Below are 110,040 nucleotides of genomic sequence, written 5' to 3'. Positions count from 1 at the left end.
GTCGCCGGTATCGCCAAAACCATGCAACAGCACCACCGCCGGGCCTTTGCCGCCGACCCGAACGTGCATCGTCGCGCCTTCGACCTTGATGTCCTGCGTCTTGAAGCCTGCGGGGAACGGCGTGATGTCGGCGTGAGCCTGAAGGCTCAGAGCGAGGAGGGTGAGGGCGGTCAGCAAGGGACGGATCATGTCGGTGGCTCCGGATGCGGGGGCGCTGTTGGGGGAATGGAATGAGCGTAGACGGATCCATGGCGGCAGGAGGGTTTTTAACCGACAGCCAGAAGCTGGTCAGGGACGTCAAATCGCTATGCAGTCGCCTCCTGAACTTGTGTCCGTTCAATCATCTAAGCTGAACGTGCAGCGTCCGGAATTCACAGGAGCACGCAACCATGAAGGTACCTCTCATGTTCAGATTACGCTCAACGATTGCAGCGTTTTCATGCGTCGCGCTGATTGTCGGTTCTACCGCCGCGCTGGCCGATCCCGGAAAGGGCCAGGGCAACGGTAAAGGCAACTCGCAAAACGTGCAGAACCAGGGTGGACAGGACGGGCACGGCAACAAGGGCAAGAAGTTGATGCCGCGCGCTTAAAACTTGGGTGTTAGCGCGCGGTAAATGGTGTTCTTATCTTTTGCGTGGGGTGCAAAGCAATTGCAGGAATGGTAGCGGGAACCGGGTTCCCGCTGGTGGGGTTAGTTGGCTTTTATTAGCTTTTCGGCGATCCATTGTGCGATTTGCGGTACGACGGCGTTTCCGGCAGCGAAAGCCTCTGCAAGGTTGGACGCATCCAGTCCGAGGCAAAGCCCATCATTTTCAGACGTTCGCTGCCGCTCAGCCATCTGATGCCATCCGTCCGGTTGAGCGACGAAAGTGGTACAGCCCATAGCGATTTGGGAGCCGGCTTTGTTTGCCAATAGAGTATTGGCAGCCCATGCATCCGCGGGGCGTGGCCAGTGCTGCGACTGAGACGCTGGAGGTATTGCTTCCACTGGCGCAGCGTCAGCCAGCAGCTCCATGGGGGGCATTCGTTGATGACCTGCGACCAGGAATACTCGACGACGTTGTTGGGGGACTCCGAAATATTGAGCATTAAGCACTCGCCAGCATCCCACATACCCGCAGTCCGCAAGGGCCCGGATGACTGTTTCAAAGTCTTGGCTATCGTTGATAGCGAGCAGGTTAACGACATTCTCAAGCACCACCCAGCGAGGTTGTGTCTCTTGGAGGATGCGTATGACTTCCCAAAACAATCCGCTTCGCTGGCCTTGCAGGCCTCGGTTTTTTTGGTTGCCCGGTCTGCTGCCAGCAATGCTGATGTCCTGGCAGGGAAAGCCTGCGGTGATGACGTCAACGGGGCTGAGGTTGTGGGCGCCGCAGTGGCGGACGTCTTCGTGTTGGGTGGCGTGTGGAAATCGGTCGGTAAGGACAGCCCGGTTGGTGGGGTTGAGTTCCACCTGCCAGGCGGTGCGGTAGCCTGCGTTTTCGAATCCTGCATCAAAACCTCCTATGCCTGCGAACAGGCTTCCAATGGTGGGCTGGGGCACGTCTGCGCTCTTGTGGGCAGATGCTCAGGGCATTCGGATAGGAGGCTCGGGGCCTTCAGGTGATTGAGTGTCCGGCAACGCGGGCACTTGATTTGTAGTTCGGTGAAGCCTCGCACGGCAGCGAGTTTGCGGTGGCATTGGCCACAGCGTATGTCCTGCATGGTTACGTCCCTTTTGCGCTTGGCCATCCTTGTTCAAGCATTTCTGGCGTGTAGCTTCCTTCTGTCAGCGCTCTGAGCAATGTGCACTCTCGATCGAAACTGGCTTGGACGTGGGTGCGAACGGCGGTTGCAAGGTGGATGAGCTGCTCCGCTGACAGTTCGACCGGGCCACATATCGCTTTCCACGTGCACGTATACGTCGGGTCAATCACTGCTGAGAGTGTGGCGGCTGTGATCAACGCTTGGCTTTCGCGGCTGGTATCAATGTGTACGCCGTTGACGACGATGCCGGCGGTTTCGTGTCGATACCTGATGGCAGCAATCTTTGCGACAGCGTCGACGGGTGGTTCTGGTGGCCTCGTAAATTGGCCATTCACATAGTCCATGCCTGACTGTGTGTCGTGGGGACATGCCACCCAAATCAGTGAGGGTGGAAATCTGTCCTGTGGATCGATCTCAGTGACTTCGGCCACTGTGGCGTGTTCTATTCGTGCCCACATGTTCGTCACCACTCAATCGTTACTTGGCCATCCGCACCGTCAGGCGCTGCGCTTCCACCTCGGCCGCCACCGCCTTGTCCTGGTGTTCGGGGCTTGCGGGAATCATTCCATGTCGATCCGGACTCGCCGCCCCCGCCAGATCCACCGAGGAAAGTGGTGTTGTTCGCAGCCCCCATCGCGTGGCCGGCGAGACCAATACAATCATTCTCGTCACCGCCAAGCCCCTCACCACCATGAGGTGTGTTGCCATCAATCATTCCTCCCCAGCCCGAGGTGGCATGGAGAAACGTGCCAAACGATGAGGCGCCACCGTTGCCGCCCCTGGTTCCATCAACTAGCGCGCCAATACCGCCAGCACCTACTGTGACGAGTACTTTCGTCATACCGGTCAGATTCACAAGCCTCTTGGCGACTCCGCCACCGGAACCACCGGAAGCACCCGGCAGTGTCGTCATTCGGGCGCCTCCACCACCCGCGCCAATGACGACCACCCATGCTCTGACGACGCCCGTCGGTATCGTCCATGTGTAGACCCCGGGTCAGGAATAAACGGCCCGGCCGCGGTACGGAAACAGGGTGGCGAGTTTTTTGGGCGTTACCACTGTACGGTCATCAGTGCCTATGCTGACAACGACTTGGGAAGCAATCCGAACGGTGCCCAGTACGGACTCTGTTGCCTGCTCGACCTTTTCAACGAGGCTTTCGAGCTTTCTTTTAAGCCAGTGCGTTCGGCTGCCCAATTGCTTGGCTTGAAGGTTAGAAACACCTTCTGGTCCGCCCAGAACGGGATCGGAGGTTTCGAGCTGATACAGGCCCGGCGCCCAGTCGTTTTTTTCGGATAAATCAGCCATTAGCTGCTCCCATGGTTGTAGTGACCGTCGTGGCGCGCGACGCCGTTGTAGCGGATGGCGACGGATTGATAGTCCAGTGACACCAAGCGGCAGCGCGCGGGCGCGACGGAGAGTAGTAAGCGACGCAACAGCGCCGCCTGATCGTTGGTGATGGCGCGTTGTAGGAAGACGCGGTAAAGCGCCCACGCGGTGGGGTCGCCGTAGACGTGGGTGCCGTCGTGGACTATTTCGTTGTTGTAGGTACGGTCATTGAAGCCTTCCTGGATTTTGACCTCGCCGAAACCAAGCAAGCGGATCACCTCGCGAATCGCCCAGGGTGTTCCTTTGAAGCGGTGCAGCTCGACCGAGTTTTTGATCAAGTTGCGTCTGGCTTCTTGCGACTCGGCCAGGCTCCAGGCAGCTTCATCCAATAACGAAAATTGATCGGCCAAGGCTGGTAGTAATGAGGGCTTTACCAGGTCAATCAGGTACACCAGCATCGCGTTCAAATCGAGGTCGGCCAGTGTTTGGTTCAGCAGTTCACAGAGCAGCGTAAAACGATCATCGCCCGCTAGCGGGGGCGGCAGCGGCTGGTCAGCCATCGGCCACCCCGGCGTCAATGAGTTCGATGGACGTGCAGTTTGCCCACTCGTGGCTCTCCATTATTCGAATCGCTGAGGGTCGTTTTAGGTCTGCGCGATAGACCCCCGGGACTTGAAGCAAAGCCATTAATTGCTCTGGGACAAGGTCGCGACCGAGGCCAGCCCGGCGATCTGTGGCATACGCCTGTGCGACGGCTTTTACAGACGCCATTGCGTTGCTGCGCTCGGCATAGGCGTAGACCGTTATGTGGGCCTCAATCGAGTAAGCGACTTCGCGGGGGGAAACCGCGCTGACGGTGTCGCACAGTGGACGGAGCTTTTCGCCGCTGATGGTGTGTTCTATTTGCCGAAGCAACTCTTGCGTCGGTAGGCCGTGGGACGTCAGTGGGTGCAGCGCCACATGGCCATCTAACTGGCCTTCATCTGGGCCGTGTACGGCGACATCAATGATCGATTGGTGCACGGCCAGTGCGTGGTAACGATAAGCGGCGCGGCTGCCGGCGTTGCTGAAGGCCTCCGGGGCCAAAATGATTCGCTCGCGGTAGCGGTCGTCGCTTTCATCCTCGGCGCCGTCTGCTGTGGTGGCTGTGTTACTGGCGGTCAGCTCTGTTGATGGCGAGTTGATGATTGTGCTGATCTGGCCGGCGCTCCAACCATTACCTGGCTCACCGACGGTCTGGCAGGTTGCGGTGACGCTCACTTGGGATTGATCGGTGACCTCGACGATGGCGGGCAGTAACGCGTTGCCGACCGAAATGCCGATGTCAGTCAGGTTGATGCGCAATTCCTTCAGTTGCTCCTTGGCGCTGCCCATCCGTTTGGCCCAGTCGTCATCGAGCCCGCCCTGGTCTGCGGCGTCCTGACTGCCTTGCTGAATGCCGCCCAGGTCTTTTTGGTTGGCCAGTGCCGGGCGAATGAAAGACAACACTTGCTGGTCGGCAAACAACTCGCCCAGTTTGTAGGATTCGTCCAGACGGGCCAGTGCTATTTGCCGCTCGTGTTCATCCTTGATATCCAGGGCCTTGCCGTACTGCGTGGCGGCGGCCGGCGCTTTACTGCCCAAATGTTGGGTCAGGATCCTGAGCATGGCCTGGGCCGGTGACAGGCCTTCTTTGACCAGATTTTTCATGCTGCCTTTAAGATCGATACCCGCTTTTTCGAACGCTTTAAGCGTATCCGGCGCGGTGATCTTCGACAGAAAGTTTTTGAAGTTATTGGCCGCCTCGTCGTTACTGCCCGCACCACGACGGGCGATCTGCAGCGAGGCGCCGATTTCTGCCACGGCGCGCTCCCCGGTGATACCCAACGCGGCAAACTGCGGCGTCAGTTGGGGCAGCCACTTAGCCATGTCGGCCAACTCAAACTGGCCGCTTTTACCGGCGAAGGCCAGCATGTTCATCGAGCGCTCGAAGCCGGCAGCGCCGATGTTGAGGTTGTCATTGAGGGCAATCGCCACCGCGCCGAGATGATCCATGCTGGCGCGGGTGGCGGTGGCCGTTTTGGCCATGACCGGGGCGTAGGCCGTTAACTCTTTAAGGTTGCCAATGCCGCCTGCGATCATCACTGCGGTGCCTTGGGCGACGTCCGTCTGGGTCTGGTTCCAGCGCAGTGCTGCACCGCGCATGGCCGTGCTGAGCCTGGCCTCTTGCGCCTGATTGAAACCACCGGTGATGGCGATGTCACGGGTCAGGTCTTGAAAATTGATCGCGGTTTTCATCGACTGAACGATCGGCGCACCCAGCGCGGCGCCGGTACCGGCCACTTCCATGGCCTGGCCACGTAATTCACCGCGTTTGTTTTTCAGCACTTCGCCACGGGCCATGCTGGCGGTCAGGCGCAGCTGTTTGGTATTGAGTTGATCGAGCGTGTGGCCGACGGCATCGTACTGCCGGCGCAAGCGCTCAATCCCTACGCCGCCACGGGCAATGGAGGCCGACAGCTCATCGCCGATCTGCCGTTGCTTGGCCGATAACCCCTGCATGGCGCGGCCCAATTGCTGCACGGTGGATTTGGCAGAGCCGAACGCAGCGCTAAGACTGCCCGAGACCACCGCACCAATTTTCAAACCGACGAGGACTTCGTTCGCCATCATTGCTACGCTTTGGGAATGTTTGAAAAAACCGCGATACGCACCGCCCACACTCTGTACGCACTGGCCATCGGCGCCGGTGTGATCTGGCTTGCCTGGCTGTGCCTGATGCATCTGCCTTGGTGGGCGGCGATCGCGGCGTTCTGTTTGGGACTGCCCCTGCTGGCCATGGCGGCCGCGCCTATTGCTGCGGGCGGCGCGCTGTTGGGCGGGCTGGTGATGGGCTTGTTGGCATTGATCAGCTGTGCGATTGCTCGGCGAGTTCGAGCCGGCGGTTGATCTGCCGCTGGCAGACGTCGACCCAGCGCCAGTAATCGACCATGTCTAAGCGTTCGATTTCAGACGGTTGCAACCTCAGCACCAGCAGCAGCGCTTCGTCCCAGGACTGCAGCAAGGGCTCGGCCGGCTGCCATTTCCCGCAACACCTCGGTGGCGAGCGTCGAGTCGGCGATGTCGAATTCGCCGAGATCCTCCAACGTAATGCCCAGCAGCTTGGCGACCAGCAAGTCTTCCATGGCGCCTTCGTCTTTGGTCACCGCCTGCGCGGCGCTGATGTCTTTGCGCTGGAGGCGCCTGATGGGCAGCGTCGACAGCAACTCGCCGCTGGCGCTGGTGAAGGGGAATTTGAGGGTGAAGTTCAGTGCGTCGGGCATCGTCGTTGCTCCAGGTTCATCAGTGAGTTGTCGGTGGAAACCTGATGTTGGAGCAACGCTGAGTGACTGGCTTTTAATCGGATTTAAAGAGGCGGCGTTGAGCAGAGAAATGGCCTATGACTACCCACGTCGTGCTAACCCTAAACGCGCTGTGTGCGTAATTTAAGGGCGGTCAGCGAAACGAGCTGGCCGCCTTTTCTCACTGTAAAGCGTCATGTAGTTTGCCGACTACTCTGTGGGCGCAACGTTATCCAACGCCTTGTTCACCGCCAGCTCCCCCAGCATGACGACTTGCGCAATACCCAACAGCGTATTGCGGTTGGGGCCTTCGAGCATTCCGGCAAAATCCCCGAGCATGACGGTGGCCGAGGCCAAGGATTCGCAGGCGTTGGCCAGCAAAGACTCGGTATCGGTTTGCGGGTTGACCATGAACATATCGCTGGGGCTATAGGCGGTGGCCATGATCTTGGCGGGTGCAAGGTAGTGGTCGAGCGCGCGCTCGGCCGCTTGGTGAAGCTTTTTTGAGTTGAATGATTCATACGGCGACGCCGGGTCTGTCTGCGGCGGTGTGGATGGTGCGATGCTCATCAGTTGGCACTCCGAGTCAGCACGCTTTGCGGTGCTTTGAGAGAAGAATTGAAGGCTCACGCTAGCAACTATGATGGCGGCTATGCAGTGAGGGGCAAGACCCCCTCACTGATCAGCCTGACAACTAGTGTGGCAAGCGGCGGCTATCCAATACTCGATTGACGATGAGTTCGCTGAGCATGATCACCTGATGCAGCATCAGCAGTGCCCTGCGTTGGGAGTGGTCGACGACGTCGCCGATTTCACGCGCCATGTCGTTGGCGGCGGCTAACGACTCGCAGACTTCGACGAGTAATGTTTCTTCGTCCACCGTTGGATCGATGAGAAAGATCCGGTTGGCCTTACGCGAAGGGATTGAACGCTTCAGTGCCTCTGGGTTGAGATAAAAGTTGATAGCACGGTCAGTCGCCTCTTTTATCTTCTGAGGTTCAAGCGTTGGGTCGTACGGGATCGGATCAGCGTCCGGAGGGTTTGGCGTAACTTTGAACATTAGATGAAGCTCCTAACACATTTAAAGGAGGCTTCACCCTTTCGCTACCAAACGAAGGGTGGCGGCCATGCAGAGGTTGGTAGACCGGGTGTTAGGATCCGGCGCGCCCTAGGACGCCCTATACATGGCCACCATAATCGAGCGAAAAATCTCGACGACAGCGGGATGTACGCCTAACACCGGGCTACCAAACCCGTTCACTGTTTCTCATGGTCACTGCCGAAACCTCTTACAGCTTTAAGGCCAGCCTTCGCTATCGTGGCTAATAATGTGGCAGCAGCGTTATCGCCATCCGCGATCGGGTGCTCCACTTCATACGGTGGCAGGCGGCGATCAATGATCAAGGAAAATGAGGTTTTGTAGATGGATGAGGAAATCACGCTTGAGCACGAAGGTGCGCAATACACCGCTACCTACAGCGTGTTCGGGGATACGGCGCGTATCAATGGGCATGATCCGTATGCTTACCTCAAGGATGTGCTGATGCGGTTGCCGACGCAGCGAGCTAGCGAAATCGCCCAGCTGCTGCCGCATCAATGGATATCTGCGTAGCTTGAAAAGGGGAGTTTTTTGTGGACGATATATCGATAATCCAAGCGCTTATTTCAGAAGATCCCATCCGCTGGCGACTACTGAAAATGGTGCGCTCCCTCAATTTGCCAGACTGCTGGATAGGAGCAGGTTTCGTCCGAAACGCGGTTTGGGACTATTTACACGGGCGTAGTCCTTCTCCTGTATCAACAGACGTCGACGTCATTTGGTTTGATCATAAACGTTGCTCTCCAGAGGAAGATAAAGCCTTGGAGACGCTCCTTAGAGGGCTAGACCCGACTGCAATGTGGTCTGTAAAAAACCAAGCCAGAATGCATGTTCAGAATGGGGATGAACCATACCTTTCAACGACCGACGCAATGCGCTACTGGCCGGAAACCGCAACGGCGGTAGCCGTCAGACTAGGAGAGTCAGGTTCATGCGAGATCGCTGCGCCACTGGGCCTCGATGATCTGTTTGGGTTGGTTATCAGGCCAGCAGGGAGGTTTGCCACGGAGAAAACAAAGATCTATCAAGAACGCTTCAAGTCCAAAAACTGGATAGAGATCTGGCCACTTCTCACGCTTGCTTCAGCGCCTTTACCTTCAATCCCTTGTGTCAAGGCGACTTAACCGGACGCTTACGATCAAGCGATAACATGCAGTACTTCATTGTCACTTCCCTATGTCATTGGTTGGCTTGCCCGTTGCAACCTACTCTGAAATGAGGCTGTGAGGCAATGCCAATGAGCCACTACCTTAGTGGTATGGATCTGCGAAACAACCGCCTCGGAGGCCGAGGATACCTATTGTGGGTTCAGAGATCGCGGCGTACATTGATGGCACATCAGCATCAACAACGTAGGGATTGCGTATGAATGCCATTCGACTTGCACTACTCGCCCTTAGCTTTACCCTCTCTGCCAATGCAATAGCTGCCCCACAGACACTCAAGCAAGGGTCGCTAATCTGCCCAACAGAAGAAGCCTACGACAAGCAGCTTAAGTACATTGTGCAAGGTGTGAATAAATTAATAGGCGGCTGTGGCTTCACCAACAAGGACTATAAAGTGATTGTCCTTGACTTGAATGTATTCAGCGCCTCCCATGTTCAGGTTTTAGAAATTGATACTGAAGTTTGGACAGCTCACGAGTCACTATCAAACTAACTTGAAGTTAGATTGGTCAGGCAGTGAAACAGCCAGTGCATCTCGCCACATCGCGGTTTATCTGCGAGAGTGCAGCTCCAGCTTGGTTCGCGAGCTGGAGTGCTAAACTCTTGACGCTACGAAATACGCAGTCAATCCGCGATGTCTGGCTTACAAAGGGAGATGATGTTTTTAACAATATAAAGGGAAGCTGTGAATTGATGGCTGCACGGGTTGGCGGGCAGGTTGTTCTAAAAACAGCATACTAGTAGATACGAAATAGCAACTTCATCTATGAAGCCGAAACGCTTTTGATTTGACTATTAATCTCGACAGTCAGGATGTTAGGTATGAAGCAATACGATTGGCCGGCATGGCGTAGCGAGATTAGAAGCTTTACAGGCAAGTGGGCGCTTGAGCGCTGGTTCCTGATGTATCTGCATAAACAACACAACATTGACGCACTCGCGCTTGAAATCAAAAGGCAGTTGGCTGCACAAGGCCGTTCTGCTCAGGTGCGGGTCCAATCCATTTGGGTCGATGGCACACCTCAGGCGGAGTTCACTCCTAAAGGCCATTCGCCGCGTCAGCAGAAGCCACAGTGTGAATTGGCTGATCTGCTACTTTGCGTGCGGTGGGAATCGCCCAATGGCTTGCTCCAGCGCGAGCAAGCGATGTTGATTCAGGCCAAAGTTGCGAGCAAGTACAACAAGCTGCCAGGCGGAAAATCGACACAGAAAGAACGACTGCTGTTCGAAGACTGCAATCGGCACAAAAACATTACGTTGTACCCTGGCGTCAATCGAGAAAACCCAATTGGCGCTTATCAGCTTGGCAGCAGTGCCGCTAGTAAAACCTACGGCCTAGAAGACTGTGCAAGTTTCTTATTAATGGCGAAGTCGTCGTGGCCTATCGCTACGGCACCCGCGGGCCCACTGCAGGTTGGCTGGCCGTTGGACAAGAAAAAGTCCGAGATCAAGCCCCCGGACTCCTACTTGGATGCTGTTATTAGCATGGTCTCTGGAGCTGCGCATGCGATTGGGAGGGAAGTAAAAACGGGAGCGGCCGCCAAACATTGCGTTTGGACGAAAATGGTGAACGATCTGCGTGGGAAATACGAGACGGTCAGTATGAAGGGGTACAACGGTCAGGCTCGCGTTACGACTTCTGCAGGGGTGGTTTCGGCAGCACATTTCGTGCACTCGCTTTTCTATCAGAGTCAGAATTACAGAGACTTTGTTTTAGGAATGCAAAATCACTCTTCTATTTCACCGTTTTTTCTGCAATGGTTCAATGAAAGGCGATGGAAGCTTCTAAAGAAAAAATATACCCTCAACAACTTGAACGACCCAATACCAATCATAGATCTCTACTTGCTTCTTGAGGATTATTGGAGTCTTAGTCTTTGGCGTGATGAGCCAACTGATCCACCGCCACTGGATTCCGATTTCGGATTTGACAAAGGCCCACACATTTCCACCTTAATTATTACTGTTCGTAGCGACGAGCAGTACGAGCATACTTACGAGTAAATCGCTTAGACCTTTTTCATTGCAAAAGGCCCGCTATTGCTAGTGGGCTTTTGCTGGCATCACTAGGAAATCCCTAAATTTCTGTTGTACACAGACAATTGATCCTCCCCACCCACCCGAAATATATTCGCCAAATAATCCAGCAACACCACCTCCTCACCATTGATCATCTGCCGCACGTACGTCGCTGAAAGGCCGTCAGGAAGGATGAGGTGTCGCGGCGCCAGGTGGATATGTTCGCCCCGTCGGTCGAGGACTGACGGGGCGTTTTTCATTGCACTGGGTGCAAGGGAATTGCAGAAGCTTTCCCGGTTTGTGCCAAGGTAGCCCGGAATGGATCGGGTTTATCTCGCTTATTGGGTATGATTTAGGTCACTCGTCAACAAGAAGTCCGGTGGCGACTGGGGCAATGGCCCAAGCATCGACCGCGGCAACGTGCTCGGCATTGTCGGTGGCTATCGCGATTACTGGAGCCCGGGGCCGTCGTTGCCGCCCGGGATCCAGAAAAACCTCGCACGCGGCAAGCCCCTGCCACCGGGGATCGCGAAGAAACTGGATGGACGCCTCGTCGGCCATCTGCCGCATTACGACGGCTATGAATGGCAGCAAGCGGGCACGGATCTGATTCTCGTCGCGTTGGCGACGGGTCTCATCTACGAAGTCCTCAACGGGGCTTTTGATTAGCGAGGGGAGATGGGGGGGCAGGCCGTACTTTAGTCAAACACGACAGTGGCGGCCTGCTCCGGGAACTCGGCCGTCATCTGCTCAAGGCATTTTTGCATCAGCCGCGCATCCCTGGGCAAACGGCTGGAAAACCTCTGCCAGCCTGAGATCCGCAAATTGACAGGCATATCAACCAGCCCGGTAATAGCGTCCCAGAAAGCATCCCAGTTACAGCCGTACCAATCAGGGAAACCCAGGCTTTCGCGCAGCAACGCGTGAAGTTCGGCGGAACTCGTCACTTCACTCAAATCAATGGTTACAGTCTGTACTCTAGGCATCATCAGCACCTGAACTCGGATCGCGGAAGTGAACGGGACAGCATTGTTGATCACCTATCCTGTGGGAGCCGAGCTTGCTCGCGAAGAGGCCGGCACATTCAACATTTCTATCGACAGTTACGCCGCCTTCGCGAGCAAGCTCGGCTCCTACAAGGGATCAGCGTTGATTGAGGTACCTGCGATCAAACTGCCCGCTCACCCAACCGCTGCACCAGCCTCACCAGATATCCGTCCGGATCCTGAACAATAAACTCGCGCTGACCCACCTCCACATCCGCCGCCCGGTACCACGTGTCCTTGCACTCGCGGTACAGGGCAAATCCGGCATGACCCAGTTTCTCGATGACGGGGGCGACGGCGACAACATCAATCTGCAAGTTGATACCTCTGCCAAACGGCTTGTCCAACGGCGCGGTCAGCCATTGACCCGCCTGCGGATCGACTTGCTCCAGCATGACTTGGGCGCCATTGAGATCCAGATAAGCAAAGCCGTCTTCCGGGCGCTGGTAGGCGATGGTGAACCCCAGGCAGGACACCCAGAAATTCAGGCTGTCCGGCAGGTCGGTGACCATCAATTCCGGGACGAGCGTGTTGCGTTTGAACATGAGGTGAATTCCGTTTCATTGAATATTTCGTCGCGAGTTTATCTCGATTCGCTATCCAATCCACACACTCAACACCCCGGCAGTCAAAGCGACCAGCGCCGTATTCAGACACACCAGCGCAAAGCCAAACCTGACCAGTTCACTCTCTTCTTTGGCCTGTGTTTTGGCTAACCCAAGAATCAACATAACGATCGACAACGAGCCTAATGCCGCATGCCCGGCCGCGCTGTTTTGCACCGCTGCCAACAACAAACGCGAAGACTCGGGCAGCATCGCGATGGCGGGCATGAAGATCGCGTTGCCGCCGACGTTCGACCCGGTCATGTAGCCTGATAGCGCACCCAATAATGCAACCAGCGAGGTCGCGGCGCTGGGCGATAGACCTGAGAGCAATTGCATCAGGCCCGCGAGAAAACCCGCTTTGACCATCATCTGCGACATCGCCAGAAAGAAGAAAATCGTCAACAACGGCCGTTTGGCTCGGGCAGCCAATCCGCTCAGCATGCCGCTGTCGGTAACGTTTTTTCGCGTGTGAAAGCCTAACCCGATCAACACCAGAATCAACGCCACACCGGGTGACGCCAGTGGTTTCCAACTGACCTGAGCACCTTGCACCAGCCAGTGATTCTGCCAACCGGTGATTGCCCACAGGACTTTCAGCGCGACGATGCTGACGATCAATAACAGATACGGCCAGGCCTGCCGCGGCCAATGCAGCTCATCGCGTTCGCTCGTGTTGCGAGACCGTCGCCATAGGCCGGCGGCCAGTGCAGCGGTCGCCGTCACCAGACCTGCGGCAACACCGGCGACTTCCGGCCCCAGCCAGCGACTGGTGCCATACAACACGCTGATGAAGATCAACCAAAACGCGCCCAGCGCCCGCCATTCCTGCCATTGCCGCGCACCCGCCAGATACAACGCCAACGCTGCCAATCCGAGGAAAACCAGCGCACTGGTCAGCGCCGACGTTTGCGCTAGCATGGCGGCATCGAGATGCGCCAGCGAAGCGCCAATCACCGAGGCCAGGCCCAATGTGCCCCACGGCATGATCGCCATCCCGGTAAGCGCAATGCGCAAGGCAACCCGGCGTTCGAATAGACTTAACAGCAGCGGCACCGTCGCAATCAGCGACACACCGAAACCGGTCATCGCCTCCAGCAACGGCGCCAGCCCGAGCACGATAAACACCACTTGATCGCCGCGCCCCAGTCCCAGCGAACGCACCCATTGGCTGACGGCTAAATTGACGCCCAGCCGCTCGATCACCATCACAAACGCCAGCCCCGGCACAATCACGAATGCAGTGCTGGCGAACAACACGGCGGTGTCTTGAGCGGCGGCCAGCAGGCTGCTCGATTGCCAGGCATCAGCTGCGCCTGCAATCCAGAGCACCATCACCAGCAGCGTGCCGGCGACAGCGGCCTGAACCGGAGGCCGGCGCAGCACGACCAACATGGCGGTCACTAGCAAAACAGGGGAGAGATGAAACAGTGCGTCCATGGCCAACATTACCCTGTGCAAATTCTCGATCAGCCGGCGAATGCCGACTGCGAGCACGATAATATTTCGCGCGACTGGATAAAGGTGCGCAGTTTTCTGCTAGTTTTCGAGAAATTTTCTCGCGAGCCTGACATGGTAAAAAGCGCCGCCACACCCCAATCACTGGATAAATTCGACCGCGCCATCCTCGAACTCGTCCAGCGCGACAACGCCATGCCGCTGCGCCTGATGGCCGAGCAGGTCAATCTGTCCACGGCGGCGGTTCAGCGCCGCATCAAGCGGATGGAAGAGGCGGGCGTGATTACCGGCAATGTTGCGGTTGTCGATCCGAATGCGGTGGGTCGCCCGATCACCATCATTGTTGAAGTGATGGCCGAGCGAACCAGCATCGAAGCGCTGGAGGCAATGAAGGCGCACTTCCGGGTGCCCGAGGTTCAGCAGTGCTATTACGTCACCGGCGAGGTGGATTTTGTGCTGGTACTGACGGTCGCCAGCATGCAGGAATATCAGGCGCTGGCGCGGCGATTGTTTGCCGAGAACACCAACGTAACGTGGTTCAAAACCATTGTGGCGCTGGATCGGGTGAAGGTCGGGCTTGAGGTGCCGGCGGGTTGATGCGGCGCGGCTGAAAAAGCTATCGCGAGCAGGCTCACTCCTACAGGGGAACGCATTTCAAACTGTAGGAGTGAGCCTGCTCGCGAAGGGGGTAGTCGGGCCACCGCAAAAGCCCCCCTTAACTCCCCAATCCATCCAAAAACCGCGAAATTTGCCGCGCCCCGCACAGCCGAACCACCGGCACCTGCGGCGCAATCGCCAGCCGATTCGCCTCGATGCTCGGCCGATTCACCCGGTCGTAATTCCAGACAAACTTCAAAAATCCCACAAACGCCTTGTCCAGCCGCTCCGTACAACCCGCCGGCAGATCCGCCCGAGGCTTGTTCAGCGCGCTGCGCAGAATCACTCGCTTGATGCAGACAACGCGAGGCGTATCGAGCCAAACCACTAGGTCGGCGCGAGGCAATCGCAAATCAAACGTGCGCCGCGAATAATTGCCCTCGCACACCCACGCATCGCCGGCGACAGACTGACGTACTCGCTCGCGGAAAATTTCATTGTCCGGTTCGATCCAGCCGGGCTCCCAGAACAGTGTGTCCAAATGAACCACCGGCAGCGACAGTCGATGACCAATCTCGCGGGCGAGGGTGGATTTACCGCTGCCCGAATTACCCAAAATCACAACGCGCTGCATGTGCAAATCCCTTGCTGAAAAAAAGCGCGCAAGTCTAAAGCAATCCTTGATCGAAGGCGCAGCAAAAGGCGTCACTTGGTCAGCCTGATCGGCGCTGCGCTTGAGATGTCCGCAGCCGTTGGGCAAACTCCGCCGTTTGACTGGCCGCCACACCTTCGCAAAGGGTCGCACACCGCCAAAAGCCGTCGCTCGAAGGAGTCTTTTGTTGAACCACAACACCTTGTCCCAACGCCTGGAACGCGTGGCTACGCACGTGCCGGCGGGCGCACGCCTGGCCGATATCGGCTCCGATCACGGCTATTTGCCGGTGGCGTTGATGCGTCGTGGCGCGATCACCTCGGCGGTAGCGGGCGAGGTCGCGTTGACGCCGTTTCGCGCCGCTGAACGCACCGTGCGCGAAAACGATCTTGAGCAACACATCACCGTGCGCCATGCCAACGGTCTGGCGGCGATCAAACCGGGCGACGCGATCACTGCGCTGACGATTTGCGGCATGGGCGGCGAGACGATTCGCGACATCCTCGACAGCGGTAAAACCCATCTCAGCGGTGAAGAGCGTTTGATCCTGCAACCCAACGGCGGCGAGCAGCCGCTGCGTCAGTGGTTGATGGACAACGGCTACACCATCCTCTGTGAAGAACTGCTGCACGAAAACCGTTTCTACTACGAAATCATCGTCGCCGAGCGTGCCGGGCCAGTGGCTTACACCGACGAAGAACTGTATTTCGGTCCCTTGCAAATGCGCGCCCGCAGCGCGGCGTTTCTGAGTAAGTGGCAGCGCAAGTTGAAGTACAAACAGAAAACACTGGCCCAGTTCGCCCACGCGCGCGATGCAGTGCCTGAGGCGAAAGTGCAGGACACCGCCCGACAGGTTCGCTGGATTACTGAACTGTTAGCGTGAGCGGCAAAACCGATCGGGACGGCACGCCACAATTGCCGCCGATACGCGGCCCGCGCCAATCACCACAATGCGTTTGCCTGCTCCATTTCCCACTTCAACGTCCCTGTCCGCAGCGAAAAAAGTTCGAACTGATGGGTGATTGTAGCGTCCACCCACAGAGGCAGCATCGCTCGCCAATTCGCGGCGATGGCAAATCCATTGTTCAGGAGACGATCATGAAGAAAATCTGCGCGTGTCTGTGGATCTGCAGCGTGATGCTGCAGCGTGATGCTGCTGCAAGGTTGTTACGAGGGTTCCAACGATGCTCCCAACAAGGAAGGCGACAAGAGCAAAGCGTCATTGCAAATACAGCAGGACAAGCCTGAAGACAGTAAATGAACCCGATGGGTGAGGGAGCAATCTCCCTCACCCTCTATCGGTTTAGCGGCTGGAATTAGAGGTCGCGCCATGGGTGATGTGCTTGGGCCCCGCCAACGCCCAGGCAATCAAACCGAACAACGGCACAAACACGATCAGCACGATCCACACGCCCTTGGTACTCGATTTCCCCTCGCTTTTGCGCACCCGATTGATGGCCCAAAGCTCGATAAGCAGAAGAACTGCCGCCAGTACGATCCACACGGTTTCGATATGCATTGGCTACCTCCTGATGGTCTATGCGTTAGGTGGCAAGAGGTGCGTTGGGTTCATTTATTTTGTGGAATGCCTGATCACACGGTCGACTCCAGCGCAGCGTGGTCGCTGACCACGCTTGCCCGCGCGTGTTGAAAGCGCAAAAAATCCTCGACCGGCATCGCTTTGCCAAACAGCCAGCCCTGACCGAAGTGCACACCATTGGCGCGCAAGTAATCCCGTTGTGCCTCGGTTTCGATGCCTTCGGCGACGATCTTCAATTGCAGACTCTTGGCCATCTCAATGATGTGGCCGGTGACCGATCCGGTCGCGGCATCCTGATCAATGTTGTCGACGAACGACTTGTCGATTTTCAGCACGTCCAGCGGCAGCCGTTGCAGGTGTTGCAGGCTGGAGAAGCCTGTGCCGAAGTCGTCTATCGCCGCCAGATAACCCAGCTCGCGGGCGTGATTGACCGTGGTACGAGCGGCGTCGATGTCGAGGAAACCGCGTTCGGTGGCTTCCAGCCAGATCTGATTCTGCTGCACACCAGCCTTGTGCAGCGCAGCCTCCAGCCCGGGCAGGAAGCGCCCGCTGCTGACGTCCCTGGCGGCGAGGTTGATCGCCACATGCAGGCCGCGCTCCTTGACCAGCAAGGGGCCGATGTCGCGCATCACCGAATCGATGACTTGATCGGTGATTGGCAGAATCAGGCCACTGCGTTCGGCCAGCGGGATGAACGCGTCGGGGCAGACCATCGAACCGTCGGGATGCTGCCAGCGCAACAGGGCTTCGGCACCGACACAGGCGCCATCGCTGAGGCTGACAATCGGTTGATAGTGAACGACGAATTCGCGATTACGCACCGCCAGTTTCAGCTCGGCCAGCGGCGACAGGCGTTGGCGTGTGCGGCGCGCAATCAGCAACACCAGCAGGCCGGCGAGCAAACCGCCGATGGGCAACAGCAGCATTTCCCGGCGAACCAGTCCTTGCATCAACTCATGCCGGGAGATCGCGGCAATCGCCACCCAGTCACCGCTGTGCACGAGGGTGTAGAGGTAACCTCCGTCCAGAGCCGAATGCGAACCCGAGTGCACGCGGCTGAGAAAATGCTCCGCTCCCGGTCGCGAGGCGCTGACCAACTGGCCCGCTGCGGTGCCGACCGTCAGGTGCATATCCTCTTCGAGCATCACATGAAGAAATTGTGCGGGGTCGACCAGCACATTGAACGCCGCGTATTGCAGCGCCATCATCGGCTTGGCCGGGACGATGCGTGACTGCACACCGAGCGACACGCGCACGCCGTCGGTGGTGGTGAAGTCCTCCGGCCATGGCGTTGCGTGGTGACCGACCGGGCCCCAGGAACCGCAGGCGTAAATCTCTTGCTCGACATAACCGACCGACTTCACTGAAAAGGTGTTGATGGTCAGCAGGCGCATCTCGTCGATGCTCTCGGGTGTGCAGGGCGACAGGCTTGAGCCGGCGATGGTTTTGAGGGCGCTGGCGGCTTCGTTGAAGGTGCCGCTGGCCCGACTGGAGGCGACGGCCGCGAGGGTTTCCAGACGTTGTTGCGCGGCGTGCAGATTGAGCACCCAGGCCAGATAACCCATCAACAATACGGGAAGCAAGACACACGGAAACCCCAGGAGAATGCTCCCCCAGACGATGCGTTTTTTGTTCATTTGTCGCCACCTTGGCCCAAGGCCTGTGACGTGCGCACAGCACGGCTGTCTTCCAGCAAAGACAGATTACGGCGGCGCTGGCGGGCAAATATTGCTGTGGATCAAAAAGTCAGCTGAATGGATAAAGCCGTGCAGAAACACTGCGCACGCTGCGGGTTTTCCGCCATCTTTCGAAATAGCTACTAAGGTTTAAAGCTGTATTCACCACGCAAGACTCCGGTGGTGCCGTCAGTCGCCTGCCACGGGGGAAAACGCTGGACAAGGAGGTTTTCATGCAAAGCGCTTGTGTGCATCCATTCAGCGGGCATGCCCCGCACTTTCTTCGCAGTGCCTTGCTGGTCGCCATGGCCAATGCCCTGACCCTGACCGATGCTCACGCCGCCTGTGGCCCGCTGGCTGCTGGCGCCTATAACGTCTCGCAAACCTGCACGCCGGCCGCCGGTGTCGCCGCTGCGATCAGCACGCAAGCGGGCACGAGCATCACCACCACGGCTGGCTCCTCGGTGCTCGTTCGCGGCAACAACAGCAACTCGGCGCTCAGCCTCAGCGGCACGACCGTCAACAGCACACCACCGACCGCCGCCAACGCAGTGTTTTCCAATGTCATCGGCACGACCGGCAACGCGACGCTGACCGTCGACGGCGGCACCAACACCGTCAACATCGGCGGCAGCGGCCTCGATGCGCTGGCGATCACCAATGCCGGCGCGGGTTCTTCGACGGTCACGGTGACGTCCGGCACCACCCTGAACATCCTCAACACGGTCGTCGGCAACGAGCATGACGGCATCGACGTCAACGGCAGCGGCGGCGGGGCGATCAATGTCAGCCACCAGGGCAATGGGCAGATCACCCTGCTGGGCGGTAACGGAATCTGGACGAAGGCCACGGGCAGCGGCGACAACAACGTCAACGTCGGTGCCGGGGTGAATATTCTGGTGAACAACGATGATGCGCTGTCGGCTGGTCTGCCGATCATCGACGACACCTTGCCGACCGCTGGCGTCGGCAACCACGCCGGGGTGCATACCCGCGCGATCAATGGCAACACCACCGTGGTGAATGCGGCCAGTGTTCAGGGACTGGGCATGAACGCCTTCGGCATCTTCACTGAAGGCGGCGCTGGCAACACGCTTCTGAGCAACAGTGGCACGATCAATACCGACGGCCTCAACGGCTTCGGCATTCGTGCGATTTCGACCGTTGGCAGTATCAATGTCGTCAACAACGGCGCCATCACTACCACTGGCGGCGGTGGCCACGGGATTTACGCCAACGACAATACTGGTGGGCTGGGTTCGATCAGTATCGAAAACAATGCGCCGATCAACGTCGGCAACATCGCCAGTAATGTCGGTGCGCGGGCGATCTATATCATCAAGCGCGGTACCGGCGATGTCACCGTCACGGGCAGTGGCGATCTCACCGTGCTCGGCGCGCAGAGCACCAATCGTGCTTACGGCATCATCGTCAGCGCCGAACAGAATAATGTGCTGATCGATTACTCCGGCAACATCACCGCCAGCGGTTTTGGCGCGGGCGGCATTCGGGTGGACTCAACGGGGGGCAACGTCCGGGTCAACTATTCTGGCGATCGAATCGAAACCTTCAACAGCAATGCCAACGGTATTTACGCCACGACTCAAGCCCCGACAGGAACCGTAGACATCGCCGCCAGCGGCACGATCATCACGCACTCCGACGCGGGGACGGGCGACGGCAGTGGCATTGGCTCCTTTGGTTTGCAGGCGCTGACGCTGGGCGGAAATGTCAGCGCGGTGTTCACCGGCACGCTGATTGACGTCAACGGGGCTGGCGCGGCGATTCTGGCCGGTAGCGCGTTCAACGGCGGCACGGGTGCGGGCACGGTGAATATCAGCAATAGCGGGCAACTGATCGCTCGCGGTGATCAGCAGCGTGGCATTCGCACCTTGTCCGGCGATGGTACGCAAACCATCGTCAACACCGGCTCGATTCAAACGCAGGGCGCCAGCAACAGTCAGGGGATTCTGGCTGAAGCGTCGGGTGCGGCGAATGTTTCGGTCACGAACAGCGGAGCGATCACCTCGCGAGGGACGAATTCATCGGGCATCGCCGTGTTGACCGTGGGCGGCGTTGCCAACGTCAGCAACAGCGCAACGATTCAGGGGGGCTGGGCCGACAGCAGCGGTATCGCCTTGGGTGGTGCGACGCAATCGCTGAACAACACAGGCGTGATCGGAGCGCTCAGCGATGTCGCGGTGCGTGGCGATGCGACCACGCCCGGCACGACATTTACCCTCGACAACATTGGGCAGATGACCGGCTCGGTGAACGCAGTGAGTGCGGCGAGCACGGTGGCCAACAGCGGCACCTGGACGCTGCGCAATTTTACCGATTCAACCGGCAGCGGCACGCGGGACACGTGGGGAGTGGCGGCCAGCAACCTCGGTACTTCGGGTGCCAACAGTATCGACAACAGCGGCGTGATCCGTCTGGCAGAGCAACCGGCAAACGGCATCGTTAATTTCAATAGCAGTGGTGCGTATCTGCCGTTTGGGCAGACGTTCAACACGCCGACTGCGGGCGGTGCGGTGCAGGGGCAGTTGCTCGGTGTTAATCGCTTCACCAACAGCGGCACCCTCGATCTTCCGGGCGGCGGCAACACCGTCGGTAATGTGTTGCTGATCAGCGGCGCATCCACGCCAGGCACTAACGGTGGCGGGTTGTTCGTCTCCAATGGCGGTCGCTTGCTGCTCAACACCACGCTGAATGCGGGAGGTGCCGACAGCCGTTCTGACATGTTGGTGGTCGACTCGATCGCGACCAGCAGCGGCGGCGCCACGGGGCTTGCGGTGCGCAATGTCGGCGGGCAGGGCGCGGTGACGCAGGGCAACGGTATCGCGGTGGTCGAGGCGCTCAACAACAGCGCCGGGGCCGGTGATGCCAACGCGTTTCGCCTGGCCAGCCGCGTGGTCGCCGGGCCGTATGAGTATCGCCTGCAGCAGGGCGGCGATGATGGCAGTGCGCGCAACAGCTGGTTTCTGCGTTCCGATGCGCCCGTGCCGGATGGGCCGCCAGAGCCGCCTGCGCCTCCGACGCCTCCAGATCCGGATCCAACGCCCGATCCCGACCCGACGCCAGACCCCGATCCAACACCTGCACCTTCACCTGCCCCGGTGCCCAACTATCGCCCGGAAGTTTCTCTGTACGGTGCGGTACCCGCATTGGCGCTGGTTTACGGGCGGACGATGGTCGACACCCTGCACGAGCGCGTGGGCGAAGAACGCCTGAACGCCGGCGATCCACTGCCCAAGGAAGATGAATCGACGACGACACCGTCCATGGGCTGGGGCCGGGTGATTTATCGCAGCGGCAAGCAGGATGGCGATCGCAAAAACGCCTTGGGCAACACGCCTGAATACAACTATGACCTGACGGCATTTCAGGTCGGCACTGACCTTTATCGCAAGGTCAGAACTGACGGCAGTCATGAGCAGGCCGGTATCTCGCTGTCGGCGGGCACCATCGACGCGGGCGTCAGCCATTACACCCGTCGCAACGCCGGGGAAGACACCTTGCGTGCTTATGGTTTGGGCGCCTACTGGACGCACTTCGGCCCGTCGGGCTGGTATCTGGATGGTGTGTTCCAGGTCAATCGCTTCGACGTTGAAGCCAAGCCTACCAACCTGCCGAAACTGAAAACCCGGGGCTGGGGCTACACCGCTTCGCTGGAGAACGGCTACCCGTATGAGTTCGACAAAAACTGGTACATCGAACCGCAATTGCAGGCGATCTACAGCTACGTCGACCTCGATAGCAGCGACGACGCCGGCGCAAAAATCCGCTTCCGCGACGTCGACTCATTGATTGGCCGCGCGGGTGTGCGCATCGCCAAGGATTGGGACACCGAAGGCGTCGACAAAAGCGCACGGCGCACCAATGCGTGGATTCGACCCAGTGTCTGGCATGAATTCAAAGGGCAGCCGAAGACCGAGTTTTCTTCGGAGACGGGTTACATCCCGTTCGAGTCGGATATTCAGGGCACGTGGGGCGAGGTGAATGTCGGGGTGGACTATCAGGCGAATCGGCGCACGACGTTTACCGCTTCGGCGGGGTATCGCCAAGGGTTTGATGGCGACAGTCATGGGTATGACGCGATGCTGGGGTTCAAGATTAATTTTTAGCGTACACCCACTGTGGGAGAGGGCTTGCTCGCGAAAGCGGTCGTCCTGCAACAATGATGCTGAACGTGCTATCGCCTTCGCGGGCAAGCCCGGCTCCCACGGGGGGCTGCGTCGTACACAAAATCCGCCTACACCACATAACTGTAGGAGCTGAGCTTGCTCGCGAAAGCGGTGTGTCTGCTACGGAGGTGTCGAGCCTGCCGCCGTTATCGCGGGCAAGCCCGGCTCCCACAGGATCCTGCGTCGTACGCAAAGTCGGGCTGCTTCACAAAACTGTAGGAGCCGAGCTTGCTCGCGAAAGCGGTGTGTCTGCCACGGAGGTGTCGAGCCTGCCGCCGTCATCGCGGGCAAGCCCGGCGCCCACAGGGGGCTGCGTCGTACACAAAGTCCGGCTCCACCACATAACGGTAGGAGCTGAGCTTGCTCGCGAAAGCGGTGTGTCTGCCACGGAGGTGTCGAGCCTGCCTCCGTCTTCGCGGGCAAGCCCGGCTCCCACAGGGTGCTGCGTCGTACACAAAGTCCGGCTCCACCACATAACGATAGGAGCTGAGCTTGCTCGCGAAAGCGGTGTGTCTGCCACGGAGGTGTCGAGCCTGCCGCCGTCATCGCGGGCAAGCCCGGCTCCCACAGGATGCTGCGTCGTTCACAAAATCCGGCTACACCACAAAACTGTAGGAGCTGAGCTTGCTCGCGAAAGCGGTAGACCTGCCACAGAGGTACCGAACCTAGACCGCATCTGGCGGCGCGGGCGCTGTGATCAGCCCTTGTACGGCAGATTGCGCATGGTCACCAGCGCCGTGGCGCAAAGCGTTTCCTTGCCATCCTTGACGGCAAACAGATCAGCCGCCGCCACGGTGGTGTTGTTCGACGCATTGATCACCCGCCCTCGGGCGAGCAACTTTTCACCGTCGGCCGGTGCGATCAATTTCACTGTGAAATCCGTGGTCATGTTGATCCAGCCCGGCGGCAGCAATGTGCCCGCCGCCGAACCACCGGCAAAGTCTGCCAGCGCTCCAATGATTCCGCCCTGGAAAAAGCCGTTGTGCTGAGTGAGTTCTTTGCGCGTCGGCTGCTCGATTTCACAGTGACCCGGTTTCAGGTAATTGAAGTGAAAACCCAGCAGTTTTGCCGCCGGCATGCTGAGCACAGCGGCGGGCACGTGCTTGTCGTAATCGGGGTTGCTGGCGGTGAAATCTTCCATGGTATTGATCCTTGTCGTCACATGAGTCACTGGGTATAGCGGCTCAGCGGCAGAAACCAAGGTTTGTGCGGGTTAATAAGGCTTTTGAATATCCTTCGATAACGCGATGCGGTGGGTTACGCCTGCGTTGAAGGCTTTGAGGAAACGCCGTTCGTGATCGGCACTGGGCAACAGGCAGGTGTCGTACTTGCCGAACAGTCGATAGCGATTCAGCGCGACACGGTCGTAGGCCCAATCGCGCAACACACGCGGGAAGATGCGCAACAGCCTTAGCGGTTGCCAGCGCCCGGGCAATTGGCTGATGACTTCGAAAAACGCCTCCGAACGCTCCCAGTAGTGCCGGTCACGAATCACTGCCATCGTGTCGAACTGATCAATCGGCAACCCCGCCCACGCCAGCAGCGCCTGACCCTCGGGCGATTGCACCGCCGCCAGCCGCACGCGGCGTTGCTGATCATGACGAATCAAGAAACGCGCCCAGCCGTTGCACAGTTTGCACACGCCATCGAACAGCACCACGGTTTCACCGGGTTGCAGCAAGGGCGCTGGGGTAGGGCGGGTTTCTGTGGCGGGCATAGGGGCTGATTCTTGGCAGAGGGGCACGTCGGATCATAGCCGGGTGTTGGGTGAATCAAAAGATCGTAGCCTTCGGCAGCTCCTACATGGATCGGCATCTAACCCTTTGGGGGTACTCCCTCAGCGTGATAGGAAGTTTCGCCACGATCCGCATACTGGTCGCACCTTTGACAAAGCCTTGCTTCCTGGCCAGGACGCTATTTTCCGAAAGGTCTGACAATGAAACTAGAACTCGTACAGCTGGCAGGACGCGATGGCGACGTCGCGCACAATCTGCAACGCATTCTGCAAACGATCGCCGATTGCCAGCCGGGCACCGACATCGTGGTGTTTCCCGAGGCGTACCTCACCGGTTTTCTTGGCCATGACAACATTGCCCAACTCGCTGAAAACCTCAGCGGGCCAAACGTGAAGACAATTTGCACCGCCGCCCGCGAACGCGATATCGCGGTGGTGGTTGGCCTGATCGAACGCGACGGCGAGCGCCTCTACAATACGACGCTGTTCATCACCCCAGAAGGCATTGCCCTGAGTTATCGCAAAACCCATCTATGGGTTGGCGAGCCTGAACTGGTGTTGCCCGGCGACCGCTTCGCCACCGTGCAATGGCGGGGCGTGCGCATCGGGTTGTTGATTTGCTACGACATCGAGTTCCCGGAAAGCGCCTGCGCACTGGCCGCGCTCGGCGCCGAACTGATCCTGATCACCGACGGCAACATGCAGCCTTACGGCCACGTTCACCACACCGCCGTGGCCGCCCGAGCTCAGGAAAATCAGCTGTTCGCCGCCATGGTCAATCGCGTCGGCGATGGCGTTGGCGAAGTGTTTGCCGGCGGCAGCACCGTCGTCGATCCGTTCGGCCAGCGTCTGTTCGAAGCTGGCGCGGAGGAATGCCGGCATGTCATCGAACTGGACATGACGCGCATCGCCACGGCCCGCGCGCTCTACGACTATCGCGCCGAGAAACGTTTGAAGCTCGCCGCTGACATCACCGAACACCCGGACGGTCGCCGCGAGCTGCTGATCCCCTGAACCTTGCGCTATCCATAACAACAATGTCGCGGCGAACGGCCAAGCGCTGGCCGATTCCCCAGGAGCTCCTATGAAACTCAAGCGTTTGCTGCACCTTGGCGTGTTCACCGTTTGCGGCTTGGTGGCGGCCGTCAGTTCGGCGCAGGGCCCCACGGTGAACTTCTACAACTGGTACGACTTTATCGCGCCGGAAGCGCCAAAAGACTTCGAGAAAGAAACCGGCACACCGATGCTGCTCGACACCTTCGACAGCGCCGACGTCATGCAGAGCAAATTGATGGTCGGCCGCAGCGGCTACGACGTCGCTGTGGTGACCAACAGCGCGTTGCCCAACCTGATCAAGGCCGGCGTCTTGAAGGAACTCGACAACAGCCAGTTGAGCAATCGCACGAACCTTGATCCGGACATTCTCGCCAAAGTCGCGCAAAACGATCCCGGCAACCGCTACTCGATCCCGTATCTGTGGGGCACCACGGGGATTGGTTATGACGTCGATCAGGTAAAGAAAATCTTCGGCGACGAGACGCCAGCGGATTCCTGGGATCTGATCTTCAAGGAAGAAAACATCAAGAAGCTCAGCCAGTGCGGCGTGGCGATGCTCGACTCGCCGAGCGAGATCATCCCGATCACCTTGCACTACCTCGGCCTGCCGCCGGACAGCACCAACCCCGCCGACTACGAAAAAGCCGAAGCGCTGCTGCTGAAGATCCGCCCGTACATCACCTATTTCGACTCGTCACGCTTCATCACCGATCTGGCCAACGGCAACATCTGCGCGGTGGTCGCCTGGTCGGGCGGCGTGTACGACGCGAAAACCAGCGCCGAGCGGGCGAAGAATGGCCGACAACTGGCCTATCGCATTCCGCGCGAAGGCTCGTCGGTGTGGATTGAAAACCTCGTCCTGCTCAAAGACGCGCCTCACCCGGAGCAGGGCATGCAATTCATCAATTACATGCTGCGCCCCGAGGTCATCGCGAAAAGCACGAACTACCTGAGCTATCCGAATGGCAACAAAACGGCGCTGGCCTTCGTCAATGAGAACCTGCGGAACAATCCGGACATCTATCCGCCGGCCGCGACACTGGCGACGCTTTTTCCTTCGCAGCCATTGCCGCTGAAGATTGAACGGGTGCGTACGCGGGTGTGGAGCAAAGTTAAAAGCGGCACTTAAGGCTCGTCATGTGGTGAGGGAGCAGACTCCCTCACCACCGTTACTGTGTTGTCCTTTGAGTCGCGGGATGGTTGGCGATGCCCTCTACATTGGCGGCGCTGTCCGCGATCCGCGCCGTGATCCACTCACGACTGTACGCCAGCACACTCTGCGCAAACGCTGTCGGAAAGTGAATGAAACCGTGCGGCGAGGATGGCAGCAGGTACACCTCGACCGGCGCCGATTTGATCCAGCGTTCAGCGATGTCGAGCGTGTCGTCACGCAGAGGATCCAGTTCACCGGCAAACAGCAACGCCGGCGGCATGCCGCTGAAATCGCCATAGAGCGGTGAAAGTGGCGGCTGACGCCGTTGTTCATCGGTCATGTCCGGCGTCAGCATGCGCAGCGCTTCAACCATCCCCGGCCCGTCCAGCACCAGCGTATCTGCCCGCGCATTGCGCACACTCGGCGTTCCCGTCAGGTCGTAAACGCCGTAGTACAACAGCGCCCCGCAGATTCGTTGCAGCAATGGCGGTGACTGTTTCAGTGCCAGCAAAGTCGCTGCCGCCAGATGACCGCCCGCCGATTCGCCGACGACGATAACCGGCAGGTCGGCAAACTCGTCCTCATTGAGCAACCAGCGCGCGGCGTTTAGACAATCCTCGAGCAGGCCTTCAATCGGCGTCGACACGGCCAGACGATAATCGACCGACACCACCGCGACGTCGCAGGTGTTGACCATGGCGATGTTGAAGTTGTCGTTCATCTGCGCGTTGCCGATGACCCAACCGCCGCCATGAAAATCCAGCACCACACCTTTCGGCTGGCCTTTGGGGCGGATGATCCGAACCGGCACCGCGCCGCTGCCACTGCTAATCATTCTTCGCTCAGCCGTCAGGCCGTGCTGACGCAATTGCTTCGCGCCGCCACCCACCTGACTGACCCGCAACAACGCCTGAATCAGCCGCGGCGTGAATCGATTACGAATGCGAAAACGCGGCAACCAGGCGAGTTTTTTATTGAAGGCGCGCACCTCCGCCAACTCCCGCTCGCCCTGCGGCCACGGTGCTTTCCGCGTCGACCTGAACCCGCCCATCAACGGTTATTACGCAGAATGGAGAAATTCAGCGCCGCCGCCACGCACAACCACACGAGGTACGGAAACAGGATCAACCCAGTGATCACATCCAGCCGCAACGCCATCACCACCATTGCCGCCACCACCAGCCACAGCAACGCCAGAATCACCATCGCGGCCAACACTTGATGCGCGCCGAAGAACACCGGCGTCCACAGCGTATTCAAGGCAATCTGCGCCGCCCACAACGCCAAAACCACCTGACTGCCAGGAATCAGCGTCAAGCGATAACCGGCCCAGGCCAGCAACAGATAAATCACCGTCCAGGCCAGCGGAAATGCCCAGTTGGGCGGGGTGAAACGCGGTTTGTTCAGCGACGCATACCATTCGCCCGGTTTGAAAATCACGCCGGTGGTTGCCGCCGCCGCGCAGGCCAGAAGAAAAATGAACAGAGTCATCGCCAGTCCTTAGCTGTGATCAGCTGGTTAGGGGAGGAGGGCCGAGTTGGCCGTGTTAGAGAGAAGACGCCTGGCGCGGCGAAAAGTTTGGAATTGTCTGCGGTTCAAGCACTGGCGGGTCAGCTACGCTCAGCGCAGCAGCGAATTTTGGCGAGGATAAAATGGACTTCATCCTGGATTTGATAGCTCACCGCATCGGCGTGTTTGTGCTGAGATTGCTCAGCGGTGGCCGCTTCAAGGGCGAGAGTGGATTTGCGTGGGGCTGGGCGGTGGCGGTGGGCGGGGTGATTCTGATCGCGCCATTCGTGGCGTTTATCGCGTTGCTCATTCATTACAGTGGCCCGTAGCGTTTGTCGGCTACGGGCCATTCACGCTTAGTCCTGATCCATCGCCTCGGCAATCCCTTGATCCTCACCGAGGAACCCGCCGCTCTGATGGTGCCAAAGCCGCGCATAGATGCCGTTTTTGGCCAGCAGTTCGGTGTGGGTGCCTTGTTCGATGATGCGCCCGTCGTCCATGACGATCAGTCGATCCATCGCCGCAATGGTCGACAGTCGGTGGGCAATGGCGATGACGGTTTTGCCTTCCATCATTTTGTCGAGGCTTTCCTGAATGGCCACTTCGACTTCCGAGTCCAGCGCGCTGGTGGCTTCGTCGAGGAGCAGGATCGGCGCGTTTTTGAGCATCACGCGGGCAATCGCCACGCGTTGACGCTGGCCGCCAGACAGCTTGATGCCGCGCTCACCGACCAAGGTGTCGTAGCCGCTGTGACCCTGGCGATCGCTCAGTTGACTGATGAACTCATCGGCCTGCGCGTTGGCGGCGGCAGTGCGCACTTGCGCGTCGGTGGCATCGGGGCGGCCATAGGCGATGTTGTCGCGAATCGAGCGGTGCAGCAGGGATGTGTCTTGCGTGACCATGCCGATGGCGCTGCGCAGGCTGTCCTGGGTGACGTGCGCGATGTCTTGGCCATCAATGCGGATCTGGCCTTTGTCGACATCATAGAAGCGCAGCAGCAAGTTGATCAGCGTGGATTTACCGGCGCCGGAGCGACCGACCAGACCGATTTTTTCGCCCGGACGAATGTTTAGGCTCAGGCCATCGAGCACTTGGCGTTCGCCGTTGTAGTTGAAGCTGACGTTGTCGAACGTGACCGCGCCGCCGGAGGTGACCAAACCCTTCGCGTCCGGCGCATCCTGCACTTTCGGGCTGCGCGTGAAAGTGGCCATGCCGTCCTGCACGGTGCCGATGCTTTCGAACAACGCGGTCATCTGCCACATGATCCAGTGCGACATGCCGTTGATGCGCAAGGCCATGGCGATGATCGCCGCCACGGCACCGGTGCCGATTTCGCCCAAGTGCCACAACCACAGCGCATAGCCGCCGGCGCTCATGATCAGGCCGACGACCAATGCCTGGTTGACGATCTCGAACTGGCTGACCAGGCGCATCTGACGAAAACCGGTCTGTTTGAAATCTTCCATCGCCGCGCGCGCGAAGTGCGCTTCACGGTTGGAGTGGGAGAACAGTTTTACCGTGGTGATGTTGGTGTAGGCATCGGAAATACGGCCGGTCATCGACGAGCGTGCATGTGCCTGTTCCTGGCCGACTTTGCCCAGACGCGGGACGAAATAGACCATGGCCAGGCCAAACAACGCGATCCAGCCAACGAACGGCAGCATCAGTTTCAATGCAAACCCGCCGGCCAGCGCGATGATCGCGATGAAATACACGCCGATGCCGGGAAGAATTTCGATCAGGGTGAACAGCACGTCACGCACGGCCAACGCGGTCTGCATCACCTTGGTGGTGACCCGGCCGGAGAACTCATCGGAAAAGAACGAAAGGCTCTGCCGCAGCATCAGCCGGTGGAAATCCCAACGCAGGCGCAGCGGCAAATTGATCGCCAGAATCTGGTGCTGCACCATCGTGCGCAGCGCGACCAGGCCGATGCTCGCCACCATGACGATGCCCATGCCCCACAACACGCGGGTTTCCTGCGCACCGGCTTCGCCACCAGCCTTCCAGGTCGAGAGCAGATCGACGACCTGACCGAGGAACGAAAAAAGCCACGCTTCGTAGATCGATACCCCGGCACTGAGCAGCGCGAACAGCAGGATATAGCCGCGCGCGCCGCGAGTGCAGGCCCAAAGGAACCGCGCCAGACCTGCGGGTGGTGGCGGTACTTCGTCTGGGGGGAAGGGGTCGAGTCTTTTTTCAAAAGCGCGAAGCATGGTGGTTTCCGAAACGATAAATATGCGGCGATTTTGCCACTTTAAGACTGCATCAGGGTCGGAAGCCGTCATTTACCGATGACTGATTTCGACCCCGACGCAGTGTGGCGCCTAATGGAGATGCCCGTTGCGCTGACCCTCAGGCGCGCTTTGGCAGTTTCCAGTTCGGCCGGATGAAGTGGCAGGTGTAGCCATTCGGGATACGTTCGAGGTAATCCTGATGCTCAGGTTCCGCCTCCCAGAATGGCCCCGCCGGTTCGATTTCAGTAACGACGCGGCCCGGCCACAGTTTAGATGCGTCGACGTCGGCCGCGGTGTCTTCGGCAGTGTCGCGTTGTGCTTCGCTGAGGTAATAGATCGCCGAACGATAGCTCGGGCCGAGGTCGTTACCCTGACGGTTCGGCGTGCTTGGGTCGTGGATCTGGAAGAAGAATTCAAGAATCTGCCGATAGCTGATCACCGCCGGATCGAAGACGATCTCGATGGCTTCGGCGTGGTTGCCGTGATTGCGGTAAGTGGCGTTCGGCACGTCGCCGCCGGTGTAACCGACCCGCGTTTGCAACACGCCCGGATAACGCCGCAGCAGATCCTGCATGCCCCAGAAGCAGCCGCCGGCGAGAAGGGCAGTTTCGGTTTGAGTGGTCATGTCAGTGCTTCCTCTTGAGGGCATTGGTGTCTGGGTAGTTATGAGGGCGGGTTGGCGGATTCCAAGGAAAAAGGCACGGATTAGTTTTCCGGTCTTTCGACGGCGCTCACAAAGCGGTGTTCATCATCCCACCGACAACACCGCTGCCGATCACGACCAGCCACGCGGGAAGCCGCCAAAACATCAACGCGATCAGGGCTGCCAGCGCTAGCCCGAAGTCTTCAAGCGTGAAAATGGCGTTCGTCCAGACGGGGTCGTACAGCGCCGTCAACAGCAAGCCGACCACGGCCGCATTGATCCCGGCAAGCGCAGCCCGCGTGCGCACGCTGCGTCGCAAGCGCTCCCAAAAAGGCAAAACCCCCGCGATCAATAAAAAGGACGGGGCGAAGATCGCCAGCAAGCAAAGCAGGCCGCCTGTCCAGCCGGAAGGTGTCTGGTTCATCGACGCTCCCAGAAACGCTGCGAACGTAAACAATGGGCCTGGAACCGCCTGAGCAGCCCCATAACCGGCAAGAAAGGTTTCATTACTGACCCAGCCGGGCGGCACCACCTCGGCTTGCAGTAGCGGCAAAACCACATGCCCGCCGCCGAATACCAGAGAGCCTGTGCGGTAGAAGGCGTCGATCATTGCCACGCTTCTGTCAGCGGTCAGTCCGGCTAACAGTGGCAGGCCCAGCAGCAGTGCAAAAAACAGCGACAGCCAGATTGCGCCGGACTTGCGGCTGATCGGAATTGGCAGTAAATCGTGCGCATCGCTTGGCCCGGGTTTGCACAGCATCACACCGGCAAGTCCGGCAATGACGATCACGCTGACCTGTCCCCACGCAGACGGTTCAAGCAGGGCGCCACACGCAGCAATAACCATGAGAGCGATGCGCGTGAGATCAGTGCAGAGGTTTTTCGCCATGCCCCAGACGGCTTGGGCAACGACCGCGACAGCGACCACTTTGAGGCCGTGAAGGGCGCCGGGCCCAAGCGCATCGCCGTAACGGGAAACACCCAAGGCGAACAAAATCAGTAGAGCGGCCGACGGCAACGTGAAGCCGGCCCACGCCGCCAGCGCTCCGCGATAGCCAGCGCGGGACATGCCCAATGCGATGCCCACCTGACTGCTGGCCGGTCCGGGCAGAAACTGGCAGAGCGCTACCAGATCGGCATAACTGCGTTCGCTCAGCCAGTGTCGTTTTGTGACGAACTCATGGTGGAAGTAACCCAAATGCGCGATGGGGCCCCCGAATGAGGTCAAGCCGAGGCGCAAGAAGATTACAAACACCGACCAGGCACTGCTGCGCGTTTCGTTAAAGGGTTGGGCCATTAATACGGTTACTCAGCAGGGTGCCCAGAGCTTTTTTCAATGGTGTCTTCCTTGAGTGGAGCGTTTTCAGATGTTGTGAGGATGAACGGGCGGGCCCCTTCGCGAGCAAGTCCGCTCCCACATGGGTTCTGTGTCGGCTCAAAATCCGCGTTTGACGCAGAATCCCTGTGGGAGCGAGCTTGCTCGCGAAGAGGCCGGCCGCGCCACCCCAAACCTACCGTTTACCAACCAGTATCTCGTCGAGGGCGCGATAAATCGGCAGCCCCAGTTGCACAGCCAGTTCTTCGATCAGATCGGCGCTCCCGGAGGTACCACCAACATGCAAAACCCCATCGCAGCGCTGCAACAGCGTCTTCGCATAGTTGCGATAAACCTCGCCACCCAAGCCTGTCGACGCCACCAACGGAAAATGCCCGGCCTGCAGCAACTTGCTACCAGTGGCCAGCGCTACCCGATCATCTGAACCACACACCACAATCGTCCGTGCCAGCGACGTCGGCATCACTTGCTTGAGGTACTGCAAAAGCATGATGGTCTTGCCATCCATAATCCGCCCGTCATCAACCATCGCCAGTGCTTCGGCAAACGGCAACTCCAGTACCTCGATGTCTTCGCCTTCCTCGGCCAGACCACCGCCATCGCTGATGCGATCCTGCGGCTGATACTCACCGACAAAAAAATGCAGGCGTTCAGTCACCGAGCCGGGGCTCATGAACGCTTCGTAGACCTTGCGCACCGATTGCACGCGATAGCCGGTTTCTTCTTCGGCTTCAAGGCGCACGCGCTCTTCAGGGCTGGCGTCATCCAGCAAACCGGCAGCGGTTTCGATCAGGTAGCCGTCATGGCCGTTGACGAACGTCGGGATGCGGAACTGACGGATGAGAATGACGGTGCGCTTAGCCAAATTATAGAGACCGATCGTGGCACCATTGCCGCGATCGTAGACCTCGCGGGTGAGTGCCTGCCAACTGCCGTCACGGCGTTGCAGTTCGAAATCGATTTTCTTCAGGATGTACCAGTTGTCCGAGAGCAGATGCTGGGCGACGATGCGCACATTGCGGTGATTCATGAACAAGCAGCCTTGCTGGAAATTTATGAATTAATACCACACGTCTGCACGAACTTCGCTAATCGGGAGACACACCTTGCACAGCCCCGTTGAGCAAGATGAGTTCGACGGCTTGATCGATGCTCAGTTGCGCCGTATCAACCGTGAGCGGTGCCGGCGACCAGGGTTCATAGTCATGATCAAGCACCGATTGCCACGAGGGTGGGATCAACCCCGGAACATCTGACTGCCGCTGTTCAACGCGCCGACGGTGCTCTTGCAGGTCTGAGCAGATCACTTCGATATTCAGCAGCGCAGCGTTAGCACGGGCGGCAACATCGGCCCACGCTTGTCTGCTTTCAGCCACAGGATTGACGCAGTCGACGATGACAGTGTGACCCGGTCGAAGATTGCCCAGCGCCAGTTCAAGCGCAACAAAATAACCACTGCGGCCGACATCGCCTGCGAGAACATCGGCGTTACGGATAGCTTGTTCAATCGTATCAATCCTCAGGTACGTGGCTTTTAACCGCGTCGCGACAGATTTGGCGAGGGTCGTTTTGCCGGTGCCGGGCAAACCGCTGAACACAATAAGCATGGGGAGCTCCTCAGCGTTGACTCAGCCATTCTTCGCGGCTGATTTCCCAAAGATCCCGGGGCCAGCGGCCGCTGACGAAGTTACCTTCATCGCTGCCAATCAGGCGCATGCCGCTGCGTTCGGAGAGCCGGCGCGAGGCGATATTAGGCGCTGCTTTCGGCACCCGCAGGATCGGGCGATCAAGGGTTTCGAACCAATAATCGGTGACGGCGGCGCAGGCTTCGGTCATCAGGCCTTGACCGTGCCATGCCGGCGCGAGCCAGAGCCCACGGTTGTTGTCCTGCTCATCCATCAGGCTGATGTTGCCGATCAATTGTTCAGGTGCCGATTTCAGCCGCAGCGACCAATGCCACTCCTTGCCAGCGGCCATCGCCGGCAGTGCAATGTCGCGCAGGTAGGTGAGGGCGCCGTCGGCGGGGTAGGGCCAAGGGACGAGGGCGTTCAGGTAACGCACCACTTCCCAGTGCGCAAATCGCTGCTGCACGGCATCAGCGTCGGCCAGTTCCAGCGGGCGCAGGATCAGCCGTTCGGTGTACAACGTCGGTATCTCTTCCATAATCGTGCCGCCTCCTTGAGCATTTCCAATGAACGCCCAAGGCTAACCCATCTTTACCAGGTCGCGGCAGTGGCTTTTGGCAAACTCAGCTTGCCGCTGTCGACAAAACGCATGGTGCCGAACAAGCCGCCGGCGAGTTTGCCGCGCAGCACGTACGGCAGATTGTCGAGGGTTTGCGTCTGACTGAGGCCGAGGGTTTGGCGCAGTACCGAGAACGCGGAAATGCTCACCGGCACGCTGACGATGGTTTCGGAGAAGCGCGGAATCGTGCCGCTCTGATCGCTCACGCCCGAGGCCAGCGAATGGCCGTTGACTTCCAGATCGAGGGCGATGCCGTTGTAGTCGATGGCGGTTTCGTTGGGGTTCTGCACGCGGATCTTGATCGCGAAGCGCACTTCCAGATCCTGGCTCGGCAACGGTTCGAGGCCGACCACGTTGATGTTTACCGGATCTCGGTTGGGAAACAGCGCGCAGGCACTGAGGGACAGCAACAGTAACGACAGAATGACGGCGTGGACGCGGCGCATAAACGGTCTCTCAACAAAAAAGGGCTGAACCGTTGCCGGTGCAGCCCTTTCTGTTAAAGGCCGGACGTCAGCGGTTCAACTGTGCGACAGCCGCCGGTTGGCCAGGTTCAGCTTTGGACGGCATGTCCGGGTTTTCCATGACCTGAAGAATAGAAGCTTCCGGGTCGAAATCGTCTTCTTCCAGCTCGATGAATTCTTCCGGCAGGAAGACGTTCAGCACGATAGCGCACAACGCACCGACGGTGATTGGCGATTCGAAGATGTTGCGCAGCGCTTGCGGCAGTTCGCGCAGCACCTCTGGTACAGCAGCGATGCCCAGGCCCATGCCGAGGGAAATCGCCACGATGAGCATGTTGCGACGGTGCAGGCCGGCTTCGGCGAGGATCTTGATCCCGGCCACCGCGACGGTGCCGAACATCACCAGCTCAGCGCCGCCGAGCACCGGTTTCGGCATCAGTTGCAGCACCGCACCGATCATCGGGAACAGTCCGAGCAGTACCAGCAGACCAGCGATAAAGAAGGCGACATAACGACTTGCCACACCGGTGAGCTGGATCACGCCGTTGTTCTGCGCGAAGGTCACCATCGGCATGCTGTTGAACACCGCCGCCATGGCCGAGTTGAGGCCATCGGCGAGCAGGCCGGACTTGATCCGGCGGATGTACAGCGGGCCTTTGACCGGTTGGCGCGAGATCATCGAGTTGGCGGTCAAGTCGCCTGCAGCTTCGAGCGGCGACACCAGGAAAATCACCGCGATCGGCACGAACGCGACCCAGTCGAAATTGAAACCGTACTTGAACGGCACCGGCACGCTGACCAGCGGCACTTCTGGCATCGAAGCGAAGTCGACGGTGCCCATCAGCCATGCAACGAAGTAACCGAGGGTCAGGCCGATAACGATCGCGCCGAGGCGCAGGAACGGCACGTCAACGCGGTTCAACACGACGATGGTGCCGATCACCAGTGCGGCCAGAAACAGATGGCTGGACGCGCCCAGATCCGCCGCGCCGAAACCGCCGGCAATGTCGGTCATCGCCACTTTGATCAACGACAGGCCCATCAAGGTGATGATGGTGCCGGTGACCACCGGGGTGATCAACATGCGCAATTTGCCGATGAACTGGCTGAGCGCGACCTCGATGAACGCGGCGAAGAAGCACACGCCGAAGATCGTCGAGAGGATTTCATCGGTGCCGCCGCCGCGCGCCTTGACCATGAAACCGGCACTGAGAATCACGCTGATAAACGAGAAACTGGTGCCTTGCAGGCACAACAATCCGGAACCGACCGGGCCGAAACGCTTGGCCTGGACGAACGTGCCGAGGCCGGAGACGAACAGCGCCATGCTGATCAGGTAGGGAATTTCGCTTTGCAGACCGAGGGCGCCGCCCATGATCAGCGTCGGCGTGATGATGCCGACGAAGCTCGCCAGCACGTGTTGCAGCGCGGCGAACACGGTGGCGGTGAGGTGCGGACGGTCGTTGAGACCGTAGATCAAGTCGTTGTTGCGCGGGGCTTTTTCAGAGGCGGTCATGGTGATTTATGCGCCGCGAGGCGGGGCCGGGTCAGAAAATGGAGGCGCAGGATGCCGCAAGAGCGCGGCGAGGGCAACGAGCAAAAATTGCCTGAAAGGTCAGGTTTTATTGGGTGTTGTAGCCAAATCCCTGTAGGAGCTGTCGAGTGAAACGAGGCTGCGATCTTTTGATCTTGAATGGCAAAGTCAAAAGATCGCAGCCTTCGGCAGCTCCTACAGGGGGTTGAAGGCAGCCAATAAGTCTTCTTCGAAGGCTTTCTGCGCATCCCCCGGTACTTGCGCCCGGTGCCGCGCCAGGTGAAACGCCACATCGAAACTCAACTCACCTTCACGCACCGGTCGCAATAAACCCTTGTCCTGCAAACCCCGCGCGTAGTGATCCGGCAAATACCCCACATGCTTGCCCGACAAAATAAACGCCAATGTGCCTTCAACCTGCTCAGATCGCGCCGAACACACCTTGCCCTGAAACGGCTCGTCACTGCGCAGAAACCGGTACGGATGATCGACCCGATCGCACGCCGCCAGCGCCGCATCGCTGGGCGCATCATCGGTGAACAGCGGATGCCCCGCCGCGCAATACAAATGCTGGGTTTCGCTGAACAACTCGTGATAGTCGAACGCACTTTGCACCTGCGAAAAATAACCGATCGCCAGATCCAGCCGCTGCCGCAACAACAAGCGCTCCATCTCGCCGGGCATCGCACTGATCACTTCGATGCGCACCGATTCATCACGCTCGCGAAAGCGCCGAATCGCTTGCGCCACCCGTTGCAGCACCGATTGATCAACGGCTTCAGAAATACCCAGCCGCACCTCACCGATCAAACGCCCGGCGACGCCGTTGGATTGATGGCGAAAGGTTTCAATGGATTCAAACAGCGTGCGCGCGGCGATCAGCAGTTGCTCGCCCTTGGGCGTCACGCCGAAACCACCCTTGCCACGGCTGCACAGACGATAGCCGAGGCGGGTTTCGAGCTTGGCCATTTGCTGGCTGATGCTCGACTGGCTGAGCCCCAACTCACCCTGCGCCGCACTGAAACCGCCACACTCGACCACGCTGACAAACAGGCGCAACAGCTGCAAATCGACATCGTGGAGCTGACCGAGCATCACATTACTCCGCAATAAAGTCAGGATAACTATTCAGGTATTTTTCTAATGTATACGACAGCGCACGCTGCAACCACTTCCCTCGGTCAGGTGTGCGTCATGGCTCCCATGTTCAAGCTGTGTTTCCCCGTGTTGCTGTTTACCGTTGTCAGCATGGCTCAAGCCGAGGACAAGACGCTCAACCTCTACAGTTGGGCCGATTACGTGCCGCCGCAGACGCTGCAACGCTTCGAGCAGGAAACAGGTATTCACGTGCGTTACGACACGTTCGATACCTCCGAAGTGCTCGAGACCAAACTGCTCACCGGCGGCAGCGGTTATGACGTGGTGGTGCCGTCGTCCAGCGTGCTGGCCCGTGGATTAGCCGCGGGGGCGCTGAAGGAAATTCCTCACGAAGGGCTCAAGGGTTACGCCAACCTCGATGCGGATTTGTTGACGAAACTGGCGGCCGTCGACCCCGGCAATCGTTACGCCGTGCCTTACACCTGGGGCACGCTCGGATTGGGCATGAACGTCGAAGCGGTGAAAAAACGCTTGCCGGACGTGCCGCTGAATAGCCTCGATCTACTGTTCAAACCGGAGTACGCCAGCAAGCTCAAAGACTGCGGCATCGCGATTCTTGATTCACCGCAGGAAGTCATCGGCCTCGCTCTGCATTACCTCGGCAAAGATCCGTACAGCACCGACAAAACTGATCTGTCCGCCGCCGAAGCGCTGCTGCAAAAACTGCAACCGTCCGTGCTCTACGTCGCCACGGGTCGGCAGATCAGCGATCTGGCCAACGGCACGGTCTGTCTCGCGCTGACCTACAACGGTGACGCGAGCATGGCGGCGGATCAGGCGCACAGGGCCAACAAGCCGTTCGAAGTCGCTTACCGCATTCCCAAGGAGGGCACGTTGATCTGGCAAGACAACCTGGCCATCCCCAAAGACGCGCCACACCCTGAAGCTGCGCGGGCGTTCATCGAATTCATGTTGCGGCCTGACTCGGTCGCCGAGCTGACCAACACGCTGTTTTTCGCCACCGCCAACCAGGCTGCGACGCCGCTGGTGGATGAAGCGGTGCGCAACGATCCGGACATCTATCCGCCGGCCAATGTGCGCGAGCTGCTTTACGCCGACCGCAGCATGAGCCTCAAGGACATGCGTCAGCGCACGCGTCTGTGGACCACTTTCCGTAGCCACCAGTAACGATAAAAAAAGGAGCACTCCGATGGACGTGCCGATGCTCAACGACCAAGCCCTGACGCGCGACAGCCTGTATGGCACCTCTGCCGAAAGCACTTACGCCGGTATCACCAGTTTCATGCGCCGGCGTTACAGCCGTGACCTGCGCGGTGTTGATGTGGCGGTCAGCGGTGTGCCGTTCGACACCGCCACCAGCAACCGCCCGGGCGCACGTTTCGGGCCGCGCGGGATTCGTGCGGCGTCGACCGGGATTGCCTGGGAACGCCACTGGCCATGGACGTTCGACCCGTTCGATCATCTGGCAGTGGTCGATTACGGTGACTGCGATTTCGATTACGGCTCGCCGCACAGCATCCCGGAAAGCATCGAGGCCCACGCCGAGCAGATTCTTGAATCCGGTGCGGCCATGCTCACTTTCGGCGGCGACCATTTCGTCAGCTATCCGCTGCTTAAAGCCCATGCGCGTAAGCACGGCACGCTGTCGCTGATCCACTTCGATGCGCACAGCGACACCTGGCCGGACGAGGAGGGCAAACGCGTCGATCACGGCACCATGTTCTGGCACGCCGTGAAGGAAGGTCTGGTGGATCCGGCGCGTTCGGTGCAGATCGGTTTGCGCACCACCAATGACGACAACATGGGTTTTCAGGTGCTTGATGCGCGGCAAGTGCATCGGCGCGGTTGCGAGGCGATTGTCGAAGCGATCCGCGCAAGGGTGGGCGATAACCCGGTGTATTTGACGTTCGACATCGACTGCCTCGACCCGGCATTTGCGCCTGGCACGGGTACGCCGGTGTGCGGCGGTTTGAGCACGGTGCAGGCGCTGGAGATTCTTGGCGGTTTGCGCGGGATCAATCTGGTGGGCATGGACGTCGTCGAAGTGGCCCCGGCCTACGACCACGCCGAAGTCACTTCACTGGCCGCCGCCACATTGGCCATGGAAATGCTTTGCCTCTACGCCGCCAAACACAAAGTCGACCTATAACCGCAATTGCCTGTGTAGGAGCAGAGCTTGCTCGCGAAAGCGGCGTATCAGTCGATGCATGAGTTGACTGAACCACCGCCTTCGCGAGCAAGCTCTGCTCCTACAAGGGTGTGTGGCGTTGAGGGTGTCAGGCCACTGGGATGATCGGCCGATCCAGCGTCTCCGGCCCGGTGTAGCGGGGTGCTGAACTGGCAATCGTCTCGAACGGCACGCCCGCCGGCACGCTACTCACACCCTCCAGCCGCGCCAGTTGTTCATCGCTCAGTTGCACCGCAAGCGCACCCAACGTCGCATCCAGTTGTTCACGGGTACGCGAACCCAGAATCGGGATCAGCGCCGTGGTCGAGCGCTTGGCTTTTTCGCGCAGCCAGGCAATCGCGACGTGAGTGGGGCTAACGCCGACCTCACTGGCAACCGCAAGCAAGGTGTCGAGCAAAGCCGTTTCCCGCGCGCTTTTTTCCGCATGCACCAGCATGCCGAGTTTGGCCGCGCGGTTGTTGTCATCGTTGCCGCGATACTTGCCGGTGAGGAAGCCGCCGCCCAATGGCGACCAGAGTGTTGCGGCCAGTCCGAGGGCTTCGGCCATCGGCAGTAACTCCCGTTCGGCGGTGCGTTCGGCGAGGCTGTACTCGACTTGAATCGCAGCAATCGGCGCGAACCCGCGCACCTCTGCCAGCACGTCGGCGCGAGCGATGCGTCAGGCCGGGAAGTTCGACAAACCGGCGTAGTGAATCTTGCCGGCGCGCACCAGATCGTCGAAGCCGCGCAGGATCTCTTCCATCGGCGTCACGCCATCGCTGATGTGCGCCCAGAACAGATCAATGTGATCGGTCTTCAAGCGCTTCAGGCTTTCTTCGACGGCGCGCACCATGTTTTTGCGGCTGTTGCCGGTGTGGGAAATACCGGCCGCCGGCGTGGTGCCCATGCTGTATTTGGTGGCGATGACCAGTCGATCGCGTTCCGGGGCGATGAACTCACTGAGCATCGACTCCGATTGCCCACCCTGATAACCATTGGCGGTGTCGATGAAATTACCGCCGGCCTCGAGGTATCCGTCGAACATGCGTTTGGCTTCGTCACGTTCTGCGCCATGCCCCCAACCGGTGCCGAAGTTGCCGGCGCCCAGCGCCAGTTCCGATACGCGCAAGCCGGTTTTACGGCCAAAAACCTTGTAGTGCATGGCAATGCTCCCGATCCGATTCAGTAAGATTACGGTTGAAATATGGCGCCAATATGATGCTGGTAATATTCCACTGTCAAGACACACTCCGCTGAACGGTACCCTCGTATTTGTAGGAGCCGAGCTTGCTCGCGAAGGCGGTGGATCAGTCAATTCATGCGTCGACTGATACGCCGCCTTCGCGAGCAAGCTCGGCTCCTACAGGGTTTTGCGGTGCTCTCAAGCCTGGTTGGGTAACGGCGATGAGTCCGTTTTTAAGGCGGTCGTGGCATACTCCCGCGCATGACTTTCGACTCCCCCCTCAGCGCCTGGCAACACGCCATCGAGCACAAGGGCTTCATCCAGGATGAAGCTCAGGAGCACGCCGTCTGGGCGTTGCAAAAATGCCACGAAGCTCTGCACGCCGGGGCCCGTTCGGTCACTGGCGTTTATTTGTGGGGCCCGGTCGGGCGGGGCAAAACGTGGCTGATGGATCAGTTTTATCAGAGCCTGCGGGTGCCGGCGCGGCGGCAACATTTCCATCACTTCATGGGCTGGGTGCATCAGCGTTCGTTCCAGTTGACTGGCGTGGCCGATCCGTTACGCGTTCTGGCCAAAGAACTGGCAACCGAAGTGCGGGTGCTGTGTTTCGACGAACTGTTCGTCAACGACATTGGTGACGCGATCATTCTCGGTCGGCTGTTTCAGGTGATGTTCGACGAAGGCGTGGTGGTGGTTTGCACGTCCAATCTGCCGCCGGATGATCTGTACGCCGATGGCTTCAACCGTGATCGCTTCACGCCGGCAATCGCTTCGATCAAGGCGCACATGCAGGTGGTGCCGGTGAACGGCGCCGAAGACCATCGTCTGCACCCCGGCACCGGGCTGCAGCGTTACTTCGTCGCCACGCCGGAGCAGGGCAGCGCGCTGGACGAAGTGTTTCAAACGCTGAACGCCGGGCAACCCGCCAGCGCCGAACCCGTTGCCGTCGGCCACCGCGTGCTGAACGTGGTGCAGGCCAGTGCGACGGTGCTCTGGTGTCGCTACGCCGATCTCTGCGAGCAACCGTTCGCCGCCATGGATTTCATCGCGCTGTGTGATGCCTATCAGTCTATTCTGTTGAGCGAGGTGCCCAACCTCAGCGCGCAGAAACGCGAAGGGCGTATTGCCCGTGGCACCGAGGACAACGCCGAGCGCGTGGCGGCGGGGGATCGCGAGTTGCCGCAGTTGTCGGTGCATGACGACGGTGTACGGCGCTTCATCGCCCTGGTCGACGAGTGCTACGACCGCAAGGTGCCGCTGTACATTGAGGCGCAAGTGCCAATGGATGCGCTGTACACCGAGGGTTATCTGGAATTCCCGTTCCGTCGCACCCTCAGCCGTTTGCAGGAGATGCAATTGCAGCGCTTTGCCGAAGCGTGAGTGAAGAGGGCGCCAACATGACCCAGCCGCTGTCCCATCATTTGCTGACCATGGCCTATCAAAATGCCTGGGCCAACCATCGTCTGGCCAAGGCCTGGGCGCAGCTCGATGACACGGATCTCGCCGCGCCGCGCATCAGTTTTTTCCCCAGTATCCGCCTGACCCTCAATCACATCCTCACTTGCGACTGGTTCTATGTCGACGCGCTGGAACGCGAGTTGCGCGGGGCCGAGCCGCACCCGGATTGTTACGTGTTTTTCAATCAGGACGAGCCGTTTATCGAGGCTGCGTCCCTGCGCGAGGAGCAGGCGCATGTGGATCGTCGGCTGATCGCCTATTGCGAGCAGATGCGCGATGCCGATCTGGGCCGAATCGTCACCATCGCCCGCGACACGCCGCAACATGACAGCCGTTTGCGCATGCTTTCGCATCTGTTTGAACATCAGATTCATCATCGTGGGCAGGTGCACGCAATGCTCACTGATACCTCGGTGAAGCCGCCGCAACTGGACGAGTTTTTCTGCGCGGGAGAGGCCAGGTTGCGGGCTGAAGACTTCGCCGAACTCGGCTGGACGGAAGAGCTGATTTGGGGGCATTGATTTTTCGAAAGCAAAATATCGCAGCCTTCGGCAGCTCCTACAGGGGAATGGGATCAATGTAGGAGCTGCCGAAGGCTGCGATCTTTTGATCTTGTCGACAACACCGTGCTCGCGCTAAGGTCAGGCAGCCTATCAGTGCGCACTTTGCGCGCCGGGGTTGTGTGTTTGGGGATGGAAATGGATTCCGCAGAAATTCTTGTACTTCAGGCCAGTTACACCAATCCACTACATGCCGAGGCCATCGGCGTGGTACTCAACAACTATGCAGAAGATCCCATGGGCGGCGGTCATCCGATTGCCCCCGAGCTGCTGCAACGCCTGCCGGAAGAGCTGGCCCGGCGACCGCATGCGTTCAGCGTGCTGGCGTTCGTTGGCGGTGAGCCGGCCGGTTTGGTGAACTGCTTTGAAGGCTTTTCGACGTTCGCCTGCCGACCGCTGGTCAACGTTCACGATGTGGCGGTGGTGAACAAGTTTCGCGGTCTCGGCTTAAGCCAGAAGATGCTGCGCAAGGTCGAGGACATCGCCCGCCAGCGTGGCTGCTGCAAGATCACCCTTGAAGTGCTCGAAGGCAACGCTATCGCCCAGGGCTCTTACCGCAAATTCGGTTTTGCCCCGGGGATGTTTAACCCGGAGCACGGCCGCATGCTGTTCTGGATCAAGGATTTGCAGGCATAAAAAAAGGCGCCCCAACAGGGCGCCCAACTGTCATCTGCGGTGACCGGAGCACAGTCCACGCAGGTCCATCGGTGATTCAGTTGCGATAAGACTCGGTCACTTGGGCCGTCTGGTCGTCGGGAACCCGCAGTTCTTTGGTCTTGGCGTCGCTCACCTGTTCGCTTTGCGCGTGGTGAACGGGAAAGTTGTTGAAGTAGTAGCGCATGCGTTCGGCGCCCCCTTCGGCAAAAGCGCTGGCAGAGCCAAGGGCTAGCAGCCCGGCAAGCATTACAGTCGTGGTTTTCATGGTGCCTCCTACTGAACAAGTCGGAGCCGTTCGTCCATGAAGCAGAACTCGAAAGCGAGTGTGTTCTTCAGGAATTAACTCGGGGTTAACACCCTAATACTTGTGGCGAGGGGATTTATCTGTGGCGAGGGGATTTATCCCCGATGGGGCGCGCAGCGGCCCCTCTTTTGATCTGAAAGAGAAGGGGGCCTGCTGCGCAGGCCATCGGGGATAAATCCCCTCACCACAGATAACCCCCCTCACCACAGTATTTCTCCCACCACTGGTTTTGTGTCGTTAAGACTAAAGCTTCCAGTCCAGACTCAGCGTCACCGTGCGCGGATCACCCCAGAACACGCCGTTGTAGAAGCCGACATTGTCGTAATACTTCTCGTCAAACAGGTTGTCGACGTTCAGCGACGCCGACACGTGCTCATCGAATTGATAACGCGACATCAACTTGACCACGGTGTAAGCACCTTGATGAATCTTGGTGTTCTCTGTAATGAAATCACCATTCGCCTCACGCCCGACCGGTCGATCAGCGTAGTCGAACATCGCACTCTGCCAATTCACCGCACCGCCCACCGTTAGTGCCTGCCAATCACCCGGCAATCGGTACGCCGTCGATACGCGCAGCATGTTCAACGGCGAACTGGTATTGGTGCGCTGTTTGTCGCCGTTAACCGAGTGGGTATAGGTGTAACCGGCCGTCATGTTCCAGCCCGTCATCACTTCGCCAGACACTTCCGCTTCGAAACCGTTGACCTTGTTGCCCTTGCCGCCAGACTTATAAAACTCTTCGCCGCTAGCCGGATCCGGTGGTACCGAATCGTCGAGTTCGGCCACGTTGTCCTGCTTGCTCCAGAACACCGCTGTCGCGACGTTGAGGCGTTCTTCCAGCAGACTGCCCTTGAGACCGACTTCGTAGTTACTGCCCACCACCGGATCCAGGTAGTTGCGGCTGCTGTCGCGGTAACTCTGCGGTTTGAAAATATCGGTGTAACTGGCGTAGACGGTGTATTCCGGCGTCAGGTCGTAGAGCAGACCGGCGTACGGCGTCCAGATGTCGTTCTGGCGCTGAGTGGTGCTGTCGACACTGGTCAGTTGCAGGTTCTCGTCATAGTAACGATCGTCCTTTTTGCCTTCCCAACTGCCATAGCGGCTGCCGATCACCGCGTGCAGTTCATCGGTCAGGCTCAGGCGCGTGGCGATGTAGCCGGCCTTCTGGCGGGTGCTGCTGCGCGAGCCGGTGCGGCCGGTAACGGTGTCGGAGAACTTGGCGATATCGCCCATGTATTTCCAGTCAAGAATGCTGTCATAACCCTCTGGCACCGCACCCGCGACGATGGACGGGGAATACGAACGGTGATTCGCCTCGCCGTAACCGAGCATCATTTCGTGCTCACGGCCGAGCAGGCTGTACGGGCCGGACAGATTGAAGTCGTACACATTCATTTTCTGGTTGCCGAGCATATGGCCCCGGTAGGCGTACATGCCGCTGCGATCGGCTTCCGGGAACCCGGTGCCGCCGTAATAAACCTTGCCGTCGACATCGCTGTCGCGGTGGGTATAGGCGGCTTTCAGGTGCCAGCCACCGGCCAGTTGCTGATCCAGCGTGGCGAACGCGGTTTTATCGCGCAGTGGCCACGAACTCCATGACGTCGCCATGTTGGTCGAACGACCGAGCCCGGCCTTGGTGCCATCGGCATTCCAGTACGGCAGCGTGCCCCAGGAGGTGCCCTGAACCTGTTTGTCCTGATAGTCATAACCCACTGCCAACACGGTGGAGTCAGTCAGATCCGCCTCGAGAATGCCGTAGCCGACTTCACGTTGCAGGGCGTAACTGTCGCGGAACGACTGGCTGTCGCGATACGCCAGCACCGTGCGCCCGCGCAAACGACCATCGAAGGCCAGCGGGCCGCCAACGTCGACGTAGCTGTAGTAATCGTCATAACTGCCGCCGCTGACCCCGGCCAGCGCCTGCAATTGAGCCGTCGGGCGTTTGCGTACCATGTTGATCGTCGCCGAAGGGTCGCCAGCGCCCGTGGTCAGGCCGGTAGCGCCGCGTACCACTTCGATGCGGTCGTAGATAATGGTGTCGGCATCGGTCTTCATCCGGTCGAAGGTGTTGAGCATCCCGTCGATCTGGAAATTGTTGATCGAGTAGCCGCGCGACGAATAACCGACCCGATCCGAATCGTTGTGCTGCACGACGATACCCGTGGTCTGGCTCATGGCTTCGGACAAGGTACCGAGTTTGAAATCGTCCATTTGCTGACGGGTGACCACGGACACAGATTGCGGGGTTTCCTTGATCGACAGGTTCAGCCGGGTCGCGGTACTCATGGCGCCGGTGGTGTAGGCATCGGTGTTTTCGGTGGTGGTGCCCAAACCTTGGGCGGTAACGTTGGTCGACGCCAGTTCGAGCGCTGTAGAGGCAGGCTCTGGCTGTTTTTCAACGTCTGTTTCGGCCAGCAAGTCAGGGCTCAGTACAGCACCGCAGAGGCCGAGGGTGAGGGTCATGGAACGGGTGATGGGCGCGAACATCGCAGCCGACTCCTTGTCTTCGAGGGGAAATATCCTTTGGTTCAAAGACGAAGAGGGCGGATGCGATTTAGTAACAAACAAGAAATATTGTTATTTGAAGATGTTTCAAAACCCTGTAGGAGCTGCCGAAGGCTGCGATCTTTTGATCTTGTCTTTTAAAAAAAACCAAAAGATCGCAGCCTTCGGCAGCTCCTACAGGGGAATGGTGGGCATGAAAAAGGGGCCTTTTTGGCCCCTTTTCGTTAATGCTGTTGCGCCACTTCGGGTGGTGCCTCTGCAGGTTTTTTCGGCTTCATCAGGCTGAAGTCGATCAAGGCACGTTGCTGCTTCTCATACGGGTTGCCGATCAACAACGGGCGCGGCTTGAAGCTGTCACTGACCAGGCTCTTGCTGCGATCCAGTTCATCGGAACTCAAGCCGGCCAGATCCGCCCAGGTGTGAATCAGGTGCGAACTGCTGTACGGCCGATCTAGATCAGCGGCGAAGTTCCAGTCATGGTTTTCACGCCACTTTGGCGATGCCCACGCCATGAACGGAATGGTGTACATCGGCGCTGTCGGTTTGTTCTCGTTACGGCCCAGCGTGGTGTGGCCGACCGAGTCGAACACGTCTTCACCGTGGTCGGAGAGGTACAGCAAAAAGCCGTTCGGATCGGACTTGGCGTAGTCCTTGATCAGGCTCGACACCACGAAGTCGTTGTACAACACGGCGTTGTCGTAGCTGTTGTAGGTCGGCACCTGATCGTCACGCACGCCGGCCGGTACGCCGGTGCGATCCTGGAACTTGTCGAAGCTCGGTGGATAACGGTACTGGTAGCTCATGTGCGTGCCGAGCAAATGCACGACGATCAACTTGCGCGGTGCCGGATCGGTCAGGGCCTTGTTGAACGGCTCGATCACGTCGCCGTCGTACTGCGCGGCGTTCTGGTTGCGGTTGTTGTTCAGGTACACCTGCTCGTCGGCCTGTTCGGAAAAGGTCGTGAGCATGGTGTTGCGCTTGGTCATGGTCTGCTGGTTGGTGATCCAGAAGGTCTTATAACCGGCCTGTTTCATCATGCTGACCAGCGACGGCGTCGACAGGTACAGATCCGGATTCTCTTCATCAGCGAAGGTCAGCACTTGCTGCAAGGCTTCGATGGTGTAAGGACGTGGGGTGATGACGTTGTCGAACACCGCGAGCTGATCTTTGAGCTTGTCCAGTTCCGGCGTGGTCTTGCGCGGGTAGCCGTAGAGGCTCATGCGCTGACGGTTGGTCGATTCGCCGATCACCAGCACCAGGGTCGCTGGCTGATTGGCCGACGCGTCTTGCAGGTTTTTCAGCGGCGGAATCTTGCTCGCGCTGTGCAGCATGTCCTGCATGTCGGCCAGGGTGTTGACGTAGCGGTGATAGGCCACCGCCATCTGCCACGGCACGGCCGGCTCGATGCGGGTTTCGAACTTCTCGAAGCCTTCAGTGAAGCTGCCGGTGCGCATGGTTTGCTTGATCAGCGGGTAGCCAGCCACTGCAATCACGATCGCGGCGGCAGCCACGTAGGCACGGCCACGCGGCATGTACACCGGGCGCAGACGCGTCCACAGGAAGTAGGCGAACAAGGTGTGAGCAAGGAACGCCGGCACCATCCACCAGGCAAAGTACTGGGTCATGTACTCGCCCGCTTCAGAAATGTTCGACTCGAACATGATGAAGATGACGCTTTGCGAGAATTCTTGCTGATAGATGAAAAAGTAACCGAGGCTGGCCATCGAGCAGGCCCACAGCACCACGCCGATCACGGCGGCAATCAGTTTCGTGCGCTTGGGGAACAGCAGCATCGGCGCCAGCCAGATGGCGCTCATCACAAACGCCTGACGGAAACCGGTGAAGCCTGAAGTGCCGGTCAACTGGATCAGCAGCTGGGTAATACCCGAGAAGTACCAGAAGAAAACGAACAGCCAGAGAAAACCGGCCCAGTCAAAACCTGTCGCAGTCGTTTTGCTGCGTTTGAACAATGCCATTCAGCACTCCAGCTCTGTTTCACAACCACCGCCGGAACGCTTCATGAAACGAGAGCATGAAACCGACGAACGGAGGCCGAACGCGAACGCCCGGCCAGAATGCGCCGGAGTATGGGCAAGGCAATGTGAAAACTTTGTTAGTTGCGAGTTACAACAGGAAGTGAATCATGTCGGGAACGACACAGGCCGTTCCCGAAAGAGGCGGGGATCAAGCGTTGGGCGCGCGAAGGACAACCGGCCGCGGTTTGGACGCGGGGCCCTGAGTCAGCGCGCGCAGCTGCGCCAGCTCCTGTTTCAATTGGTCGCGCTCGTCTTTCAACTGGCGCAATTCATCGCGACGGATTGTCACGTACAGGGTTTGTGGCGGCATTGCTGTGTGTACTGTGCCCATTGCTCACCTCGCAAATGGCGTGTCTCAACTGTAAACCATCCCCGTTTTTGGGGCAGTGACTTACTATCGGCGCCAATTTTGATTTCTTTTGCCGGTGAATGGAACTTTTTTATTTTTCATGGTCGGTGTGTCTTCGCCACGTTTCGGGGCGTTATCAGTCTGGATCGGGCACAATGCCCGGAAACTTCATCGCAACGCTCTGGACTAACCTCCTATCAGTCGCGTTGGGCTATAACCAATGACACACATTTATTTGTAGTAAGGAGCATCAGCACATGCAACTCGGGATTATTGGACTGGGCCGCATGGGCGGCAATATTGCGCGGCGTCTGATGCTCAACGGTCACACCACCGTTGTTTACGACCGCAATACCGCTTTCATCGATAACCTGGTCGCCGAGGGCTCCACGGGCGTCGCCGACTTGCCGGCACTGGTTGCCGGTCTGGCCAAACCGCGTGCGGTCTGGGTCATGCTACCGGCCGGCGCGCCGACCGAAGACACCATCAACACCCTGAGCACACTGTTGGAGGCCGGCGACACCATCATCGACGGCGGCAACACCAACTATAAGGATGACATTCGCCGGGCCAAAACCCTGAACGAGAAGGGCCTGCACTACATCGACGTCGGCACCTCGGGCGGCGTCTGGGGCCTGGAGCGCGGCTATTGCATGATGATCGGCGGCGACGCTCAAACCGTGCAGCGCCTCGACCCGCTGTTCGCTGCGCTGGCGCCGGGCATGGGTGACATCCCGCGCACCAAGGATCGCAAGTCCGATGACCACCGTGCCGAACACGGTTACATCCATGCCGGTCCTGCCGGCGCCGGGCACTTCGTGAAGATGATTCACAACGGCATCGAGTACGGCATGATGGCCGCGTTCGCCGAGGGCTTCGACATCCTCAAGACCAAATCCAGCGAGCGCCTGCCGGAAGATCAGCGTTTTGATCTGAACGTGGCCGACATCGCCGAAGTGTGGCGTCGTGGCAGCGTGGTGTCCTCGTGGTTGCTCGATCTGACGGCTGATGCACTGGCCAGCGATCCGAAACTCGACGGCTTCTCCGGTTCGGTAGCGGACAGCGGCGAAGGTCAATGGACCATCGAAGCAGCCATGGAACAAGCGGTGCCGGTACCGGTGCTGTCGAACTCGCTGTTCTCGCGCTACCGCTCACGCGGTCAGGGCACCTTTGGCGACAAGATTCTTTCGGCCCAACGCTTCGGCTTCGGCGGCCACGTGGAGACACCGAAGAAATGAGTCATACGATCCGCAAGAAATCCAAGGCAGAACCCGCTCCACCGACCACGTTGTTCCTGTTCGGTGCCCACGGCGACCTGGTCAAGCGCTTGCTGATGCCGGCGCTGTACAACCTCAGTCGCGACGGCCTGCTTGACGAGAATCTGCGGATCGTCGGCGTTGACCACAACGCCATCACCGATGAGGCCTTCGCGCAAAAGCTCGAAGACTTTATCCGTACCGAAGTGGCGGCGAAGGTCGGCAAGGGCGATCAGATGCTTGATCCGGCCTTGTGGGCCAAGCTCGCCAAAGGTATCAGCTACGTCCAGGGCGACTTTCTGGACGACAGCACCTATTCCGCGCTGGCGGCGAAAATCGCCGACAGCGGCACTGGCAATGCGGTGTTCTATCTGGCCACCGCGCCACGTTTCTTCAGTGAAGTGGTGCGCCGACTGGGCAGCGCCGGTTTGCTGGAGGAAACTCCAGAAGCGTTCAGAAGGGTGGTGATCGAGAAGCCGTTCGGCTCCGATCTGCACACCGCAGAAGCGCTCAACGCCTGTTTGCTCAAGGTGATGTCCGAGAAGCAGATCTATCGGATTGACCATTACCTGGGCAAGGAAACCGTGCAGAACATTCTGGTCAGCCGGTTCTCCAACAGCCTGTTCGAAGCGTTCTGGAACAACCATTACATCGACCACGTGCAGATCACTGCGGCGGAAACCGTCGGTGTTGAAACCCGTGGCAGTTTTTACGAACACACCGGTGCGCTGCGCGACATGGTGCCCAATCACCTGTTCCAGTTGCTGGCCATGGTCGCCATGGAACCGCCGGCGGCGTTCGGCGCCGATGCGGTGCGCGGCGAGAAGGCCAAAGTGGTTGGCGCGATTCGTCCGTGGACGACCGAAGAGGCGCGCGCCAACTCGGTTCGCGGCCAGTACAGCGCCGGCGAAGTCGACGGCAAAGCCTTGAACGGCTATCGCCAGGAGCCCAACGTCGCGCCGGACAGCAGCACCGAAACCTACGTGGCGCTGAAGGTGATGATCGACAACTGGCGCTGGGTCGGCGTGCCGTTCTATCTGCGCACCGGCAAGCGCATGAGCGTGCGCGACACCGAGATTGTCATCTGCTTCAAACCGGCGCCTTACGCGCAGTTCCGTGACACCGAAGTCGATGAACTGCAGCCGACTTACCTGCGCATCCAGATCCAGCCGAACGAAGGCATGTGGTTCGACCTGCTGGCGAAACGGCCGGGGCCGGCGCTGAACATGGCCAATATCGAGTTGGGGTTTGCCTACAAGGATTTCTTCGAGATGCAGCCGTCGACGGGTTACGAAACCCTGATCTACGACTGCCTGACCGGCGATCAGACGCTGTTTCAGCGCGCCGACAACATCGAGAACGGCTGGCGCGCCGTGCAACCGTTCCTCGATGCCTGGCAACAGGACGCGAGCGTGCAGACTTATGCTGCCGGTGACGATGGCCCGCAAGCCGCCGAAGACTTGCTGACTCGCGATGGTCGCGTCTGGCATGGCCTCGGATGAGTGACCTGCCGAAACAACCCATCCGTTTTCTGCTCAGTGACATGGACGGCACGCTGTTGCTGCCCGATCACACGCTGAGCCAGCGCACCATCGATGCGGTTCGTGCCTTGCGTGAGGCGGGCGTGTTGTTCAGCCTCGCCACCGGGCGTCCACCGAAAGCCATGTTGCAGCAGATCGAAGCTTTGGGCGTTGATCTGCCGACGGCTGCATTCAATGGCGGCACCATCGTCAATCCGGACGGCAGTTTGCTGGCCGCACATTACCTGCCGGCCACCACCGCGCTGATTGCACTGGCGACGTTCGCCGATCAACCGGACGTGGAAATCTGGGTGTTCAGCGGCGGCGACTGGCTGCTGAAGGATCCGCACGGGCCGATGGTGCCGCGCGAACAGCATGGGCTCGGCTATGCGCCGGTGGTGGTTGAGAGTTTCGAGCCGTATCTGGAGCGCATCGATAAGATCGTCGCGACCAGCAACAACACTGAACTGCTGATCGAACTGGAAGCGCGCTTGATACCGAAGGTCAACGGCATGGCGCAAGTCTCGCGTTCACAACCGGTGTACCTCGACGTGACCGCGCTGGAAGCCAACAAAGGCACCGCACTGACGACGATTGCCGAGCACCTGGGCATCCCGCTGGAACAGACCGCCGCGATCGGTGACGGCGGCAACGACCCGGCGATGTTCCATTGCGCCGGATTATCGATTGCCATGGGCCAGGCTGAGGACGCGGTAAAGCGCCAAGCCGACGTAGTCACCGCCCCCAACACCGAAGACGGCGTCGCCCAAGCCATCGAAAAATACATCCTCCCTCACTGAAAACACCCAAAGCAAACTGTGGGAGCGGGCTTGCTCGCGAAGGCGGTCTGTCAGACACAGCTTCAATTAGTGGCGGATATCGCCGCAGAAAATATCGACATTCCCATCAGTCGCGGCCGTGCGCACCACCACGTAATACTCACCGGCCAGCAACGTCGACAACGGCACCGGCGCGCTTCTTGAGAAGGCCCAACCACGCACCGGTTGGCGTTCGGTGTTGACCTTGTCGTTCATCGCATACGCCACGGGCCCAGGCTGTGCGCAGCTGCCTTTGTTGACGAAGGTGTACAGACGCAAGGGCAGGGAAGCCCCGTTGGGTGCGCCGCTGATGAAGAAGCTGAAGCCAGTTTCCTTGCCCCAGTCGGCGAGCGTGACGTTGCCGATCTGCCCGCTGTTTTGGCGAGTGGCGGTGAGCGTCACGTTTGCGCCGGGCTTGGATTCAGAGGCGCAACCGAACAGGCTGGCGACTACCAACAGTGCGGTGAGTGAATGACTGAATTTCATGGCTGGCCTCCGTTAATGAAGAACTGCAACCACTCAGTTAAGCAGATCGTCGGGCGTCTGAAACCGTCGCATCAACCCGACCACCGTTTACCCTCTTCACGCGCGGCTCTTCGGCCGCTGATCCGCCATCTCGTACCACGACGCCTTAGACGTCAGCTCGACGTGCTTCTGATTGTCCGAGGTGAAGTGCGTATCCAGCGTGCCCAGTGCCACCGAAACCCACTCGGCAAATTCACCCTGTGCCCGCGACCAGAACATCGACGAGCCGCAGTGCGAACAGAACTGGCGCACCACCGATTCAGAGGATTGATAGGACTTGAGGTCTTCACCGCCCTGCAACAATTCCAGATTGCCGCGCATCACACTGCCGAAGCTGGCAAATGCTGCGCCGTGGCTTTTGCGGCATTGGCTGCAATGGCAGTGCGAAAGCGCTTTGGGCCGTGAGCGGATCTGGTATTTGACCGCGCCACACAGGCAACTGCCGCGGAAGGTTTGGGGTGAAGGTGTGAGCATTATTGTTTTGGTTCTCCATGAAGGATGTACAGCGATCACCGAGGCGCGACTGTGCCTGATTTCGCGCGTTTCGGCGAGTTCGACTTGTATCAAAAATCCATCGGCCAGCGCTGTTTCAGGTGCTCGGTCAAATACTCGATAAACGCTCTGACTTTAGCCGTCATCGCCGCGCGCTCCTGCACGCAGGCGAAAATCTCCATGGGCTCGACAACCGCACAAGTTGCGTCGTCGCGTTGTGCAAACAACGGCAGCAGTTGGCCGTTTTGCAGATACGGAGCCGCGACGAACTCCGCCAGTCGGGTGATGCCGGCGCCGTGGATTGCCATTTGCGTCAGCGCGTCGATGTCGTCGCTGATCGCGGTCGCGTTGATATCAGCGTCGTAACGCTGGCCATCGCGGATAAAACTCCAGCGCAGAAAACGTCCGTCCAAGGGGTAACGAAATGCCAGGCACGCATGGTTTTGCAGATCGTCAGGCGATTGCGGCCAGCCGGCGCGCTGCAAATAAGCCGGCGCGGCGCACATGATGAAGGGCAGGGACACGATCTTGCGCGCGACGATGCCGTCCTCCAGTTGCGGCTTGATCCGCAAGCTCAGATCGATGCCGTCCTGGATGTGATTGATCTTGCCGTCGGTGGTCGACAATTCGATCAGCAGGCGCGGATGTTGCGCGGCGAAACCGGCAATCAGCGGCGCCAGCACATGCCGGCCGAACGCCGAGGTCGAGGCGATGCTCAAGCGACCTTGCAGTTCGCTGTCTTCGCGATTGATCGAACTTTGCGCGGACTCCAGATCCGCCGCGATGCGCTTGACCTTTTCGTAATACACCGCGCCGTTTTCGGTGAGTGCCATGCGCCGAGTAGTACGTTGCAACAGACGCACACCGAGGTGTGTTTCCAGGCGATTGATGGTCTGGCTGACCGCTGCGGCACTGACGCCCAACGCCTTGGCGGCGCCGACGATAGAGCCGGATTCGACCACTTTGATAAAACTGGCAATCGCCGCTAACAGATTCATCGATGGCCTGCCGGAAGGGGTTGATTCGTAAGTTCTGCTTTATAAAGCACCTGCATTTGGCCGTCTAGTTGAGGGGTCAGGGCTTTGCTAACGTGCCCGCTCCCTGTCAATGGATGGAAAGCCCTATGAATCAAAGAAGCAATGCAGAAGCCGTTTATGTCAGTCGCCGCAAGCTTTCGGCGCGAGCGACGCCGTATGTGTTTGCGTTGTACATGGCGACCATCATGGCTTTTCTGATGTCGCTGGTGATTACCGCCGCCAATTCAGGCATTGATAACGACTACCTGAGTAATGCGCTGCACGCCTACAAGCTGGCGATGCCGGTGGCGTTTCTGTGCATCCTCGTGGTGCGGCCGATCGTGATCAAACTGGTCGCGATGACGGTGCATCCGCATCGTTGAGCTCGAATACTGTGCCGGTCGCGATGGCGTCTTGTAGGAGCTGCCGCAGGCTGCGATCTTTTGACCTTTTCAACGGCAGATCAAAAGATCGCAGCCTCGTTTCACTCGACAGCTCCTACAGGTTTATTTGGCCCACAACCTTTCTAACTGAATACATGCAAAACCCAATGTGGGAGCCTGCTCGCGAAGGGCCTCACGGTTATCTTCAGTGACAGCGAAAGGGTGCATTCGCCTCAGAAAAACTCATCAAGCAACTGATAAAAGGCAATCCGCCGCTGATCCGGCTGCACGCCGTAAACCTCGAAAAACACCGGCACCCACGCCTCGCCGAGGTTGTGCGTGATGCTATGCGCAGCTAAAGCCAAATCCTGATAACGATCCGCGACCCCCAATCGGCCGCAGTCGACAAAACCGCTTAACCGAGCGTCGTCAGCGAGGAAATTGGGCAGGCATGCATCACCGTGAGTCACCACCAGATCTTCATGGTCAGGGCGTTCCAGGAGCATCTGTTGGAAGACATCTTCAGCAGATCGACCAAGGCGTGAATCGTCGAAATCCTCTTCATCGATCAACCCGGCATTCAGGTGCTCACGAGCCAGTTTTATTTTCGGGGCGAGGCTGTGATCGAACGGGCAGCTTTTGATCGCGACCTCATGCAGCTCACGCAAAGCGTTGGCCACGAGTGTGACGATCTGCTGGGGCGCAAGGTGCGGGCTACTGGCCAGATCGCGCCCGGGCACGGCGGTCATCAATAGCCAGTTTTTCTCCATTTCGGTTGTGGTGTCGAGCACGCGTGGCGCGGGCAGATTCTGGCTTGCCATCCAGCGCAGCCGCGCGACCTCGCCGGGCAGTTCGCCCCAGTGCATGACTTGCTCGGACTTCACAAACAGCGGTGCTGAATTCGCAGATGCTATGCGCCAAACATCGGCACGGGATTCGCCGATGGTTTGTTGTTCGACGGTGGCCTCGGCAAAGCGCCGGTGCCAGTTACGGGGTAAGTCCATTGCATTCATCCCTGAGATCAATAACGCAGACGCGCATTGTGCCGCCCCGGCGGTTTTGATCGCAAACACGAAACTGTTTCCCGTTAATCAATCGAAACTTCGCCATCCGCTCGACTGTCCAGACCCTTACACCGGCGAAAAGACGAGGATCGAGATGACAACGACAGTAGGCGATTTTCTGGTTGAGCGGCTCAGCCAATGGGGCGTAACGCGGATTTTTGGTTATCCGGGCGACGGCATCAACGGCGTGTTCGGCGCGCTCGATCGAGCTAAAGGCAAGATTGAATTTGTGCAGGCGCGGCATGAGGAAATGGCCGCGTTCATGGCCTCGGCCCACGCGAAATTCACTGGCGAGCTGGGCGTGTGCATTGCCACGTCCGGCCCCGGGGCTTCGCATTTGATCACCGGGCTTTACGACGCGCGGATGGATCACATGCCGGTGCTGGCCATTGTCGGCCAGCAGGCACGCACGGCGCTGGGTAGTCACTATCAGCAAGAGCTGGATCTGGTGTCGATGTTCAAGGACGTCGCCGGCGCGTTTGTGCAGCAGGCTTCGGCGCCTTCGCAAGTGCGGCATTTGCTCGACCGGGCGGTGCGTACGGCGGTTGGCGAACGTCGGGTGACCGCGCTGATCCTGCCCAATGATTTGCAGGATCTTGAATATCAGGCGCCGGCCCGCGCGCACGGCACCGCGCATTCCGGTGTCGGTTACACCAAGCCGAAAGTGCTGCCTTATGACGAAGATTTGCAGCGTGCGGCAGACGTTTTGAACGCAGGCGAGAAGGTCGCGATTCTGGTCGGCGCCGGCGCTTTGCAGGCAACGGATGAAGTGATCGCCATCGCCGAAAAACTTGGTGCCGGCGTGGCCAAGGCGCTGCTTGGCAAAGCGGTGCTTCCGGATGATTTGCCGTGGGTGACCGGCAGCATCGGTCTGCTTGGCACCGAGCCGAGTTACAAGTTGATGACCGAGTGCGACACCTTGCTGATGATCGGTTCGGGCTTCCCGTATTCGGAGTTTTTGCCTAAAGAAGGTCAGGCGCGCGGTGTGCAGATCGATCTGCAACCCGACATGCTCAGCCTGCGTTATCCGATGGAGGTCAATCTGGTCGGCGACGCAGCGGAAACCCTCGCGGCGTTGTTGCCGTTGCTCGAACAAAAAACCTCGGGCAAGTGGCGCAAGAAAGTCGAAGGCTGGCGCGGTAGCTGGGAGAAAACCCTGGAAAAACGCGCGATGGCCAAGGCCAAGCCGATCAATCCGCAGCGGGTGGTGTATGAATTGTCACCGCGAGTGCCGGATGAAGCGATCATCACCAGCGACTCCGGTTCGTGCGCCAATTGGTTTGCGCGCGACCTGAAAATCCGTCGCGGCATGATGTGTTCGTTGTCCGGCGGGCTGGCCTCGATGGGCGCCGCTGTGCCTTATGCGATCGCCGCTAAATTCGCCTATCCCGAACGCTCGGTGATTGCGCTGGTGGGCGATGGTGCGATGCAGATGAACAACATGGCCGAGCTGATCACCGTCGCCAAATACTGGCGGCAGTGGAAGAGCCCCAAATGGATTTGCGCGGTGTTCAATAACGAGGATCTCAATCAAGTGACGTGGGAACAGCGGGTGATGGAGGGCGATCCGAAGTTCGAGGCGTCGCAGAACATTCCCGATGTGCCGTATCACCTGTTCGCGATTTCCATCGGCCTGAAAGGGATTTTCGTTGACCGCGAAGAGGACGTGGCGGGCGCCTGGGAGCAGGCTTTGGCTTCCGATGTGCCGGTGTTGATCGAGTTCAAAACCGACCCGAACGTGGCGCCGCTGCCGCCGCACATCAAGCTTGAACAAGCGAAGAAATTCGCCACGACGTTGCTCAAGGGCGATCCGAACGAGGCGGGGATTCTGGTGCAAACCGCCAAGCAGGTTCTGAGCTCAGTTCTCCCCAGCAAAAAATAACGTCCCCCTGTAGGAGCTGCCGAAGGCTGCGATCTTTTGACGTTGTTTTTAAGATCAAAAGATCGCAGCCTGCGGCAGCTCCTACATGGGAGTGGAGTTTGGAGGTGATGTTTGATTTTCATTGGGTGTGCCGGCTGGAGTCTCGGGCGTGAGCATTGGCCGGCATTTGCGGAGGAGGGCACGCATTTGCAACGCTATGCGGCGCGGCTCAACTGTGCGGAAATCAACAGCTCGTTTTACCGCCCACATCGCCGCTCAACCTATGAACGTTGGGCGGATTCGGTGCCGGAAGGGTTTCGCTTTTCGGTAAAAATGCCCAAGCAGATCAGCCATGAACGCCGATTGTTGGATTGCGACGAAGAACTCGAGGAATTCCTGGCGCAGTGCAGCGGTTTGGCTGATCGCTTGGGCTGTTTGTTGCTGCAATTGCCGCCGTCACTGGCATTTGATGCGGTCAGTGCCGAAGCGTTTTTCAATGCGTTGCGCCAGCGCTTCGATGGCGACGTGGTGCTGGAGCCGCGTCATGAGTCATGGGTTGCTGCCGAATCATTGTTGATCGCTTACCGGATCGCTCAGGCTGTGGTCGATCCGTCGCGCATCAGCAGTGATTCTTCCGCGGTTGGCTGGCAAGGGACGCGGTATTGGCGCCTGCACGGTTCGCCGCGTATTTACCACAGTACTTACGCGGAGGCTTATCTGGAGAACCTCGCCAGCGCATTGCAGGCCGCCGATGCGCAAGGTGCGGCGACCTGGTGCATTTTCGACAACACCGCCAGCTGGGCCGCGCTAGGCAACGCGTTGGCACTGATGGCGCTGTCTAACGGCTAATCTCAGACCGCGAGATGCTCATATAAAATCGTCGCACCGACGATCATCAGCACCACACCGCCAACGATTTCAGCACGTTTGCCAACCATAGAGCCCAACACCCGGCCGAGCATCACGCCGATGGTCACCATGGTCATGGTCGCCAGACCGATCGCCGCCGCAGCCACCCAGATGTTCACGTCGACAAACGCCAGGCCAACGCCCACGGCGAGGGCGTCGATGCTGGTGGCAAACGCTGTGACGGCGAGAATCAGGAAGGAGTGCGAACCCGGTTTTTCTTCTTCCTCTTCTTCATGCTTCAGGCCGTTGTAGATCATGTGCAGGCCGAGCACCACGAGCAGGGTGAAGGCGATCCAGTGATCCCATTCGGCAACCCATTGGCTCGCGGCCTGGCCGATCAGCCAGCCGATAATGGGGGTGATGGCTTCGATCACGCCGAAGATCAGACCGGTACGCAGGGCTTCCGTGAGGCGAGGTTTGTGCAGGCTGGAGCCTTTGCCGATGGCGGCTGCAAACGCATCCGTGGACATGGCCAGGGCAAGGAAAATGAGGGAAACAGGATTCACGGAGGTACTTCCAGTCGGGCTATGAGTCAACGACACAACCACACGCCCGACTTTAGGCATGGATGTGTCGTCGGTCTCACCAACCAAAAGGTGTTCGCACCACGGCATGTTGCCGAGAATGTTGATACGAACGCTTCCGCAGTGCACGGAAACAGGCTACTCCCCAACGAGGTGCGGGATGATAGGCGGGGGAGTATGAAAATTTCGTTAAAACTGCCGCTCAAGCTGATATTTACCCTGTGGTGAGGGGATTTTTCCCCGATGGAGTGCGCAGCGCTCCCGGCTTTTAAAGACGGGGCCGCTGCGCGCCCCATCGGGGATAAATCCCCTCGCCACAAGGTTATCTGTCAAGCAGCAAACCTCAGTTGCCATCCGCCACTTTGCGCTCTATCTCATCGACCTTGCGCTGCAGCGTCTCGGCATCCTGCTCTTTCACTCGGGTAGACGAAGGCGTAATCACCTCATCCACGCCTTTGGTGTCGTCATCGTGGTCTTCAAGATCACGCTCAACCACGTTCACCGGTTTGCCGGATGTGTCGGTAGGCGTGGCGTTCGGGGTTTTGTCGTCGTTGCTGTTCATGGTGGTGACCTCCAGTGGTGTAAACATTGGAGGCGGTGGTTTGGCAGGCGTTCAGAAACTTTGCGCTCATGCATTAGCCCAAGAGGGATCAATCGCTGTCTGGATGACCCAACCCATGCGCAACAAAACTCTACTTTCAACCGTGTTCGGCTTGTCTGCCCTGATCATCGGCCATGCTGCTTACGCCGCCAGTTTCGACTGCGACCGCGCCAAGGCTGCTGATGAAAAAGCGGTGTGCGCCAACCGTGCGCTTAACGACATGGACGTGAGCATGGCGCTGCTCTACAAACTGGATCGCCGGTTTCTGCCGATGGGCGGCCGTGGTGCCTTGATTGACGAGCAACAGGCGTGGCTGAAAACCCGTGGCAAATGCGCCGCTGATGTGAAATGCCTCACCGACGTTTATCAGCAGCGAATTCAAGCATTGCAGCAGATCATCGACACCCGCGTGGTCACCCAGGGCCCGTTCTGACACCGCAACACTCCTGTAGGAGCTGCCGCAGGCTGCGATCTTTTGACCTTAAAAAACACAATCAAAAGATCGCAGCCTTCGGCAGCTCCACAGAGGAGGGCGGGTCAGTCTTTGAGAATGTCGCGATCCTTGGTTTCCGGCAGGAAGAACGTACCCAATATCGCCGTCATCACCGCAATCACGATCGGGTACCACAAGCCGTAGTAGATATCCCCGGTGGCCGCGACCATCGCGAACGCCACCGTTGGCAGGAACCCGCCAAACCAGCCGTTACCGATGTGATATGGCAGCGACATCGAGGTGTAGCGAATGCGCGTCGGGAACAGCTCCACCAGCCACGCCGCGATCGGCCCGTAAACCATGGTCACGTAGATCACCAAAATGGTCAGCAACAGTAGCACCATCGGGTAATTGGTTTTTGCCGGGTCGGCTTTCTCTGGATAACCGGCTTCTTTCAGCGCAGCGCCAAGGGTCGCGGTGAACGCATCATTGCGAGTTTTGAAGTCGGCGGCGGGCAGGGCACTGCCGTCGAAACTCTCGACGACTTTGTCGCCAATACGCACTTGCGCCACGGTGCCCGGTTCGGCGGTGACGTTCTCATACGGAATCGCCCGTTTTGCCAACAGCGTCTTGGCCAGGTCACAGGAACTGGTGAATTTGGCCTTGCCCACCGGATCGAACTGGAACGAACACTGGTCGGGGTTGGCGATCACCTTGACCGGGTTTTTCTCCTGAGCGATGAACACATCAGGATTGCCGTACTGGGTCAGCGCATGAAAGATCGGAAAGTAGGTCAGCGCCGCCAGAATGCAGCCGACCATGATGATCGGCTTGCGCCCGATGCGGTCGGACAGGCTGCCGAAAATCACGAAAAACGGCGTACCGATCAGCAGCGAACCGGCGATCAGCAAGTTGGCGGTTTGCGGGTCGATCTTCAGCGTTTGCAACAGGAAAAACAGCGCATAGAACTGCCCGGTGTACCAGACCACCGCTTGCCCGGCCGTGCCGCCGAGCAACGACATGATCACCACTTTGAGGTTGTCCCAACGGGCAAAAGACTCGGTCAGCGGCGCTTTCGACGCTTTGCCTTCGTCCTTCATTTTCTGGAACACCGGCGACTCGCTCAGTTGCAGGCGGATGTACACCGAGACGATCAGCAGGAGGATCGACAGCAGAAACGGAATCCGCCAGCCCCACTCTTCAAACGCTTCAGTGCCCAGCGCGGTGCGGCAGGCGAGTATCACCAGCAGCGACAGAAACAGGCCGAGGGTCGCGGTGGTTTGAATCCACGAGGTAAAGAAGCCGCGTCTATTACGTGGCGCGTGTTCGGCCACGTAAGTCGCCGCGCCGCCGTATTCACCGCCCAGTGCCAGGCCTTGCAGTAGTCGAAGGGTAATCAGAATCACCGGTGCAGCGACGCCAATGGTCGCGTAACCGGGCAGCAACCCGACAATCGCGGTCGAGACGCCCATGATGACGATGGTGATCAGAAACGTATGTTTGCGCCCGATCATGTCGCCGAGCCGGCCGAACACAATCGCGCCGAACGGCCGCACCGCGAAGCCTGCCGCAAACGCCAGCAGGGCAAAGATGAACGCGGTGGTTTCGTTGACACCGGCAAAGAAGTGCTTGGCGATGATCGCCGCCAATGAGCCGTAGAGGTAAAAGTCGTACCACTCGAAAACCGTGCCCAGCGAGGAGGCAAAGATGACTTTGCGCTCCTCCTTGGTGATGCCGCCGCTGCGCGGTGGACTGCCGGTGGATGTTGTGTAAGTCGTGGCCATGGGTGTTCTCCGTCGTGCTTATTGTTGTAGGCCGGAGTCCCCCAATACCGCTTATCTCACCCTGGCCTTGTGGCAGATGCCTGAAGCGCTGATGCGTAAAGCGTGCACAGTTTGCCGTCGGGCAGGTGTGCACGCTTTCCTGAAGCATAATCAGCTTCTGGCAGATATCCACTCGCCAGCATCGTCGTTTACGCCTTGACCCAGCGTTGGCGACTCCAGGCACTCAACCAGTCGACCATGAACACCAGCACCAGCATCGCCAGAATCACCGTGCTGGCCTGCGCTTCCTGAAACAGGCTGAGGCTCACGTAGAGCATCTGGCCGAGACCGCCAGCACCGACAAAACCCAGCACACTGGCCATGCGAATGTTGTTTTCCCAGCGATAGAGGATGTAGGCGAGCAGTTGCGGCGCCAGATTGGGCAGGGTGCCGTAGCAGAAGGCGAGGATCGGATTGCCGCCCTGCAAACGGATGGCCTCGGCCGGTTGCGGCGGCGTGTTTTCCAGCGCTTCGGCGAACAACCGGCCGAGTACCCCCGTGGTGTGCAAGGCGAGGGCGAGGGCGCCGGCATTCGGGCCAAGGCCGGCAGCGAGCACCATCAGCGCCGCCCAGACCAGTTCCGGAATCGCCCGCAAGGCATTCAGCAGCAGGCGCGCAACACTTTGCAGCGGCCAGCCGAAACGTCCCGCCGCCGGCAGCGCCAGAACAATGCCAACAACGGCCGCCAATAGCGTGCCGACAGCGGACATGGCCAGGGTTTCCATCGAACCGTGGAAGATTGCTTTCAGGTAGTCAGCGCTCAAATCCGGGCTGAGAAAACGCTGCACGTAAGCGCCCATCTGCTTCAGGCTGGTGGCGCTGCCCAGTTCACCGAGATCCAGACCCAGATAGGCGAAGGACGCAATCACTGCAACCCCGATAGCGGCGATCAGCAGCAAATTGATCAGGCGATTCATGCCAGCCTCCAGCGCAGCAAGCGGCTGAGTTGATCGGCGGCCAGCACCAACAGCAGGAACGTCAGCAACATGCTGGCGACTTCACCGCCAGCGAACATGCGGATCGACAGATCGATTTGCTGACCCAGGCCCCCCGCGCCGACGAAACCCATCACCACCGAGGCACGAATCGCGCATTCCCAGCGATACACGGTGTACGAGAGCAGCTCCGCGCCGACATTGGGCAGCGTCCCGTAAGCGAATGCCGCCAGTCGGCCGCTGCCAGCCTGCAACAACGCATGCGCCGGGCGTTGGTCGGTGGATTCGAAAATCTCCGCGTAGACCTTGCCGAGCATGCCGCTGTAGGTAATGGCAATCGCCAGCACGCCCGCTGCCGGGCCGAGGCCGACCGCACGCACGAACAGCAGTGCCCAGACAATCTCCGGCACGCTGCGCAGGAAAATCAGCAGCCCGCGAACCGGCCAGCGCAGCAAACGTCCTAAACGACTCGGCACGCCACCGCGAGAGGCGGCGGACAGTGACAGGGCGCGACTGGCAATCAAACCGGCAGGTACCGCCAGCAGCAACGCCAAGGCCATACCGGCAGTGGCAATGGCCAGGGTTTGCAGGGTGGCTTTAAGCAGGATTTGCAGAAAGGCTTCGTCGTGCGCCGGCGGCCAGAATTGCGCGACAAATTGGCCCATTTCATTCTGGCTGCCGGGCAACAGCACACTCAGATCCAGTTCGCTGAGTTGAATCCCCGGCCACAACAAAGCAATGGCCAGCAACGTCAGTAGCAACCGTGGCCATGCAGCGGGATCGCGTGAATCGGTTTTCAGCATCGTGGAATCTGCACAGTCAAAGGCATAGCCACAGCGGTCGGCGATTGCAGTTTTTCGTTGGCGTACAGCGCGTCGAGCATGTCCGGGCTGACTTGATCGGACGGGCTGTCGAACAGAATCTGCCCTTCGCGCAAACCGATGATCCGTGGGAAGTGCGACAACGCCAGATCGACCGCATGCAGGCTCGCGATCAGTGTGACGTTGTGCTCACGGGCATGGCGCGACAGGATCGACAAGGTATGCCCGGCCATCACCGGATCCATCGCCGACACCGGTTCATCGGCCAGCAAAATCTCTGGCGCTTGATACAGCACACGAGCAATGCCGACGCGCTGCAACTGACCGCCAGACAATTGTTGGCAATGGGCAAACAGCTTGTCGCCCAGATCCAGTCGCGCCAATGCCGCACGCGCACCGGCCACATCCAGTGGATGCAGCAGGTTCAAGAGACTTTTGCCCAGACTCCACTGACCGAGCTTGCCGGCCAGTACCGCCGTGACCACGCGCTGACGCGGCGGCAACGGCGGTGCCTGATGCACCAGGCCGATGCGTGCACGCAGGCGTTGACGCAGGCGGGCAGACAAGTGCCAGGCGCGCTCGCCAAGCACTTCGATTTCACCGCTGCTGGGCCGCAGTGCGGTGGCCAGCAGATTAAGCAGACTCGACTTGCCAGCCCCGGACGGGCCGATGATCGCAACCTGTTCGCCAACGCCAATCTGCAAGTCGATACCGCGCAGGGCATCGACGCCATTGGCGTGGCGCAGGCTGCCCTGTTTGAGGCTTAAAGTCATTTCAGCAGTTCGGCGGCGCGGGCGGCTTCCTCGATGCCCTTGTAGTTTTCAGGCTTGGTGTCGATGAAGCGGCTGGCGGCTTGCAGATCGAGAATTTTCTTCTGCTCAGGGTTGGCCGGGTCGAGATCAAGGAAGGCTTTTTTGATCTTCGCCGCGAGTGCTGGATCAAGGGTGCCGCGCACGGTCCAGTTGTAATCGAAGTAGGTCGGGGTGGTGGCGAAGACTTTCACCTTGTTGGTGTCGACCTTGCCGGCGTCTACCAGTTTTTGCCAGACGCTGGCGTTCAGCACACCGGCGTCAACCTTGCCGGCCTGTACCCAGGCCACGGTCGCGTCGTGAGCGCCGGAGTAGGCAACGCGGCTGAAATACGCTTCCGGCTTGATGCCGTCGTTTTTCAGCATGAAGTAACGCGGCATCAGGCTGCCGGAGGTCGACGACACCGAACCGAAGGCGAAGGTCTTGCCTTTCAGGTCGGCGAGGCTGTGCACGTTCGGGTCAGCGGTGATGAATTTACTGGTGAACTGCGCATCCTGTTCACGCTGCACCAACGGGATCACCGGCGTGGTGGCATCGGTCTTCAGACGTGCCTGAACGAAGGTGAAACCGCCCAGCCAGGCCATATCGAGGCGATCGGTAGCGAGTGCTTCAACCACAGCCGGGTAATCGGCCACCGGCACAAACTGCACTTTCATGCCAATTTGCTGCTCCAGATAAGCCCCCAGCGGTTCGAACTTGCGCAGCAGTTCAGTCGGCGCTTCATCGGGAATCGCGCTGACGCGCAAAACGTCAGCGGCTTGAGCCATCAACGTAGAAAGGGACAGGGCCAGGCCGGCGGTCAATGCCAGGGTTCGTTTGAGCATGGAAATCTCCGTTTCATAAGCGGCAAAAAGATGTGAAGAGCTGAATGAGGGCGCTACGTGAGGGTAGACGAATCGGCGAGGTTATACGTACTCACGCGCGCAAAGGCCAGCGCCATCGGGGGGATGCGCTCAGAAACGTTCGTCGAGGATCGCCGGCAAGGTCAGTTCCCTGACGTAGCTGGCCCGAGACAAACTAAGGATCATGCGCACCACCTCGACGACATCGTGTACGGGGATTAGATGTCCCTCTCCACGCTGCGCCGCGACATTAATCGGTGTGCTCAGTAGATCTTCGGTATTCAGATAGCCGAGATTCAGGCAGGTCACTGCCAGACGCTGCTCTCTGTAGCCTTCGCGCAGGGTCTCGGCGATCCCGCGCAGGGCGAATTTGGATGCGCCGAAAGCGACTTCCGGACGCCCGCTCTGTGGCAGACCCGACGTCGAACCGGTGAGGATGATTCTGGGATGGGGACTTTTTAGCAGAAGGGGCAGCAGACGTTTGATCAGCAAAATGGTTGAGGTGATGTTGCAGTTGACGATGGCCTGCACTTCGTCGTCTGCGCTTTCGACAAAGTCGTACGCGCTGTCGAAGGCAAACTCTTCCCAGATGCCGAGGTTGTAAATCAGCGTATCCAGTCCGTCGGCCTGTACCGCATGCTCGATCTCCTGAGCAGCCTTGGCTGGGTTCATCAGGTCGGCTTCCACCCAGCGTACAGAGCGCTTGGCATCCGCCACCAAACCGTCTGGGCGTGTGCGGGAAACGCCAATCAACGTGTCTCCCGCGTTGCCCAATCCCTCAATGAAAGCCCTGCCCAAACCTTTGCTGGCACCCACCACCAAAATATTCATCGATCGTCTCCATGATCCAAGTGCTGATTCCGTACAGCATGCAAACAGACGACCTAGGAAATGGCAAACGAATGGGTGTGTCGGAATATTTATGGACGATAAACGCTACTCCCTGTGGTGAGGAGATAAATCCCCTCACCACAGGGTTGTTTATTACTCACCCCCGAGAAACTGTTACCGCACTATTCCGGGCTGTGACAAAGGCAAGGTCTCTGCCTATCCTCCATGACATTCCCAACGTGGCAGCGACGGTTTCCTGTTTCGCTCCCCTCAGCAAAAGTCTTGTTCATGGATCTACTGTTATCCACATCGCTCAATGCCCCAATGTTGATATCCACGCAGTGGGTGGCGGAATGAAGCTTTCCAGACCGCTGCCAATCGACCTGCGCGGACTGATACTGCTTTTTGTCCTGCTGTCGGTCGTCGCGACGCTGTGCAACAGCCTCTATGTCGCCTATCGCGTACAGCGTGACGCATTGATTCACGCGACGCTGGAAGCCAATGGCGCGTATGCGGCGAAAGTAGCTTCGAGCATCGGCGAGTTTCTCGGCGCCGCACACAATCATTTGAGTTACAGCGCGACGGTGCTGGGCGATCACTGGGATGAGCCTGGGGCATTGCGCAAAGAAGCCATGCGCTTGCAGGCGCAGGACACCGATTTCAACTCGGTGACGATTCTCGATGCGAACGGGCAAGTGCTTCATGCATATCCGGACAGCTTGCAGATCGTCGGCGCAACGCTGCAATCGCAGGGTATCCAGCAAGCCCTCAAAGAGCGTCGACCCTTGGTCAGTGAGGTGTACGTTTCCTCGGCGGGCAATCTGGTGGTGTTTGTTTCACAACCGGTTTTCAGCCCGTCCGGTGCATTTCTCGGTGTGGTGGGCGGCTCTGTTTACTTGCTTGAGCAAAGCGCGTTTCACACGGTAATCAGTCGTCATTTCCATCACGACGGCACCTTCGCTTTCGTCGCTGACGGTAATCGGCGGCTGTTGTATCACCCTGACTCGAAGCGGATCGGCGAAGTGCTGGGCTGGAGCCTGACGGTGGATGCCGCATTGCGTGGTGAAAATGGCACCTTGCAAGGCGACAACTACCGAGGTGTGCCCATGCTGGCCGGCTATGCCCGTGTGCCGGAAGCCAATTGGGCTGTGGTGGTCCAGCAACCTCGCGAACGCAGCCTGGCGCCGTTGGCACAGCTGATGCGCGATATGGTTGTGGGGATGATACCGGCGGGTTTGCTCGGGCTGGCCCTAATCCTCGCTGGAACAGCGCTGATCGCCCGACCCTTGCGGCAATTGTCGGCGGCCGCCGACCAGTTGGCCGCGCCTGACACCACGGAGCGCTTGAACCGGGTGCATGCCTGGTACCGCGACGCCGCTGCAATCCGTCAGGCGATGCTGGCCGGGGTGCAATTGCTCCATCAGAAACTCGGTCAGCTCAGTCATGAAGCGCAAAGTGATCCCCTCACAGGCCTGGCCAATCGTCGCGCCATGGACGCTGCGCTGAACCTGCTGGATCAGGCCGGGCAGGGGTATTCCGTGCTGGCGCTGGATATCGATCATTTCAAACGCGTCAACGACACCTTTGGACATGACGCCGGCGACGTGGCACTGCGAAGCGTTGCCGACATCCTCAAGCAGAACTCGCGCTCGGGTGACTGGGCGTGCCGCTCCGGTGGTGAGGAGTTCGCACTGATTCTTCCGGATACCCCGCTGGAGACCGCGCGGATGATTGCCGAAAGAATCCGCGCGCACCTCGAAGAAACCGAGGTGCCGCAGGTGGGCAAGTTGACGATGTCCATCGGTGTGGCGTGCCGCGATGCAAACACTGCGACATCGCCAAGCGTGTTGAAACTCGCAGATGAACGCCTTTACGCCGCCAAGCAGAGCGGACGCAACAAAGTTGTATGAATGGCCGGAAGTCGCTTACGGCAGTTTGGCAATCACCTTGATCTCGAAATCAAAGCCATACAGCCACGTCACACCCACGGCGGTGACCGTCGGATGCGGCGCGTCACCCCAGAATTCGGTGAGCACAACATTCCAGATCGTCTCGAATTTGCTGTGCGGATCGACGATGAAAATCGTCACGTCGACCACGTCGTCGAAGCTGCAACCTGCCTCGCTGAGGATCGCATTCAGATTGATAAAGGCTTGCCGTACCTGGTTCTGCAGATCCGGCTCCGGCGTACCGTCTTCGGTACTGCCGACTTGCCCTGATACAAATAGAAAACCGTTGGAGCGAATCGCTGGCGAGTAGCGATTGCGCTCATAAAGGGTACGGCGTGCGGCCGGGAAAACGACATCGCGCTGAGTCATGGGGTGTCTCCATCGGTGAGTTGATGAAGCCACTGTAGGTATTTGCAGGCGGGCGATAAACGCGCAAGCTTGGCGTTCACTGTTTGTGAATCCCAAACAATCGAGGCGCGAACCTTGGATCGATTTGACGCAATGCAGGCGTTTGCCCGAGTGGTCGAGGCGGGGAGTTTCACCAAAGCCGCCGAAACCCTGCACATGAGCAAGACCACCGTGACGCAACTGGTACAGCAACTGGAAGCACGGTTGCGGGTGAAATTACTCAATCGCACCACGCGCAAGGTCAACGTCACCGCCGATGGCGCGGCGTATTACGAACGCGTGATCAAGCTGCTCGCCGATATGGACGATGCCGAAACCAGTCTGCCGGGCGTGGCGGCATTGCCGAAGGGACGATTGCGAGTGGATGTGCCGAGCCCGCTGGCGCGGTTGATCCTGATTCCTGCGCTGCCAGAATTTCACGCGCGCTATCCGGATATTCAGATCGATATGGGCGTCAGTGACCGCATTGTCGACATCATTGATGAGAACGTCGATTGCGTGGTGCGTGGCGGCGAGTTGCTGGATCAGTCATTGATGGCGCGCAAGGTCGCCGATCTGCGATTGGGCGTGTTTGCCGCACCGGCTTATCTGGCTCGTTCAGGCACGCCACATCACCCGCGAGAACTGGAAGATTCCCATCACCGCGTGGTTGGTTTTCTCTGGGCGCGCACCGGCAAACCAGTGCCGTACGCCCTGCACAATGCCAGCGAAAATCTGCACATCAGAGGTCGCCACGTGTTGGCGGTCGACGACGGCAACGCCTACCTCGCGGCCGGGCTGGCCGGCATGGGCGTGTTGTGGCTGCCCACATACATGTCCAGCGAGCATGAAGCGCGGGGCGAACTGCTGCCGCTGTTCGAAAACTGGCAGCTCGAGCCGATGCCGCTTTACGTGGCGTACCCGCCAAACCGCCACGTCAGTCTAAAATTACGCGTTTTCATCGACTGGGTGGTTGAGGTCTTGGCGCAGCACGCACCGGTTATTCAGCGCTGAGGTTATGAATCAACCATTCGCTGAAGCTGCGTGCCATCGGATCCTGTTCACTGTCGCGGTGGGTCAGCAACGCCCAGTTCGGCCCCCGAATGCTGTCTTCCACCAGCGGTTGCAACACGCCGTCAGCCCGCGCCTGACGGCTGAGCAATTGGCTCACCAGCGCGATGCCCAGACTCGTACACGCGGCGTCCAGCAGTAATCCCGGATCGGAGAAGTTCAGGCCCTGATCCTGCTGGCCGACATCGATTCCGGCCTCGACCGCCCAATGGCTCCAATCCATTTCCCGCTCGCCATGCAACGTCGTGCGCTGTGGCACCGGCAGCGCCAAAACGCTCGGATGACACGCCGGATAGAGTCGATCGGCGTGCAGCACTTTGAAGCTGCATTCAGCCTGTGAACTGATGTCGTCGCGCACCGCCAGATCGATGGTTTGCGTGGCCATGTCTGGCACTTCGTCGGTGCTGTAGATCCACAGATCAACCTCAGGGTGCAGCGCGCGGAAATCCGCCAGGCGCGGCAACAACCAGTGCCGAGCAAACGCCGGCGTGGTGTTGAGCACCAGTTGATTGGGCTTTTGATACTGGCCCAAACGGCGAATCCCCACCGCCAATTGCTGCAGCATCGCCTGGGTGGTGCTGAGCAAATCGTGGCCGGCATCGGTCAGCGCCACGCTGCGTCCGCTGCGAAAAAACAGCGGCTGCTCCAGATACGCCTCAAGGCTGCGGATCTGCTGGCTGATCGCCGACTGCGTCAGGCTCAGCTCTTCAGCGGCCTTGTGAAAACTGCCCAGTCGAGCGGCCGCTTCGAAGCCGCGCAGGGAGCTGAGCGGCGGCCAGTGTTTAAGCATATCGATAAGCTCCGCTAATCAGTTGTCTGCTAAATCCATCGTTTGTTTGCCGATTTTACGGCCCGTAGCATAAGCGCATTGAACACAGTGGCTTAACTAACGAGGCTTATCATGCAGCACAACGACAATAAAAACAGCGCCTGGATGATGCCGGCAGAGTGGGTGACTCATGCCGCGACGTGGATGGTCTGGCCGCACAACCAGACGTTGTGGGAATCCGGTTGGCGCGTGACGCTGGCACAGGTGCAGGAAGATTTCGCTCGCGTCGCCAATGCCATCGCCCGGTTTGAGCCGGTGAAACTGGTGGTCGATCCAACGGCCATTGCCAGCGCCAAAGCCTTGTGCGGGCCGAACATCGAACTGATCCCGTTGGCGGTGAATGACAGTTGGTGCCGCGACTCCGGCCCGACGTTTGTCTGCCACCCGCAGCAAGGCCTGGCTGGCGTGAGCTGGCGCTTCAACGCCTGGGGCGGCAAGTCGGCGCACGATCTGGACGAAAGCCTGGCGCGCCGCGCGCTCAATCACCTCGGTCTGGAATGCTTCGGCACGCCGCTGAGCAACGAAGGCGGGGCGATTCATGTCGATGGCGAAGGCACGCTGATCACCACCGAATCGGTGCTGCTCAACCCCAATCGCAACCCGGGCATGAGCAAAGCCGAGATGGAAGAGATCTTCAGCCGCCTGCTCGGCGTGAAGAAAACCATCTGGCTGCCGGGCGATCCGGATTACGTCACCGGCGACATGACCGATGGCCACGTTGACGGCGTCTGCGCCTTCGCCCGTCCCGGTGTGTTGCTGGTCGATGCGACGCACGATCAATCATCGGTGTACGCCGAAGTGGCGCGGGAAAACCGTCGAGCGCTGGAGCTGGCCACCGATGCGCAAGGGCGAAAATTCGAGCTGATCGAACTGTTCGAAGCCACTGATGCCGTCGACACCGAAGCCGAAGTGTTTTGCGCCTCGTACACCAATTTCTACATCGCCAACGGCGCAATCATCATGCCGGCCTATGGCATCGAGGCGGACAACGTCGCGGCGAACGTGCTGGAAAAAGCCTTCCCCGGTCGCGAAGTGGTGCCGGTGCAGATCAACCATTTGGCGCATGGCGGCGGCGGTGTGCATTGCATCACCCAGCAGCAGCCAGCCTGGCCGGTGAAGGGTTGAAACCATGACAACCCTGACCATTGCGACCACCCAGATGCCGTGCACTTGGGATTTACCGGGCAACCTTGATCGTGCCGAGCAACTCGTCCGCGATGCGGCGAAGCAGGGCGCGCAAGTGATCCTCTTGCAGGAACTCTTCGCTACGCCGTACTTCTGCATCGAACAAAGCCACAAACACATGGCGCTGGCCGAGGAGTATCGCGACAGCCGCGTGCTCGCGCGTTTCGCCGCACTGGCCCGCGAGTTGGGCGTGGTGTTGCCGCTGAGCTGGTTCGAGAAGGCCGGCAACGCCTACTTCAATTCGCTGAGCGTGGCCGATGCCGACGGGCGTTTGTTGGGCGTGTATCGCAAGACGCACATCCCCAACGCCATCGGTTATCAGGAGAAGGAATATTTCAGCCCCGGTGACACCGGTTTCAAAGTCTGGGACACCGCGTTCGGCCGTCTCGGCGTGGGTATTTGTTGGGATCAGTGGTTCCCGGAAACCGCGCGTTGCCTGGCCTTGATGGGCGCTGAAGTGCTGCTGTATCCGACCGCCATTGGTTCGGAACCGGGCTGCGCGGTGCTGGATTCCCGCGACCATTGGCAGATGACCATGCGTGGTCACGCCGCTGCCAATCTGCTGCCAGTGGTGGCGTCGAACCGCGTCGGGCGCGAAACCGCGACCACCGATTCGAGCCTGCAAATGAGCTTCTACGGTTCCTCGTTCATCAGCGATCACAAGGGCCAGTTACTCGCCACAGCCGACCGTGACAGCACTGGGTTTTTACTGCAACGCGTCGATCTGGCGGCCATGCGTGAAGAACGTTTGAGTTGGGGCATCTACCGTGATCGTCGTCCGGAAATGTATGGGCCGCTGCTGAGTCAGGACGGTCGCCACCTTCATGCACTCTGGAACACTCAAGGGGTTTGACATGGTTACCCACCACAAACGATTGCTCGGCGCGATGGGCCTGGCGCTGATCTGCGTGATGCCGTCGCTGCACGCCGAAGACAAAACCCTGCGGCTGTACAACTGGGCCGATTATTTTGCCGAAGACACGCTGAGCCGCTTTACCGCCGAGACCGGGATCAAGGTGATTTACGACGTCATGGACGGCAGCGAAACCCTCGAAGCGAAGATGCTCTCCGGCGGCAGCGGTTACGACCTGATCTTCCCCGGTGACACCGTTGCCGAGCGCTTGATGCGCGCCGGCAGCCTGATGCCGCTGGATCAATCGAAGCTGACGGAACTGGTCGACATCGAGCCCGGTTTGCAGAAACTGCGCAGCCACTACGAGCACTCCAGCAAAGCTACGGTGCCGTATACCTGGGGCACCATCGGCCTTACCTACAACGAGGAAGAGATCAAAAAGCGCATGGCTGATGCGCCGGTCAACAGCCTCGACATGTTGTTCAAACCGGAGCTGGCGGCGAAGTTTGCCGACTGCGGAATTTCGATGATCGATTCGCCGGACGAAGCGCTGGCGGTGGTGCTCAATTACCTCGGTCGCGATCCGCGCAGCGGCAAAGCGGAGGATCTGGCTGCAGCCAGTGAATTGCTGATGAAACTGCGGCCGTACATTCGCAAATTCCAGTCGCAACCAGTGACCGATCTGGTCAACGGCAACCTGTGCCTGTCGCTGGGTTACAGCGGCGACATGACACAAGCCCAGCGCACCTCGGACAGCGCCGGCAAGCACACGAAGTTTCAGTACCGTGTGCCGCGCGAGGGCACCACGGTGTGGATGGACACCATGGCCATTCCGGTCGACGCTAGACACCCGGAATACGCCTACGCGTTCATCAACTTCGTCATGCGCCCGGCGAACATGGCGGCGATCAGCAATTTCACTGGTTACCCGACGTCCAACGCCAAGGCGCGGGCGAGTGTCGATGCAAGTATGCGCGACAACCCGGACATCTACCTCGACGAAGCGACCTATGCTCGTTTGATTCCGGGCAAGGACATCCCCCAGGCCGACATGCGCCCACGCATGCGTACCTGGACTAAATTCAAAACGGCCACTGGCCAATGATCCAGGGCCGGCGCGTTCGCCGGCCCTGGTTTTTACAGGAATACACTGCATGTCGACTCGTCGTGAGTTCATCAAACAAGTCACCGTTGCCGCCGGTGTGGGCGCTGCGTTCATGGGCCTCGGTCTGTCGCCGGGCAAGGTGCTTGCGGCCGCTCAGGGGCGCTGGTTCATGCCCGACGAAGGCGACAAGCACGAACGCGCCTACATCGCTTTCGGCGCGCAGGACGCGATCTGGGAAGACTTCACCGAAGACGTCCAGGAAGCCCTCGGTCGCATCGCCCGTGCCATCGCCAAATATGAGCCAGTCACGGTGTTCTGCCGCCAGAACGAGCGCAGCATTGCCGAAGAGTTCTGTGGCACGAGTAACATCACTTACGTCACCACGGCGCTGGACGACATCTGGATGCGCGACATCGGCGCCAACTTTGTCATCGACGACGAGGGCGGATTGGGCGCGGTGGATTTCAACTTCAACGGTTGGGGCGATAAACAGCAGCACAGCAAAGACGCGAAAATCGCCGCGCTCGTGTCCAACGGCGCACAAGCGACCTATATCCGCAGTGAGTTGACGGGCGAGGGCGGTGCTATCGAAGTCGATGGCCACGGCACCGGGATCATGACCGAGAGCAGCTGGATCAACCGCAATCGCAATCCGGACTGGAGCAAGGCCGACGTCGAAGCGGAATTGAAAGAGCGTTTGGGGCTGCGCAAAATCATCTGGCTGCCGGGGATCAAGGGCAAGGACATCACCGATGCTCACGTCGATTTCTACGCGCGCTTCATCAGGCCAGGCGTGGTGATCGCCAACCTCGACACCGACCCTGAATCCTACGATCACAAGGTCACGCTGGCGCACCTGGACATCCTCGAGAACGCCACCGATGCTGACGGGCGCAAATTGCAGATCCACACGATTTCGCCGCCACTCAATCCGCGCAAAAGCAAGTTCAGCAAAAACAACCCGGACTTCGCTGCCGGCTACATCAACTACTTCGTGATCAACGGCGCGATCATCGCCCCGGAATTCGGCGACAAAGCGGCGGACAAGAAGGCCTTCGATCTGCTGTCCGCGCTGTACCCGGATCGCGACATCGTGCAACTGAACATCGATGCCATCGCGGCCGGTGGCGGCGGGATTCACTGCGTAACCAGCCATCAACCACAGGCGTGATTGACTCTTTCGCGGATCAAGCCAACTATCGGCGCATAACAACATGACCGATGGAACAAAACTTGATCGAACGACGCCAATTCAGCGGAGGCATGAAGGGGAAAAACCTCCGCTATCTGAATGAGCAAAGCGCTGATAGCCCGCGCCTGACCCGTACCGGTTTTCTGCTGCTGGAACACTTTTCGTTGCCGGCATTTACCCAGGCGCTGGACACGGTTGTGACCACCAATCTGCTACGCCCGGGACTGTTTGCCTCGCGCACGTTCGGCTTGGGCGACGGCGAAGTGGTCAGTGATCTGGGGCTGGTAATTCGGCCGGATGCGCGTCTTGATCTGGCAGCGCTTGAAGAGCTGGATCTGCTGGTGGTGTGCGGCGGTTATCGCACCGAGCTGCGCGCGAGTGACGAGTTTATTCACCTGCTCAAAGCGGCGGCGGAGCGGGGCGTCAGTCTCGCCGGTTTGTGGAATGGCTCGTGGTTTCTCGGCCGCGCGGGTTTGCTCGATGGCTATCGTTGCGCGATCCACCCGGAGCATCGCCCGGCACTGACCGAAATCGCCAAAGCCACCCACGTCAGCAGCGAGCCGTATGTGATTGATCGCGACCGACTCACGGCGTCGAGTCCGTCCGGCGCGTTCCACATGGCGCTGGACTGGATCAAAAGCCTGCACGGCAAAGCGCTGGTTGAAGGCATCGAAGACATTCTGGCGTTTGAGGAATCGCGTTACCGGCGGATCAAGCCTGACGAGAACATCTGCGTCAGTGCGCCGCTGCGTGAAGTGGTGAAGCTGATGGACGCCAATCTGGAAGAGCCGCTGGAGCTGGAACAACTGGCGGTGTACGCCGGGCGCTCGCGTCGGCAACTGGAGCGATTGTTCAAGGAACAACTGGGCACCACACCGCAGCGCTATTACCTGGAACTGCGGATTACCGAAGCGCGGCGTTTGTTGCAGCACACCGAGTTGTCGCAGGTTGAGGTATTGGTGGCCTGCGGTTTTGTCTCGCCGAGCCATTTCAGTAAGTGCTACAGCGCGTTCTTTGGTTATCGGCCTTCAAAGGAAAAGCGTCTGGTGAAATAGGCGCGTTTTGGAAGTCTCTGTTTTAAAACAAAAAATATTTCACTTCGTGCTTCCCAAACCTCACAAACCTTGGTAAATTGCGCCCCGTTCTCACAGCGAACCTAACGAAGTAGCTGGAAAGAGCAGTAGGGGCGTCGCCAAGCGGTAAGGCAGCAGGTTTTGATCCTGCCATGCGTTGGTTCGAATCCAGCCGCCCCTGCCATATTCAAAAAAAACGCCAACTTCGCAAGAAGTTGGCGTTTTTTTATGCCTGCGATTTGGCCAGGCTTGGTGATACAGGCGTGCGCGGCGCCGAAGCACCGCGTACGCCGTCCACTCAGTGCGGTGCGCGCGGAATGGTTTTCATCAGGTCTTCGGGGCTGATGTGGCCGACCACGCTGCCCGGTTGCGGCAGGTTGAGGATGTGGCCTTTCATTTTGCCGATGATGTGCATCTCGCACGGCTTGCAATCGAACTTCAGCGTCAGCACTTCATCGCCGTGGATCAACTGCATCGGCGCGACTTTGGTGCGCACGCCGGTCACGCCTTTCGCCTGTTTCGGGCACAGGTTGAAGGAGAAACGCAGGCAGTGCTTGGTGATCATCACCGGCACTTCGCCCGGCTCTTCGTGAGCTTCATACGCCGCGTCGATCAGCTTCACGCCGTGGCGGTGGTAGAAGTCGCGCGCCTTCTGGTTGTAGACGTTGGCAAGAAAGGTCAGGTGCGAATCCGGGTACACCGGCGGCGGAGTGGTTTCGGCTTTACGGCCGCCACGCGGGTGAGCGGCGACACGCGCGGCAGTCAGTTTCTCGATCACTTCACGGCGCAGGGCTTTAAGCTGCGAGTTGGGGATGAAGAACGCCTGTGGCGCATCCAGCTTGATGTCGGTGGCGTGGTACTGCGTGGTGCCGAGCTGACCGAGCAGATCGCGCAACTGTTCCAGCGCTTGCTCAGGCTTGTTGGCGACGCCGAACGGGCCGTTCAGGGTGACGCTGGCGCTGATGCCTTCTTCACTGGTGGCGGTGACTTCCAGCTGTTCTTCACGCAGACGTGCGACCCAGCTCAGGGCGACGCGACGTTCGGACGAGGTCTTCTGCAGCGCCTGTTGCCAGTTGTGATCGAGGTTGCGATTGAGCGGGTGATTCGGGCGCAGCTTGAACAGGCCTTCGGGCATTTCGTTCGGCTCGACGCGGTAGCGGTAGCGCTTCTCGCCGTCCTCTTCGAACTCGCCTTTGGCTTCAGCGATGTTGGCGCGGAAACCGACCACTTCGCGTTTCACCAGCACGTTCAAACCGTCACCGTTGGACAGCGGCTCGTGGGTGATGACCTGCATGTCGCGTTTGCCGACTTTCTCGACGGTGCCCACCGGCAGGCCGGTGAAGGTCGGCGAGTCGAAGGCGCCGATGTCGATCTTGCGATCGGTTACGAAGTAATCGGTGCTGCCACGGTGGAAGGTTTTTTCCGGGTCAGGCAGGAAGAAATGCGCGGTGCGGCCGCTGGAAGCGCGGGCCAGGTCCGGGCGGTCTTCGAGTACGTCGTCGAGGCGCTGGCGGTAGTAGGCGGTGATGTTTTTCACATAGCCCATGTCCTTGTAGCGACCTTCGATCTTGAACGAACGCACGCCGGCCTCGACCAGCGCGCGGATGTTGGCGCTCTGGTTGTTGTCTTTCATCGACAGCAGGTGTTTTTCGTAGGCAATCACGCCACCCTTTTCATCTTTGAGGGTGTACGGCAAGCGGCACGCTTGCGAGCAGTCGCCACGGTTGGCGCTGCGCCCGGTCTGCGCGTGGGAGATGTTGCATTGGCCGGAGAAGGCCACGCACAACGCGCCATGGATGAAGAATTCGATGGCAGCGTCGGTTTCGTCGGCGATTGCGCGGATTTCTTGCAGGTTCAGCTCACGGGCCAATACCAACTGCGAGAAGCCGGCCTGATCGAGGAACTTCGCTCGCTCTAGGGTGCGGATGTCGGTCTGGGTCGAGGCGTGCAGCTCGATCGGCGGAATGTCCAGCTCCATCACACCCAGATCCTGAACGATCAGCGCGTCGACACCGGCGTCGTACAGCTGATGGATCAGCTTGCGCGCCGGTTCCAGTTCGTTGTCGTGCAGGATGGTGTTGATGGTGGTGAAAATGCGCGCGTGGTAACGGCGAGCGAATTCGACCAGCTCGGCGATTTCGCCGACTTCGTTGCAGGCGTTGTGGCGCGCACCGAAGCTCGGGCCGCCGATGTACACGGCATCGGCGCCGTGCAGGATCGCCTCACGGGCGATGGCGACATCGCGGGCAGGGCTGAGCAATTCCAGATGATGCTTGGGCAAGGACATAGTTTTTTTAGTCAGGCTGTCACGGTTAGGCGCGCATTCTACCCCCGAAACGCGCGCCCGGCACGCCCGTGCTGCCCGATGGCACCGGGCCCTTGCAGGAGCTACGGCATGCTGCGATCTTTTGACCTTTTCAGATCAAGATCAAAAGATCGCAGCGTGCCGCAGCTCCTACAGGATCCAGCGGTGGTCGCCGAATAGGTGGGCGACACACAAACCTGTAGGAGTGAGCCTGCTCGCGAAAGCGGTGGTGCATTCAATAAAGATGTCGCCTGACCTGACGCTTTCGCCAGCAGGCTGGCTCCCACAGGGTCCAGCGGTGGTCGCCGAATAGGTGGGCGACACACAAACCTGTAGGAGTGAGCCTGCTCGCGAAAGCGGTGGTGCATCCAACATAGCCGTCGCCTGACCAGACGCCTTCGCGAGCAAGCCCGCTCCCACAGGGTTGGGCGGTGGTCGCCGAATAGGCGGGCGACATAGAAACCTGTGGGAGTGAGCTTGCTCGCGAAAGCGGTGGTGCATTCAATAAAGATTTCGCCTGACCAGACGCCTTCGCGAGCAAGCCCGCTCCCACAGGGATCCAGCGGTGGTCACCAAATAGGTGGGAGACACACAAACCTGTAGGAGTGAGCCTGCTCGCGAAAGCGGTGGTGCATCCAACATAGCCGTCGCCTGACCTGACGCCTTCGCGAGCAAGCTGGCTCCCACAGGGTTGGGCGGTGGTCGCCGAATAGGTGGGCGACATAGAAACCTGTAGGAGTGAGCCTGCCCGCGAAGGCGTCAGTTGGTTCGGCGCAAGGCTGGGGTGAAAATCAGGCCTTGGCAGCCATCGCGGTGACTTCTACGCGCATGCCTTCGACGGCCAGGGACGCAACGCCAACCGCAGCACGTACTGGCCATGGCTTGGCGAAGTAGCGTTTGTAAACTTCGTTAAACGCGGCGCGATCGGCCATGTCGGTGAGGTAGATGGTCAGGTGCATCACGCGATCCATCGAGCTGCCCGCACGTTCCAGCGCAACCTTCAGCGCTTGCAGGGTGCATTCGCTTTGCAGAGTGATGTCGCCGAGTTCCAGGCTGCCATCGGCACGGGTCGGAATCTGCGTGGACATCATGATCCCGTTGAACGTGGTCACGTCCGAGGAAATGGAGTCCGCGTCCGGATCGGGAGTGAAGATGATGTCTTGGTTGGCCATGGGTGATCCCTTGTGTGAGCGACTAAGAATCGCGCCAGTTTACAGATTCGTCACCGACATGGCCCGTTTCGGCATTCGGCACCATACTTTCGCGCGGTATTGGCAAACGATCTTCTCTTCTCAGACAGGAGCAGGGCCATGAGCAACAAACCGACGATTGTGCTGGTTCACGGATTCTGGGGCGGCGCCGCGCATTGGAGCAAAGTCATCCTCGAACTGGCGCGCAAGGGCTACACCGATCTTCACGCGGTGGAGATGCCACTGACATCCCTCGCCGACGACGCCGAACGCACGCGCAAAATGATCGCGCAACAAAGCGGCCCGGTGTTGCTGGTCGGCCACTCTTACGGTGGCGCAGTGATCACCGAGGCGGGTAATCAGCCGAACGTCGTCGGCCTGGTGTACATCGCCGCGTTCGCCCCGGATGCCGGCGAAAGCCCCGGCGGTCTGACCCAGCAACACCTGCCGGCCGCCGCACCGAATCTTGCGCCGGACAGCGACGGTTTCCTCTGGCTCAAAGCCGATAAATTCCACGAAAGTTTTTGCCAGGATCTCAGCGCCGATGAAGCGCTGGTCATGGCCGTTGCACAGAAGGCCCCGTTGGCCAGCACCTTCGGCGACACGATCAGCAATCCGGCATGGAAGAACAAGCCGTCGTGGTATCAGATCTCCACCGAAGACCACATGATCCACCCCGACAATCAGCGGCAGATGTCGGCAAAACTCGGTGCGAAAAAGATCATCACACTGGATGCCAGCCATGCCTCGCTGGCCTCGCGTGCTGCTGAAGTGGCGGCGTTTATCGATGAGGCGGCAACGGCTGCGGTGAAACCTTAGGGATCAGACCAGCTGCGTCGCCGCCTCAGCCGCGAGGGCTGCAAGGACACTCGGTCGAGCGGCGATGCGCTGCATGTAAGCAGCCAGCGTCGGCCAATCGTCAATGCAGCGTAATCACCCGCCGACTCTCGCCAATGCGGATCCGGTCGAGTGCGCGGTTAAGTGCATCCAAAGCGTCCAGCAAAGCTTTGGCCTCGGCTTCGCGACCATCGCCCCAGAGCCGTTCAGCCATTTTGTTCAAGGCCTGAATCGATCGCTCAATCTCTGTAGCGGTGGCGGCTTCTTTATTCGGTGGCGTTTTCTTCGGCATTGATCAACCTGTTCACTGATTCCAGCCGCAGAAAAAAGCGGCTACGACAAACATGTTTCCTCGTCCTGCCGGCCTATCCAACCATTGCGATACAAGCAGGACAAGTTTTTCAGTCATTTGCGGAGAGACCAACCGTGCCTTTCCTGAGATAGATTCAGGCGTGACCCTCAGATGGGCGGCTCAAGTAGCCGCCCATTTGCTTTATCTCTCTCGCGCCAGAAATAACCCTCCACAAATTCCGAAGAGAAAAGCCGAATCCCGTTGCTGAAAAAGCAATAGTCATTTGCGATTTCGGCGGATTGTTGCCGTCAGGCTCAGAAGTTAGCATCGATCCATCGTTGCAACTCAGGGCCTTTGGCGCGAGTTCGAGACAGTTCGCACCGTCAATCTGTCGCTCCCGCTGATCGTCGCCACATTCGATCTACTTCGGAAACTCCAATGTCCAAACTCTTCAACGAATTCGCGCTGGGCGACACCACGCTGAAAAACCGTATTGTCATGGCGCCGCTGACCCGCTCACGCGCACCCCATGATGCTGCCGATGAACGCATCGCGTTGTATTACGCACAACGCGCTACCGCCGGTTTGATCGTCAGCGAAGGCACGCCGATTTCCCGTGAGGGGCAGGGCTATCTGTTCAACCCCGGTATCTTCACGGCCGAGCAGATCGCCGGATGGCGCCTCACCACCGACTCGGTGCATGCGGTGGGCGGCAAGATGTTTGCGCAGCTCTGGCATGTCGGTCGCGTTTCGCACCCATCGATCCAGGAAGGTGGAAAACTGCCAGTGAGCGCCACGTCGAAGCAAGCAGTCGGCGCGACTGCGTTTGGTTACGACGCTGACGGCAAGCCGGCGCTGGTACAGCCACCGGCGCCACGCCAACTGGAAACCGCCGAGGTGTCGCGGATCATCGGTGAGTTCGCCCAGGCTGCGCACAACGCGATCGAGGCGGGTTTTGATGGCGTGGAAATTCACGGTGCCAATGGCTATCTGTTCGAGCAGTTCATGAACCCGCTGGTCAATGATCGAACCGATCAGTACTCGGCGGATCGCCTGGAAAACCGTCTGCGCTTCACTCTGGAAGTGATCGATGCCGTGGTCGCACGCATTGGCGCGGCTCGGGTGGGCATCCGTATTTCGCCGTATGGTCAGCTGTTCGACATGCCGTTGTATGAGCAGATCGACGAAACCTACACCGCGTTGGCAGCCGAGATTGGCGCGCGGCAATTGGCCTACGTTCATGTGATGGATCAGTCCGGGTTTCCGGCTCCGGGTACCGAGGGCGGTGGTGGCGGGCCGAAGGCAGCTTTCCTCGATTTGCTGTCGACCATTCAGTCGAAACTGCCTGACACCGCGTTGATTCTGGCGGGCGGCATGTCGCGCCAGCGTGCGGATGACCTGATCAATGACGGCATCATCGACCTCGCCGCGTTCGGCACCGCTTACATCAGCAACCCTGATCTGGTGGCGCGGCTGCAGAACGACTGGCCGCTGAGCGAAGCCAAGCGCGAAACCTTCTATGGCGGTGGCGCCGAGGGTTATGTCGATTACCCGCCTTATAAAGGCTAAGTAGCCGCTCACGCATTGGCAGCCGTCACCGTAATTCGGGGCGGCTGCTTTTTCGTGCCCGGTGCAAACAGGCCTGAAAGGATCTCGTGGCGGGACAAGCAGACGAACTTCTGCTGTAGTGCCCATCAACTGTTCTTGATGATCGGACTTTTTATGCACCTCAAAGCGCACCGGTACTTTGCCATGGTCGCCGTGACTGGAAGTTTCTCGGCGACGGCTCGGCACTTCCGCGTACCGGCGTCCTCCGTTTCTCGCTTCATCGCGGCGTTGGAACGAGAGGTCGGTCAGCAACTTCTGTATCGAAACACCCGTGCAGTGAAACTGACGGACGCGGGCGAGCGCTACTACCAGCAGATCCGCGAAGTGCTCGAACTACTCGATGCCGCTGATGAGGAAATCACCGGCAAGGGTGGCGAGGTTCGTGGACTGGTACGGATTAACGCACCGGTCGCGTTCGGCAGCCTGCACATCGTCAAACTGTTGAACGGTCTGTACGACCAGTATCCCGAACTGACGGTCGAGCTGACCGTCACCGATGCCTTTATCGACCCGGTGCAGGAGGGCGTCGACATCATCTTCCGGGTCGGACACCTGAGCGACTCCGGGTTGATCGGCCGCAAAATCTGCGATCAGCAATACGTCCTTTGCGCCAGTGCGCAGTACATCGCGAAGCACGGCAAACCCGCGTCGCCAGAGGAGCTGCGGCATCACGCCTGTCTGGTTTACAAGGGCACGGGCGGGGCGCAGCGCTGGTATTTCACAAAGCCTGGCAGCGACAAGACCGAGATCATCGACGTGCAGGGGCCGCTTCGAAGTAACAATGGTCAGGTCTTGGTGGAAGCGGCGCTGGCGGGCAGGGGGATCGTGTTCTTTCCGTCCTGGCTGTTTAGCCGCGAGAGTTTCGTGAGCCAGCAACTCATTCGGCTGTTACCGGATTGGCAAGGATCGGTGGAGCCAACGCCTAGCCCGATCCATTTGCTGTCCCCGGAGAATCGCATGCGCTCCCAGAAGGTTCGCGTGGTGTGGGAGTACTTCATCAAAGCGATCGGCACTCCGCCTTATTGGGATGATCTGGGGGATTGATGCTTAGGCGCGGGCCGCCAGCGTCCGCACTGGCGTGGGACTCAGCGCGTTTCGCACTGCGGCGCCGGCTCGCCGCTCAATGCATCGACCATGGGCGGGTGCTCTTGCACCGCTTGGCGCAAATCTTCGGTCACGCGCAATTCCGCGCCTGTCGGCGAGAAAGTCGCTGCGGCTGCGAAAGGCGCGGGGTTGGCCGGAACCGGGCGTTTGCCGCGTCGCCAGAAAAAGAACGTGACCATGCACAGATTGACCAGGGCGAAGACCCAGAACAGACCGTTTGCGCCGAACGAGTTCATCACTGGCGAGATCATCATCGGACTGATCGCCGAGCCCAAAGAGTTGATCAGCAGCAAACCCTGAATCATCGGCACCAACGCTTCCGCCGGGGCGCGGTCGGCGGCATGACTGACGGCAACCGGATACAGCGCAAACACGCCGCCGCCGAGTAAAAACAGCATCACCGCGAGCATCGTCGACGACAACGGCAGCCACACGATCACCAGCGACAACACCGTGCACGCCACGGTCAGAAGGGTCAGCACCTGAAGGCGATCCTGACGGTCAGACCAGCGTCCGACCGGGTATTGCAGAAGCATGGCGCCAAGGATCGTCCAGGCCATCATGCTGCCGACTTCCCCCACGTTCAGACCCATGCGTTGCAGGTACAGCGGCAGCAACGTGTAAATCGCCGCGATGCTCACGCCCGAGCCGAAACACCCGACCAGCCCGGTCGGCGTCACGCCCAGCAACTGCCGGGGCTTGAGCGGCTCGACCTGATCGAGCAGGGGCGACACGCGCGGCAGGATCACGATTGGCAGCACCGACAGCGATGCGAGCATGCCGGCAACCATGAACGGTGCGCTGTCGCTCAAACCCGTGATCTTGCCCAGCGTTGCCTGGCCCAGCACGCCAGCGCCGTACAAGACGATCATGTACAGCGCGAGCAAGCGTCCGCGAATCTTCGCGTCACCCGCCAGCAGCAGCCAACTCTCGATCACCAGAAACACGCCGACTGTGGCCCAGCCATTGATCAGGCGCAGGGCGAACCAGCCCCACGTGTCGTAAAACAAACCCTGCATGAGGATGGTCACGGCGATCAGCGAGGCAAAGCTGCCGTAGGCACGGATATGGCCGATGCGCAGAATCAGGCGGTCGTTGAACAAGGCGCCCAAGGTCAGACCGATGAAATAGGCCGATGACACGACACCGATCATCGTCGCCGACGCACCGGCGGCGTCCAGGCGAAGGGTGGTCAGGGACGACAGAAATCCGTTGCCCAAGGCAATAATGAACAGCCCGAGCAGGGGCGCCAGCGCCATGGCCAGCAAACGCGGAGACATAGAAACCTCAAGGGATCGGGCAGCGGAACGTGCGTCTCTGCGCAGGGCAATGCCAAACCGAAGTGTGTTGTGCAAGCGCCCGCCGAACGGGCAGGGCAGTTCAATCGGCCGCACTTGAGCAAGTGTGGCCAGCCATTCTGGTACGTGATTTTTAACAGCGAAGCTTTCAGCCACCGACTCGGATGACTGTTTGAGAGCGCGGGATTCTAAGGCTTGTGCAGGATTTGCCAATAGCTGTTTGCTGCGACGTTAGGACGCAGGTGAGTTACGGCAGATCCGCCGCCTGAGCATCGAACGATGAACACCGCTTACATCCGGTGATGCTCCAGCAAGAAGTCGACGAACAAGCGCACTCGCGCCGGCATTGTCGAGCCTCCGACGAACACCGCATGAATCGGTTCCTGATCGCCGGGGTTCCAGGTTTCCAGTAGCGGTATGAGGTCGCCGCGCTGCAGATCCTCGCTGACGCTGAACTCGCCGATGCGCGCAATGCCGGCACCGACTCGGGCGAGTTGTGCCAGTGCTTCACCACTGCTGCATTCGATGTTGCCGCTGACTTTCAGGGAAAACTCGCGGCCGTCGCGCATAAACGGCCAGTTGGGTTCGGCACGGCGAAAGTTGAAGCGCAGGCAGTTGTGACGGAGCAAGTCTTGCGGTTCTTGCGGGGTGCCGTGACGCTGCAGATACGCGGGCGATGCCACCACCACTTGGCCGGTCGTGCCGATCCTGCGCGCGGTCAGCGGGCTGTCGGGCAGATGGCCAAAGCGCACCGCCACGTCGGCCTGGCCAGCGAGGATGTCGACCACTTCGTCGCCGAGCGTGAGGTCGACGACGATATTCGGGTACTGCGCGCTGAACGCGGCCACCAAGGGCACGATAGCCAGCCGACCATGGCCAAGCGCCGCGCTGACGCGCAATCGGCCCTTGGGTACGCCTTGATCGGCGATGGCGTCTTCAACCTCGTCCATGTCCGCCAGAATACGTCTGGCACCCCGCAAGAATGCTTCGCCCTCAGCGGTGAAGGTGATCGCTCGCGTGGTTCGCAACAGCAGGCGCGTGCCCAGACGCTGTTCGGCACGCGCGATGATCCGGCTGACCGCCGAGGGCGTGAGCCCCAATGCGCGCGCCGCCGCCGAAAGACTGCCTTCCTGCGCCACGGTGACGAACACGCTCATTTCACCTGACCTGCCATTGACGTCCATTTGTGCCTCTTACGCAAAGGTGATTGCCGAAATCGCTATCTACCGCCTCAAACGCCTGGATCGTAGCATTGGCGGCATAGATAAGGAGCCTTTCCATGCGTATCAATCCACCTCTTGTTGCACTCGCCATTGGTGCCTTTGGCATCGGCGTTACTGAGTTCGCCCCGATGGGCATGCTGCCGGGCATTGCTGCGGATCTCGGCGTGTCCATTCCCGCCGCAGGCCTGCTGGTCAGTGCTTACGCGTTGGGCGTACTGCTCGGCGCGCCGTTGATGATCCTCACCACCGGCAAAATTCCGCGCCGAACGTTGCTGATCGGTCTTATGGCGATTTTTACCTTGGGTAATCTGATGTCAGCGCTGGCGACCGATTACTACAGCCTCATGATCGCCAGGGTGGTGACCTCACTGAATCACGGAGCGTTCTTTGGCGTTGGCTCCGTCGTCGCTGCCAGCGTGGTCGCGCCGGAGAAACGTGCCGGGGCGGTCGCGGCAATGTTCATGGGCCTGACTCTCGCGACCATCGGCGGTGTGCCGCTGGCCGCTTGGTTTGGCGAGTTGTTCGGCTGGCGCACTGCATTTTGGGGGATTACCGGCCTTGGCGTGGTGACCATGGCGGCGTTGTGGTTCGCGCTGCCCAATCTGCGCGCACCGCAAAGCGTGGGCGTACTGGCCGAAATACGCGTGCTGGGCCGAGGCCCGGTGCTGGGCGCGTTAGCCCTCACCGTCGTCGGCTCGAGTGCGATGTTTACGGTCTTCACCTACATTGCACCGATCCTCAGCAGCGAGACCCACGCGTCCTCCGCGTACATCACCGCCATGCTGGTGCTGTTTGGTGTGGGCCTGACACTGGGCAACATGTGGGGCGGCAAGGCTGCGGATCGTTCGATCGATCGCACCCTGATCGTTTCGCTGAGCGTGCTGATTGTGATCTTGCTTGCGTTCACTGTCCTGATGCGCTGGCCTTTGCCGGCCGCGGTGGCCATTTTGATCTGGGGTATCGCCAGCTTCGCCCTGGTACCACCGCTGCAGATGCGCGTCATGGAAGCGGCCAAAGACGCGCCCAATCTGGCCTCGGCGGTAAACATCGGTGCGTTCAATTTTGGTAATGCGATTGGCGCGGCGCTGGGCGGCGCGGTGATCAATGCCGGGCTGGGTTATCCGGCGATCTCCCTGGCCGGTGCAGCGATGGCGAGTCTGGGCTTGCTGATGGTGCTGGCGTTTACCTGGCGCTCGAAAGCAAGTGCAGCGGCGCTGACTCAACCCTAACGAGAGGGCGATCAGGCGCCATCACGAGTGATTCGAGCTTTGCGCGAGACGGTGCTTCGTCAGCCCTTTTGAACCTATTTCAAAACAGCCTGCTCAACCGGGAAATGTTCGGGGGTGGATGTGATGAATGTTTTCAGAAATCAGCTGACGACTGAGCAAGAAGCAAGACTGCTTGCCTTGGATGCCTGGCATCGGATGTCGGAAAATCGAGCACTGCGCATGGACTGCCCCGATGCCTGGCACGACGAACTGTTGCGCCAGTCCGACGAGATGGATCGGTTGGGCATGTTAACGCTGACCGAATGGTGCGACCTGCGAAGGGATGCAGATGAAGCCTATCTGCGCGCGGTGGCGGGTGAGGATTATCACGTAGGTCATCAAGTTAGCGTGTATCGAAGTTGACGGTACCCGCCGTACAGCGGGTACCGCTTCCAATGTGCGAGAAGGCCTGCCTACCTGCTTACCACTTGTAACTCACTTTGGCGGTAATCTCGCGGCCCGGGTTGTAGAAGTTCGCGGTGCCGGAACCGACCACGTGCTGCTCATCCAACAGGTTACTGAGGTTCACCGCAAGGTCGGTGCCCTTGGCGATTTTGTAGTTGAACGCGGCGTCGAACAGCGTGGTGCCATCGCTTTTGCCTGAGTTGGCGGCGTCGAAGTAATACGAGCCTACGTAGCGCGCACCCAAGCCAACGCTGACATCCGTGGCGGGGACGTCGTAATAACTCCACAGCGAAGCGGAATGCTTGGGTGCCGTGGCGAATTCATTACCCTTCAGGGAGCTGCCGTCGTACAACGAACCGCGCTGTACCTCGGACTCCATATAGGAATAACCACCGATCAGGCTGAGGTTCTGCGTCACCTGCGCCTTGGCCTCCAAGTCGAGACCGCGCGCACGCGATTCGCCCACTGTCTGTTGCTCAATGATGCCGCTCGGCAGCACCACGGCGATGGTGACGTTTTCCTGGGTCAGGTCATAAACGGCTGCGGAGAACAGGGCGTCCATCCCCATCGGCGCATACTTCACGCCTATTTCGTACTGCCTGCCGGTCTGCGGTGTGACACCAACCTGCGGCGGCGAGACGGATTCCACCATGCTCACATAGGTCGACACCTCATCGTTGACGATGTAGGTCAATGCACCTCGGTAAGAGGTTTCGGAGAAGGTGTCTTTCTCAGTGGATTCCAGACCTTTGCTGGTCAGATCCATCGAGTCGTTGCGCACGCCCCCGGTGACGATGAAACGCTCGTAGAACGACAGGTTCTGCTGCAGGAATACGGCTTTGGTGGTCGCGTCTCGCTTGTTCACGGCGTACGGCGCGATTGAGCGTGAAACGCCGGTAAACACTGGGTTTGCAATGTCAATCGAGGTCGTCGGAGCGTAGACCGAGCTTTCCTTGGTGGTCGAATCGAGGTACTCCACGCCGACCAGGCTGCTGCTGTCGATGTTCTCGAAGCGGGCATCGTATTGCAGCATCAGATTGCCGTTGAACTGATCGGCTTCGGTGTCCGTTCCAAACTGATAGCGGTCAACGGTAGTACCGACTCGCGCGGCGCTGTCGCTGAGGTAAACGTAGCCGAAATCATCGGTCAACTTGCTGTAACGCAGGTTGCTGCGCAGCACGAAACCGTTGTCGAAGTCATGGGTGATGTTACCGCTGAGGCTGGTGCGCTCGACATCGTGAAAGTTGTAGCTGGGCTCGCCATAGAACTTGCTGCGGTCGTATTCCTTGTCCAGCGGATAGCCACCACTGTTGGGCGAACTTTCGGTTTTCAGGTAGTCGAGAATCATCGTCGCCGACGTGTAATCCGTCGGTGCCCAGGTGAGGCCACCCATAAACAGCTGGTTGTCGTCCTGCGAGTGATCGTACTCGCGGTCGCTGTTCTGGCCTTTGGCAGTAAAGCGGCCAGCCAGGGTTTTTTCGTCGTTCAGCGCATCGCCGACATCGATGCCTGTCTCGACATGGTCAAACGAACCGTAGGTCACATAGCCTTGGCTAAACTGCTCGAAGCGCGGCTGTTTGGTAACGAAGTTTACCGAGCCTCCGGGATCGGCCGGGCCGAAAAGGGTGGAGTTGGCGCCGCGCAGAATTTCGATGCGCTCATAAGCGAATGGATCTTCGCGCACGCCGCGCATCGAACTCAGGGTCAAGCCGTCACGGTAGGTGGTCGCCTGGAAACCGCGGATCTGGAAATAGTCGTTACGGTCATCCGTACCGTAGAAGTCAGTGATCACGCCCGGCGTGTATTGCAGCGCCTCTTCCGTGGTGCTGACGCTGCGCTGTTCCATTTCCTTATTGGTAACCACCGATACCGATGCCGGTGTATTGAGAATGCTGGTGGCCACTTTTCCGCCTACCCAGAGTTCCTTGGCGACCACCGAGTTGGCGTCGTCGTCGGCACTGACCCTGACCTTGGCATTGATGATGAGGGGGGCGAGGCGGTAGTCCTCGATACCCGTTGCGTCGAGTTCAAGTGGGCCGGCAGGCGCTGGTTGAGGTGTCAGCAGGTAAGCGGACGGGCCTTGCTGCTCGATCTGCAATTCGCTTCCCTGCAATAACGTCGACAGTGCGGTCGACGTATCCAGCGTGCCGTTCACGCCTGCCGTTGTGCGATTCGCAACGCTCGAGGCATCGTAGGAAAGACTGATGCCAGCCTCGCGCGCAAAGCGGTCAAGCGCCGGCGCCAGTGGGCCGGCAGCAATATTCCACTGCTGAACCTGTTTGCGCTGTTCGGCGCTCGAAGATTGCGCCAGCGACGGCAGGGCGTAGCTGCTGACCATCAAACCCAGAATCACACCGTGTACGGCGTGGCTCAGTGGATGGCGCTGTGTGACCGCGGACGAACTCATTTTCTCGCTCCAAGGAAGGGTATCGACAGATTGGCCTGTAAGTCGGCCTTCCTTACAAGTCGAACGAGAATGAGAAACTACCTCATTATTTTTGCCATATAAGACAAAAGAAGCTTATTCAACTGGCAGCGGTCAACGTCACCCAATAACGCGTCCGATAATCAACGCGTAAATGCAGCGACTGCGCGACCAATGTCAGTACCTGATCGTTGTCGGCGAGTTGAAAAGTGCCGGAAACCCGAAGGTCGGCAACCTCTTCGGCGCAGCGCAATACGCCGGGGCGGTAGCGCGACAACTCCGCGATAAAATCCCCAAGGCGCATATTGCGTGCGCTGATCACCCCGTCATTCCAGCCCCAGACATCCAGGCCATTGTCCCTGTACTCACGGGCGCCACTTGATGTGAACAGCAGCTGATTGGCGGTCTGGGCACTGCCGCTACTGCTGGCGGCCAGGGTTTGACTGGCGCCAGGAAATACCGTGACGGTGCCTCCCTGAACCGCGAGCAAGGTGCCGTCGTCACGTTCCCGCGCCAGGAAGCGGGGACTTTGCGCGCGTATGATTCCGTCGCGTGTTTGTACCCAAAAGGGACGCGCGTGCGCCGCATGTTCATCCGCGCCGACATTCACGATGACCTCACCACGCCGCAGAATGAGCAGACGTCGCTGGGCGTCGAAATCACTGTCGACAGCGCTGTCGCTATTGAGCTGGACAAGGCTGCCGTCATCGAGCTGCAAGCGGCGCTGCTCGCCGGTGCTGCTGCGTTGCTGCGCAAGCATGGCCGGTACGGGTGTGTAATCACGGCCAAGCCAGGCGGCGGCGCCAACCGTGGCCAAAAGGCCTAATAGCTTCAGGCTTTCCCGTCGGCGCAGGCCATGGCGGGAACCATCAAGGGTTTGTCGGGCCAATTGCGGCGGCATGCTCGCGAACTCATCCCCAAGCGATTCCACACGCTGCCACGCCAATCGATGCTCCGGACGCTGCTGCAGCCAAAGCTCAAAAGTGCGCTGCGTTTGCTCATCTGCCTTGTTGAAGCGAAGGCGCACCTGCCAGTGGATGGCCTGGTCTACAACGGCCGGATCCAGCGCCTGCGACTCATGCCTCGACATAACGCAACCGATAGCAGTGTTGCAGCGCGGTGGTCAGGTCGCGCTCCACCGTCGCCCGGGAAACGCCGAGTTTTTCGGCTATTTGCGCACAGGTCAAACCGTCGAGCCGGGCAAATAAAAACGCCTGGCGAACTCGCGGTTTGAGCATGTCGAGCATGCGGTCGATTCGCTCGAGCGAATCCAGAATGAGCAGTCGGCTTTCTTCCGAGGGCACCTCGTGTTGAGGCAGCAACGCGACGCTTTCCAGGTAGGCACGTTCGAGTTCGCGACGACGATACTGATCAATCATCAGCCCGCGGGCAATGCTGCTCAGATAAGCACGGGGTTCACGCAAGGGGCTTGATTGCCGGGATTTGAGCAGACGCACGAAGGTGTCTTGCGCCAGGTCTGCGGCGTTATCGCGACAACCAATGCGTCGGCTTAACCAGCCATGTAACCACGAGTGGTGGGTGCGATAGAGCAGCGCCAGATCTGCAGTGCCTAGTGTGTCGTCGCTGCTCATCGGCATCCCGGAAAGTACATGATTGATAATTACTCGCATTCTACTCAGGCGATAGGCCTCAGGTAAATGCCTGCGTTCAGCGTTTGTTTTCGCTGGAGGCAATCAATCAGGACGTCTTGGGGAGCGTGCTTTATTGCAAGGGTTTTAGCGTGCCGTGGGGGGGCATGCCTCACCTGCGGCGATCACGCGGTAGGTGAGGCACTGCGCGCAATTCTCAGACGCCAGAAACGACAAAGCCCTGAATAATCAGGGCTTTGTCGGTACCAAATATGGCGGAGGCGATGGGATTCGAACTCATGGACCTGTTACAGTCGACGGTTTTCAAGACCGTTGCCTTAAACCACTCGGCCACACCTCCGTTGCGTTGCGGGCGCCATAATACCTGAATGAAACACACTGTCAAACTCTCTGCATGGGTTGGTGCAGAGCGTCTGTTAGGATCTGTGCGACTGATCGTTTCAGTCCAACAGGAGTGTCGCCATGCGCGAACAGGATTACGCAGTTAATAACGGCGTGCAGGCTGAGCAGCTAGAGGTTAGCCGCGTCCTGCGCAACACTTACGGCCTACTGGCTCTGACCCTCGCATTCAGCGGCGTGATGGCTTTCGTTGCGCAGCAGATGCGCGTTGGCTACCCGAACATTTTCGTGGTGCTGATCGGCTTTTACGGGCTGTTCTTCCTCACTAACAAACTCCGCGACTCCGCGTGGGGCCTGGTGTCGGCGTTTGCCTTGACCGGTTTCATGGGTTTCCTGCTCGGTCCGATCCTCAACCGTTACCTGGGCATGCAGGGCGGCGCTGAAGTGGTCAGCTCGGCATTCGCCATGACTGCACTGGTATTCGGTGGTCTGTCGGCTTACGTGTTGATCACTCGTAAGGACATGAGCTTCCTCGGTGGCTTCATCACCGCGGGTTTCTTCGTCCTGCTGGGCGCAACGCTGGCTAGTTTCTTCTTCCAGATCAGCGGCCTGCAACTGGCGATCAGCGCAGGTTTCGTGCTGTTCTCGTCGGTCTGCATTCTGTTCCAGACCAGCGCCATCATCCATGGCGGCGAGCGTAACTACATCATGGCGACCATCAGCCTGTATGTATCGATCTACAACCTGTTCATCAGCTTGTTGCAGATCTTCGGCATCATGAGCCGCGACGACTGATCGCTGTCGTTAGAAAACGAAAAACCCGCCTCGGCGGGTTTTTTGTTGTCTGCAGGAAACCTTACGGGATCAATTGATAATGATGCTGCCGTCTATGTGCTGTTTATAGAGGGTGTAAGGCAGCAACAGCGTATCGAGGACGCCGGATGCTGCTGCATCGATCAGCACGCCGGGGTTGGCATTGTTGTAGTCGAAGGTGTCGACACCGTCTTTCACTTCCGCATGCATCAGGCAGAAGTCGTAGGTCACGCCGCTGTAGATTCGGGGCACGGCGCCGCAGTAGGTTTTTTCGTCCTTGAGGCTCTTGGCCGTGGCTTGATCGCTGCGCACGACCGTTTGCACCGTCCCGCAACCACTGAGCAGCACCGCTGCAATCAACATGACCTGAGTTTTCATCACCGCCAATCCTTCGCCGGAAAAAACTCAATCTACGCCGAACCTGCTGGAAAAGCACTCACGCCATCGGCGGTAAACGGCGCTTGACCGGGGTCTTCTTGACGATCGCGGTGTTGGTTTCCGCCAGCGTATTGAGGCGGTCGAGGAGGGTGTCCAGTTGTTCCATCGAGCGCACATGCAGGCGGGCGATAAAGCAGTCTTCGCCCGTCACCTTGTCGCATTCGGTGAATTCGGGGATCGACATGATCTGCCGCTCGACTTCCTGCAACTGCCCCGGCAACGGCCGCACGCGGACGATGGCTTGCAGTTGATAGCCGAAGCATTTCGGATCGATTTCGACGGTGTAGCCCTTGAGTACGCCGCGTTCTTCCAGACGCTTCAAGCGCTCGGCCACGCTGGGTGACGACAATCCGCTGATCTGCGCCAATGCCTTTAGCGAGCGGCGCGAGTCTTCCATCAATGCGCTAATCAGAATCTGGTCGATATCGTCAGTCATGTAGCTCCTCCCGGATTAGGCGATTTCAGATAATCACCCGCGATAAAAAAGGCAGATCCGCAGTTTAGCCTGTCTTTTGCTCTGGAGAGAGCCCCTGTCCACTCGGCATACTTTTGTCACAAAGACAGGAGATAAACGATGGACACAACAACCCGCCGCGGCTCGTTTGAAATGACCGCCGCCATGCTGATATCCGGAACCATCGGCTGGTTCGTGTTGGTCTCCGGGCAACCGGTGCTGGACGTGGTGTTCTGGCGCTGCGTGTTCGGCGCTGGCACCTTGTTGCTGATTTGCGCTGCGTTCGGCTTTCTGCGCCCGGGCATCCTCACTCGCACCACATTCTTGCTGGCGGTGCTCAGCGGTGTGGCGATTGTTGGCAACTGGCTGCTGTTGTTCGCCTCGTATTCGAAAGCCTCAATTGCCATCGGCACGGCGGTGTACAACGTGCAGCCGTTCATGCTGGTGGGGTTGGCGGCGCTGTTTCTCGGTGAAAAAATCACCCTGCAGAAGCTGTTCTGGCTGGCGATTTCATTTATGGGGATGCTGGCGATTGTCAGCGCCCACGGCACGCAGGGCGCGAGCGGAAACGATTACCTGATGGGCATTGCCCTGGCGCTGGGCGCGGCGTTTCTCTATGCGATCGCCGCGCTGATCATCAAACGTTTGACCGGCACACCGCCGCACTTGATCGCGCTGATCCAGGTCTGCACCGGCGTACTGTTGCTCGCACCATTCGCGCATTTCTCCGCGCTGCCGCAAGCGCCGAGTGCGTGGGCCAGCCTGATCACGCTGGGCATCGTTCACACCGGCCTGATGTACGTGTTGCTCTACGGCGCGATCCAGAAACTGCCGACAGCACTGACCGGTGCGCTGTCGTTCATCTATCCGATTGCGGCGATTTTCGTCGACTGGTTTGCCTTCGGTCATCGACTGCAACCGCTGCAATGGCTGGGCGTGGCGGCGATTCTGCTGGCGGCAGCGGGCATGCAACAGGGCTGGGGTTTCAAGTCCAGAGCCGGTGTCGCTGCACGGCCTTAAATGGCTTTGATCAAGTCTTTGAACGCGCCTTTCAACAGCTGATTGCCGGCATCGACCAGATGATTGTCATCAAAGTACAGCGGCTCGCCATTCAGCGAGCCCATGCAATTGCCATCGGGACACAGCAATGGCGTCGGGTCGATCACTGTTGCGTTGCACTGTTTGGCAGCGGCTTCGATGGTGAAATTGGCGATCCTGTTGCGTTTTTGATAGTCGACCAAAGGCACTGAGATATCGGCGGTCTGCTGGAAAATCCGCTGATTGAGGTTCAGGCCTTTATAAACGCTGAAGGGCATTTCCGGGATCGGCCGGACGATATACACCGGATGGTTTTGCGCGATCTCACACACGGTTTTGCTGTACTCGGCCACGTATTCGTCGATGAAGGCCGATTCACCTTTGGGGCTGTCAGGGAAGTGAATGCGATAGCTGTTGCCCCGGCCGGGATCGGAGTACAGCGCGGCCCGACTGAACAGCACCACCGGAACGCCCTTGTATGAATCCTTCAAGATCTGCAGCTTTTCATGGTTGAAGGCTTGGCACTTGGCTTGAAGATCCTTGTTGTGCATTTCGAAGTTCTGCAATTGAGGACAGCCACCGCGTGACCACGATAGCGCGGCGTGCGGATTGTTCATCTGCACCGCAGCGGCGGTCGATTCGGCATGACTGTCGCCGAACAAAATCACTGAAACGTCCCCGGTGCCCAGCTTGCAGTCCGCCGCGTCGTAGGCGTTGGGGTAGCACGCTTTTGGGTAGAGTTTGCTGGCGTATTGCGGTTGTCCGAGGTCGACGAATGCAAACCGCGCAGCGGGATACTTCTTCACTAGCGACGAGGTCACCGACGCCACGGCAATGACCGCCACCGTCAGCGCGGCGAACTTGAACAGCGTGCGCGGCGGCGTGGTGATCTTGCGGGTTTTCGATTCCACGTATCGGAATGACAGCGCACCGAGCACGAACGACAGAACAATGCCGCCCAGCACATGCGGCCAACTGCTGAGCAAACCGCACAGATACAGTAGCACCACCAGCGGCCAGTGCCAGAGGTAAACGGAGTAGGAAATGCTTCCGGTAAATTGCAGCGCCTTGTTGCGGCTGAACAGCGAATGCGTGTTGCCGTAAATCACCAGCATCGTCCCCAGCACCGGCAGCAGCGCCAGATAACCTGGCCAGAGATCGTTTTCGGAAAAGCCCAGAACGCTGATCAAAATCGCGATCAAGCCAAACGCTTCGCTGAGCAAGCCATTACGCTGGCTGAGCCGCAGCGGAAACAGAAAGACCAGTCCGCCGGCAATCATTTCCCACGCGCGGGTGGGCAGCATGTAGAAGGCAAAGGTTGGATTTTTTTCTGTCACAACCACGGATGCGGCGAACGAAACCACGGCCAGTGCGAGCAGCGCATAGCGGGTCTTTTGCGAACCGAAGAATTTGTACAGCCCCATGACCAGCACGGGGTAGAGCATGTAGAACTGCCATTCGACTGAGAGCGACCACGTGTGCAGCAGCCAATTCTCGTGCAGCGGTGCGTCGAAGTAATTGCCGTCTTTGGCGAACAGGAAATTTGAGCTGAACAGCAGGCTGCTCTTGATAGTGCGGATAGATTCGCGGAAATCATCCAGCGGCAGATACACGTAGCCGAAAATCAACAGCGCCACGCACAGTGTCGCCAGCGCCGGAATGATCCGCCGGGCCCTTGAGGCGTAGAAGCCGAGCAGGGAAAACTTCTGTTGTTGCAGGCCGCTGAAGATGATCCCGGTCATGAGGAAACCGGAGATCACGAAAAACACGTCGACCCCGGCAAAGCCGCCATCGAAACCGAGGACGTTGAAGTGAAAGAGCACCACCGACAAAACGGCGAGTGCCCTCAAAGCATTGATGTTTTCCCTGAACTGCATGTGCGCATCCATTCACGTACTTTGCGATGGCGCATTGTAGTGATCATGTCTGCGTTGTTACATGGGAAAATTCGCCGCGCGTCAGATGTTCCAGCGCGGCGCGGTTTTCGCCAGCCGCTGACGCATGTCGCCGATATTCGCGGCGAGTTGACGGGTCAATAAGCGATAACCGTCCAGCGCGCTGTAAACCGGTGCGTCCAGGCCGGCGTCCGGCAACTCCACAGGTCGATCGAGACGTTGGCTTGCGCCGGTTTTCAACGCCCGCGCCATGCCGATCAATTGCACCCGAATCTGCCGGTGTTCAGCCTTCAGCGCTGATTGCAGATGCGCCATGGCCTCGGGGTCGTTAGCGTCCGGGCGGGTGTTGCCGAGGATTTCCAGGGTGCTGATGCACATGCGCAGGTTGCGCTGGATCGCATCCAGTTCGGTCATGGAAATCTTCACTTCCTTGGACACCGACGGCATCAGCGAGCGCAGTTGCACCATCACCGTGCCCAAACGGCCCATCAGTTTCAAATGCTCGTCTGCGCTGACCGGTTGGCCGCTGATGATCCGTCCATACACCGTGGCGCAATCGCGCAGCGCGTCGGCGAGGTTGTAGCGCCACGAGTACACGGCGTACAGCGGCAGCGCGAAGGAAAAGGCCAGGGCGAGGGCGATGCCGATCAAAATATCGACGCCGCGCCACAAGCCGTCGGTGATCGGGTTGTCACCATGCCCGGCGACGATAAACACCGTGATCGCCGAGAGCAGAGCGGTGTAACCCCCCTTGCCGATGGCGTGATACGAGAAGAATCCGCAGACCACCGCCATCGCAAAGTACGTCAGCCACGGCATGCCGAGCCACGCCTGTTGCGCCACGAGAACCAAGCCTACGGCGGCGCCGATCAACGTGCCGGTGGCGCGTTCGGCGGCTTTTTTGCCGATGTTGCCGTGGTGCTGCAAGCCGCCAATTACCACAAGCATGGTCACCGAAGCCCACTCGCCGTGGGGCAGATTGATGCCGGTGGTCAGCAGAATCGTCGCCAGCAACCCGAGGGCAACACGCACGGCGTGGATCAGTCGGGCGTGGCGGTAGCGCCGGTATGGATCGAGCAACGGTCGCAGGATTCGGCGCAACAGCGGTGGCAGTCGGTGGGTGCTGTGAGTACTCAGTGCGAACCTCTCGTCAGTGTTTTTTCAGATCAATGGAAAGGGAAAATGTAATTCATCCACGCCGCCATGCGCAGGAGAATTTTGCGCATCGCGCCGATGTGATGAAAGTGCTGACTGTACAGCGCCGCCTGACCGTAAGCGCCGCCGGGCATCTGTTTGGCGTACTGGGCGTAGTCCGGATCGGTGATTTCAATGATCACTGGCACTCGCCCGGCCGGCGGTGAACCGGTGTAGCCGATCAACGTGCCGGACGGTTGAATCTGTCCTTCGGCAATCACGCCGATGACGCTTTTCACCCGACCTTCGAAGACCTTGCCGGGAATGCCGTCGAAGGCGACTTCTGCCTCGTCGCCGACGGTCAGACGCAGCAGGCTGTTCTGACGCATCCACGCAGCAAAATACTGGCCTTCTTCGGGGATAAACACCATGGACGGGCGCAGCGGCAACTTGCTCGCCATCATCCCCGGACGCAACGAAACGTGGGTGACGAAACCTTTGCTCGGCGCGCGAACGGTGGTGTTGTCCAGTTCGAACTGGGCGTTGTCGAGTTGCGCCTGCAGGTCATCGGTGCGTGAGATGGCGGCATCCAGTTCGCGCTGAGTGCCGAAGTTACGGCGGATCAATTCGGTGATGCGATAGCGATCACCCTTGGCAGCGACCAGTTGCGCCTTCAGCGATTTCACCCGGTTTTCAAACGGCGTCGGATCGATGCGAAACAGCACATCGCCTTTTTCCAGCGGCTCGTTGCCGTGCACCGGTACTTCGATCACCTGGCCGCTGACGATGGGAATCACTGGCACAGAAACGAAGTAGGAACGCGCCACCTCGGAGTAGGGGTGGTTGTAGTTCATGGTGAAAATCAGCGCACCGATGATCAGAATTCCGCCCAACACGGCGGTGGGAACCGTCCATTTATTCAGCGGGATGCGGAAGATCTTGAACAGCGCGACACAGAATGCGGCGTACGTGAGGATGAGCAGCAGATCCATGCTCAGTTCCCCTCTTTATCAGAGCGCGGTGACTGCGCTTCAAGCCGCTCAATACGACCTTGCAGCTCTATGACTTGCTGCTCCAGCCGCAGCACATGGTTCTGCACCGGTTTGCCGTCGCCGAAACCCCAACCGCGATCCTCGCGATACGCCATCGCCCAGATCCACAGAAACGGCCACAACGCGTGCAGGGTGAACAGGCTGACCCAGCCCGTGGCATGGATCGCATCCTGATGCGGGTGATTACGGTGGACGGCAATTTCGTACGGAATGTCATGCAGCACGATGATCCCGTAGAACAGCACGAGACCGACAAACACCAACAGACCTAACGCGACGTAATCAAGCATGTTCAGCTCCCGGCATCCAGTGCAGCGCTGGAATCAGTGTAGACACTGAAATGCCGGGGGCTTTGTGGATTTAGACGAGAAGCTGATGACTTCCCAATCCGCTTAGAAGATGTAGTCCGTGGTCAGGAAACTCGAATCGCGGCCACGAATGATTTCGCTGATCAGATCCTTGTTGCTGTCCTGGAACTTGGTCGCCACCAGCGTGCGGATCGAAAACACCCGCAAGGCGTCGTGCACCGACAACGTCCCTTCAGCGGAGTTTTTGCGCCCGTTGAACGGATAAGTGTCCGGGCCACGCTGGCATTGCGCGTTGAGGTTGATCCGCCCGACCTGATTGGCAAAGGTGTCGACCAGTCGGCCGACCGCCACCGGGTTGGTGCCGAAGATGCTCAACTGCTGGCCGAAATCCGACTCCAGCACGTAATCGATCACCGTATCGAGGTGACGGTACGGCACGATCGGCACCACCGGGCCGAACTGCTCTTCCTGATAAACGCGCATCTGCGGGTTCACCGGGTACAGCACCGCCGGGTAGAAGAACGATTCACGGGATTCGCCGCCATTGGGGTTGACCACTTGCGCGCCTTTGCTCTGCGCGTCGGCCACCAGAGCGTGCAGATAATCGACTTTGCCAGCCTCCGGCAACGGCGTCAGCGACACACCGCTGTCCCACGGCATACCCGGTTTTAGCGTGGCCAGTTTGGCGTTGAATTTTTCGATAAAGCTGTCGACCACGTCTTCATGGACGAAGAGGATTTTCAGTGCGGTGCAGCGCTGGCCGTTGAACGACAGGGAGCCGGTGACGGCTTCGCTGACGGCATTGTCCAGATCGACCTCCGGCAAGACGATGCCCGGGTTCTTCGCGTCCAGACCCAGGGCGGCGCGCAAGCGGTGTGGTTTTGGGTGCAGTTTTTTCAGGTCGCTGGCGGCTTTGTTGGTGCCGATGAAGGCGAAAATATCGATCTTGCCGCTGGCCATCAGCGCGCTGACAGTTTCGCGGCCACTGCCGTAGATCACGTTGATCACGCCGGTCGGGAAGCTGTCGCGGAACGCTTCAAGCAGAGGGCGGATCAGCAGGACGCCGAGCTTGGCCGGTTTGAACACCACGGTGTTGCCCATGATCAGCGCCGGGATCAGCGTGGTGAAGGTCTCGTTCAGCGGATAATTGTAAGGGCCCATGCACAGCGCGACGCCCAATGGAACGCGGCGGATCTGGCCGAGGGTGTCCTGTTCCAGCTCGAAACGGCTGGAGCGGCGGTCGAGTTCCTTGAGCGCGTTGATGGTATCGACGATGTAATCGCAGGTGCGGTCGAACTCTTTTTCCGAGTCCTTGAGGTTCTTGCCGATTTCCCACATCAGCAGTTTCACCACGGCGTCGCGCTGTTGGCGCATGCGGCCGAGGAAGGCTTCGACGTGCTGAATGCGTTCGGCCACGCGCATGGTCGGCCACAGGCCCTGGCCACGGTCGTAGGCACGCACGGCGGCGTCGAGGGCGGTGAGGGCGGTGTCGGCATCAAGCAACGGCGTGCTGCCGAGGATGACTTGTTCGTCGCCATTGTCACCGTGCAGATACACCGGGCTGCGCACCGTGGCGAGCGGGCCGTCCCAGCGGCGCAACTGGCCGTCGACCAGATATTCACGTTGCTCGACCTGACCGTCGAGGCGATATTTTTCCGGGATGTCGCTGACAGAAGGGAACAGATTGCCAAGGATGTTTGCTGTGCTCATGTCGCTACCCCGCGTACCAATTTGAAAGTCTGTAACGGTTATACGCCTGAATGCCCTGAATTTTAAACCCGCAAATGTCACCCGAATGTCACGCAAACCCCCAGAACAAAAGGGGTGGCCCCATAGCCCCCCTGTAGGAGCTGCCGAAGGCTGCGATCTTTTGATCTGATCGTTCCCATGCTCTGCGTGGGAATGCCTCAAGGGAGGCTTTGCGTTCCAATCGGACGCAGAGCGTCCGGGGCTGCATTCCCACGCAGAGCGTGGGAACGATCATCAACAGGGGGATATGTCGGATTCGGCTGGCCCCGTTTGCCCCCCTCACTGTCCCGCAATGCCCTCAACCTGCTGGCGCGCCTGCCTTAAGGTGTGATCACAACAAGAAGCGATGCCACCCTTGAGGATCGTCATGCGGGCAATTCCCATCACATTACTGCTGACTTTATCCGTGGCGCTGTTTGGCTGCGGCGAAGCCCCGAAACCCCCGGCCAGTTCAAGCACCAACAACGCCATGCCCAAAGACCCGGCACTGGCGCAGATCTACGCCAACAGTTGCCAGCTCTGCCACGCCAATCCCGCCGCCAACGCGCCGCTCACGGGTGATCGCAAAGCCTGGGAACCGCGCATCCAGCAAGGCGCCGACACGCTGCTCGACCACGCCATCAACGGCTACAACGGCATGCCGCCGATGGGTCAGTGCGTCGAGTGCAGCGAAGAACAATTTCTGCAATTGATCGGCTTCATGGCCGACCAGCCACTCCCACAATAAGGTGCCCGGCATGACGATGGATCTGACACGGCGCCAGTTATTGCAGCGGGCTAGCATCATCGGCGCGTTCAGCGCGTTGGCGAGCAATCCGGCTCTCGGCCAATTGATGCGCGCGCCACGGCTGATTCCGTGGCGCAACTGGTCGGGCGGGCAGAGTTGCCTGCCGGCGGCGCGCCTTGCGCCGAAGAATCTCGACGAACTGACAAGTGTGATCAAACAGGCCCAAGGCAAGATCCGCCCGGTCGGTTCGGCACATTCCTTCAGCGCTCTGGTGCCCACCGACGGTACGCTGCTGTCGCTGAGCTACTTCAATGGCCTGCTCGATCACGATGCAAAAACCTTACAGGCGGAATTCGCCGCCGGCACACCAATGTCGCGCATGGGCGTACCGTTAAAAGACATCGGCCAGGCCCTGCAAAACATGGCCGACATCGATTACCAGACCCTCGCCGGCGCGATCTCCACTTCGACGCACGGCACCGGGAAGAACTTCCAGTCCTACTCCGCTCACGTTTGCGGCATGCAACTGGTGACCGCCAGTGGCGAAGTACTCGACTGCGACAGTCAGCGTCATCCCGAGGTGTTCAGCGCGGCGCGGGTCTCCCTCGGCGCCCTCGGCGTGGCGACCAAAATTCGTCTGCAAAACCGTCCGGCTTATCGTCTGCGCGAACGCCAATGGATCGCCAAGACTGAAGAGCTGCTGGAAGACATCGACAAGAACACCAGCGAAAACCAACACTGGGAAATGCTCGTCGTCACCCACTCCGACTACGCCTTGTCCGTCGCCCTCAACGAAACCGATGAGCCGGCCACGCCGCCCATCCCGCCGGAAGAAGAGGGCGGCAACGAGTTCGTCACCCTGATCGAAAAGATTGACAAATACGGCAGCGACTTCCCCGACCTGCGCCGCACCATGCTCAATAGCCTGCGCCATCTGGCGAGTTTCGATGATCGCATCGGCGACTCGTTTGACATCTACGCCAACGTGCGCACCGTGCGCTTCAACGAGATGGAGTATTCGGTGCCCGCCGAACACGGCCCGGCCTGTCTGCGCGAGATTCTCAAGCTGATTCAGGACAAGGATCTGCGCACTTGGTTTCCCATCGAGTACCGTTACGTCAAAGCCGACGACATTCCGCTGAGCATGTTCGAGGGCCGCGACAGCTGTTCGATCTCGGTGCACCAGCATTACCAGATGGATCATCACAATTTCTTTGCGGCGGTCGAGCCGATTTTCTGGAAGTACAACGGCCGCCCGCACTGGGGCAAATTGCACACGCTCAACGCGAAAAACCTGCAACCGCTGTATCCGCGCTGGCGCGAGTTTGTCGACGTGCGCCAGGCGCTGGATCCTAGCGGGCGATTCTTGAACGCGCATTTGTCATCGATTCTGGGGGTGAGCTGATGGCGGTTAATCGACGTAACTTCCTGCTCGGTACATTGGGCGTCGGCGCCTTGCTGGTCGGGGTTGGCGCGTGGTTGCGGCCGGGCGATCGTGGCGGGCCGTACAGCGATTATTTTCGTGCGCTCAACCGTGAGTTGAAAGATAAAGGCCCGATGCGGCCGGTGCTGCTGATCGATCTGGATCGACTCGATCACAACATCGACGTGGTCATGCAGTCGGTGAAGCGCGGCGGCAAACATTTGCGGCTGGTCGAGAAATCGCTGCCATCGCCGGGGCTGCTGAGCTACATCGCGCAACGCGCGGGGACACAGCGTTTGATGTCGTTTCATCAGCCGTTTCTCAATCACGATGCGGTGACGTTTCCGCAGTCGGATATTTTGCTCGGCAAGCCGTTGCCGGTACGTTCAGCCGAGTTGTTTTACCAAGCCCACAAAGGCCCGTTTGATCCGTCGAAGCAGTTGCAATGGCTGCTCGACGGCCCTGAACGATTGCAGCAATACCTGCAACTCGCACAGGGCTTGGGCACGCGGATGCGCATCAACATCGAGCTGGATGTTGGCCTGCATCGTGGCGGGGTCAGTGATGTGAATGTGCTGGGGCAAATGCTCACCCTGATCAGCGCCAACCCGCAGCATCTGCAGTTTGCCGGGTTTATGGGCTACGACCCGTTCGTGGGCATGGGCGTGCCGGGGATACTCGGTTCGCCCGAGGAATTGTTCGCCAAGGTCATGGTAATTTATCAGCGTTGCGTTGACTTTACCCGTCAGCAGTTTCCCGGTTTGTGGCACGACGGACTGTGCCTGAACACCGCCGGCAGCCCGAGTTATCGCATGCATGAACATGAGAAGCTGAGCACGGAAGTGTCGGTGGGCACGGCGATGCTCAAACCGACGCATTACGATTTGCCGTCGCTGACCGAGCATGTACCTGCGACCTATATCGCCACGCCGGTGTTGAAAAGCACCGGCGCGGTGAACATCCCGGCGCTGGACGACAAGTCGCGGCTGTTTTCTTGGTGGGACGCGAATCAGCGCGAGACCTTTTTCATCTACGGCGGCAACTGGATGGCCGAATTCGAATCGCCACAGGGTTTGCAGAGCAACACGGTATACGGGCGCAGCTCGAATCAGGAAATGGTCAACGGCTCCAGCGCTGTCGGCCTGAATATCGAAGATCAAGTCTTCCTGCGCCCGACCCAGACTGAAGCCGTGCTGCTGCAATTTGGCGACCTGCTGGCGGTGCGCGGCGACAAAATCGTCGACACCTGGCCGGTCTATTCCTGAAGCAAAAGATCGCAGCCTTCGGCAGCTCCTACATTGGGCGGTATTCCCCTGTAGGAGCTGCCGAAGGCTGCGATCTTTTGATTTTGATTCTCCATGCCAACCCGGCAGAACGGTCTACGCTTGAAAACGCCATGACCAAATCAGCACAAGCATGGCGTCTCAATCTGAAGAACAAGGAAGATCCAATGACTCAATTGATCACCCAGGTATCCCCGCAATCCTTGACCGATGTGCTGCAAGCCGCCGGTTATCGCGTCAACCAGACCGAACAGAACGGCATCGTCCAGCTACTCAGCGCCAGCCAGGGCATAGGCTACGCCGTGCGTTTCGGCAATCCGGCAGCGGAGCAGGGCAGCTACGTCGACTTCACCTTCAGTTGCGCATTGCGCGTGCAAGGTGAGCTGCCGGCCGGCGTCGCGGAACGCTGGAACGCCACTCGGCGTTTTGCGCGGTTGTCGTTGCAGGGCGAATTTCTGGTGATGGAAATGGACGTGGTGGTCGGCGCCGGGGTCAGCAACGATCACCTGCGCGGCAACCTCGAATTGTGGGATCGCCTGTTGCAGGAGTTCATCGTCTATCTGCGCGATTTCAGCCAGACCGCGCAAGCCACCCCGGCAACCGTCGCCGAAGAAGAAGTCGCCCTGACCTGACACACATCCCCCTGTAGGAGCTGCCGAAGGCTGCGATCTTTTGATCCTGGTTTTTAAGATCAAGATCAAGAGATCGCAGCCTTCGGCAGCTCCTACACGGGTTTGTCTGTGGCGGATGAGGGCGTTGTCGGCTTAGAGTGGTCGGCCACACACGGATCACGGACGGATCTGCCATGCACGACGATTACCCCACTATTCACATCGAACGCTTCAGCGAAGCCCACATTGAGGCCATCACTGCGCTCTACAACGACCCGGCCGTGGCGCGGCAGGTGTTGCAGATGCCGTTTCAATCCACCGAAGTCTGGCGGCAGCGGTTGCAGGCGGAAAACGATCGGGCGGTGAAGCTGGTGGCGCTGCATGAAGGCGTGGTGATCGGCAATCTCGGGCTGGAAGCGTTTTCACGGATTCGCCGGGCGCATGCCGGCAGTTTCGGCATGGCCGTTGCGGTGGCGTGGCAGGGCAAGGGTGTCGGGTCGAAATTGTTGACGGCGGCGCTGGATGTCGCCGACAACTGGATGAACCTGCACCGCGTCGAGCTTTCGGTGTATGCCGATAACGAAGCGGCGATCAGCCTCTACCGCAAGTTCGGTTTCGAGGATGAAGGGCTGTTCCGCGATTACGCGGTGCGTGACGGGCAATGGGTCGACACCCTGAGCATGGCCCGTCTGCGACGCAGCACTAAAACCTGACTCAGTCGCCCAGGGCGAACGCCACCGCCGACTGTGCATGCAGTTCGGTGGTGTCGAGCAGGGGCAGGGCGCTGTGTTCGGGTTTGATCAACATGCCGATTTCGGTGCAGCCGAGGATGATTGCCTGAGCGCCGCGTGCGGTCAGGGATTCAATGACTTTTTGGTAGGTCTGCCGCGAGGCTTCGCTGATCACGCCGACACACAGTTCGTCGTAGATGATCCGGTGCACGTCCTTGCGCTCGGCTTCGTCCGGCACCAGAACCTTCAAACCCTGAGCGATCAGGCGCTGCTTGAGGAAATCCTGTTCCATGGTGAACGCCGTGCCGAGCAGGCCAACGGAGCGTGCGTCGATTGCGATCGCAGCCTGGGCTGCCGGTTCGGCGATGTGCAAAAACGGAATGGTGATCGCTGCCTGAATCTGCTCGGCGACCTTGTGCATGGTGTTGGTACACAGCACCACGCATTGCGCGCCGCCCGCTTCGAGCCTGCGTGCAGCGTCCACCAGAATCGCCGCCGCATCGTCCCAGCGCCCGGCGTGCTGGGCTTGTTCGACCGGGCCGAAGTCGACGCTGTACATCAATATTTGCGCCGAACGCAGTGGCCCGAGCCGGTCGCGAACCTGTTGGTTGATGAGTCGATAATATTCGGCGCTGGACTCCCAGCTCATACCGCCGATCAGGCCGATGGTGCGCATTGAAATTCCTCGATCATTGATCTGTGTTTTACCCGAGTGTCCTTTTCTTCCAGGCCTGATGCCAGCAGCAATTGACTGTACCGCTGATCTTTCACGCAAGTGTCACGGTGTGTTGCAAAACCGCAGGCGATTTACCGTACACCGGGGCTTCGATCTGCCACTATCGAACATCGCAGGATCCTTTCCGAGGCACACAGCAATGAGCGACGTACAGCAACTGGGCGAGATGCTTCGTCATTACGCCGAAAGCGAAGCGCACAAAAAGCAACTGTTCGAAACGCAGTCGCAAGTCTGGGCGAGCCGCATTGAAGGGCTGTTCGGCGATATTCAGCGATGGCTGGAGCCTGTGCAGGCGCCGAATCTGCTGGAAGTGAGCCGCGAGGCGTACGTTGCGTTCGGCCCGAGTACGCCGGTTGAGACCTCGACGTTCAAGACCGAGAAGCTGAGCATCGTGATTGCCGGCAAACCGGTGGAGTTTGTGCCCGATGTGATGGGAAGCGCCGGGCAGATTTCGCTGGCGGTGATGGGGCTGACGGCGGCGCGTTACGGCAGTATTTCGTTGGTGGGGCTGCCGGGCGGCGAGTGGCAGTGGCGCAAGACCAATGGTTTGAAGGATCCGGACACGTTTGTGTTCGATGCGAATTTTTTGGCGTTGCAATTGCAGAGCCTTATCCCCCGCGAACGCGGCTAAGATCAAGGGCATACCCCCTCACCCCAGCCCTCTCCCCCAAGGGGGCGAGGGGGAAAGGGAGCCGATCTTTGTTGTGTTCAATTGCAAGTTCGACTCAGGACTTTCAGGTCGATGTATCTCGAATATCCAACCCGGTCAGTTCCCTCTCCCTCCGGGAGAGGGCTAGGGTGAGGGCAACCCCAGACCCACCTCAAATCTCCAGATTACCCCAACCCGATTTCACCACCTCCGGCGCCACCGCTTTCACGCTTTTCCCGGTAGCCAACTCAACCCGCCGCGCCACCTCCGGATCATCAGCAAACGGCACCATACTCGCCTCATCCAGACTCTCCGCCGTCTCCCGCCGCAAGCAGTACTCCACCGCCAGCCACAAAAACACCACGCCCAGCCCATCAAAAAACACCTCGATCATGACGGCCTCCCAGCCTCAGGCAATCTGCGCTTCACGCTGAGCCAGTGCCACATCAGCCACACGCACCGTACGCCAGACGTTGTAAGCCATCAGCAACATCCCGCTAAGAAAAAACACCCCGCCGGCAAAACGCACGATGAACCCAGGGTGACTGGCCTGCAGCGCTTCGACAAACGAGTACGTCAGCGTGCCGTCCTCGTTGATCGCCCGCCACATCAGTCCCTGGGTAATGCCGTTGACCCACATCGAGGCGATGTACAACACCGTGCCAATCGTCGCCAGCCAGAAGTGCAGGTTGATCAACGGCGTGCTGTACATCTGCTCGCGGCCGAAGACTTTCGGCACCATGTGGTAGGTCGCGCCGAAGGTGATCATCGCCACCCAGCCCAACGCCCCGGCGTGAACGTGGCCGATGGTCCAGTCGGTGTAGTGGGAGAGGGCGTTGACGGTTTTGATCGCCATCATCGGCCCTTCGAACGTCGACATGCCGTAGAACGCCAGCGACAGCACGAGAAAGCGCAGAATCGGGTCAGTGCGCAATTTATGCCAGGCGCCGGAGAGCGTCATCATGCCGTTGATCATCCCGCCCCAGCTCGGCGCGAGCAGGATCAGCGACATGGCCATGCCCAATGACTGCGCCCAATCCGGCAGCGCGGTGTAGTGCAAGTGGTGCGGGCCGGCCCAGATGTACAAGGTGATCAACGCCCAGAAGTGCACGATCGACAACCGATACGAATACACCGGCCGATTGACCTGTTTCGGCACGAAGTAATACATCATCCCGAGGAAACCGGTGGTGAGGAAAAAACCCACCGCGTTGTGCCCGTACCACCACTGCACCATCGCGTCGGTGGCCCCGGAATACACCGGATACGACTTGAACCAGTCGACCGGAATCGACAGGTGATTGACCACGTGCAGCATCGCAATCACCAGAATGAACGCGCCGAAGAACCAGTTGCCGACGTAGATGTGTTTTGTCTTGCGCTGCACCACGGTGGTGAAGAACACCACGGCGTAGGCGACCCAGACCACGGCCATCCACACCGCCCCGGAAAATTCGATTTCGGCGTATTCCTTGGTGGTGGTGTAGCCCAGCGGCGGGGTGATCAGCATGATCACGATCACCGATTGCCAGCCCCAGAAAGTGAACGCTGCGAGGGTGTCCGAGTACAGCCTCACCTGGCAGGTGCGCTGTACTGCGTAGTAACTGGCGGCGAATTGCGCGCTGCCGGCGAAGCCGAAAATCACCAGGCTGGTGTGCAACGGTCGCAAGCGGCCGAAGGTGGTCCACGGCAAGTCCAGATTCATGTCCGGCCATACCAATTGAGAGGCGATCCATACCCCCATCGCCATCCCCACGACTCCCCAGAAAATAGTCGCGATGACGAATTGGCGGACGACCTTGTAGTTATAAGCCTGTCCGATTATTGCTGTGCTCATGGTCAGTTCATCCACGGTTGCAAAGTCTTGCCAGGCCACCCGGTCTGACATGGGCTGCACTGTAGGAACACCGTGGAAAACAAAACAGGCTCAGGAATTGTTGATTTGTGCGGATCAGATTTTGGCTTTTCCTGCGGCTATCTGACGCGGTCTGATATGGTTTTTGTGGTTTTTTCCGAATCTATAACGTGTGGATGTTCTGTAGGAGCCGAGCTTGCTCGCGAAAGCGGTATACCAGTCAAACTGATAGTGCCTGACACGCCGCCTTCGCGAGCAAGCTCAGCTCCTACAAGGGATCTCCGGCGCCCATTCCAATATTTTTGGATGTGGGGGAAACCCTTACAAGCCTCCGCCATCGGGGATTTTCCCTTGGGTCGATGATGGCATTTTGTTAAAGTCCCGCCCGCCAGCGGGATTCGGCTGGACGATGGAATCGATGAAGGGAGTCGGGTTTGTGAGTGTGGGCAAAAAGATTTTGGGCCTCACGGCGATGCTGTTGATGCTGACGCTGTGGGCCAGTTACTTCTATGTGTTCAAGGAAAACCGCAACGGCCAGCTCGGCGGTGTTGGCGAAAGTACCGCGTGGTGCGGCACGCCACCGTCCACGCAAGCGGCGTTGCTGGGCAAGGATCAACTGACCTTGCGCGTCACCAATAACCTGCGCGGCGAGTTCATGGTCGGCGGCTCATTGGTGGTGTCCGAGCGCACGTTCAATCGCTACGACCTCGGTCGCAATGAACTGCGCCTGCGCCTGGAACCGCTGCAGTGGACCTTCGGCGCCACGCCGATTTTCCTTGAGCAAGTCAAGGTTCAGCCGCTCAGCCGCAACCTGGCCTCATCCAACAAAAGCGCCTACGCCGAACTGGAACCACGGCCGATCGGTGTTCAGGGCCAGGTCGCCGCGTTCCCGTTCGATACCTATCGCTACGGCTACAAACCGGTGCTCTATTACCTCAAGGGCAGCGAGCGCATCGACCTGCGTTTCAGGAGCATCACCACGCTGATGGAAATGTCCAACACCTTCACGCCAATCCAGAAGTACAACCGCGTCGACTACATCAACGAGAAAAACTCGCTGATCCGCGACGAGGATTACAAGGCTTACGGGGCGCACGAATGTGCCTTTAGCGTTGAGCGTAAGGACTCGTTCAAAGTCGTGGTGTTGTTGATGTTGCTGGTGCTGTGCCTGCCGCTGATGCTGGTGTTTTATCGCGACGAACCGGGGATCGATTTTCTGGCCACGCTGGTGGGGATTGCTGTAGTGCGGGTGGTGCTGGTCGGGCCGGTGCAGGACTTTCAGTTGTACAACATCGACTTTGTGTTTGGCGCGGCGATTTTGTTAGTGGGCACGGTGTCGTTGATCTGTAGTGGTCTAATTTCCCCGGACACCCCGATAGGTGGAAAATACATCTATCGAGGAGTTATTCATGACCAAAAAACGCAGGGCATTCGACGACA

Annotated in this window: 111 protein-coding genes, 2 tRNA genes, 5 pseudogenes and 1 riboswitch (1 of these 119 only partly in view); of the genes and pseudogenes, 48 read left to right on the top strand and 70 right to left on the bottom strand. The window is 59.2% G+C overall.

All coding sequences use genetic code 11. The features are described from left to right. A protein-coding gene (locus ACIP66_RS00590) for an alpha/beta fold hydrolase (protein ID WP_212549388.1) crosses the window boundary here: on the bottom strand, window positions 1-189 show its 5' portion. Its footprint begins 720 nt before the window's first position; only the first 189 of its 909 coding nucleotides appear in the window; its start codon is at window positions 187-189; the stop codon falls past the left edge of the window. Between the two features lie 200 nt (window positions 190-389). Here ACIP66_RS00590 and ACIP66_RS00585 point away from each other — a divergent pair, with 200 nt between their 5' ends. Next, window positions 390-590 carry a hypothetical protein gene (locus tag ACIP66_RS00585; protein ID WP_400644374.1) on the top strand — a complete coding sequence of 67 codons (201 nt, stop codon included), beginning with the start codon at window positions 390-392 and terminating at the stop codon, window positions 588-590. Window positions 591-691: 101 nt separating this feature from the next. Here the strand turns inward: ACIP66_RS00585 and ACIP66_RS00580 are convergent, their stop codons facing one another. From ACIP66_RS00580 to ACIP66_RS00545, 8 genes and pseudogenes are all read right to left on the bottom strand, one after another. Then, complete coding sequence (locus ACIP66_RS00580; RefSeq protein ID WP_400644372.1) at window positions 692-1,543, bottom strand: DNA cytosine methyltransferase; 852 nt, start codon at window positions 1,541-1,543, stop codon at window positions 692-694. Further along, on the bottom strand, window positions 1,504-1,704 hold the full coding sequence (locus ACIP66_RS00575; protein WP_400644369.1) for a Com family DNA-binding transcriptional regulator: 201 nt from the start codon (window positions 1,702-1,704) through the stop codon (window positions 1,504-1,506). Before ACIP66_RS00575 ends, ACIP66_RS00580 begins: the two co-directional genes overlap by 40 nt. Before the next feature lie 2 nt (window positions 1,705-1,706). Next, the gene (locus ACIP66_RS00570; RefSeq protein ID WP_400644367.1) at window positions 1,707-2,090 is read right to left on the bottom strand and encodes a DUF4376 domain-containing protein; all 384 of its coding nucleotides are present in this window, start codon (window positions 2,088-2,090) and stop codon (window positions 1,707-1,709) included. Window positions 2,091-2,223: 133 nt separating this feature from the next. Further along, on the bottom strand, window positions 2,224-2,454 hold the full coding sequence (locus ACIP66_RS00565) for a hypothetical protein (protein ID WP_400644715.1): 231 nt from the start codon (window positions 2,452-2,454) through the stop codon (window positions 2,224-2,226). Between the two features lie 19 nt (window positions 2,455-2,473). Further along, a pseudogene (locus ACIP66_RS00560) lies at window positions 2,474-2,659 on the bottom strand (phage tail protein); the annotation flags it as partial. 84 nt (window positions 2,660-2,743) lie between these two features. Further along, entirely contained in the window at window positions 2,744-3,055 is a 312-nt protein-coding gene (locus tag ACIP66_RS00555) for a hypothetical protein (protein ID WP_400644364.1), read from the bottom strand. Further along, complete coding sequence (locus ACIP66_RS00550) at window positions 3,055-3,636, bottom strand: phage tail protein (RefSeq protein ID WP_400644362.1); 582 nt, start codon at window positions 3,634-3,636, stop codon at window positions 3,055-3,057. The genes ACIP66_RS00555 and ACIP66_RS00550 overlap by 1 nt, the downstream gene beginning before the upstream one ends. Further along, the gene (locus ACIP66_RS00545; RefSeq protein WP_400644359.1) at window positions 3,629-5,725 is read right to left on the bottom strand and encodes a phage tail tape measure protein; all 2,097 of its coding nucleotides are present in this window, start codon (window positions 5,723-5,725) and stop codon (window positions 3,629-3,631) included. The genes ACIP66_RS00550 and ACIP66_RS00545 overlap by 8 nt, the downstream gene beginning before the upstream one ends. A gap of 18 nt (window positions 5,726-5,743) precedes the next feature. Here ACIP66_RS00545 and ACIP66_RS00540 point away from each other — a divergent pair, with 18 nt between their 5' ends. Beyond that, window positions 5,744-6,004 (top strand): hypothetical protein, encoded by a 261-nt coding sequence (locus ACIP66_RS00540; RefSeq protein WP_400644356.1) that lies wholly within the window; start codon window positions 5,744-5,746, stop codon window positions 6,002-6,004. A 59-nt stretch (window positions 6,005-6,063) separates the two neighbouring features. Here the strand turns inward: ACIP66_RS00540 and ACIP66_RS00535 are convergent, their stop codons facing one another. From ACIP66_RS00535 to ACIP66_RS00525, 3 genes are all read right to left on the bottom strand, one after another. Beyond that, a complete protein-coding gene (locus ACIP66_RS00535) occupies window positions 6,064-6,378 on the bottom strand; it encodes a phage tail assembly protein (protein WP_400644353.1) in 315 nt (104 codons plus the stop codon). A gap of 228 nt (window positions 6,379-6,606) precedes the next feature. Continuing rightward, window positions 6,607-6,966 carry a DUF6124 family protein gene (locus tag ACIP66_RS00530; protein WP_400644350.1) on the bottom strand — a complete coding sequence of 120 codons (360 nt, stop codon included), beginning with the start codon at window positions 6,964-6,966 and terminating at the stop codon, window positions 6,607-6,609. A gap of 124 nt (window positions 6,967-7,090) precedes the next feature. Then, a complete protein-coding gene (locus ACIP66_RS00525; protein ID WP_400644347.1) occupies window positions 7,091-7,456 on the bottom strand; it encodes a DUF6124 family protein in 366 nt (121 codons plus the stop codon). 432 nt (window positions 7,457-7,888) lie between these two features. Here ACIP66_RS00525 and ACIP66_RS00520 point away from each other — a divergent pair. From ACIP66_RS00520 to ACIP66_RS00505, 4 genes and pseudogenes are all read left to right on the top strand, one after another. Next, a pseudogene (locus ACIP66_RS00520) lies at window positions 7,889-8,008 on the top strand (transposase domain-containing protein); the annotation flags it as partial. 20 nt (window positions 8,009-8,028) lie between these two features. Further along, the gene (locus ACIP66_RS00515) at window positions 8,029-8,619 is read left to right on the top strand and encodes a nucleotidyltransferase family protein (RefSeq protein ID WP_400644344.1); all 591 of its coding nucleotides are present in this window, start codon (window positions 8,029-8,031) and stop codon (window positions 8,617-8,619) included. 241 nt (window positions 8,620-8,860) lie between these two features. Then, the gene (locus ACIP66_RS00510) at window positions 8,861-9,154 is read left to right on the top strand and encodes a hypothetical protein (protein WP_400644341.1); all 294 of its coding nucleotides are present in this window, start codon (window positions 8,861-8,863) and stop codon (window positions 9,152-9,154) included. A 329-nt stretch (window positions 9,155-9,483) separates the two neighbouring features. Beyond that, a complete protein-coding gene (locus ACIP66_RS00505) occupies window positions 9,484-10,665 on the top strand; it encodes a hypothetical protein (RefSeq protein ID WP_400644338.1) in 1,182 nt (393 codons plus the stop codon). A 62-nt stretch (window positions 10,666-10,727) separates the two neighbouring features. Here ACIP66_RS00505 and ACIP66_RS00500 read toward each other — a convergent pair. After that, window positions 10,728-10,856 (bottom strand): annotated as a pseudogene (locus ACIP66_RS00500) (phage major tail tube protein); the annotation flags it as partial. Between the two features lie 202 nt (window positions 10,857-11,058). Here ACIP66_RS00500 and ACIP66_RS00495 point away from each other — a divergent pair. After that, window positions 11,059-11,349 (top strand): annotated as a pseudogene (locus ACIP66_RS00495) (anti-virulence regulator CigR family protein); the annotation flags it as partial. A gap of 29 nt (window positions 11,350-11,378) precedes the next feature. Here the strand turns inward: ACIP66_RS00495 and ACIP66_RS00490 are convergent. The 3 genes from ACIP66_RS00490 to ACIP66_RS00480 all read right to left on the bottom strand — a co-directional run bounded on the left by ACIP66_RS00490 (window position 11,379) and on the right by ACIP66_RS00480 (window position 13,771). Continuing rightward, the gene (locus tag ACIP66_RS00490) at window positions 11,379-11,666 is read right to left on the bottom strand and encodes a barstar family protein (RefSeq protein WP_212549544.1); all 288 of its coding nucleotides are present in this window, start codon (window positions 11,664-11,666) and stop codon (window positions 11,379-11,381) included. Window positions 11,667-11,848: 182 nt separating this feature from the next. Continuing rightward, window positions 11,849-12,271 (bottom strand): bleomycin resistance protein, encoded by a 423-nt coding sequence (locus ACIP66_RS00485; protein WP_400644336.1) that lies wholly within the window; start codon window positions 12,269-12,271, stop codon window positions 11,849-11,851. Window positions 12,272-12,322: 51 nt separating this feature from the next. Then, the gene (locus tag ACIP66_RS00480) at window positions 12,323-13,771 is read right to left on the bottom strand and encodes an L-lactate permease (protein ID WP_400644333.1); all 1,449 of its coding nucleotides are present in this window, start codon (window positions 13,769-13,771) and stop codon (window positions 12,323-12,325) included. Between the two features lie 132 nt (window positions 13,772-13,903). Between ACIP66_RS00480 and ACIP66_RS00475 the strand changes: the two genes are divergently transcribed. Next, a complete protein-coding gene (locus ACIP66_RS00475; protein ID WP_400644331.1) occupies window positions 13,904-14,386 on the top strand; it encodes an Lrp/AsnC family transcriptional regulator in 483 nt (160 codons plus the stop codon). Between the two features lie 118 nt (window positions 14,387-14,504). Here the strand turns inward: ACIP66_RS00475 and ACIP66_RS00470 are convergent, their stop codons facing one another. Beyond that, window positions 14,505-15,020 carry an AAA family ATPase gene (locus ACIP66_RS00470; protein WP_400644690.1) on the bottom strand — a complete coding sequence of 172 codons (516 nt, stop codon included), beginning with the start codon at window positions 15,018-15,020 and terminating at the stop codon, window positions 14,505-14,507. A 205-nt stretch (window positions 15,021-15,225) separates the two neighbouring features. Between ACIP66_RS00470 and ACIP66_RS00465 the strand changes: the two genes are divergently transcribed. Next, window positions 15,226-15,921, top strand: coding sequence for a class I SAM-dependent methyltransferase (locus tag ACIP66_RS00465; protein WP_282357554.1), 696 nt, complete (start codon window positions 15,226-15,228; stop codon window positions 15,919-15,921). 420 nt (window positions 15,922-16,341) lie between these two features. On the opposite strand, the gene ACIP66_RS00460 is transcribed toward ACIP66_RS00465, so the two are convergent. After that, the gene (locus ACIP66_RS00460) at window positions 16,342-16,557 is read right to left on the bottom strand and encodes a PLD nuclease N-terminal domain-containing protein (RefSeq protein ID WP_053119696.1); all 216 of its coding nucleotides are present in this window, start codon (window positions 16,555-16,557) and stop codon (window positions 16,342-16,344) included. A gap of 74 nt (window positions 16,558-16,631) precedes the next feature. Next, the gene (locus ACIP66_RS00455) at window positions 16,632-18,215 is read right to left on the bottom strand and encodes an EAL domain-containing protein (protein ID WP_400644326.1); all 1,584 of its coding nucleotides are present in this window, start codon (window positions 18,213-18,215) and stop codon (window positions 16,632-16,634) included. A 272-nt stretch (window positions 18,216-18,487) separates the two neighbouring features. On the opposite strand from ACIP66_RS00455, the gene ACIP66_RS00450 reads away from it, so the two are divergent. Further along, window positions 18,488-22,381 (top strand): autotransporter outer membrane beta-barrel domain-containing protein, encoded by a 3,894-nt coding sequence (locus tag ACIP66_RS00450; protein ID WP_400644323.1) that lies wholly within the window; start codon window positions 18,488-18,490, stop codon window positions 22,379-22,381. A gap of 757 nt (window positions 22,382-23,138) precedes the next feature. Here the strand turns inward: ACIP66_RS00450 and ACIP66_RS00445 are convergent. Then, window positions 23,139-23,582, bottom strand: a complete 444-nt coding sequence (locus ACIP66_RS00445) for a PaaI family thioesterase (protein WP_053119755.1) — start codon at window positions 23,580-23,582, stop codon at window positions 23,139-23,141. 72 nt (window positions 23,583-23,654) lie between these two features. Then, on the bottom strand, window positions 23,655-24,158 hold the full coding sequence (locus tag ACIP66_RS00440) for a thiol-disulfide oxidoreductase DCC family protein (RefSeq protein WP_400644320.1): 504 nt from the start codon (window positions 24,156-24,158) through the stop codon (window positions 23,655-23,657). Window positions 24,159-24,377: 219 nt separating this feature from the next. Here ACIP66_RS00440 and ACIP66_RS00435 point away from each other — a divergent pair, with 219 nt between their 5' ends. Both ACIP66_RS00435 and ACIP66_RS00430 read left to right on the top strand, forming a co-directional pair. After that, window positions 24,378-25,190: a carbon-nitrogen hydrolase family protein gene (locus tag ACIP66_RS00435; RefSeq protein WP_400644318.1), complete on the top strand. Its 813-nt coding sequence runs from the start codon at window positions 24,378-24,380 to the stop codon at window positions 25,188-25,190. A 70-nt stretch (window positions 25,191-25,260) separates the two neighbouring features. Then, on the top strand, window positions 25,261-26,361 hold the full coding sequence (locus tag ACIP66_RS00430; protein WP_159811389.1) for a polyamine ABC transporter substrate-binding protein: 1,101 nt from the start codon (window positions 25,261-25,263) through the stop codon (window positions 26,359-26,361). A 40-nt stretch (window positions 26,362-26,401) separates the two neighbouring features. Here ACIP66_RS00430 and ACIP66_RS00425 read toward each other — a convergent pair whose 3' ends face one another. Together ACIP66_RS00425 and ACIP66_RS00420 are read right to left on the bottom strand one after the other, a co-directional pair. Beyond that, window positions 26,402-27,436 carry an alpha/beta hydrolase gene (locus ACIP66_RS00425; protein ID WP_400644314.1) on the bottom strand — a complete coding sequence of 345 codons (1,035 nt, stop codon included), beginning with the start codon at window positions 27,434-27,436 and terminating at the stop codon, window positions 26,402-26,404. Further along, window positions 27,436-27,876, bottom strand: coding sequence for a TspO/MBR family protein (locus ACIP66_RS00420; RefSeq protein ID WP_400644312.1), 441 nt, complete (start codon window positions 27,874-27,876; stop codon window positions 27,436-27,438). The genes ACIP66_RS00425 and ACIP66_RS00420 overlap by 1 nt, the downstream gene beginning before the upstream one ends. Before the next feature lie 161 nt (window positions 27,877-28,037). On the opposite strand from ACIP66_RS00420, the gene ACIP66_RS00415 reads away from it, so the two are divergent. Next, window positions 28,038-28,223: a hypothetical protein gene (locus tag ACIP66_RS00415; protein WP_053119766.1), complete on the top strand. Its 186-nt coding sequence runs from the start codon at window positions 28,038-28,040 to the stop codon at window positions 28,221-28,223. A gap of 27 nt (window positions 28,224-28,250) precedes the next feature. Here the strand turns inward: ACIP66_RS00415 and ACIP66_RS00410 are convergent, their stop codons facing one another. From ACIP66_RS00410 to ACIP66_RS00370, 9 genes are all read right to left on the bottom strand, one after another. Further along, window positions 28,251-30,110 carry an ABC transporter ATP-binding protein gene (locus tag ACIP66_RS00410; RefSeq protein WP_400644308.1) on the bottom strand — a complete coding sequence of 620 codons (1,860 nt, stop codon included), beginning with the start codon at window positions 30,108-30,110 and terminating at the stop codon, window positions 28,251-28,253. 139 nt (window positions 30,111-30,249) lie between these two features. Further along, window positions 30,250-30,756, bottom strand: coding sequence for a peptide-methionine (S)-S-oxide reductase MsrA (msrA, locus tag ACIP66_RS00405; RefSeq protein ID WP_159811385.1), 507 nt, complete (start codon window positions 30,754-30,756; stop codon window positions 30,250-30,252). 106 nt (window positions 30,757-30,862) lie between these two features. Further along, window positions 30,863-32,071 carry a chromate efflux transporter gene (gene chrA / locus ACIP66_RS00400; protein WP_400644305.1) on the bottom strand — a complete coding sequence of 403 codons (1,209 nt, stop codon included), beginning with the start codon at window positions 32,069-32,071 and terminating at the stop codon, window positions 30,863-30,865. A 214-nt stretch (window positions 32,072-32,285) separates the two neighbouring features. Next, window positions 32,286-33,140, bottom strand: coding sequence for an NUDIX domain-containing protein (locus ACIP66_RS00395; protein ID WP_400644302.1), 855 nt, complete (start codon window positions 33,138-33,140; stop codon window positions 32,286-32,288). A 58-nt stretch (window positions 33,141-33,198) separates the two neighbouring features. Continuing rightward, window positions 33,199-33,717 carry an AAA family ATPase gene (locus ACIP66_RS00390; protein ID WP_400644300.1) on the bottom strand — a complete coding sequence of 173 codons (519 nt, stop codon included), beginning with the start codon at window positions 33,715-33,717 and terminating at the stop codon, window positions 33,199-33,201. 10 nt (window positions 33,718-33,727) lie between these two features. Further along, entirely contained in the window at window positions 33,728-34,273 is a 546-nt protein-coding gene (locus ACIP66_RS00385) for a GNAT family N-acetyltransferase (RefSeq protein ID WP_400644297.1), read from the bottom strand. A gap of 53 nt (window positions 34,274-34,326) precedes the next feature. After that, window positions 34,327-34,800: an LEA type 2 family protein gene (locus ACIP66_RS00380; RefSeq protein ID WP_400644294.1), complete on the bottom strand. Its 474-nt coding sequence runs from the start codon at window positions 34,798-34,800 to the stop codon at window positions 34,327-34,329. Window positions 34,801-34,867: 67 nt separating this feature from the next. Next, window positions 34,868-36,334, bottom strand: a complete 1,467-nt coding sequence (locus ACIP66_RS00375; RefSeq protein WP_053119783.1) for a nucleobase:cation symporter-2 family protein — start codon at window positions 36,332-36,334, stop codon at window positions 34,868-34,870. 213 nt (window positions 36,335-36,547) lie between these two features. Continuing rightward, complete coding sequence (locus ACIP66_RS00370; RefSeq protein ID WP_400644289.1) at window positions 36,548-37,447, bottom strand: LysR family transcriptional regulator; 900 nt, start codon at window positions 37,445-37,447, stop codon at window positions 36,548-36,550. A gap of 99 nt (window positions 37,448-37,546) precedes the next feature. On the opposite strand from ACIP66_RS00370, the gene ACIP66_RS00365 reads away from it, so the two are divergent. Next, window positions 37,547-38,638 (top strand): polyamine ABC transporter substrate-binding protein, encoded by a 1,092-nt coding sequence (locus ACIP66_RS00365; RefSeq protein WP_400644286.1) that lies wholly within the window; start codon window positions 37,547-37,549, stop codon window positions 38,636-38,638. A 22-nt stretch (window positions 38,639-38,660) separates the two neighbouring features. Beyond that, window positions 38,661-39,620, top strand: coding sequence for an agmatinase (speB, locus tag ACIP66_RS00360; RefSeq protein ID WP_400644283.1), 960 nt, complete (start codon window positions 38,661-38,663; stop codon window positions 39,618-39,620). 127 nt (window positions 39,621-39,747) lie between these two features. On the opposite strand, the pseudogene ACIP66_RS00355 reads toward speB, so the two are convergent. Then, window positions 39,748-40,800, bottom strand: a pseudogene (locus ACIP66_RS00355) (aldo/keto reductase). Window positions 40,801-41,082: 282 nt separating this feature from the next. Here ACIP66_RS00355 and zapE point away from each other — a divergent pair. The 3 genes from zapE (at window position 41,083) to ACIP66_RS00340 (ending at window position 43,475) form a co-directional block, all read left to right on the top strand. Then, window positions 41,083-42,201 (top strand): cell division protein ZapE, encoded by a 1,119-nt coding sequence (gene zapE, locus ACIP66_RS00350; RefSeq protein ID WP_400644281.1) that lies wholly within the window; start codon window positions 41,083-41,085, stop codon window positions 42,199-42,201. Window positions 42,202-42,218: 17 nt separating this feature from the next. Beyond that, the gene (locus tag ACIP66_RS00345) at window positions 42,219-42,800 is read left to right on the top strand and encodes a DinB family protein (RefSeq protein WP_400644278.1); all 582 of its coding nucleotides are present in this window, start codon (window positions 42,219-42,221) and stop codon (window positions 42,798-42,800) included. 177 nt (window positions 42,801-42,977) lie between these two features. Next, window positions 42,978-43,475 carry a GNAT family N-acetyltransferase gene (locus ACIP66_RS00340; RefSeq protein ID WP_400644276.1) on the top strand — a complete coding sequence of 166 codons (498 nt, stop codon included), beginning with the start codon at window positions 42,978-42,980 and terminating at the stop codon, window positions 43,473-43,475. 76 nt (window positions 43,476-43,551) lie between these two features. Here ACIP66_RS00340 and ACIP66_RS00335 read toward each other — a convergent pair whose 3' ends face one another. Together ACIP66_RS00335 and ACIP66_RS00330 are read right to left on the bottom strand one after the other, a co-directional pair. Continuing rightward, entirely contained in the window at window positions 43,552-43,761 is a 210-nt protein-coding gene (locus ACIP66_RS00335) for a hypothetical protein (RefSeq protein WP_053119794.1), read from the bottom strand. Window positions 43,762-44,043: 282 nt separating this feature from the next. Continuing rightward, on the bottom strand, window positions 44,044-46,290 hold the full coding sequence (locus tag ACIP66_RS00330; RefSeq protein WP_400644272.1) for a TonB-dependent siderophore receptor: 2,247 nt from the start codon (window positions 46,288-46,290) through the stop codon (window positions 44,044-44,046). Here ACIP66_RS00330 and ACIP66_RS00325 point away from each other — a divergent pair. Continuing rightward, window positions 46,277-46,594 (top strand): hypothetical protein, encoded by a 318-nt coding sequence (locus ACIP66_RS00325; protein ID WP_400644269.1) that lies wholly within the window; start codon window positions 46,277-46,279, stop codon window positions 46,592-46,594. The genes ACIP66_RS00330 and ACIP66_RS00325 overlap by 14 nt on opposite strands. Here ACIP66_RS00325 and ACIP66_RS00320 read toward each other — a convergent pair. Together ACIP66_RS00320 and ACIP66_RS00315 are read right to left on the bottom strand one after the other, a co-directional pair. Further along, window positions 46,533-48,284 (bottom strand): phosphoethanolamine transferase CptA, encoded by a 1,752-nt coding sequence (locus ACIP66_RS00320; RefSeq protein WP_400644266.1) that lies wholly within the window; start codon window positions 48,282-48,284, stop codon window positions 46,533-46,535. The two genes, ACIP66_RS00325 and ACIP66_RS00320, sit on opposite strands and share 62 nt — an antisense overlap. Window positions 48,285-48,492: 208 nt before the next feature. Next, window positions 48,493-48,675, bottom strand: a complete 183-nt coding sequence (locus ACIP66_RS00315) for a DUF6026 family protein (protein WP_400644264.1) — start codon at window positions 48,673-48,675, stop codon at window positions 48,493-48,495. A gap of 275 nt (window positions 48,676-48,950) precedes the next feature. On the opposite strand from ACIP66_RS00315, the gene gnd reads away from it, so the two are divergent. Genes gnd through ACIP66_RS00300 form a run of 3 tightly spaced genes read left to right on the top strand, consistent with a single transcriptional unit; the run spans window position 48,951 to window position 52,269 of the window. Next, window positions 48,951-49,931 (top strand): phosphogluconate dehydrogenase (NAD(+)-dependent, decarboxylating), encoded by a 981-nt coding sequence (gnd, locus tag ACIP66_RS00310; RefSeq protein ID WP_400644261.1) that lies wholly within the window; start codon window positions 48,951-48,953, stop codon window positions 49,929-49,931. Beyond that, window positions 49,928-51,451, top strand: a complete 1,524-nt coding sequence (gene zwf / locus ACIP66_RS00305; protein WP_159811370.1) for a glucose-6-phosphate dehydrogenase — start codon at window positions 49,928-49,930, stop codon at window positions 51,449-51,451. The genes gnd and zwf overlap by 4 nt, the downstream gene beginning before the upstream one ends. After that, window positions 51,448-52,269: an HAD family hydrolase gene (locus tag ACIP66_RS00300; RefSeq protein ID WP_400644259.1), complete on the top strand. Its 822-nt coding sequence runs from the start codon at window positions 51,448-51,450 to the stop codon at window positions 52,267-52,269. Before zwf ends, ACIP66_RS00300 begins: the two co-directional genes overlap by 4 nt. A 66-nt stretch (window positions 52,270-52,335) precedes the next feature. Here ACIP66_RS00300 and ACIP66_RS00295 read toward each other — a convergent pair whose 3' ends face one another. From ACIP66_RS00295 to ACIP66_RS00285, 3 genes are all read right to left on the bottom strand, one after another. Beyond that, the gene (locus ACIP66_RS00295; protein ID WP_400644256.1) at window positions 52,336-52,773 is read right to left on the bottom strand and encodes a hypothetical protein; all 438 of its coding nucleotides are present in this window, start codon (window positions 52,771-52,773) and stop codon (window positions 52,336-52,338) included. Between the two features lie 96 nt (window positions 52,774-52,869). Further along, window positions 52,870-53,286, bottom strand: a complete 417-nt coding sequence (locus tag ACIP66_RS00290; RefSeq protein ID WP_212544465.1) for a GFA family protein — start codon at window positions 53,284-53,286, stop codon at window positions 52,870-52,872. An 89-nt stretch (window positions 53,287-53,375) separates the two neighbouring features. Further along, window positions 53,376-54,302 carry a LysR family transcriptional regulator gene (locus tag ACIP66_RS00285; protein ID WP_400644252.1) on the bottom strand — a complete coding sequence of 309 codons (927 nt, stop codon included), beginning with the start codon at window positions 54,300-54,302 and terminating at the stop codon, window positions 53,376-53,378. Window positions 54,303-54,427: 125 nt separating this feature from the next. Here ACIP66_RS00285 and ACIP66_RS00280 point away from each other — a divergent pair, with 125 nt between their 5' ends. Beyond that, window positions 54,428-54,703, top strand: a complete 276-nt coding sequence (locus ACIP66_RS00280; RefSeq protein WP_400644250.1) for a DUF2798 domain-containing protein — start codon at window positions 54,428-54,430, stop codon at window positions 54,701-54,703. Window positions 54,704-54,936: 233 nt separating this feature from the next. Here the strand turns inward: ACIP66_RS00280 and ACIP66_RS00275 are convergent, their stop codons facing one another. Continuing rightward, complete coding sequence (locus ACIP66_RS00275; RefSeq protein WP_400644247.1) at window positions 54,937-55,707, bottom strand: APH(3')-II family aminoglycoside O-phosphotransferase; 771 nt, start codon at window positions 55,705-55,707, stop codon at window positions 54,937-54,939. A 154-nt stretch (window positions 55,708-55,861) separates the two neighbouring features. On the opposite strand from ACIP66_RS00275, the gene ACIP66_RS00270 reads away from it, so the two are divergent. Next, window positions 55,862-57,649 carry a thiamine pyrophosphate-requiring protein gene (locus ACIP66_RS00270; protein WP_400644245.1) on the top strand — a complete coding sequence of 596 codons (1,788 nt, stop codon included), beginning with the start codon at window positions 55,862-55,864 and terminating at the stop codon, window positions 57,647-57,649. A gap of 111 nt (window positions 57,650-57,760) precedes the next feature. Continuing rightward, window positions 57,761-58,477, top strand: coding sequence for a DUF72 domain-containing protein (locus ACIP66_RS00265; protein WP_400644242.1), 717 nt, complete (start codon window positions 57,761-57,763; stop codon window positions 58,475-58,477). A 2-nt stretch (window positions 58,478-58,479) separates the two neighbouring features. Here the strand turns inward: ACIP66_RS00265 and mntP are convergent, their stop codons facing one another. Both mntP and ACIP66_RS00255 read right to left on the bottom strand, forming a co-directional pair. Continuing rightward, window positions 58,480-59,043 (bottom strand): manganese efflux pump MntP, encoded by a 564-nt coding sequence (gene mntP, locus ACIP66_RS00260; RefSeq protein WP_053120748.1) that lies wholly within the window; start codon window positions 59,041-59,043, stop codon window positions 58,480-58,482. 7 nt (window positions 59,044-59,050) lie between these two features. Beyond that, a riboswitch (yybP-ykoY riboswitch) is annotated at window positions 59,051-59,220 on the bottom strand. Window positions 59,221-59,404: 184 nt separating this feature from the next. Continuing rightward, on the bottom strand, window positions 59,405-59,623 hold the full coding sequence (locus ACIP66_RS00255) for a hypothetical protein (protein WP_400644238.1): 219 nt from the start codon (window positions 59,621-59,623) through the stop codon (window positions 59,405-59,407). A gap of 115 nt (window positions 59,624-59,738) precedes the next feature. On the opposite strand from ACIP66_RS00255, the gene ACIP66_RS00250 reads away from it, so the two are divergent. Then, complete coding sequence (locus ACIP66_RS00250) at window positions 59,739-60,095, top strand: lysozyme inhibitor LprI family protein (protein WP_400644235.1); 357 nt, start codon at window positions 59,739-59,741, stop codon at window positions 60,093-60,095. A 104-nt stretch (window positions 60,096-60,199) separates the two neighbouring features. Here the strand turns inward: ACIP66_RS00250 and ACIP66_RS00245 are convergent, their stop codons facing one another. The 6 genes from ACIP66_RS00245 to ACIP66_RS00220 form a co-directional block, all read right to left on the bottom strand. Then, on the bottom strand, window positions 60,200-61,879 hold the full coding sequence (locus tag ACIP66_RS00245; RefSeq protein ID WP_159812093.1) for an MFS transporter: 1,680 nt from the start codon (window positions 61,877-61,879) through the stop codon (window positions 60,200-60,202). Between the two features lie 188 nt (window positions 61,880-62,067). Then, the gene (gene phnE, locus ACIP66_RS00240; protein ID WP_282358176.1) at window positions 62,068-62,835 is read right to left on the bottom strand and encodes a phosphonate ABC transporter, permease protein PhnE; all 768 of its coding nucleotides are present in this window, start codon (window positions 62,833-62,835) and stop codon (window positions 62,068-62,070) included. Beyond that, window positions 62,832-63,656: a PhnE/PtxC family ABC transporter permease gene (locus ACIP66_RS00235; protein ID WP_400644232.1), complete on the bottom strand. Its 825-nt coding sequence runs from the start codon at window positions 63,654-63,656 to the stop codon at window positions 62,832-62,834. Before ACIP66_RS00235 ends, phnE begins: the two co-directional genes overlap by 4 nt. Next, window positions 63,650-64,447: a phosphonate ABC transporter ATP-binding protein gene (locus ACIP66_RS00230; protein ID WP_400644229.1), complete on the bottom strand. Its 798-nt coding sequence runs from the start codon at window positions 64,445-64,447 to the stop codon at window positions 63,650-63,652. The genes ACIP66_RS00235 and ACIP66_RS00230 overlap by 7 nt, the downstream gene beginning before the upstream one ends. Beyond that, window positions 64,444-65,307 (bottom strand): putative selenate ABC transporter substrate-binding protein, encoded by an 864-nt coding sequence (locus tag ACIP66_RS00225; RefSeq protein WP_053120727.1) that lies wholly within the window; start codon window positions 65,305-65,307, stop codon window positions 64,444-64,446. Before ACIP66_RS00225 ends, ACIP66_RS00230 begins: the two co-directional genes overlap by 4 nt. Window positions 65,308-65,436: 129 nt before the next feature. Continuing rightward, window positions 65,437-66,156: an SDR family oxidoreductase gene (locus tag ACIP66_RS00220; protein WP_400644227.1), complete on the bottom strand. Its 720-nt coding sequence runs from the start codon at window positions 66,154-66,156 to the stop codon at window positions 65,437-65,439. A 353-nt stretch (window positions 66,157-66,509) separates the two neighbouring features. Here ACIP66_RS00220 and ACIP66_RS00215 point away from each other — a divergent pair, with 353 nt between their 5' ends. Beyond that, complete coding sequence (locus tag ACIP66_RS00215) at window positions 66,510-68,066, top strand: diguanylate cyclase (RefSeq protein ID WP_400644225.1); 1,557 nt, start codon at window positions 66,510-66,512, stop codon at window positions 68,064-68,066. A 15-nt stretch (window positions 68,067-68,081) separates the two neighbouring features. On the opposite strand, the gene ACIP66_RS00210 is transcribed toward ACIP66_RS00215, so the two are convergent. Beyond that, the gene (locus tag ACIP66_RS00210) at window positions 68,082-68,474 is read right to left on the bottom strand and encodes a RidA family protein (RefSeq protein ID WP_053120721.1); all 393 of its coding nucleotides are present in this window, start codon (window positions 68,472-68,474) and stop codon (window positions 68,082-68,084) included. Between the two features lie 114 nt (window positions 68,475-68,588). Here ACIP66_RS00210 and ACIP66_RS00205 point away from each other — a divergent pair, with 114 nt between their 5' ends. After that, window positions 68,589-69,506 (top strand): LysR substrate-binding domain-containing protein, encoded by a 918-nt coding sequence (locus tag ACIP66_RS00205; protein ID WP_400644222.1) that lies wholly within the window; start codon window positions 68,589-68,591, stop codon window positions 69,504-69,506. On the opposite strand, the gene ACIP66_RS00200 is transcribed toward ACIP66_RS00205, so the two are convergent. Continuing rightward, entirely contained in the window at window positions 69,493-70,353 is an 861-nt protein-coding gene (locus ACIP66_RS00200; RefSeq protein WP_400644219.1) for a LysR substrate-binding domain-containing protein, read from the bottom strand. The two genes, ACIP66_RS00205 and ACIP66_RS00200, sit on opposite strands and share 14 nt — an antisense overlap. Window positions 70,354-70,464: 111 nt before the next feature. Here ACIP66_RS00200 and ACIP66_RS00195 point away from each other — a divergent pair, with 111 nt between their 5' ends. The 6 genes from ACIP66_RS00195 to ACIP66_RS00170 all read left to right on the top strand — a co-directional run bounded on the left by ACIP66_RS00195 (window position 70,465) and on the right by ACIP66_RS00170 (window position 75,984). Continuing rightward, the gene (locus ACIP66_RS00195) at window positions 70,465-71,517 is read left to right on the top strand and encodes an agmatine/peptidylarginine deiminase (protein WP_400644216.1); all 1,053 of its coding nucleotides are present in this window, start codon (window positions 70,465-70,467) and stop codon (window positions 71,515-71,517) included. A 4-nt stretch (window positions 71,518-71,521) separates the two neighbouring features. Next, a complete protein-coding gene (aguB, locus tag ACIP66_RS00190) occupies window positions 71,522-72,430 on the top strand; it encodes an N-carbamoylputrescine amidase (protein WP_400644213.1) in 909 nt (302 codons plus the stop codon). A 1-nt stretch (window position 72,431) separates the two neighbouring features. Continuing rightward, complete coding sequence (locus ACIP66_RS00185) at window positions 72,432-73,535, top strand: extracellular solute-binding protein (protein ID WP_400644211.1); 1,104 nt, start codon at window positions 72,432-72,434, stop codon at window positions 73,533-73,535. A gap of 49 nt (window positions 73,536-73,584) precedes the next feature. Then, on the top strand, window positions 73,585-74,706 hold the full coding sequence (locus ACIP66_RS00180; RefSeq protein ID WP_400644208.1) for an agmatine/peptidylarginine deiminase: 1,122 nt from the start codon (window positions 73,585-73,587) through the stop codon (window positions 74,704-74,706). Window positions 74,707-74,756: 50 nt separating this feature from the next. Further along, the gene (locus tag ACIP66_RS00175; RefSeq protein ID WP_053120706.1) at window positions 74,757-75,782 is read left to right on the top strand and encodes a GlxA family transcriptional regulator; all 1,026 of its coding nucleotides are present in this window, start codon (window positions 74,757-74,759) and stop codon (window positions 75,780-75,782) included. Between the two features lie 127 nt (window positions 75,783-75,909). Further along, window positions 75,910-75,984, top strand: a tRNA-Gln gene (locus tag ACIP66_RS00170). Between the two features lie 114 nt (window positions 75,985-76,098). Here the strand turns inward: ACIP66_RS00170 and ACIP66_RS00165 are convergent. After that, window positions 76,099-78,087: a U32 family peptidase gene (locus tag ACIP66_RS00165; protein WP_400644206.1), complete on the bottom strand. Its 1,989-nt coding sequence runs from the start codon at window positions 78,085-78,087 to the stop codon at window positions 76,099-76,101. Between the two features lie 809 nt (window positions 78,088-78,896). Next, the gene (locus ACIP66_RS00160) at window positions 78,897-79,277 is read right to left on the bottom strand and encodes a RidA family protein (protein WP_053120702.1); all 381 of its coding nucleotides are present in this window, start codon (window positions 79,275-79,277) and stop codon (window positions 78,897-78,899) included. A gap of 138 nt (window positions 79,278-79,415) precedes the next feature. Here ACIP66_RS00160 and ACIP66_RS00155 point away from each other — a divergent pair, with 138 nt between their 5' ends. Beyond that, complete coding sequence (locus ACIP66_RS00155) at window positions 79,416-80,114, top strand: alpha/beta hydrolase (RefSeq protein ID WP_400644203.1); 699 nt, start codon at window positions 79,416-79,418, stop codon at window positions 80,112-80,114. A 100-nt stretch (window positions 80,115-80,214) separates the two neighbouring features. Here the strand turns inward: ACIP66_RS00155 and ACIP66_RS00150 are convergent, their stop codons facing one another. Further along, window positions 80,215-80,424 carry a hypothetical protein gene (locus ACIP66_RS00150; RefSeq protein ID WP_212550675.1) on the bottom strand — a complete coding sequence of 70 codons (210 nt, stop codon included), beginning with the start codon at window positions 80,422-80,424 and terminating at the stop codon, window positions 80,215-80,217. 438 nt (window positions 80,425-80,862) lie between these two features. On the opposite strand from ACIP66_RS00150, the gene ACIP66_RS00145 reads away from it, so the two are divergent. Beyond that, on the top strand, window positions 80,863-81,993 hold the full coding sequence (locus ACIP66_RS00145) for an alkene reductase (protein ID WP_400644200.1): 1,131 nt from the start codon (window positions 80,863-80,865) through the stop codon (window positions 81,991-81,993). A 138-nt stretch (window positions 81,994-82,131) separates the two neighbouring features. After that, on the top strand, window positions 82,132-83,076 hold the full coding sequence (locus tag ACIP66_RS00140; RefSeq protein ID WP_400644688.1) for a LysR substrate-binding domain-containing protein: 945 nt from the start codon (window positions 82,132-82,134) through the stop codon (window positions 83,074-83,076). A 41-nt stretch (window positions 83,077-83,117) separates the two neighbouring features. Here ACIP66_RS00140 and ACIP66_RS00135 read toward each other — a convergent pair whose 3' ends face one another. Further along, entirely contained in the window at window positions 83,118-84,416 is a 1,299-nt protein-coding gene (locus tag ACIP66_RS00135) for an MFS transporter (protein ID WP_053120692.1), read from the bottom strand. A 308-nt stretch (window positions 84,417-84,724) separates the two neighbouring features. Further along, on the bottom strand, window positions 84,725-85,618 hold the full coding sequence (locus ACIP66_RS00130; protein WP_178124156.1) for a LysR family transcriptional regulator: 894 nt from the start codon (window positions 85,616-85,618) through the stop codon (window positions 84,725-84,727). A 95-nt stretch (window positions 85,619-85,713) separates the two neighbouring features. Here ACIP66_RS00130 and ACIP66_RS00125 point away from each other — a divergent pair, with 95 nt between their 5' ends. After that, window positions 85,714-86,886, top strand: a complete 1,173-nt coding sequence (locus tag ACIP66_RS00125; RefSeq protein ID WP_212550679.1) for an MFS transporter — start codon at window positions 85,714-85,716, stop codon at window positions 86,884-86,886. Between the two features lie 123 nt (window positions 86,887-87,009). After that, complete coding sequence (locus ACIP66_RS00120) at window positions 87,010-87,288, top strand: hypothetical protein (protein ID WP_400644195.1); 279 nt, start codon at window positions 87,010-87,012, stop codon at window positions 87,286-87,288. Window positions 87,289-87,346: 58 nt separating this feature from the next. On the opposite strand, the gene ACIP66_RS00115 is transcribed toward ACIP66_RS00120, so the two are convergent. The 4 genes from ACIP66_RS00115 to ACIP66_RS00100 form a co-directional block, all read right to left on the bottom strand. Then, window positions 87,347-89,737 (bottom strand): TonB-dependent siderophore receptor, encoded by a 2,391-nt coding sequence (locus ACIP66_RS00115; RefSeq protein ID WP_400644192.1) that lies wholly within the window; start codon window positions 89,735-89,737, stop codon window positions 87,347-87,349. Window positions 89,738-89,855: 118 nt separating this feature from the next. Beyond that, the gene (locus tag ACIP66_RS00110; RefSeq protein ID WP_400644190.1) at window positions 89,856-90,845 is read right to left on the bottom strand and encodes a FecR domain-containing protein; all 990 of its coding nucleotides are present in this window, start codon (window positions 90,843-90,845) and stop codon (window positions 89,856-89,858) included. Next, entirely contained in the window at window positions 90,832-91,347 is a 516-nt protein-coding gene (locus ACIP66_RS00105; RefSeq protein WP_400644187.1) for a sigma-70 family RNA polymerase sigma factor, read from the bottom strand. The genes ACIP66_RS00110 and ACIP66_RS00105 overlap by 14 nt, the downstream gene beginning before the upstream one ends. A 270-nt stretch (window positions 91,348-91,617) precedes the next feature. Further along, a tRNA-Ser gene (locus tag ACIP66_RS00100) sits at window positions 91,618-91,705 on the bottom strand. A 122-nt stretch (window positions 91,706-91,827) separates the two neighbouring features. Here ACIP66_RS00100 and ACIP66_RS00095 point away from each other — a divergent pair. After that, the gene (locus ACIP66_RS00095) at window positions 91,828-92,499 is read left to right on the top strand and encodes a Bax inhibitor-1/YccA family protein (RefSeq protein ID WP_053120677.1); all 672 of its coding nucleotides are present in this window, start codon (window positions 91,828-91,830) and stop codon (window positions 92,497-92,499) included. 69 nt (window positions 92,500-92,568) lie between these two features. Here the strand turns inward: ACIP66_RS00095 and ACIP66_RS00090 are convergent, their stop codons facing one another. Continuing rightward, on the bottom strand, window positions 92,569-92,895 hold the full coding sequence (locus tag ACIP66_RS00090; RefSeq protein ID WP_400644184.1) for a YceK/YidQ family lipoprotein: 327 nt from the start codon (window positions 92,893-92,895) through the stop codon (window positions 92,569-92,571). Window positions 92,896-92,953: 58 nt separating this feature from the next. Then, window positions 92,954-93,391 carry an Lrp/AsnC family transcriptional regulator gene (locus ACIP66_RS00085; protein WP_053120674.1) on the bottom strand — a complete coding sequence of 146 codons (438 nt, stop codon included), beginning with the start codon at window positions 93,389-93,391 and terminating at the stop codon, window positions 92,954-92,956. 138 nt (window positions 93,392-93,529) lie between these two features. On the opposite strand from ACIP66_RS00085, the gene ACIP66_RS00080 reads away from it, so the two are divergent. Continuing rightward, on the top strand, window positions 93,530-94,429 hold the full coding sequence (locus ACIP66_RS00080; RefSeq protein WP_400644181.1) for a DMT family transporter: 900 nt from the start codon (window positions 93,530-93,532) through the stop codon (window positions 94,427-94,429). On the opposite strand, the gene ACIP66_RS00075 is transcribed toward ACIP66_RS00080, so the two are convergent. From ACIP66_RS00075 to ACIP66_RS00055, 5 genes are all read right to left on the bottom strand, one after another. Beyond that, window positions 94,426-96,324 (bottom strand): acyltransferase family protein, encoded by a 1,899-nt coding sequence (locus ACIP66_RS00075; protein WP_400644179.1) that lies wholly within the window; start codon window positions 96,322-96,324, stop codon window positions 94,426-94,428. The two genes, ACIP66_RS00080 and ACIP66_RS00075, sit on opposite strands and share 4 nt — an antisense overlap. An 81-nt stretch (window positions 96,325-96,405) precedes the next feature. Continuing rightward, a complete protein-coding gene (locus ACIP66_RS00070; RefSeq protein WP_400644685.1) occupies window positions 96,406-97,446 on the bottom strand; it encodes an FUSC family protein in 1,041 nt (346 codons plus the stop codon). A gap of 62 nt (window positions 97,447-97,508) precedes the next feature. Next, complete coding sequence (locus ACIP66_RS00065) at window positions 97,509-98,468, bottom strand: HlyD family secretion protein (RefSeq protein ID WP_053120670.1); 960 nt, start codon at window positions 98,466-98,468, stop codon at window positions 97,509-97,511. Between the two features lie 2 nt (window positions 98,469-98,470). Next, complete coding sequence (locus tag ACIP66_RS00060; RefSeq protein WP_053120668.1) at window positions 98,471-98,818, bottom strand: DUF3302 domain-containing protein; 348 nt, start codon at window positions 98,816-98,818, stop codon at window positions 98,471-98,473. 102 nt (window positions 98,819-98,920) lie between these two features. Next, the gene (locus ACIP66_RS00055) at window positions 98,921-100,546 is read right to left on the bottom strand and encodes an NADP-dependent glyceraldehyde-3-phosphate dehydrogenase (RefSeq protein WP_400644174.1); all 1,626 of its coding nucleotides are present in this window, start codon (window positions 100,544-100,546) and stop codon (window positions 98,921-98,923) included. 406 nt (window positions 100,547-100,952) lie between these two features. Between ACIP66_RS00055 and ACIP66_RS00050 the strand changes: the two genes are divergently transcribed. From ACIP66_RS00050 to ACIP66_RS00030, 5 genes are all read left to right on the top strand, one after another. Further along, a complete protein-coding gene (locus tag ACIP66_RS00050) occupies window positions 100,953-101,312 on the top strand; it encodes a c-type cytochrome (protein ID WP_400644172.1) in 360 nt (119 codons plus the stop codon). A 76-nt stretch (window positions 101,313-101,388) separates the two neighbouring features. Further along, the gene (locus ACIP66_RS00045; protein ID WP_400644683.1) at window positions 101,389-102,717 is read left to right on the top strand and encodes a D-arabinono-1,4-lactone oxidase; all 1,329 of its coding nucleotides are present in this window, start codon (window positions 101,389-101,391) and stop codon (window positions 102,715-102,717) included. Between the two features lie 74 nt (window positions 102,718-102,791). Next, entirely contained in the window at window positions 102,792-104,000 is a 1,209-nt protein-coding gene (locus ACIP66_RS00040; protein ID WP_400644680.1) for a DSD1 family PLP-dependent enzyme, read from the top strand. Between the two features lie 185 nt (window positions 104,001-104,185). Then, a complete protein-coding gene (locus tag ACIP66_RS00035) occupies window positions 104,186-104,650 on the top strand; it encodes a YbjN domain-containing protein (protein ID WP_400644169.1) in 465 nt (154 codons plus the stop codon). Window positions 104,651-104,823: 173 nt separating this feature from the next. After that, window positions 104,824-105,342, top strand: a complete 519-nt coding sequence (locus tag ACIP66_RS00030) for a GNAT family N-acetyltransferase (protein WP_400644166.1) — start codon at window positions 104,824-104,826, stop codon at window positions 105,340-105,342. Window position 105,343: 1 nt separating this feature from the next. On the opposite strand, the gene ACIP66_RS00025 is transcribed toward ACIP66_RS00030, so the two are convergent. After that, window positions 105,344-106,036 (bottom strand): aspartate/glutamate racemase family protein, encoded by a 693-nt coding sequence (locus tag ACIP66_RS00025; RefSeq protein ID WP_400644163.1) that lies wholly within the window; start codon window positions 106,034-106,036, stop codon window positions 105,344-105,346. Window positions 106,037-106,235: 199 nt separating this feature from the next. On the opposite strand from ACIP66_RS00025, the gene ACIP66_RS00020 reads away from it, so the two are divergent. Further along, window positions 106,236-106,727: a hypothetical protein gene (locus ACIP66_RS00020; protein WP_053120651.1), complete on the top strand. Its 492-nt coding sequence runs from the start codon at window positions 106,236-106,238 to the stop codon at window positions 106,725-106,727. Window positions 106,728-106,917: 190 nt separating this feature from the next. Here ACIP66_RS00020 and ACIP66_RS00015 read toward each other — a convergent pair whose 3' ends face one another. Next, complete coding sequence (locus tag ACIP66_RS00015) at window positions 106,918-107,139, bottom strand: cbb3-type cytochrome c oxidase subunit 3 (RefSeq protein WP_282355004.1); 222 nt, start codon at window positions 107,137-107,139, stop codon at window positions 106,918-106,920. Window positions 107,140-107,154: 15 nt separating this feature from the next. After that, entirely contained in the window at window positions 107,155-108,582 is a 1,428-nt protein-coding gene (gene ccoN, locus ACIP66_RS00010) for a cytochrome-c oxidase, cbb3-type subunit I (RefSeq protein WP_400644158.1), read from the bottom strand. A 454-nt stretch (window positions 108,583-109,036) separates the two neighbouring features. Between ccoN and ACIP66_RS00005 the strand changes: the two genes are divergently transcribed. Continuing rightward, window positions 109,037-110,040 (top strand): hypothetical protein (locus ACIP66_RS00005; protein WP_400644155.1); only part of this gene is annotated, 1,004 nt, incomplete at its 3' end.

The organism is Pseudomonas sp. NPDC088429, from assembly GCF_044753305.1.
Classification (GTDB): Bacteria; Pseudomonadota; Gammaproteobacteria; order Pseudomonadales; family Pseudomonadaceae; genus Aquipseudomonas; species Aquipseudomonas rustica.
This window is presented reverse-complemented; position numbering and strand designations above follow the sequence as displayed.

What these genes read in the sequence shown, in the direction of transcription:
- ACIP66_RS00320 (WP_400644266.1), bottom strand. Translation starts at nt 48,284, where the DNA reads ATGGCATTGTTCAAACGCAGCAAAACGACTGCGACAGGTTTTGACTGG.
- zwf (WP_159811370.1), top strand. Translation starts at nt 49,928, where the DNA reads ATGAGTCATACGATCCGCAAGAAATCCAAGGCAGAACCCGCTCCACCG.
- ACIP66_RS00415 (WP_053119766.1), top strand. Translation starts at nt 28,038, where the DNA reads ATGGACTTCATCCTGGATTTGATAGCTCACCGCATCGGCGTGTTTGTG.
- ACIP66_RS00185 (WP_400644211.1), top strand. Translation starts at nt 72,432, where the DNA reads ATGGTTACCCACCACAAACGATTGCTCGGCGCGATGGGCCTGGCGCTG.
- ACIP66_RS00435 (WP_400644318.1), top strand. Translation starts at nt 24,378, where the DNA reads ATGAAACTAGAACTCGTACAGCTGGCAGGACGCGATGGCGACGTCGCG.
- ACIP66_RS00110 (WP_400644190.1), bottom strand. Translation starts at nt 90,845, where the DNA reads ATGTCGAGGCATGAGTCGCAGGCGCTGGATCCGGCCGTTGTAGACCAG.
- ACIP66_RS00365 (WP_400644286.1), top strand. Translation starts at nt 37,547, where the DNA reads ATGGCTCCCATGTTCAAGCTGTGTTTCCCCGTGTTGCTGTTTACCGTT.
- ACIP66_RS00510 (WP_400644341.1), top strand. Translation starts at nt 8,861, where the DNA reads ATGAATGCCATTCGACTTGCACTACTCGCCCTTAGCTTTACCCTCTCT.
- chrA (WP_400644305.1), bottom strand. Translation starts at nt 32,071, where the DNA reads ATGGCCCAACCCTTTAACGAAACGCGCAGCAGTGCCTGGTCGGTGTTT.
- ACIP66_RS00385 (WP_400644297.1), bottom strand. Translation starts at nt 34,273, where the DNA reads ATGGAAGAGATACCGACGTTGTACACCGAACGGCTGATCCTGCGCCCG.
- ACIP66_RS00220 (WP_400644227.1), bottom strand. Translation starts at nt 66,156, where the DNA reads ATGAATATTTTGGTGGTGGGTGCCAGCAAAGGTTTGGGCAGGGCTTTC.
- ACIP66_RS00115 (WP_400644192.1), bottom strand. Translation starts at nt 89,737, where the DNA reads ATGAGTTCGTCCGCGGTCACACAGCGCCATCCACTGAGCCACGCCGTA.
- ACIP66_RS00490 (WP_212549544.1), bottom strand. Translation starts at nt 11,666, where the DNA reads ATGCCTAGAGTACAGACTGTAACCATTGATTTGAGTGAAGTGACGAGT.
- ACIP66_RS00460 (WP_053119696.1), bottom strand. Translation starts at nt 16,557, where the DNA reads ATGCATATCGAAACCGTGTGGATCGTACTGGCGGCAGTTCTTCTGCTT.
- ACIP66_RS00215 (WP_400644225.1), top strand. Translation starts at nt 66,510, where the DNA reads ATGAAGCTTTCCAGACCGCTGCCAATCGACCTGCGCGGACTGATACTG.
- ACIP66_RS00285 (WP_400644252.1), bottom strand. Translation starts at nt 54,302, where the DNA reads ATGAATCTGTTAGCGGCGATTGCCAGTTTTATCAAAGTGGTCGAATCC.
- ACIP66_RS00475 (WP_400644331.1), top strand. Translation starts at nt 13,904, where the DNA reads ATGGTAAAAAGCGCCGCCACACCCCAATCACTGGATAAATTCGACCGC.
- ACIP66_RS00585 (WP_400644374.1), top strand. Translation starts at nt 390, where the DNA reads ATGAAGGTACCTCTCATGTTCAGATTACGCTCAACGATTGCAGCGTTT.
- ACIP66_RS00175 (WP_053120706.1), top strand. Translation starts at nt 74,757, where the DNA reads ATGGAACAAAACTTGATCGAACGACGCCAATTCAGCGGAGGCATGAAG.
- msrA (WP_159811385.1), bottom strand. Translation starts at nt 30,756, where the DNA reads ATGACCACTCAAACCGAAACTGCCCTTCTCGCCGGCGGCTGCTTCTGG.
- ACIP66_RS00575 (WP_400644369.1), bottom strand. Translation starts at nt 1,704, where the DNA reads ATGCAGGACATACGCTGTGGCCAATGCCACCGCAAACTCGCTGCCGTG.
- ACIP66_RS00545 (WP_400644359.1), bottom strand. Translation starts at nt 5,725, where the DNA reads ATGGCGAACGAAGTCCTCGTCGGTTTGAAAATTGGTGCGGTGGTCTCG.
- ACIP66_RS00535 (WP_400644353.1), bottom strand. Translation starts at nt 6,378, where the DNA reads ATGCCCGACGCACTGAACTTCACCCTCAAATTCCCCTTCACCAGCGCC.
- ACIP66_RS00030 (WP_400644166.1), top strand. Translation starts at nt 104,824, where the DNA reads ATGCACGACGATTACCCCACTATTCACATCGAACGCTTCAGCGAAGCC.
- ACIP66_RS00410 (WP_400644308.1), bottom strand. Translation starts at nt 30,110, where the DNA reads ATGCTTCGCGCTTTTGAAAAAAGACTCGACCCCTTCCCCCCAGACGAA.
- ACIP66_RS00095 (WP_053120677.1), top strand. Translation starts at nt 91,828, where the DNA reads ATGCGCGAACAGGATTACGCAGTTAATAACGGCGTGCAGGCTGAGCAG.
- gnd (WP_400644261.1), top strand. Translation starts at nt 48,951, where the DNA reads ATGCAACTCGGGATTATTGGACTGGGCCGCATGGGCGGCAATATTGCG.
- ACIP66_RS00160 (WP_053120702.1), bottom strand. Translation starts at nt 79,277, where the DNA reads ATGGCCAACCAAGACATCATCTTCACTCCCGATCCGGACGCGGACTCC.
- ACIP66_RS00180 (WP_400644208.1), top strand. Translation starts at nt 73,585, where the DNA reads ATGTCGACTCGTCGTGAGTTCATCAAACAAGTCACCGTTGCCGCCGGT.
- ACIP66_RS00525 (WP_400644347.1), bottom strand. Translation starts at nt 7,456, where the DNA reads ATGTTCAAAGTTACGCCAAACCCTCCGGACGCTGATCCGATCCCGTAC.
- ACIP66_RS00445 (WP_053119755.1), bottom strand. Translation starts at nt 23,582, where the DNA reads ATGGAAGATTTCACCGCCAGCAACCCCGATTACGACAAGCACGTGCCC.
- ccoN (WP_400644158.1), bottom strand. Translation starts at nt 108,582, where the DNA reads ATGAGCACAGCAATAATCGGACAGGCTTATAACTACAAGGTCGTCCGC.
- aguB (WP_400644213.1), top strand. Translation starts at nt 71,522, where the DNA reads ATGACAACCCTGACCATTGCGACCACCCAGATGCCGTGCACTTGGGAT.
- ACIP66_RS00340 (WP_400644276.1), top strand. Translation starts at nt 42,978, where the DNA reads ATGGATTCCGCAGAAATTCTTGTACTTCAGGCCAGTTACACCAATCCA.
- ACIP66_RS00390 (WP_400644300.1), bottom strand. Translation starts at nt 33,717, where the DNA reads ATGCTTATTGTGTTCAGCGGTTTGCCCGGCACCGGCAAAACGACCCTC.
- ACIP66_RS00555 (WP_400644364.1), bottom strand. Translation starts at nt 3,055, where the DNA reads ATGGCTGATTTATCCGAAAAAAACGACTGGGCGCCGGGCCTGTATCAG.
- ACIP66_RS00455 (WP_400644326.1), bottom strand. Translation starts at nt 18,215, where the DNA reads ATGAACAAAAAACGCATCGTCTGGGGGAGCATTCTCCTGGGGTTTCCG.
- ACIP66_RS00315 (WP_400644264.1), bottom strand. Translation starts at nt 48,675, where the DNA reads ATGGGCACAGTACACACAGCAATGCCGCCACAAACCCTGTACGTGACA.
- ACIP66_RS00430 (WP_159811389.1), top strand. Translation starts at nt 25,261, where the DNA reads ATGAAACTCAAGCGTTTGCTGCACCTTGGCGTGTTCACCGTTTGCGGC.
- ACIP66_RS00550 (WP_400644362.1), bottom strand. Translation starts at nt 3,636, where the DNA reads ATGGCTGACCAGCCGCTGCCGCCCCCGCTAGCGGGCGATGATCGTTTT.
- ACIP66_RS00050 (WP_400644172.1), top strand. Translation starts at nt 100,953, where the DNA reads ATGCGGGCAATTCCCATCACATTACTGCTGACTTTATCCGTGGCGCTG.
- ACIP66_RS00295 (WP_400644256.1), bottom strand. Translation starts at nt 52,773, where the DNA reads ATGAAATTCAGTCATTCACTCACCGCACTGTTGGTAGTCGCCAGCCTG.
- ACIP66_RS00290 (WP_212544465.1), bottom strand. Translation starts at nt 53,286, where the DNA reads ATGCTCACACCTTCACCCCAAACCTTCCGCGGCAGTTGCCTGTGTGGC.
- ACIP66_RS00150 (WP_212550675.1), bottom strand. Translation starts at nt 80,424, where the DNA reads ATGCCGAAGAAAACGCCACCGAATAAAGAAGCCGCCACCGCTACAGAG.
- ACIP66_RS00270 (WP_400644245.1), top strand. Translation starts at nt 55,862, where the DNA reads ATGACAACGACAGTAGGCGATTTTCTGGTTGAGCGGCTCAGCCAATGG.
- ACIP66_RS00335 (WP_053119794.1), bottom strand. Translation starts at nt 43,761, where the DNA reads ATGAAAACCACGACTGTAATGCTTGCCGGGCTGCTAGCCCTTGGCTCT.
- phnE (WP_282358176.1), bottom strand. Translation starts at nt 62,835, where the DNA reads ATGAATCGCCTGATCAATTTGCTGCTGATCGCCGCTATCGGGGTTGCA.
- ACIP66_RS00020 (WP_053120651.1), top strand. Translation starts at nt 106,236, where the DNA reads ATGAGCGACGTACAGCAACTGGGCGAGATGCTTCGTCATTACGCCGAA.
- ACIP66_RS00330 (WP_400644272.1), bottom strand. Translation starts at nt 46,290, where the DNA reads ATGTTCGCGCCCATCACCCGTTCCATGACCCTCACCCTCGGCCTCTGC.
- ACIP66_RS00485 (WP_400644336.1), bottom strand. Translation starts at nt 12,271, where the DNA reads ATGTTCAAACGCAACACGCTCGTCCCGGAATTGATGGTCACCGACCTG.
- ACIP66_RS00505 (WP_400644338.1), top strand. Translation starts at nt 9,484, where the DNA reads ATGAAGCAATACGATTGGCCGGCATGGCGTAGCGAGATTAGAAGCTTT.
- ACIP66_RS00105 (WP_400644187.1), bottom strand. Translation starts at nt 91,347, where the DNA reads ATGAGCAGCGACGACACACTAGGCACTGCAGATCTGGCGCTGCTCTAT.
- ACIP66_RS00165 (WP_400644206.1), bottom strand. Translation starts at nt 78,087, where the DNA reads ATGTCCTTGCCCAAGCATCATCTGGAATTGCTCAGCCCTGCCCGCGAT.
- ACIP66_RS00080 (WP_400644181.1), top strand. Translation starts at nt 93,530, where the DNA reads ATGGACACAACAACCCGCCGCGGCTCGTTTGAAATGACCGCCGCCATG.
- ACIP66_RS00230 (WP_400644229.1), bottom strand. Translation starts at nt 64,447, where the DNA reads ATGACTTTAAGCCTCAAACAGGGCAGCCTGCGCCACGCCAATGGCGTC.
- ACIP66_RS00085 (WP_053120674.1), bottom strand. Translation starts at nt 93,391, where the DNA reads ATGACTGACGATATCGACCAGATTCTGATTAGCGCATTGATGGAAGAC.
- ACIP66_RS00235 (WP_400644232.1), bottom strand. Translation starts at nt 63,656, where the DNA reads ATGCTGAAAACCGATTCACGCGATCCCGCTGCATGGCCACGGTTGCTA.
- ACIP66_RS00055 (WP_400644174.1), bottom strand. Translation starts at nt 100,546, where the DNA reads ATGAGCACAGCAAACATCCTTGGCAATCTGTTCCCTTCTGTCAGCGAC.
- ACIP66_RS00245 (WP_159812093.1), bottom strand. Translation starts at nt 61,879, where the DNA reads ATGGCCACGACTTACACAACATCCACCGGCAGTCCACCGCGCAGCGGC.
- ACIP66_RS00140 (WP_400644688.1), top strand. Translation starts at nt 82,132, where the DNA reads ATGATCGGACTTTTTATGCACCTCAAAGCGCACCGGTACTTTGCCATG.
- ACIP66_RS00120 (WP_400644195.1), top strand. Translation starts at nt 87,010, where the DNA reads ATGAATGTTTTCAGAAATCAGCTGACGACTGAGCAAGAAGCAAGACTG.
- ACIP66_RS00440 (WP_400644320.1), bottom strand. Translation starts at nt 24,158, where the DNA reads ATGCCCGCCACAGAAACCCGCCCTACCCCAGCGCCCTTGCTGCAACCC.
- ACIP66_RS00135 (WP_053120692.1), bottom strand. Translation starts at nt 84,416, where the DNA reads ATGTCTCCGCGTTTGCTGGCCATGGCGCTGGCGCCCCTGCTCGGGCTG.
- ACIP66_RS00210 (WP_053120721.1), bottom strand. Translation starts at nt 68,474, where the DNA reads ATGACTCAGCGCGATGTCGTTTTCCCGGCCGCACGCCGTACCCTTTAT.
- ACIP66_RS00380 (WP_400644294.1), bottom strand. Translation starts at nt 34,800, where the DNA reads ATGCGCCGCGTCCACGCCGTCATTCTGTCGTTACTGTTGCTGTCCCTC.
- ACIP66_RS00570 (WP_400644367.1), bottom strand. Translation starts at nt 2,090, where the DNA reads ATGGACTATGTGAATGGCCAATTTACGAGGCCACCAGAACCACCCGTC.
- ACIP66_RS00530 (WP_400644350.1), bottom strand. Translation starts at nt 6,966, where the DNA reads ATGAGCATCGCACCATCCACACCGCCGCAGACAGACCCGGCGTCGCCG.
- ACIP66_RS00250 (WP_400644235.1), top strand. Translation starts at nt 59,739, where the DNA reads ATGCGCAACAAAACTCTACTTTCAACCGTGTTCGGCTTGTCTGCCCTG.
- ACIP66_RS00565 (WP_400644715.1), bottom strand. Translation starts at nt 2,454, where the DNA reads ATGGCAACACACCTCATGGTGGTGAGGGGCTTGGCGGTGACGAGAATG.
- ACIP66_RS00300 (WP_400644259.1), top strand. Translation starts at nt 51,448, where the DNA reads ATGAGTGACCTGCCGAAACAACCCATCCGTTTTCTGCTCAGTGACATG.
- ACIP66_RS00225 (WP_053120727.1), bottom strand. Translation starts at nt 65,307, where the DNA reads ATGCTCAAACGAACCCTGGCATTGACCGCCGGCCTGGCCCTGTCCCTT.
- ACIP66_RS00015 (WP_282355004.1), bottom strand. Translation starts at nt 107,139, where the DNA reads ATGATCGAGGTGTTTTTTGATGGGCTGGGCGTGGTGTTTTTGTGGCTG.
- ACIP66_RS00130 (WP_178124156.1), bottom strand. Translation starts at nt 85,618, where the DNA reads ATGGACGTCAATGGCAGGTCAGGTGAAATGAGCGTGTTCGTCACCGTG.
- ACIP66_RS00035 (WP_400644169.1), top strand. Translation starts at nt 104,186, where the DNA reads ATGACTCAATTGATCACCCAGGTATCCCCGCAATCCTTGACCGATGTG.
- ACIP66_RS00255 (WP_400644238.1), bottom strand. Translation starts at nt 59,623, where the DNA reads ATGAACAGCAACGACGACAAAACCCCGAACGCCACGCCTACCGACACA.
- ACIP66_RS00200 (WP_400644219.1), bottom strand. Translation starts at nt 70,353, where the DNA reads ATGCTTAAACACTGGCCGCCGCTCAGCTCCCTGCGCGGCTTCGAAGCG.
- ACIP66_RS00395 (WP_400644302.1), bottom strand. Translation starts at nt 33,140, where the DNA reads ATGAATCACCGCAATGTGCGCATCGTCGCCCAGCATCTGCTCTCGGAC.
- ACIP66_RS00065 (WP_053120670.1), bottom strand. Translation starts at nt 98,468, where the DNA reads ATGGATCTGCTGCTCATCCTCACGTACGCCGCATTCTGTGTCGCGCTG.
- ACIP66_RS00470 (WP_400644690.1), bottom strand. Translation starts at nt 15,020, where the DNA reads ATGCAGCGCGTTGTGATTTTGGGTAATTCGGGCAGCGGTAAATCCACC.
- ACIP66_RS00375 (WP_053119783.1), bottom strand. Translation starts at nt 36,334, where the DNA reads ATGACCGCCTCTGAAAAAGCCCCGCGCAACAACGACTTGATCTACGGT.
- ACIP66_RS00280 (WP_400644250.1), top strand. Translation starts at nt 54,428, where the DNA reads ATGAATCAAAGAAGCAATGCAGAAGCCGTTTATGTCAGTCGCCGCAAG.
- ACIP66_RS00275 (WP_400644247.1), bottom strand. Translation starts at nt 55,707, where the DNA reads ATGGACTTACCCCGTAACTGGCACCGGCGCTTTGCCGAGGCCACCGTC.
- ACIP66_RS00450 (WP_400644323.1), top strand. Translation starts at nt 18,488, where the DNA reads ATGCAAAGCGCTTGTGTGCATCCATTCAGCGGGCATGCCCCGCACTTT.
- ACIP66_RS00425 (WP_400644314.1), bottom strand. Translation starts at nt 27,436, where the DNA reads ATGGGCGGGTTCAGGTCGACGCGGAAAGCACCGTGGCCGCAGGGCGAG.
- ACIP66_RS00125 (WP_212550679.1), top strand. Translation starts at nt 85,714, where the DNA reads ATGCGTATCAATCCACCTCTTGTTGCACTCGCCATTGGTGCCTTTGGC.
- ACIP66_RS00325 (WP_400644269.1), top strand. Translation starts at nt 46,277, where the DNA reads ATGGGCGCGAACATCGCAGCCGACTCCTTGTCTTCGAGGGGAAATATC.
- ACIP66_RS00420 (WP_400644312.1), bottom strand. Translation starts at nt 27,876, where the DNA reads ATGACTCTGTTCATTTTTCTTCTGGCCTGCGCGGCGGCGGCAACCACC.
- ACIP66_RS00145 (WP_400644200.1), top strand. Translation starts at nt 80,863, where the DNA reads ATGTCCAAACTCTTCAACGAATTCGCGCTGGGCGACACCACGCTGAAA.
- ACIP66_RS00060 (WP_053120668.1), bottom strand. Translation starts at nt 98,818, where the DNA reads ATGCTTGATTACGTCGCGTTAGGTCTGTTGGTGTTTGTCGGTCTCGTG.
- ACIP66_RS00480 (WP_400644333.1), bottom strand. Translation starts at nt 13,771, where the DNA reads ATGGACGCACTGTTTCATCTCTCCCCTGTTTTGCTAGTGACCGCCATG.
- ACIP66_RS00025 (WP_400644163.1), bottom strand. Translation starts at nt 106,036, where the DNA reads ATGCGCACCATCGGCCTGATCGGCGGTATGAGCTGGGAGTCCAGCGCC.
- ACIP66_RS00540 (WP_400644356.1), top strand. Translation starts at nt 5,744, where the DNA reads ATGTTTGAAAAAACCGCGATACGCACCGCCCACACTCTGTACGCACTG.
- ACIP66_RS00345 (WP_400644278.1), top strand. Translation starts at nt 42,219, where the DNA reads ATGACCCAGCCGCTGTCCCATCATTTGCTGACCATGGCCTATCAAAAT.
- ACIP66_RS00090 (WP_400644184.1), bottom strand. Translation starts at nt 92,895, where the DNA reads ATGAAAACTCAGGTCATGTTGATTGCAGCGGTGCTGCTCAGTGGTTGC.
- ACIP66_RS00195 (WP_400644216.1), top strand. Translation starts at nt 70,465, where the DNA reads ATGCAGCACAACGACAATAAAAACAGCGCCTGGATGATGCCGGCAGAG.
- ACIP66_RS00155 (WP_400644203.1), top strand. Translation starts at nt 79,416, where the DNA reads ATGAGCAACAAACCGACGATTGTGCTGGTTCACGGATTCTGGGGCGGC.
- zapE (WP_400644281.1), top strand. Translation starts at nt 41,083, where the DNA reads ATGACTTTCGACTCCCCCCTCAGCGCCTGGCAACACGCCATCGAGCAC.
- ACIP66_RS00075 (WP_400644179.1), bottom strand. Translation starts at nt 96,324, where the DNA reads ATGCAGTTCAGGGAAAACATCAATGCTTTGAGGGCACTCGCCGTTTTG.
- speB (WP_400644283.1), top strand. Translation starts at nt 38,661, where the DNA reads ATGGACGTGCCGATGCTCAACGACCAAGCCCTGACGCGCGACAGCCTG.
- ACIP66_RS00370 (WP_400644289.1), bottom strand. Translation starts at nt 37,447, where the DNA reads ATGCTCGGTCAGCTCCACGATGTCGATTTGCAGCTGTTGCGCCTGTTT.